Raw genomic sequence first — 113,346 nt, 5'->3', positions numbered from 1 at the left:
GCCGCTGGACGGGGTCAACGCGCTGGCCGAGACCGGCGTCGAGTCGATCCTGCAGCACGCGTCCAAGGCGGGGCCGCGGCTGATCGTGGCCGATTCGGTGCAGACCCTGTGGACCGAAACCCTGACCGCCGCGCCCGGCTCGGTCAGCCAGGTGCGCGAGAGCGCGGCGCGGCTGGTGCGCTTTGCCAAGGAAACCGGCACCGCTGTGTTCCTGGTCGGCCACGTCACCAAGGAAGGCGGCATCGCCGGCCCGCGCGTGCTGGAACACATGGTCGACGCCGTGCTCTATTTCGAAGGCGAGAGCGGCAGCCGCTTCCGCCTGCTGCGCGCGTTCAAGAACCGCTTCGGTGCGGTCAACGAACTGGGCGTGTTCGCGATGGGCGATAAGGGCCTGAAGGAAGTCTCCAACCCGTCGGCCATCTTCCTGTCCGGTGCCAGCACACACCAGCCGGGCAGCTGCGTGATGGTCACCCGCGAGGGCACCCGGCCACTGCTGGTGGAAGTGCAGGCGCTGGTGGATGCCTCGCCGCTGTCCAACCCGCGCCGTGTCGCCGTTGGCCTGGAGCAGAACCGCCTGGCCATGCTCCTGGCGGTGCTGCACCGCCATGGTGGCGTGCTGGTGGGCGACCAGGACGTGTTCGTCAATGTCGTCGGTGGCATCCGGGTGCAGGAGACCGCCGCCGATCTGCCGGTGCTGCTGGCCGTGCTGTCGTCGCTGCAGGACCGGCCGCTGGCGGAAAAGACCATCGCCTTCGGCGAGGTCGGCCTGTCCGGCGAGATCCGCCCGGTACCCAATGGCGAGGATCGCCTGCGCGAAGCGGCCACCCACGGGTTCAAGCGCGCCATCGTGCCCAAGGCCAACGCCCCCAAGGGCGGCAGCGTGAAGGGCATGGAAGTGATCGCGGTCGAACGCCTGTCCGAGGCCATCGACGCCGCGTGACCAAAAAAGGGGACGGAGGGGATTAATTTGAATTAATCCCCTCCGTCCCCTTTTTGCGATGCAGTAACGGTCAGCTTCGCTGTGCTAGTTTTCCCCGCTCGACGACGGCGCCCTGTGGCGCCTTGTGTGGCAAGGAGTAACCGATTTCATGCAGGACCCGACGCTCAGCACCCCCGCCGCCGAAATCCGCCGCGCAGGGGTCGATCTCAATGGACTGATGACGGTGCTGGGCAAGCACCTGTATTCCACCCCGATGGTGGCCCTGCGCGAGCTGGTGCAGAACGCGCATGACTCGATCATCCGCCGCCGCATTGAACAGCCGGGCATCGAGCTGCCGTCGCGCATTTCGGTGCAGGTCGATGCCGCCGCGGGCGTGCTGCGCATTACCGACACCGGCGCCGGCCTGACCCGCCAGGAAATCCACGACTACCTGGCCACCGTCGGCGTCGGCTACACCCGTGGCCTGCGCCAGGGCGGCGATGACCAGGACGGCCTGATCGGCATGTTCGGCCTGGGCTTCCTCTCGGCCTTCGTGCTGGCGCGCCGGGTGAGCGTGCGCACCACCTCCTACCAGACCCCGGAGCTGGGCCACCTGTATGTGTCCAGCAATGCCGAGCAGTACACGGTGAGCGAAGTGCCGGCGCGCGCCGTCGGCACCGAAGTGGAGCTGGAGCTGCACGCCGATTTCCTGCCGCTGGCCAACGAGGCACGCCTGTACGAAGTGCTGGGCCGCTACTGCGCGTTGCTGTCCGAACCGATCTTCATCGGCGCTGCCGCCGAGGCCCTCAACCCCGAACCGCCACCGTGGCGCGAGCAGGGCGACGTTGCCCTGCACCCGGTGCAGGCGCGCCGCCAGGCGCTGCAGTTTGCCGCGCGCTTCGAGCATGATTTCGAGCCCATCGTGACCGTGCCGCTGCGTGCCGACGCCGACAGCGATGCCACCGGCATGCTGTGGGTGCAGGACGGTGCGACCTATGGCACCAGCGACAACCGCAATCTGTCGGTGTTCGTGCGCGGCATGCTGCTCGACGACGATGCACGTGACCTGCTGCCGCCGTGGGCGGGCTTCATCGGCGGCGTGATCGAATCCTCGCGCCTGACCCCGACCGCCAGCCGCGAAGATCTGCAGCGCGACGACCAGTACCGCGCCGTGCAGCACGCGCTGCTGGAAGCGCTGATCGACGGCCTGGCCGAGGTCGCGCGGCAGCAGCCCGAAGCGTGGCGACGCGTGCTGGCCCGCCACAACGAGGCGCTGCTGGGTGCCGCGCTGTGCGATGAGCGCCTGTTCGAGCTGCTGCTGGAACACGTGCGCGTGCCGACCTCGCAGGGCGACCTGCCAGCCAGCGCGCTGCCCGCGCGTGGCGCCGTGCACGTGATCCTCGACAACGGCGGTGGCTTCGAAGAAATGCTGTTCCGTGCGATGGGCGTGCCGGTCGCGCACGGCCATCGCTATGCGGTGGTGCCGTTCCTGCGCCGCTGGACCCAGGCCAAGGGCCTGCGCCTGGTGGAGTTGGGTACCGAACAGGGCAACCGCGCGCTGTTCCGCACCGATGACAGCCTGGATGCGGCGCAGCTGGCCTGGCTGGGCGAACACCTGGGCGATGGCGAGCAGCTGCTGCCGGCCCGTTTCAGCCCTGAAGCCCTGCCGGTGGTGGTGGTGCCCGACCGCGAGGCCGAGCTGAAGCAGCGCCTGGAAGACGACGAGAACGACAAGCGCGTGTCGATGGCCGCGCTGCGCCTTGCGCGTCAGTTCACCGCGCGCATCGAGGCGCGCGCACCGTCGCGGCTGTACCTCAACCTGGACAACCCGGCCGTGCAGGCCCTGCTGCAGGCCCAGCGTGAGGGGCATCCGCAGGCGGCGGCCGCCGCACGCCTGCTGCGCTCGTTGAAGATCATCGTCTCCGCGCAGGGCCGCCCGCTGGCCCGCGGTGCAGCGGCGCCCGGCCCGGACCTCAACGGCGCCTTCAGTGATATCGCCGGCGCTCTGCAGCAGATGCTGCGCTGAGCACCGCACACACTTTCTCTCATCCAGCCTCACGCTAGACAGGAGCACCAACCCCATGGATATCTGGAACTGGGTCGAAAAGCTGCAGGAAGACCTGCGCCAGGCCGGCCAGGCGCAGAATGCGCACCTGCTGACCCGCCTTGCCGACGAAGTCAGTGAACTGCAGGTCGACCGTGTCGATGCGCTGCTGCCCGAGGCGCGAGCGCTGGGCAAGGCGCTGGACAACCCCTGGGTCGACGTCTACGTCGGCCACTGGGCGCTGCGCAACCGCGTGGGCAACCGCGTTGAAGGCGAGAGCGCGCTCGGTGAGGCGGTGTCGCTGTTCGAACGCGCGCACCGCGAAGACACCCTGGAATGCCCGCAGTCGATCTGCGTGACCCAGGATCTGGCCGCCTGCTACGGCAACATCGACGGCCCGGGCTGGGTGCCCGAGCGCATCGAAGTCTGCGATGAAACGCTGGCGCGCATCGATCCGACCTGGGCCTGCTTCCAGTGCCTGAGCTGCGAAAAGGCCGATGCGCTGCTCGATGACGGCCGCGCGCAGGACGCGCTGGATTACCTGAAGGCGCAGGCCGACGCGGTGGAAGCGCGCGGCAAGGAAGTGTTCGACAGCTTCCCGGAAATGCAGATCAAGATCCTGCTGGCCAGCGGCCGCGCCGACGAGGCGATGGTGCTGATCGAGCAGCGCGAAGCGGAAGTGGCCGCCGCCGGCGAGTACGAACCGGCCAACTGCACGGTGCCGCGCCGCCTGTCGCGCGCGTGGGCGCTGGCCCAATTGGGCCGCGACGAAGAGGCGCTGCAGCAGCTGGTGCCGTGGAGCGAACTGACCCCGAACACCTGGCGCCTGTGGGCCAACACGGTGGCGCTGCTGTGCAGCCGCGACCCGGCCCGCAACACCTGGGACCTCGGCACGCGCTTCAACACCATCATCGAGCACTTCGCCAGCGTCGGGGCCCACCGCCTGGTGATCGAACTGGCAGCCCTGAGCCTGGAACTGGCCCTGCAGCGCGGCGCGCGCTGGGTGGCGCAGCGCCAGCTCGGACTGGCCCGCACCCACCTGGCACAGCTGCGCCAGGACCGCGGTGCCGGCGCATTGGTGGCCGGCCTGGCCGCCCGCATTGACGCACTGCCCGAGGTCGAACCGCTGCCGGTACCGGCTGCCGAACTGCTGGCGTGGCTGGAAGCGCGTGGTGAACAGCAGCAGTCGCGTGACCCCGAGCGCGAGGCGCAATGGCTGCTGCAGGCGCACGCGCAGTGCCCGGATGACGAGGCGCTGGCCGAGGTGGCCGCCTCGGCATTGAACGCCTGTGGCGCGCAGACCGAAGCCCGTGCGCTGCTGTGGGACTTCGTACGTGCGCACGCCCAGGAGGACGGCGCCGCTGCCTACACGCTGATGCGCTGGCTGACCGAGCAGGGCGACGATGATGGCCTGCGTCGCCTGGCCGACACCTATCGCGGCAGCGTGCCGGTGTTCGCGCACTGGTGCGAGGTGCAGCGCGCACGCCGCGTGTCCGACTGGCCGGCGCTGGAACAGGCCGCTCAGGCGCTGCTGGTGCTGTCGCCGGGTTCGCATGGCGCGCGTGGCACGCTGGCGCGCATCTACATGGAAACCGGCCGCTTCAGCGATGCGCAGGCCTGCTATGCGCAGCTGGTGGAAACGCTGGAAGACCCCAATGCCGCGCACTGGGACCACATGAGCGCCGCCAGTGCCGCGCGCGACTGGGACGCGGTGCGCCGCTCGGCCGCGGCCATCGGCATGGAGCTGTCCAGCCAGGACGGCGTGGTCGAAGAACCGTGGGGCTGGGTGATCATCCGCAGCCTGGAGCAGGGCGAGCCAATGGAGTACTACGCGCGCCGCACCGGCCCGGTGACCGCGCGCATCGTCGAGAACGCGCCGGCCAACCGTGCCCAGCAGGTGGGTGATTGGGTGGTGTTCGATGCTGCGCTGGTGCACCCGGCGCCGGAAGAGGAAGAGCAGCGCCAGCACTTCATTCCGACCTATGCGCAGGTGCACGTGCTGGAACGCGGTGGCTTCGAGCGCAGCTGGCTGATCGACGGCGCGCACCCGGGCGAAGAGGCCTGGAACGCGTTCGTGGAAGGTGCCGAAGCGCAGGGCTGGCAGGTGTGGGCGCACAGCCGCCCGGATTACACCGTGACCGACCCGGATGCGGAGGAGGGCACCCTGCCGGGCCTGCTGTTCACTGTGGCCCAGCCGCAGGGGCACGCGCCGCTCGCGCTGCACCGTTACCTGCAGCAGTCCACCGCCGGCTGGTCGCACCCGCAGTGCTGGCTGCGCCTGGCCGAGGCCTGCGACCAGGAGCGGCAGCCGCATCTGGATGTGATCGAGCGGTACGGCTTGTAGGTTCCACCGCGCTGCGCGCTCGTCGGGCATGGCCCGGCGCTACCCTCGCCGCAAGTAGATCCACGCCATGCGTGGATGCGGCCCCGGTGGGTGCCGACCAACGGTCCCCGGCAGGTGCCGACCCTGGGTCGGCACGCCTTTACCGCGTATGCCCGAACACCAGCTCGATCACGAACTGGCTGCCGAAGAACGCCAGCAGCAGCAACAGCATCGCCGACAGCGTCCAGTGCACCGCCTTCACCCCGCGCCAGCCGTAACGGCGGCGGCCGATCAGCAGCACGCCGAACACGATCCACGACAGCACGCTGAGCACGGTCTTGTGCACCAGCTTCTGCGCCAGCAGGTCATCGACGAACAGGACGCCGGTGACCAGGGTGAGGGTGAGCAGGGCGAAGCCCACGGTAATGACCCGGAACAGCAGCGCTTCCAGATCGGCCAGCGGCGGCAGCGCACGCAGCCACGGGCGGAACTCGCGGCGGCGCAGCGCCCGTTCCTGCAGCCACAGCATGATTGCCAGCAGCGCGGCGATGCTCAGCGTGGCGTAGGCCAGCAGGGCCAGCCAGGCGTGGCTGGCCAGGCGCCAGCCCAGCACCTTGCTCGGTTCGTGGCCGTAGCCGTGGTAGACCGCCAGCAGCAGCGCGGCCAGCGGGAACACCACCACGCCCAGCGCCGACATGCGCCCGCGCGCGCCCACCAGCGAGGTCAACCACGCCATGCCCAGGCCGACCAGCGACAGCGCGGCAAAGAAGTGCATGTCCGGGCCGCCGGTGGTGCGCATCGCCACCAGCACGTGGTAGCCGCCGTGCAGCAGCATGGCCGGCAGCGCCGGCCACAGCCAGGTGGGCGAACCGACGGCATCATCGCGGCCAAGCGCGCGCACCAGCAGGGCGCTGGCGGCCAGGTAGAGCAGGGCGGCGATGAGAACGATTAGCATCGTTGCAGTTTCGCATACCCCCGGGGCACTGGCGACGGCCCGGTGGTCGCAGCCCGGGAAGGCGGGCGGACCCGTTATACTGTCTGCCTTATTGTCCCCCGCTTTCAGACAGGTTGCGCCGCATGTTCGAGTCCCTGACCCAGCGCCTTTCCGGCACCATCGAGCGCCTGCGTGGCCGCGGCCGCCTGACCGAGGAGAACATCCGCGAGGCAACCCGCGAAGTGCGCATCGCGCTGCTGGAAGCCGACGTCGCGCTGCCGGTGGTGCAGGCCCTGATCGAGCGCATCAAGGTGCGCGCGGTCGGCCAGGAAGTGCTGAAGTCGCTGACCCCGGGCCAGGCCCTCATCAAGGTCGTGCGCGACGAGCTGACCGCGGTGATGGGCGCCGAAGCCAGCGACCTGAACCTCAACGTTCCCGCCCCGGCCATCATCCTGATGGCAGGCCTGCAGGGCGCCGGCAAGACCACCACCGTGGGCAAGCTGGCCAAGCACCTGAAGGAAAAGCGCAAGAAGAAGGTGATGGTGGTGTCGGCGGACGTCTACCGTCCGGCCGCGATCGAGCAGCTGAAGACCCTGGCCGACCAGGTCGGCGTGCTGTTCTTCCCGTCCAGCGCCGACCAGAAGCCGGAAGCCATCGTGCGCGCGGCCATCGACGATGCGCGCAGGTCGTTCGTGGACGTGCTGCTGGTCGATACCGCCGGCCGCCTGGCCATCGATGAAGCGATGATGGCCGAGATCAAGGCTCTGCACGCGGCGGTCAACCCGGCCGAAACCCTGTTCGTGGTCGACGCCATGACCGGCCAAGACGCGGCCAACACCGCCAAGGCCTTCGGCGATGCGCTGCCGCTGACCGGCGTGGTGCTGACCAAGACCGACGGTGACGCCCGTGGCGGTGCCGCACTGAGCGTGCGCTACATCACCGGCAAGCCGATCAAGTTCGTCGGTGTCAGTGAAAAGCCGGAAGGCCTGGACGTGTTCCACCCGGACCGTATCGCCAGCCGCATCCTCGACATGGGTGACGTGCTGTCGCTGGTCGAGCAGGTCGAGCAGCAGGTCGACAAGGACAAGGCCGCCAAGCTGGCCGAGAAGGTCGCCAAGGGCAAGAAGTTCGACCTGAACGACATGCGCGACCAGCTGGAGCAGATGCAGAACATGGGCGGCATCGGCGGCCTGATGGACAAGCTGCCGGGCCTGGGCAACATCCCCGACCATCTGAAGCAGCAGGTCAGCCAAGGCAAGGAAGTGCCGCGCATGATCGCCATCATCAGCTCGATGACCAAGAAGGAACGGCGCAACCCGAACCTGCTCAACGGCTCGCGCCGCGCGCGCATCGCCAAGGGCTCGGGCGTGACCCCGGCCGACGTCAACAAGCTCATGAAGCAGTACATGCAGATGGAAAAGATGATGAGCAAGATGGCCGGCGGCGGCATGAAGGGCATGATGCGCAGCATGAAGGGCATGATGGGCGCCATGGGCGGCCGCGGCATGCCGTTCCGTTGATGCAGCGACGGGGCCGGCGCGCATCGCGATCCGGCCCCGGTCACAATGACTGGCGTATGCTGGGCGGCGACTTCTCCAACAGGTATGTCGCGTGAACGCATCGCCGATTCTTGAACGCGCCGACACCTTCTGTCGGCGTTTTTCATTGCAGCTTCCGATCCTGCTGGCACCGATGGCCGGTGCCTGCCCGGTGCCGCTGTCGGCCGCGCTGGCCAATGCCGGCAGCATGGGCGCGATGGGTGCGGTGCTGTCGCCGGCTGCCGACATCGGCCGCTGGATGGATGACTTCCGCGCCGCGTCCACCGGCCCGGCGCAGGTGAACCTGTGGCTACCGGATCCGGCGCCCGTTCGCGATGTCACCGCCGAAGCCACCAGCCGCGCCTTCCTCGCCCAATGGGGCCCGGACGTGCCGGCCAGTGCTGCGGACGCCACGCCGGCCGATTTCGACGAACAGTTCGCTGCCTTGCTGGCCGCGCGCCCGGCGGTGGCCTCGACCATCATGGGCGTGCTGTCGCCGCGCCACGTGCAGCAGTTGAAGGACGCCGGCATCGCCTGGATCGCCTGCGCGACCACGCTGGCCGAAGCGCGCGCTGCGCAGGATGCGGGCGCCGACGCGGTGGTGGCGCAGGGCGCCGAAGCCGGTGGCCATCGCGGTGCGTTCGACCCCAGCCTGGCCGAGCGCCAGCTGGTAGGCCTGTTCGCGCTGCTGCCGCGCCTGGCTGATCACCTGCAGATTCCGGTGATCGCCGCCGGTGGCATCGCCGATGGTCGTGGCATCGCGGCCGCGCTCACGCTGGGCGCCAGCGCGGTGCAGATCGGCACCGCCTTCCTGCGCACGCCCGAAGCGGCGATCGCTTCGGCCTGGGCCGATGGTCTGGCGGCCACCGAGCCCGAAGATACCTGGCCGACCCGCGCCTTCAGTGGCCGTCTGGGTCGTGGCCTGGCCACGCCGTATGTGCGCGCTTCCGCTGCGGAAGGCGCCCCGATGCCGCGCCCGTACCCGGTGCAGCGCGGCCTGACCGCGCCGATGCGCAGGCAGGCCGCGCAGGAAAACCGACTGGCCGCGATGCAGGCCTGGGCCGGGCAATCGGCCTGGATGGCACCTGCAGCACCCGCCGCCGACGTACTGCGCGACATGTGGCAACAGGCGCAGGCGCTGCTGCGATGACGGTGTTCTGCAATGGCCGGCCGGCGCAGGTGGAGGATCTGCTGCCGGCGCTGGTCAACTACGGCCACTTCACCTCGATGCAGGTGCGTGGCCATGCCGTGCAGGGACTGGGCCTGCATCTGGCGCGGTTGTCGCAGGCCACGCGTGAACTGTTCGGCAGCGAACTGGATGTGGTGCAGGTGCAGGCGTGGATGGCGCTGGCGCTGCAGCAGGCGGGGCGGGGCGAAGCTTCGCTGCGGGTGACGGTGTACTCGCGGCACTTCGATTTCCGCAACCCGCTGGCGGCGGTGCCGGTGGATGTGCTGGTGGCGGTGTCCGCGCCGGTGGCGCTGGTCGCCCCGAAAAGGGTGCGCAGCGTGAGCTGGCAGCGCGAACTGCCGCAGATCAAGCATGTGGGCACGTTCGGCCTGTTTGCCGAGCGCCGTGCGGCGATGGCGGCTGGCTTCGACGACGTGTTGTTCGTGTCCGCCGAGGGCGGGATCAGTGAGGGCAGTACCTGGAATCTGGCTCTGCACGATGGCCAACGCCTGCTCTGGCCGCAGGCACCGGCCCTGCGCGGGACGGCCGAAGCGCTGCTGCAGCAGCATTGGCCCGGGGCGCAGGTGATACAGCCACTGCGGCTGGCGGATCTGGCCGGTGTGAAGGCGGCCTTTGCCTGCAATGCCAGTGGCCTGTGGGCGCTGGAAGCCATTGACGGACAGGCCCTGCCGGGTTCGCAGGCCTTGGCTGAACAGGGCAGGGCGGTGCTGGCGGGCGTGCCGTGGGACGATCTGGGTTGAGTGCCGCGCCGGGCATCGCCCGGCGCTACTGTGACCCCTGGGGTTGGCTCGGGCGCACTCTGCCGCTATAATCGCCCGCTTACCTCGCCATCCTGGCGACTGGGCAATAGGAAAAACACCATGGTCAAGATTCGACTGACCCGCGGCGGCGCCAAGAAGCGTCCGTTCTACCACATCATCGTGACCGACGTGCGCAGCGCGCGCGACGGCCGCAACATCGAGCGCGTTGGTTTCTACAACCCGGTCGCCCAGGGCGGCGAGAAGCGCATCGAGCTGGACCTGGCCCGCGTTGACCATTGGGTCAAGAACGGCGCCCAGCCGACCGAAAAGGTCCGCAACCTGATCAAGGAAGCGGCCAAGTCCCAGGCCGCTGCGGCCTGAGTCTGCAGGGCCACGCTTCGGCGTGGCCCTCTTGGTTGACGCAGATGAAAGATATCGAGCGCCGCATCCTGCTGGGCAGGGTTGTCGGCGCTTTTGGTGTGCGCGGCGAAATCAAGCTCGAGTCCTGGACCGAGCCACGTTCCGCCATTTTCCGTTACCAGCCGTGGATCGTGCGCAGCCCGTCCGGCGTGGAAACCACGCTTGAAGGCGTGCGGGGCCGTGACAGCGGCAAGCACCTGGTCGCCCGCTTCCCCGGCGTCGATGACCGCGATGTCGTTGAAGCCATGCACGGCACCGAGATCTACGTGGCCCGCAGCGCGCTGCCGCCGCCGAAGCCCGATGAGTACTACTGGGTGGATCTGGAAGGCCTGGATGTGAAGACCACCGAGGGTGTTGCCCTGGGCCAGGTCTCGCACCTGTTCAGTACCGGCGCCAATGACGTGGTCGTGGTCCGCGGTGACCGCGAGCGGATGATCCCGTTCGTGCAGCCGGACTTCGTCAAGTCGGTCGACTTCGAGGCCAATCTGGTCGTGGTCGACTGGGATCCCGAGTTCTGAGTGTGAACATGCGGTTCGACGTCATCACCCTGTTCCCCGAGTTCCTCGCCCAGTCCGCTGGGCTGGGCGTGGTCGGGCGCGCGCAGGAGAAGGGCCTTTTCAGCCTGCACGGCTGGAACCCCCGCGATTACGCCGAAGGCAACTACCGCCGGGTGGACGACCGTCCGTTCGGCGGTGGCCCGGGCATGGTGATGCTGATCGAGCCGCTGCAGGCCTGCCTGCAGGCGATCCGTGAGGCCGATCCGACCCCGGCGCGGGTGATCTACCTGAGCCCGCAGGGCGCGCCGCTGACCCAGGCCAAGGTGCGGGAGCTGGCGGCATTGCCGCGCATGGTCCTGCTCTGCGGCCGCTACGAGGGCATCGATGAGCGCTTCCTGGAGGCCAACGTCGACGAGGAAATTTCCCTCGGCGATTACGTGCTGTCCGGTGGTGAACTGGGGGCGGCGGTCATCATCGATGCCGTGGCCCGCCTGCAGGACGGTGCCCTGAACGACGCCGAATCGGCGGCCCAGGACAGCTTTGAAGGCGAACTCGGCCTGCTCGACTGCCCGCATTACAGCCAACCGGCCCAGCACCCGCTGGGGGACGTGCCGGACGTGCTGCGTTCGGGCAACCACGCGGCCATCGCTGCCTGGCGCCGCCAGCAGTCGCTGCTGAGGACCGCCGAGCGGCGCCCGGACCTGCTGGATGAACAGGCGCTGGGCAAGGCCGACCGCAAACTGCTGGACCAGGCCCGCCTGGCCCGGAAACAGAAGGCCAGCCCCTAGCGCAGGGCTGGCTTTATCGGCTATCATGGCCAATTCCGCCAGCCCCGGCTGGTGCGCGCAGTACCCACAACAAACGTGCAGCACAGTTCCGTGACTGCATGAGCCTACGTTGTCGACACGACACGACACACCCACCCGAACAAGAATCGGTGTAACCCATGAGCAAGCTGAACAAGTCCATCGTCGCGGAATTCGAATCCGCCCAGATCACCCGCGAACTGCCGAAGTTCAGCCAGGGCGACACCGTTGTCGTCAACGTGAAGGTGAAGGAAGGTACCCGCGAGCGCGTGCAGGCCTATGAAGGCGTTGTCATCGCGACCAAGAACGGCGGCCTGAACTCCTCGTTCACCGTCCGCAAGATCTCGCACGGCTACGGCGTCGAGCGCGTTTTCCAGACCCACAGCGCCATCATCGACTCGGTCGAAGTGAAGCGTCGTGGTAAGGTCCGCGCCGGCAAGCTGTACTACCTGCGTGGCCTGGAAGGCAAGGCTGCCCGCATCAAGGAAGACCTGGCTGCCGCTGCTGCCGCCAAGGCTGCCCGTCTGGCCGAAAAGGCCTGATAAACAACTTCGGTTGTTGCCGCGACGGCCACCTTCGGGTGGCCGTTTGCGTTTGTGCGGCGGCCGGCGCTATGTTCGCGGCATGAATATTGTTGAACAGCGTTACCCGCCCAAGGTGCAGGCCGCCCTGCGCCATCTCGACGCTGCGGGCGTGCAGCGCCGGCACTCGGCGCCGCCCCTGCATCGCCTGCTGTGGCGCATGGGCATCAACGCGCCACCGCCGATCCTGGCCAGCGTGGCCTCCAATGCACTGCTGATGGGTATCTGGTTCGCGCTGGGCTGGGGCGTGCTGATGTGGCTGCTGGTCTGGCGCAACACCAGCCTGCCGTCTGCACTCGCGGTGTCCAGCGCGCTCCTTGCCGGCGTACTGTTCGGTCTGCTGATGGCGGTCGTGATGCGCGTCATGCGCCTGCGCCGTGGTCTGCCCTTGTGGCGTGACCTGCCGGCTGCGCCCAGCCGCTGACCTGCGACCACGGAGCGCTGCGCAATGCCCGCCAAGCAAACTGCCGCCGCTGCGCCCAAGTTGCTGTCCGGCGGCAACCCGCAGATCGCCAAGGGCGATGGCGATGGCCCGGTGCAGGCCTACATCGCCGCAATGCCCGGCTGGAAACGCGCCTTCGGCGAGCAGCTCGATGCGCTGATTACCGACGCCGTGCCCGGTGTGCACAAGGCCGTGCGTTGGAACTCACCGATGTATGGCGTTGCCGAAGGGCAGGGCTGGTTCCTCAGCTTCCACTGCTGCACGCGCTACATCAAGGTCGCGTTGTTCCATGGCACGCTGCTGCAGCCGGAGCCCCCCGAGCCATCGAAGCAGGCCACCACGCGGTATCTGCACCTGTATGAAGACAGCGTGCTGGACCGGGCACAACTGGTGGACTGGCTGCGCCAGGCCTGTGCCCTTCCCGGCGCGCGCATGTAGGTTTCCTTTCCCGCTGTACCGTGCGAGTGCTGACATGCCCAGAAAAGCCGCGGAAATCATCGAAGAAGCACGTTCTGCCTCTGAACTGATCGATGCCCGCATCGACGAACTCGGCGACTGGCGTGGGCAGACGCTGGCACGCGTGCGCGCATTGATCCACGAGGCGCTGCCCGACGTGGAGGAGACCTGGAAGTGGCGTGGCACGCCGGTGTGGGAGCACAACGGCATCCTCTGCACCGGCGAAAGCTACAAGCAGGCGGTGAAGTTGACCTTCGCCCACGGCGCGGCGCTGCCGGACCCGAAGAAGCTGTTCAACGCCAGCCTGGAAGGCAACACGCGGCGCGCGATCGACATCCATGAGGGCGCGATGCCTGACGCCACCGCGTTCAAGGCCCTGATGCGCGCGGCGGCCAGGCACAACGCAGAAAAGAAAAAGCGGTAGCGCCGGCCGCTTGCCGGCGGATTCATGGCAACCGCTGCGCTCGCCGGGCATGGCCCGGCGCTACCGGGTCACCGCATCCGGGTCCGCCACCGGGGACGGCGGGCACGCTGGAATCTCCGACGGCGTGGCCAGTTCCTCGGCGTGCACCGGCGGGGTGATCATCTTCGCCTTGCGCCAGCCACCCCAGCGGTAATACGCCAGCGACAGCAGCATCGACACCAGCGAGCCGGCCGGGAAGCTCCACCAGATGGCGTCGGCGCCCCAGTACGGCTGCAGGAACTCGGCGAAGGGCACGCGCACGCCCCACAGCGACGCCGCCAGGATCAGCAGCGGTGGCACGACCGCACCGGTGGAACGCACCACGCCGGAAATGACGAAGCTGACGCCGAAGAACAGGAATGAACCGATCACGATGTGGTTGAGGTGGCGGGCGATCTGCAGCGATTCGCTGCCCTGCGGAAGGAACAGTGCCAGCGAGTACTGGTCCAGCAGCACCAGCGGCAGGATCAACGCGCCGGTCAGCAGGAAGTTGAACAGCACGCCCTGGCGCGCTGTGCCGCGCACGCGGTCCCAGCGCTGCGCACCGACGTTCTGCGCGGCCATCGACGAACACGCCGCACCGATGGCCATCGCCGGCATCTGCACGTAGTTCCACAGCTGCAGCGACGCACCGTAGGCCGCACCGGTTGCCGTGCCGTACTGGTTCACCATGGTCATCAGCAGGATGACCGACAGCGAGATCAGCACCATCTGCAGGCCCATCGGCACGCCCTTGACCACCAGCGCGCGCAGGATGGCCAGGTCGGGCTTGAACAGGTGCATGTCGGCGCGGCCCAGCCACAGCGTGTGCCGCTTGTGCCGCATGTACAGCAGCAGGCCGGACAACGACAGCGTCTGCGACACCAGCGTGGCCCAGGCCGAACCGGCGATGCCCAGTTCCGGGAACGGGCCGAGGCCGAAGATCAGCACCGGGTTGAGCGCGATATCCAGCACCACCGACACCAGCAGGAAGCGGAACGGGGTGCGCGAATCACCGGCACCGCGCAGGGCGGCGCTGAGGAAGGCGAACGCGTACAGCGTGGGCATGGCCAGGAAGATGATGCGCAGGTAGGCCTCGGCCAGCGGCAGCGAGGCGGCCGGCGTGCCCATGGCCGCCAGCAGCGGGTGGGCCAGGAACCAGCCAGCGATGGCGATGATCACCGACAGGCCGATGAAGAAGGTGGCACTGGTGCCGACCACGCGCCGCGCCTGCGCGATGTCACGCGCGCCGATGGCCTGTCCGATCAGGATGGTCGAGGCCATGCCAAAGCCGAATACCGAGCCGATCAGGAAGAACATGATGTTGTTGGCGTTGGCCGTGGCGGTCAGTGCCGCCTCGCCAAGGAAGCGGCCCACCCACACCGCATTCACCGAACCGTTCAGCGACTGGGCGATGTTGCCGGCCAGGATCGGCAGTGCAAACAGCAGCAGGTTGCGGCCGATGGGGCCGGAGGTCAGGTCGAGCGGCGCTTTGGCCATGGGCTGGTGATCGATTCCAGGGAGGCGCACACTAGCATCAAGCCGGTTTGCGGGGTGTGGCAATGCATCAACGACAACAGCTGGCGCGGCACTGCGTGGGGGCCTTGATCGTGGCCACGCTGGCCGCATGTTCGACGGGTGACCGGCTGGGTGATGCCCAGGTGCGGCCCGCCGACCGCCCTGAGTGCCTGGTCGGCAACCAGCGCCAGGACCTGGCAGGCACGCCCACGTTGATGGGGGGCAGTGGCTGCCGCACCGACCCCAGCAACCCGCGACCCCTGAACCAGCGCACGGAGTAGTACCTGCCGATGTCCGAGCTTTCCCCGCTGTCGCCCAGTGTCCGCCTGGACATCTGGTTGTGGGCGGCCCGTTTCTACAAGACCCGCAGCCTGGCCAAGCAGGCCATTGAAACCGGCAAGGTGGCCGTGGCCGGGCAGCGCCCGAAATCCTCGCGCGCGGTGCGCGTGGGCGAACAGCTGCAGGTGGATCGCGGCGAGGAGCATTTCGAGATCCAGGTGCTGGGCGTGAGCGACCAGCGCGGGCCGGCGCCGCTGGCGCAGCAGCTGTATGCCGAAAGCGAAGCCTCCAAGGCCCGCCGCGCCGAGCAGCGTGCGCTGCGCATCGCCGCCCGCGATGGTTTCCAACCGCCAGAGCACAAACCGGACAAGCGCGCACGACGGTTGATCCGCGCGCTGGGTGATCTGGACGCCCTTTGACGGTAGTCGCCCACCTTGGTGGGCGTCGTGTGGCGCATGCCAACCAAGGTTGGCATCTACCGGTTCATGGCCGCTGCGCGCACTCAGCCAGCATTCGGTTTTCACCCCGCACGTTGGATCTTCCTCTTCATGGAAGACCACCATGCTCCTGCGCCACAGCCTGCTGTGCCTGGCCCTCGCCACCGCCACCCCGGCGTTCGCCGCCGACATCACCTTCTGGGATACGCCGCAGCGCGGCGCCAACAGCTTCAACGAAAATCCGCCCGACCGTGCCTACTTCCAGGCGCTGCGCGACACCGGCGCAACGTGGGTACGGCTGAGTCCGGACAAGTGGAAAAGTGCCGGCGGCCGCGACTTCCTGATGGGCGATGCCGACCATTACACGGGCTTGGTGCAGGCCGATGTGGCAACCCTGCGGCGCGCGCTGGATGACGCGGATGCCTCGGGCCTGAAGGTGGTGCTGGTGCCGCTGTCGCTGCCTTTGCTGCGCTGGAAGCAGAAGAACAATGACGTGGTCGACCAGCGGCTGTGGCAGTCGATGGACAACCACCTGCCGGCGCAGCGTTTCTGGCGCGACCTGGCTACAGCGCTGAAAGGGCACCCGGCGCTGGCGGCCTACAACCTCATCAACGAACCGGCACCCGAGTACGGCACGGCGCTGGCCGAGCATGCGCCGCGCGTGGCAATGCAGCAGTGGTACGCCGGCGAGGAGGACGGCCCGCGTGATCTGCGCGTGCTGTACCGCGGGCTGATTGCCAGCGTGCGTGCGGTGGATGCGGACATGCCGCTGATGCTGGATGCCGGCTGGTACGCGGCGGCCGATGCCTTCGATTACTGGCCGGCGCCGCTGAACGATACGAAGCTGCTGTACAGCGTGCACATGTACGAACCGTACGCGGCCACCAGCGCGCCCAACCAGAAGCGCGCCACGCCGTACCGCTACCCGGGCACGGTGCCGTTTGGCCCCGGGAAGCAGCGTTGGGATGCGGCGCGCGTGCGCAGCTACCTGCAGCAGCCGATGGACTGGGCCAGGACCCATGGCATCGGTGCCAACCGGATGGTGATCGGTGAGTTCGGCTGCATGCGGCGCTGGCCGGATTGCGCTGCCTACCTGCGCGATGTGCTGGCGGTGGCCGAGCAGCAGCGGGTGCACTGGGCGTTCTATGCCTTCCGTGAGGATGGCTGGGATGGGATGGATTACGAGCTGGGCGACAAGGCGCTGCCGTGGTCGTACTGGCAGGCGGTGGAGAAGGGCGAGGCGGTGCAGCCACCACGGTCGACGCAGGCGCCATTGTTCGCGCCGATCCTGCAGCGGTTGCAGGATGGCGCGCGTTGAAACCGCCGCGGCTGCGCCGCATGCCAACCAAGGTTGGCATCTACCGGGGGATTGCTAAGGTTGGCATCTACCGTGGGACTGCTCTGGTAGTCGCCCACCTTGGTGGGCGGATCCGTGCATGCCAACCAAGGTTGGCATCTACCGGGGGATTGCCAAGGTTGGCATCTACCGGGGCATGGCCGCCGGGCCATGCACGGCGGCCACCGCATCCCCTCAACCGTGCAGGTCGTAGCGGTCCAGTTCCATCACCCGCGTCCAGGCGGCGATGAAATCCTGCACGAACTTCTTCTCTCCATCGGCACTGGCGTACACCTCGGCCAGTGCACGCAGCACCGCATTGGAACCGAACACCAGGTCGGCACGGGTGCCGGTCCAGCGTGCGCTGCCATCGCCACGGCCGCGGCCTTCGTAGCTTTCGCGGCCGGTGGCCTTCCACTGCGTGCCCATGTCCAGCAGGTTCACGAAGAAGTCGTTGCTCAGCGTGCCAGGGCGTGCAGTGAATACGCCGTGCCTGCCACCATCGGCGTTGGCGCCGAGCACGCGCAGGCCACCGACCAGGGCGGTCATTTCCGGCGCGGTCAGGGTCAGCAGCTGCGCCTTGTCGATCAGCAGCGCTTCGCCCGGCACGTTGTAAGCGCCCTTGAGGTAGTTGCGGAAGCCATCGGCCGCCGGTTCCAGCACCGCGAAGGATTCGACGTCGGTCTGTTCCTGGCTGGCATCGGTGCGGCCCGGGGTGAACGGCACGCTCACCTCATGGCCACCGGCCTTGGCCGCCTGCTCGACGCCCACGCCACCGGCCAGCACGATCAGGTCGGCCAGCGATACCTGCTTGCTGCCGCCGCCATTGAACTCGGCCTGCACCTTTTCCAGCGCGGCCAGCACCTTGGCCAGCTGCTGCGGCTGGTTCACCGCCCAGTCCTTCTGCGGGGCCAGGCGGATGCGCGCGCCATTGGCACCGCCACGCTTGTCCGAGCCACGGAAGGTCGAGGCCGAGGCCCAGGCCGTGGACACCAGCTCGGCGACGCTGAGGCCGGTCGCAGCGATCTTCTGCTTCAGCGCGGCGATGTCCTTGGCGTCGATCAGCGGGTGCTTGGCTTCCGGCACCGGATCCTGCCAGATGAATTCTTCGGCCGGGATTTCCGGGCCCAGGTAACGCGCACGCGGGCCCATGTCGCGGTGGGTCAGCTTGAACCAGGCGCGGGCGAAGGCATCGGCGAAGGCCTGCGGATTCTCGAGGAAGTTACGCGAGACCTTTTCGTAGGCCGGGTCCATGCGCAGCGACAGGTCGGTGGTCAGCATGGTGGGGCGATGCTTCTTCGACGGATCATGCGCGTCGGGAATCACCGCGTCGGCATTCTTGGCCACCCACTGGTGGGCGCCGGCCGGGCTCTTGGTGAGTTCCCACTCGTTGCCGAACAGGATCTGGAAGAAGTCGTGGCTCCACTGCGCCGGGGTGCGGGTCCAGGTCACTTCCAGGCCACTGGTGATGGTGTCGCCGCCCTTGCCGCTGCCAAAACTGTTGGCCCAGCCCAGGCCCTGGCTTTCCAGCCCGGCCGCTTCGGGTTCCTTGCCGACGTTGTCGGCCGGGCCGGAGCCGTGGGTCTTGCCGAAGCTGTGGCCACCGGCGATCAGGGCGACGGTTTCCTCGTCGTCCATGGCCATGCGGCCGAAGGTATCGCGGATGTCATGCGCGGCCAGTACCGGATCAGGATTGCCGTCCGGACCTTCCGGGTTCACGTAGATCAGGCCCATCTGCACCGCGGCCAGCGGGTTTTCCAGCTTGCGCGAGTGCACGTCGCCATCGGCGTCGTCATCGGACACCAGCACGCCATGGTCTTCCTGCACGCCTTCGGAGCCGTGTGCGTAGCGCACGTCGCCGCCCAGCCAGGTGGTCTCGCGGCCCCAGTACACGTCCTGGTCCGGCTCCCAGGTATCGGGGCGGCCGCCCGCAAAGCCCAGCGTCTTGAAGCCCATCGATTCCAGCGCGACGTTGCCGGTCAGGATCAGCAGGTCGGCCCAGGAAATGGCCTGGCCGTACTTCTGCTTGATCGGCCACAGCAGGCGGCGCGCCTTGTCCAGGCTGACGTTGTCCGGCCAGCTGTTGAGCGGGGCGAAGCGCTGCTGGCCGCGACCGCCGCCGCCACGGCCATCACCGATGCGGTAGGTGCCGGCGCTGTGCCAGGCCATGCGGATGAACAGGCCGCCGTAGTGGCCGAAGTCGGCCGGCCACCAGTCCTGCGAATCGGTCATCAGCGCCTTCAGGTCGGCCTTCAATGCGGCGTAGTCCAGGCCCTTGAAAGCCTGCGCGTAATCGAAGCCCGCATCGAGCGGATTGGAGCGGCTGGAGTGCTGGTTGAGCAGATCCACGCGCAGCTGGTTCGGCCACCAGTCGCGGTTGGTCGTGCCGTCACCGACGACGGCGTGGTTGAACGGGCACTTGGCTTCGCTTTTCATGGGTGTCTACCTGTGGACTGGCGAAAGGTGGAATCGGGAAGGCCTGACCACCATAGGTGGCACCTACTGATCGGTAAATTTGATTGATTCAACCGATGCGATAGTGGCTACCTATCAGGGTCAGGGCTTGGACCGATGTGCGCGATCAACGCTTGAGCAGGCCCGCGCCGAGCTTGAGCAGATCGCTGGCACCGAACTGGCCATCGCCGTCCTGATCGAGTGCGCCGAGCAGGCCGCCGAGGCCGCCGCCCGCTTGCTGGGCTTCCTGGCCAAGGGCGGAGCTGAGTTCACTGGCATTGCCCTGCTGGGCGAACCGCTGGGCCAGGAACGACATGACGATGGGGGCGAGGATGGCCAGCAGCTTGCTGGTGGTGCCGCTGTCCAGGCCGGTCTTCTGCCCGAGCAGTTCGGCCGCCTGCGGCTGCTGGCCACCGAACACATGGCCGAGGATGCCGGCGCCATCGGTGGCCCCGCGGCCGCCACCGCCCATCACCGCACCGAGGATGCCGCCCAGGTCGAGACCGCCGCCGCCGCTGTGGTCGCGCTGCAGGGCATTGAGCAGGGACTGCGCGCCCTGCGGCTCACTGGCGTTCTGGCCCATGGCGCCCAGCAGCAGGGGCAGGGCACTGCCCACGGCCTGGGTGGTCTGGCTGCTGTCCAGGCCGAGCTGCTGGGATACCTGCTGCAGGCCTTGCCCCTGCTGCAGCTGCTGGAAGAGGGACGCGGCGAGGGATTGCGTATTCATGTCGGTCTCCGTTCAGTGAAGGAAGGACCGCCCGAGCATAACGCTGCGTGCACTACGGGAATGCGAAGGCAACCGAGCCTGGGTTCGGCGCTACAACGGTGCGCCGGATTCCAGGTAGAGCCGAGCCCACGCTCGGCTGCTCCTGACCTGGCAATGCGGTTACAACAACGTCTTCAACCGGTACAGGGCTTCCAACGCCTGCTTCGGCGTCAGCTCGTCCGGGTCGATGGCGGCCAGCGCTTCCTGCGCCTTGCTGGCCGGTGTGCTGAACAGACCGAACTGCTGCGGTGCATCCAGCGCCTGCGGCGAGACCTCAGCGGCATGGCTTTCACCGCCGCGCTGTTCCAGCTCGGACAGGCGACGGCGGGCCTGCGCCACGGTCGCGCGCGGCAGGCCGGCCAGCGCGGCCACCTGCAGGCCGAAGCTGCGGTTGGCCGGGCCGTCCTTCACCGCATGCATGAACACCAGCGCTTCGCCATGCTCGACGGCATCCAGGTGCACGTTGGCGATGCCGCTGCGGCCACCTTCGTGCTGCTCGTCAGCCAGTGCGGTCAGTTCGAAATAATGGGTGGCGAACAGTGTGTAGCAGCGGTTCTGGTAGGCCAGGTGGCGGGCCACCGCATCGGCCAGGGCCAGGCCGTCGTAGGTGGACGTGCCACGACCGATCTCGTCCATCAGCACCAGCGAATGTGCGGTGGCGTGGTGCAGGATGTAGCTGGTCTCGGCCATTTCGACCATGAAGGTCGACTGCCCGCGCGCCAGGTCATCGCCGGCGCCGATGCGGGTGAGGATGCGGTCGATCGGGCCGATCAGCGCACGGCTGGCCGGCACGAAGCTGCCGATATGGGCCAGCAGCACGATCAGCGCGTTCTGCCGCATGTAGGTCGATTTACCGCCCATGTTCGGGCCGGTGATGACGAGCATGCGACGGTCCGGATGCAGGTCCAGATCGTTGGGTTCGAACGGCTGTTCGCGCACGGCCTCGACTACCGGATGGCGGCCGCGTTCGATCTTCAGGCAGGGCTCGGCCTGCAGTTCCGGGCGCGCCCAGTCCAGTGCCTGCGCGCGTTCGGCGAAGGCGGCCAGCACGTCCAGTTCGCTCAGCGCGGCGGCGCACTGCTTCAGCGGTTCCAGCTGGCCGCCAAGCGTGTCCAGCAGCTGTTCGTACAGGTATTTTTCGCGCGACAGCGAACGGTCGCGCGCGGACAGCACCTTGTCCTCGAAGGCCTTCAGTTCCTCGGTGATGTAGCGTTCGGCATTGGTCAGCGTCTGCCGGCGGGTGTAATGCACCGGCGCGCGGTCGGACTGGCCCTTGCTGATTTCGATGTAATAGCCGTGCACGCGGTTGTAGCCCACCTTCAGGGTGGCGATGCCGCTGCTTTCGCGCTCGCGCTGTTCCAGGTCGACCAGGAACTGGTCGGCGTGCGTGGACAGACGGCGCAGTTCATCCAGCTCGGCATCGAAGCCATCGGCCAGCACGCCGCCATCGCTCAGTTTCAGCGGCGGCATTTCGGTAATGGCGCTGGCCAGCAGGTGCGCGCACTCATCGTGCTCGCCCAGCGCGGCGTGCAGGCTCTGCAGGCGCGGCGAATCCAGTGGCGCCAGCACCTCGCGCACGGCCGGCAGCAGGCCCAGGCCATCACGCAGGGTGGAAAAATCGCGCGGGCGCGCTGAGCGCAGCGCCACGCGGGTGAGGATGCGTTCCAGATCGCCCAGGCGACGGAACTGCTCGCGGATGTCAGCGTCGCTGCCACGGTCGATCAGCGTTTCCACCGCGTGGTGGCGCTGCACCAGCACCTCGCGCAGGCGCAGCGGGCGGTGCAGCCAGCGGCGCAGCAGGCGGCCGCCCATCGGCGTCACCGTGCTGTCGAGCACGCCCAGCAGCGTGTTGCGGGTGTCGCCATCCACGCGCGTATCCAGTTCCAGATGGCGGCGGGTGGCAGCGTTCATCGCGATCGCCTCGCCGGCGGTTTCCATCGCGATGGAGGTCAGGTGCGGCAAGCGCTGCTTCTGGGTTTCCTCGACGTAGCCGAGCAGGGCGCCGGCCGCTGCGGTGGCGCGCGGCTTGTCGTCGATGCCGAAGCCGCTCAGGTCATGCAGTTTGAAGAACGCCAGCAGCTGGCGGCGCCCGCTGTCCGCATCGAACAGCCACGGCGCACGGCGGCGCACGCCGGTGCGCTGGCGCAGGAATTCGGGCCAGTTCTCTTCGTCGGGCACCAGCAGCTCGGCCGGCTCCAGGCGGGCCAGTTCGGCTTCCAGCGCGTCGTCGGTCTCGACTTCATTGACCAGGAAGCGGCCACCGGCCAGATCGGCCCAGGCCAGGCCATAGCCCTGCTTCGTACGCGACAGCGCCATCAGCAGGGTGTCGCGGCGCTCGTCCAGCAGCGCCTCGTCGGTGACCGTGCCGGGGGTGACGATGCGCACGACCTTGCGCTCGACCAGGCCCTTGGCCAGGGCCGGGTCGCCGATCTGTTCACAGATGGCCACCGATTCGCCCAGCGCCACCAGGCGGGCCAGGTAGCCCTCGTAGGCATGCACCGGCACGCCGGCCATGGGGATGGGCGCGCCGCCGGAGCTGCCGCGCTGGGTGAGGGTGATGTCCAGCAGCCGCGCCGCCTTGCGGGCGTCGTCGTAGAACAGCTCGTAGAAGTCGCCCATGCGGAAGAACAGCAGCAGGTCCGGGTAGTCGGACTTGGCTGCGAAGAACTGCTTCATCAGCGGGGTGTGTTCGGCGGACTTGTCTTTGGACATGGGACTCGGAAATCGGGGCAGGCGCCCGCGCCGGGACGGCGGCAGGCAGCTGCGGAAATGGAGCCTCTATGGTAGCGGGTAGGGTGGGGCGCGGCACCCTCACTGCTTGGTCGGGCAAGCACGCGGGCCGATTGGCGGGGGGATGCCAAGCCCGCAAGATCCGCCGATGCGCCCCTACCGGCGGGACTCTCCCGGGTTCGAACTTCTGGGGGAAAATCCCTTCCTCGGCAACTGCGCAGGTAGCATAGGCTGATACGCAAATGCGCATAAGAGGGGAAGGAAATGGAAGATCCAGCGTTGTTGAGTATGGACGACTGGCCCGAAGAGATCGCCTTTGTCCCCTATGTGGGGAAACGCTACCTGGGTGGCTTTGAGGGACGTCGGGTGCTTTTGCTTGGTGAGTCCCATTACCGATCCGAGGGAATCGACAATGATCCCCTCATCACGCGGCCATTCACGCGACGCACATTCGACGATATGCAGACCTGCACGCGGGAGGGGGGCGGCAAGTTCTTCAATGAACTGGATCGTCTGCTTACGAATCAGACGGATCCTTCACTGCCGCTGGCAGCAGACGCTTGGCAGCAGGTTGCATTCTGCAATCTTTCGCAGCGATTCGCGGGTACTGCATCTGGGCACCGACCCTCAAGCGATGATTTCCGGGAAGGCAGCGACGTATTGTTGAAGTACATACTCCCCATTCTTCGACCTGACGTGATCCTGGTGCTCGGGCGAACCGCTTGGCGCCGGTTCAACCACGGAAAGCTGGCGGATCACCCCGTGTTCCTGGCACCTCGGGCGAACTCTGCGGAGCGTCGGCGCCGGTATCTGGAAGAGCGGGAACTATGGACTCTGGAATATGGCCACGGAGTGGCCTGGATGACCTGGGTCTATCATCCTTCATGGAGTATTGATCGCTGGGAAGATCGCGCAGCTGCACTGCGATATCTGCTGGATTGCCCTCACCAAACGCAGGATGCATGAACTGGATCGGATGAACGATTGGATGGGTTGCATGTTGGATGCAGTCCACCCAGCTGTTCGCACGACCTGCGGAAGTCGAATCAGCAATCGCAGTCAGGCGACGCGTGTCGGTGCCGCTGTGATACCTCACTCCTCCATCGCCCACGTTCCCCCACCACCCGCCACCGCATCCGCACCCCCACCCAGCACCTTGTACAGCGTCACCCGGTTGGTCGCCTCCGCCAACCGCAGGGTTACCAGATCCTGCTGGGCGGCATCATCAGTGCGCTGTGCATCCAGCAGTTCCAGACGGCTGTCGATGCCATTGCGGTAACGCACTTCGGCCAGCTCGCGGGCGCGGGTGGTTGCCTTCACACGCGCCTGCTGCGCATCGCGCTGCTCATCCACGGTGGCACGCGTGGCCAGGGCATCGGCCACTTCGCTGAAGGCGCTCTGGATGGCCTTCTCGTACTGCGCCACGCTCACGTCCTTGCTGATCTTCGCCTGGTCCAGCGAGGCCTTCAGCGCGCCGGCGTGGAAGATCGGCAGGGAAATGGTTGGCGTGAAGCTCCATTGCTTCGTGCCACTGTCGAACAGGCTGGACAGCGCATCACTGCCGCTGCCGGTTGAAGCGGTCAGCGAAATGGTGGGGAAGAATGCCGCGCGCGCCGCGCCGATATCGGCATTGGCCGCTTTCAGGGTGTGCTCGGCGTACAGCACGTCCGGGCGCTGCAGCAGCACCGCCGAGGACAGCTCGGCTGGCAGCGGTGCCAGCGCCACTGCTTCGGCATCGTTGGCGGCAGCGGAGGGCAGCAGGTCATCGCGCACCGAAGTGCCAACCACAAGATCCAGAGCGTTGCGTGCCTGCGCCAGCGAGGTGGTGTAGGCCGCCACGTCGGCGCGTGCGCTTTCCACGCTGGCCTGCAACGAGGCCAGGTCGACGCCGGACAGCAGGCCCTGCGCATGACGACGCTCGGTCAGCGCCAGGCTCTCGCGCTGGCTGGCCAGGGTCTGCTCGGCCAGCATCAGCCGCTGCTGGTAAGCGCCGACGGTCAGCCAGTCGCCTGCCACTTCGGCCACCAGGCTCATGCGCGTGCTGCGCTGGGTCTGTTCGGTGGCCAGCCAGGTCTGCAGGGCCTCGTCCTTCAGGCTGCGGATGCGCCCGAACAGGTCCAGCTCCCAGCTGCTGAAGCCCACCTGCGCGGTGGCGCTGCGGCTCACCTCGCTGCCGGTGCCTGTGGTGTTGCTGCGCGCGGCGGTGTGGCTGGCTGTGGCATCCACGCTGGGCAGCAGGTCGGCGCGCTGGATGCGGTACTTGGCGCGTGCGGCTTCGATGTTGAGCATGGCCACGCGCAGGTCACGGTTGTTGTCCAGCGCCAGCGCGATGACCTGCTGCAGCTGCGGGTCGATGAACACCGAGCGCCATTCCAGCCGTGCCACCGGCACCGCATCTTCGACCACCGCCACACTGGGGGTGCTGCCGAAGCTGTCGCGCACCGTGGCGTCAGGGCGCTGGTAGGCCGGGGCCATGCTGACGCAGCCACTCAGTGCCGCTGCACAGGCCAATGCCAGCGCCGTGCTGTTGAAGATCGAACGGTTCATGCCTTCACCTCTGCATCGGCGTCATCGTGGGCATCGTCTTCGGCCGGGCGCGGCTTCGACGGGAACAGGGTGCGCACCACCACGTAGAACAGCGGCACGAAGAAGATGCCCAGCGCGGTGGACGCCAGGGTGCCGCCGAATACGCCGGTGCCCAGCGAATGGCGGCCGCCGGAGCCGGCACCGCTGCTGATCACCAGCGGGAGTACGCCCAGCATGAAGGCCAGCGAGGTCATCAGGATCGGCCGCAGGCGCAGCCGCGCCGCGTGCAGTGTGGCCTGTACCAGGCCCATGCCCTTGTCTTCCAGTTCCTTGGCGAATTCCACGATGAGGATGCCGTTCTTTGCGGCCAGGCCCACCGTGGCCAGAAGGCCAACCTGGAAGTACACATCGTTGGACAGGCCGCGCACGCTGGTGAACAGCAGGGCGCCGACGATGCCGATCGGCACGGCCAGCATCACCGAGAACGGGATCGACCAGCTTTCGTACAGCGCGGCCAGGCACAGGAACACGAACAGCAGCGAGACCGCGTACAGCAGCGGCGCCTGCGCACCGGCCTGGCGTTCCTGGTAGGACAGGCCCGACCATGCCGCACCGAACTGGCCGTCGAGCTGGCCGACCAGCGTTTCCATCTCGGCCATCGCGGTGCCGGAACTCACGCCATCGGCGGCCTGGCCGCTGATTTCCATCGAGGCAGTGCCGTTGAAGCGGGTGAGCGAGGCGGGCGCGTAGCTCCAGCCGCTGCTGGAAAACGCACCAAACTGCACCATCTGGTTGTTGCTGTTGCGCACCGACCAGCGTTCGATGTCCTGCGGCAGCATGCGCGCGCTGGCCTCGCCCTGCACATAGACCTTCTTGATGCGGCCACGGTTGACGAAGTCGTTGACGTAGGTGCTGCCCAGTGCGGTGGACAGGGTGGAATTGATATCGCTCTGCGCCAGGTCCAGTGCACCGGCCTTGGCATCGTCGATCTTGACGTCGAAGGTCGGCGCGTCTTCCAGGTTGTCATAGCGCACCGACTGCACGACATCGCTCTTGGCAGCCAACGCCAGCAGCTGTTCGCGGGCCTTCACCAGCGCATCGTGTCCGGCGCCGCCGACGTCCTGCAGTTCCAGCGAGAAGCCCGCGCTCTGGCCCAGGCCGGGAATGCCCGACGGTGCCATGGCGAAGATCTGCGCATCGCGGAAGCGCTGTGCCATGGCCATGGTGATGCGCTGGCCGACGCTGTTGGCGTCGGCATCGCGCTCGCCCCAGTCCTTCAGCTTGACGAAGCCCATGCCCGAGTTCTGCCCGCTGCCACCCATGCTGAAGCCGGCCACGGCCATCACCGTGTCCACTTCCGGCTGCTGCCGCACGTACTCGGACATCTGCTGGATCACCGTCAGCGTCTGCTGCTGGGTGGCGCCGGAGGGCAGCTTCACCTGCACCATCAGCATGCCCTGGTCTTCTTCGGGCAGGAACGAGCTGGGCAGGGTGTAGAACAGCGCGCCCATCAGGGCCAGCACCAGCACGTAGGCGGCGATGCCGAAGCGGCGGTGCTTCAGCACGCGGCCCACGCCGTGCTCGTAGCGTTCGGCATTGCGGTCGAAGAAGCGGTTGAAGGTGCCGAAGAAGCGCGCCAGCAGGCCGGGCTTCGAGGTGTGGCCACCCTTGCTGATCGGCAGCAGGATCGTCGCGCACAGCGCCGGGGTGAGGGTCATGGCGACCAGTACCGACAGGATCATCGCCGAAGCGATGGTGACCGAGAACTGGCGGTAGATGGCGCCGGTGGAGCCGCCGAAGAAGGCCATCGGCAGGAACACCGCGGTCAACACCAGGGCGATGCCCACCAGCGCGCCCGTGATCTGCCCCATCGATCTGCGGGTGGCCGCGCGCGGCGACAGCCCTTCCTCGCTCATGAGGCGCTCGACGTTCTCCACCACCACGATGGCATCGTCCACCAGCAGGCCGATGGCCAGCACCATCGCGAACATCGACAGCGTGTTGATCGAGTAGCCCAGCAGCGACAGCACGCCGAAGGTGCCCATCAGCACCACCGGCACCGCGATGGCCGGGATCAGGGTGACGCGCCAGTTCTGCAGGAACAGGTACATGATCGCCACCACCAGCACGATGGCCTCGATCAGGGTCTTGACCACTTCTTCGATGGAGATCTGCACGAACGGCGTGGTGCTGTAGGCCACGTGGTAGGCCAGGCCGGTGGGGAAGTAGGGCTGCAGTTCGGCCAGCTTGGCGTCGACCGCCTTGGAGACGTCCAGGGCGTTGGCACCGGAGGCCAGCTCGATGCCGAGGCCAGCGGCGGCCTTGCCGTTGAACTGGCTGACCGCCGAATAGCTTTCGCTGCCCAGGGTGACGGTGGCCACGTCGGACAGACGTACATCGGCGCCATTGGCGCTGGATTTCACCACGATGGCCTGGAACTGCTCCACGGTCTTCAGGCGCGAGCGCGCGGTGACCGTGGCACTCAGCGACTGTCTTTCCACGGCCGGCAGTGCCCCCAGCGAACCGGCGGTGACATCGCTGTTCTGTGCCTGGATGGCCGCGGTCACGTCCGAGGGCATCAGCGAATAGGTGCGCAGCTTTTCCGGGTCCAGCCAGATGCGCATGGCGTACTCGGAGCCCATTACCTGCACGTTGCCGACGCCGCTGACCCGGCTCAGCGGATCCTGCAGCGAGGACACCATGTAATCGGCGATGTCGGTGCCGTCCATGCTGCCGTCATCGGAGGTGAAGGCCAGCACCATGAACAGGTTGCCAGAGGACTTGCTGACCGTGACGCCGGTGCTCTGCACCGCGTCGGGCAGCAGCGACTGCGCCTGCTGCAGCTTGTTCTGCACCTGTACCTGGGCGGTGTCCGGGTCGGTGCCCGAGGCGAAGGTGAGGGTGACGTTGGCACTGCCCGACGAGCTGCTGCTGGAGGACATGTACATCAGATTGTCCAGCCCGGTCATGTTCTGCTCGATGACCTGGGTCACCGAATTCTCGGTGGTTTCAGCCGAGGCACCGGTGTAGGTGGCGCGGATGGAGACACTGGGTGGGGCGATGTCCGGATACTGTTCGACCGGCAACGTGTACACCGCCAGCATGCCGGCCAGGGTGATCACGATGGCGATCACCCAGGCGAAGATGGGGCGGTCGATGAAGAAGCGCGACATGGCTCAGTCCTTTGCCGCAGCGGTGCTGGCGGTGTTTGATGCAGCCGCTGCCACCTTCACCGCCTGGCCGGCACCGACCTTGCTGCCGCCTTCGGTGATCAGCTGCTCGCCCGCCTTCAGGCCGCTGCTGACCACCCATTGATCGCCGCGCGCGGCGCTGGTCTGGATCACCCGCTCGACCACCTTGCCGTCGGCACCGACCAGCTTCACCTGGGCCTCGCCCTTGGTGTTGCGGGTCACTGCGGTCTGCGGCACCAGGATCGCGTTCGGGTCCACTGCCATCGGCAGCACCGCGCGCACATAGGCACCCGGCAGCAGCAGGCCATCCGGATTGGGCACGGTGGCGCGCAGGGTGACGTTGCCGGTGCCGGTATCGACGGCGGTGCCGACCACTTCCAAAGTGCCGGTGTGGGCATAGGTACTGCCGTCTTCCAGCACGATGCGCACCTGCGCCTTGCCGTCCACGGCCTGCAGCGCGCCGCTGTCCAGCTGCCTGCGCAGGGCCAGCAGCTGCGCACTGGTCTGGCTGACATCGACATGGATCGGGTCCAGCTGCTGGATGGTGGCCAGCGCGGTGTCCTGGCCGGCGTTGACCAGCGCGCCTGGCGTGTAGGTGGAGGTGCCGATGCGACCGGCGATGGGGGCCGTCACCCGGGTGTAGTCCAGGTTGATCTTCGCGGTCTGCAGCGCCGCGCGTGCCGCCACTACGGCTGCCTCGTTGGCGCGCAATGTGGCCTGCGCATCGTCGGCATCCTGCCGGCTCACCGCATCGGCATCGACCAGGTTGCGGTAGCGCTCGGCCTTGGGTCGCGAGGACAGCACGGCCGCCTCAGCCTGCGCCAGCGAGCCCTTGGCGCTGTCATAGGCGGCCTGGTAGCTGCGCGGATCGATCTGGTACAGCAGCTGCCCGGCCTCGACCTGTGCGCCCTCGGTGAAGGCGCGTGTGCGGATGATGCCGCCCACCTGCGGGCGTACATCGGACACCATCGCCGCCACGGTGCGCCCGGCCAGCGACTGCTCCACCGCCAGTGACTGGGTGGTGACCGCCGTGGTCACCACTTCAGCGGTGCGCTGCTGCGGTGCCTGCGCGGGCGAGCAGGCGGCCAGGGCCAGGGCGAGCGCAGAGGCCGGCATCAGCTTCCAGGGCAGGTGGAACGGACTACGACGAGCGGACACTGGCATCGGGCGACCCCATGGGCGTTTCTGAGGCCTGCCATGTTCGGTACGAAATTCGCAGCAAATTGGGAGATCGCCTGAACGAGCCCCATTTCCCTTGCATTGGGCCGGGGCGATGCGGCTAAGTAGTGGCCACCGAAGCCGATGCCCCTGCGCCAATGAAACTGGGTACGCCCGCCAAACTGTTCCTGCTGGTATTGACCGCGTGCGGCGTGGTGCTGGCGGTGAACGGCGTGGTTGGCCGCTACCTGTTCGAGCGCGGCTTCCTGGGCTATCTGAACGAGCAGGGCGAATCGCGCATGCGCGAGGTGTTGCCGCAGGTGGAAGCGGCCTATGCACGCGAAGGCAGCTGGGAATTCGTGCGCGGCCACAACGAGGTGTGGTTCCAGCTGATGCGGCCGACCTGGGTACCCGTGGCGGGCAACCTGCGCGCACCGCCAGTGTCGGACCAGACCGGTGCGGTGCTGCGTTTTGCCCTGCTGGATCTGCAGGGACGGTTCCTGGCGGGCAATCCACAGGCCACGTTGCAGGCCATCAAGCTGCCTGTTCCTGGCCGTGATGGTGCTCCCGTCGGCTGGCTGGTGATGATTCCCTTCGAAAAGGCCATTGCTGCCGGTGACGTGCGCTTTGCCCGAGACCAGTCACGCGGGCGCTGGGTGAACGGCATTACGTCGGTGCTGATTGCCGCGCTGCTGGCGTGGCTGCTGTCGCGCACGCTGCTGCGCCAGGTCGGGGGCTTGACCGGCGCGATCCATCGGCTGGCCGCGGGTGATTTCAGTGCGCGTGCTGCGCGTACCGGCGATGATGAACTGGGCCGCCTGGGCCATGACATCAACCGCCTGGCCGATACGCTGGAAGACACCGAGCGCAACCGGCGCAGCTACATGGCCGACATTTCGCATGAACTGCGCACGCCGCTGGCGGTGATGCGCGCGCAGCTGGAAGCCATCCAGGATGGCATCCGGCCAATGACCCCGGAAACCTTGGCCACGCTGCAACGGCAGGTACAGCAGCTGGGCAAGCTGATCGATGACCTGCACGACCTGGCGCTGACGCAGGCCGGTGCGCTGGCGTACCGCTCGACCCCACTGGACCTGGACGCGGTGCTGCAGCTGGCGCTGGATGGCATGCGCGGGCGCTTCGCCGATGCCGGTCTGCAGCTGCGCGCACTGGCTGCCGCGCAGCCGTGCCCGGTGAACGGGGACGAGCGACGCCTGCAGCAGCTGTTCGCCAACCTGCTGGAAAACAGCCTGCGCTACACCGACCCCGGCGGCGAGGTGGTGGTGGCGGTGCAGCGCCAGGGCGACACGGTGCGCGCGATCATCGAAGACAGCGCGCCGGGCGTGGCCGAGGACAAGCGCGCCCGCCTGTTCGAACGCTTCTACCGTGCCGAGGAATCGCGCAACCGCGCCAGCGGCGGCAGCGGGCTGGGCCTGGCGATCTGCCGAAACATCGCCCAGGCGCACGGCGGCACCCTGCATGCCGAAGCCTCCGCGCTGGGCGGCCTGCGCGTGGTGCTGACCCTGCCGGTGCGCGCATGAGCACGGGTGATTGCATCCTGGTGGTGGAGGACGAGCCGGAGCTGGCGCGCCTGGTGCAGGACTACCTGCATGCCAGCGGCTACTGCACCGAATGGGTCGCCGATGGTGCCGAAGTGATGGCCGCCTACGCGCGCGTGCAGCCGGTGCTGGTGCTGCTGGACCTGATGCTGCCCAACCGCGATGGCATTGCCCTGTGCCGGGATCTGCGCGCTGTTGGCGAGGTGCCGATCATCATGGTGACCGCGCGGGTGGAAGAAGTGGACCGCCTGCTGGGTCTGCAGGTGGGTGCTGACGATTACATCTGCAAACCTTTCAGCCCACGCGAGATGGTGGCGCGCGTGGGTGCGGTGCTGCGCCGCGCCGGTGCGCGTGGCAGCGTGGCAGCCGGACCGGCGCCCGGCCTGCAGCTGGACGAACCTGGTGGTCGCGCCTCGCTGCATGGGCAGTGGCTGGACCTGACGCCGGTGGAGTTCCGTCTGCTGCGCACGCTGGCGGCAGCGCCGGGCCGCATCTGGTCGCGCGACCAGTTGATGGACCACCTGTATTCCGATCATCGGGTGGTGGCTGACCGTACCGTCGACAGCCATGTCAGGAACCTGCGGCGCAAGCTGATGGACGGCGGCGGCAGTGACTGGATCAAATCCATCTACAGCGTCGGCTTCCGCTGGGACGCGTAGCGTCAGCGCTGGGTGCGCTCACTGCGCGAGCAGGGTGATGCGCGGATGGCCGGCGAAGATCTCCATCACGATCTCGAAGTAGGTCTGGCCTTCACCGCGCTCCAGCGCATCCAGCTGGCGGCGGATCGCATCGACATTGAAGGTGCCAGGCTGCTGCAGCTTCGACTGCAGCCAGGCACGGGTGGCGTCGGCCCCCAGCGCGATGCGGCTGTGCTCGATATCGCGCCAGACCACGGTGGCGGTGGGGTGCCCGGCCAGAGCGCCATAGCCGCCGTACAGCAGATCGTCCAATGCATCCAGGCTGGCGCCGAGCTGCCAGTCCTCTTCGGCCATGAACACGCGGTTGATCTCCGCATAGAGGCCGTCGATGCCGGTGATGGCGCGTCCTTCGATCTGCAGGTGCAGGCTCATGGACCTACTGTAATGCAGAGCAGCCGCGTCCAACACGGAAGCGTCGCAACACTGAACGCCGCGTGGACGTTCAGGCCCCGTCGACCTGGATTTCACCTGTGGTTGGCGGCACAGGCCAGACACTGGGCCCATACCCGCACTACAGGAGATGGCCATGAATACTTCCCTTCGCATCCTGCTGATGGGCAGCCTGCTTGCAGCGTCGTCGGTGGCCAGCGCACAGAGTTACGGGCCGCGCGATGAAGGCCGCAAGTTCAACGATGGCAGCCGCGTGGTCTGCAAGAACGTGGAAGTGCAGCGCAACTCGCGTGACCCGAACCGCATCGCCGGTACCGCCACCGGTGCCGTGGTCGGTGGCCTGCTGGGCAACCAGGTGGGCGGCGGCAACGGCAAGAAGCTGGCGACCGTGGCCGGTGCCGTGGCGGGCGGTGCGGCCGGCCGGCAGATTCAGGGCAACCACCAGAGCAAAACCGGTGATCGCGTGGTCGAACGCCGCTGCGAGCGCGTCTACCGCTGAGCATCCGCAGTACCTGATACCCGCTCCCTTCCACGATGCGGTGCTTCGAACGCCGGCCCCAGGGCCGGTGTTCGTCGTTGAGGAGGGGCGTATCGCGCGGACCGGCGCGGCCCCTATACTGCGGCGACCTCCATGGATGAACGCCCTGTGAACGAATCGCCTGCCGCCGATCCCGCTGCGCCTGCAAACGACGCCCATGCTGCGGAGGAGGTCAATACACGCTTCGGGCGTCTGCGCGAGCGTACCGATGAACTCGAACTGTTCATCTCCGGCCTGCTGGCATTCGCGCTGCTGGCCGTACCGGGTTACCTGTTCGACGCATGGGCGCGCAGCAGCCTGCATACCGAAGGCATGTATTTCCAGGTGCTGTGGTTCGCCTTCAGCATCAGCGTGGGCATGTGCTACGTGCTGGCGGTGGCTTTGATCGCGCACCTGACGGTGCGGGGATTCTGGATCGGCCTGGTGGGTTTGAAGTCGCACTTCCCCAAGGGCGTCGACTGGGACCACCTGCAGAAGATGGGGCCGGTCGCACGCGCGTTCATGCGTTCCCGTGACGGCGGCCTGGATGGCAGCATCCAGCGTGCCGATCGTTTGGCAACGATGCTGTTTTCCACCACGCTGATGTGCGTGCAGACCCTGGCCGGTACCTTGGTGATGGCGATCATCATCCTGGGTCTGGCGATGCTGGTGGGGGCTGTGTCTGGCGGTTCGGAAACCGCAGCGACGGCATTTGTCTGCGTGGTACTGGCGAGCCTGCTGGTGGTGGGCGCGCTGCCGGCGATGATGGAGAAATCCATTGCACGGCGTGAGGCGCGGGGCAAACCGGCGCACCGCCAGCGGCGCGTGCTGGAGACTGTGCTGGGGGCCCTGCAGCGGGTGCCGCTGATGCGCCTGATCCAGACCATGCAGCTGACGATGCAGAGCAACCTGCGCTCGCGCTACTTCATGCTGGCCTACATGGGGGCGATCATGGTCGCGATGATGCTGGGCGGCCTGCAGGTGGCGGGCTCGGTGAAGTTCTCGCTGTTCAACCGCTACCAGGTCATCACCGAAGAGGCGGTCGACCACGGCATGCTCAGCGCCCACTACGAATCGATGCGCTCGGCACACGACCAGCTGCTGCCGTACCCGATGATTCCTTCCGACACCATCAGTGGTTCGCAGCTGCGGCTGTTCATTCCGCACCGCCCGCAGCGCGACAACACGGTGGCACGCCAGCGCTGCCCGCAGCTGCCGGGGGGCCTCAATGAAGCCGAAGGGGCGGCCGCCGCCACCGCCGCGGTGGACTGCCTGGCCCAGCTCTGGGTTGTGCAGCTGGACGGCAAGCCGGTGGACGTGCGTGCCTTCGTGCCGATGGAGCGCCGCGACGTGGACATGCGTGGTCTGGTGGGCTACCTGCCGATGGCAGGCCTGGCACCGGGCCGCCATGACCTGCATCTGGTCTGGAATGACCCGGGCCCCAAGCGCGGTGCCGACCGTCGCCGCGAGTACTTCATCCCGTTCTGGTACTCAGAGAAATAAGGGGACGGAGGGGATTAATTCAGATCAATCCCCTCCGTCCCCTTTTTTTCGTGCAGGCGCCAGGCGGCGAGGGTGCCGTAGAGCAGCAGCAGTGCGCCGAGGGTGATCAGTTCGTGGCTGACGTCGGCCAGGCGGGCGTCCATCTGGGTCAACCGCACCATCAGGTTGATGCCCGAGGTGGTCGGCAGCAGCTGCGACAGCCACACCAGCGGTTGTGGTGTCATCACCGTGGGCCAGGACAGGTTGGCCAGGAAGAACAGCGGGATGGACGTGGCGATGATGTACTGGAACGCGCGTTCGCGGGTGCGGAAGAAGCTGCCGACGAACAGGCCGAAGGCTACCGTGGCGGCGATGAACAAGGTGCCGCCGAGCAGCTGGCCCAGCGGATTGCCGCCGCGTGGGTAGTCCTGCACCCAGGCGGTGAAACCGGTGTAGTAGAGCAGGCCGAACAGGCCGATCAGGCCGAAACCCAGGGCCATGCCGGTCAGCGTGGGCAGGTCGAAGCGCAGGCGACGGCCCAGTGCCAGGCGGCGCCCGCCGAGCAGTACGCCGATGCCCATCAGCAGGGTCTGGTGCACGATCAGTTCGGCCACGCCGGGCACGATGGCGCTGCCATAGCCTTCCTGCGTGTTGTAAAGCGGCCGCTGCACCAGGGTGACCGGCGGCGCCTGCGGAACGCCCATGAAGGCAGCCTGGGTGACCACCGCCTCGCGCCCGAACGATCCCAGTGCGTCGGCCACGCTGCCCAGCACCCAGCTGGCGCGGCCCAGGTAGGCGCCGTTGCCAAGCAGGACCAGCTTCGCTGGATGGCCGCGCAGGATGTCGCGTTCCAGGTTGGCCGGGATCAGCACGATGCCTTCGGCATCGCCTGCTTCCAGCTGACGGCGCGCGCTGTCGATGCCGGCCGTCTGGCCGACCACGCGGGCCACGCGCGGGGCATCCAGTCTGCGCAGCAGTTCGCGGCTGGTGGCGCTGTGGTCTTCGTCCACCACCAGGATCGGCAGGTTGCCGGCGACCTGGTGCCGGTACGCGGCAGGGTAGAAGAACGAGTACAGGATGACCGCGCCGACCATCACCACGATGGCGTAGCGGTCCAGCAGCACCGCCAGCAATGTCTGCCGCAGGCTGGCCCAGACCGCGCTCATGTGTCGGCCCCGACCGATCGCGCGGCCTGCGTGCTGCGGGCGAACGCCAGCAGGCGCCAGCCGCCCAGGCCACCGGCGATGATGATCATCAGCAGCAGCGTGGCCAGCGGCCACAGCGACACCGCCAGCGGTGCACCGACGAACTGCTGCTGGGTCTGCAGCTTGATGTAGGCGCTGAGCGGCAGCAGCAGGTGCCAGATGCGGGTGAACAGCGGTGCGTCGATGACCGGGAAGGTGGCGCTGGAAAAGGCCAGCGCGGTCCCGATGCTGAGGCCGACGGCCGACAGCGCCGTGCCCATGTCACGGGTGATGCCGACGAAGAACAGGGCGTAGGCCGCAGTGGCCAGGTAGAACAGGGGCTGGCCGAGCAGCAGCAGGAACACGCTGCCGGCGATGCCGTCGCCGCGCAGCCAGGCCAGGTAGGCCACACCCAGCGCGCCGTACAGCGAAAACAGCAGGACATACGGTGCGATCTTGCCGGCGAGTGCTGGCCACGGCGTGCGCCCAAGCCAGCCGGGCAGGGTGCCATCGCGGATCTCGCGGCCCAGGCTGCCGGCCACGGCAAGCGCCAGCACCAGCGAAAGCACCGCCGGGAAGATCAGCGGCAGCAGGAACAGCTCGTAGCTGCGCGCAGGGTTGTAGAGGATGTCCGACTGCACGGCGATCGGCGCGGCGCGCAGCTTGGCCGGGCCGACCTGCAGGGCGATGCGCTCGCGCAGCAGGCGAGCATTCCACGCCGTCACTGCCTCGCCGATGTCGCGTGCGGCGGACTGCCCGGTGGTCATGTAGGTGGCGTTGTAATAGGCGAACACCGTGCCCGGCTGGCCGCGCAGCGCCTGCCGGGTGACGTCGCGCGGCACCAGCACGATGGCGTAGACCTGCAGCCGGCGCAGCTGCGCGCGGGCTTCTTCGATGTGCACCGGCTGGCTGGCCACGCGTACGCCGGGGCTGGCGTCGAGCATGCGCAGCAGCAGGCGGCTGTCGCTGCTGTGGTCCAGGTCGACCACGGCAATGGGCACATCGCGCATCACCGAGGGGCTGAACATCCATGCCATCAACACCAGCATCAGCAGCGGCAGCACGGTGACCAGCAGCAGATCAGCACGGCTGTGGCGCAGCGAGCGCAGTTCGCGCCGCCACGATGCAGCGAAGCCGGTGCTGCCCGTTGTCAGTGCTGCGGCCATGCGAACAGCACGCTCATGCCGGGGCGGAAGCCCTCGATGCGGCGTACCGGGCGCACCCGCACCTCGAAACTGCGGACGTCGTAGCCGGACGACTGGCGGGTGGTGCGCCAGGTGGCGTAGTCGCCGGCGGGGTTGATGAAATACACCTTGAATTCGGCGTCCTGGTCCAGTGCCGGAATGCTGCCGCGCAGCGTGCTGCCGACCTTCAGGCCCTGCATCTGCGATTCGCGCAGGTTCATCGACACCCACATCTGATCGATATCAACCAGGGTGAACACCGGATAGCCTGCCGGCACCAGTTCACCCGGGTCGGCCATGCGCTTGTTGATCTCGCCCGCGACCGGCGCGCGGCCTTCCACTTCGGTACGCGCTGCGTTGACTTCGGCAACCGCCCCCTGCGCCTGCTGCACCTGGCCCTGCGCGGCGCGCTTGTCCTGTTCGCGGGCGCCGGCCAGTGCCATGTCGTACTGCGCGCGTGCCGCACGGGCCAGTTCGCGTGAACTGGTGGCCTGGGCCTGCGCTTCGTCGCGCTTCTGCCGGGTCATCACCCCTTCGTTGAACAGGTTCTGCACGCGGCGGGCCGTCGCTTCGGCCAGGGTGGCACCGGCCTCGGCCCGCTTCCAGTTGGCTTCCGCAGCGCGGATGTCCTCGCTGCGTGCGCCGGCGTCGGCTTTGTCGGCCACCGCCTGTGCGGCCGCAAGCGCGCCCTGGGCCTGCTGTTCCTTGGCCGCCACTTCGGGGCTGTCGAGCAGGAACAGGATCTGCCCGGCCTGCACGCGGTCGCCTTCGCGCACCTTCAGTTCGGCCACACGCGCGGTGATCTTGGCGGCGACGTTGAGGGTATCGGCGTCGGCCATGCCCTGGATCTGGTCGGCCGGTTGCCGCCAGGCCAGCCACAGGCCCAGCACCACCACGGCCAGCAGCACCACCACCAGGAGGATGCCCACGCGGCGCTTGCCGGGGGGCGTGGTCGATTCGTCGTGCAGCACATCACTCATGGTCGATCACCTCGTCCGCACGGCGTCGATAGTCTTCGAAACGGTCCATCTGTCCACTCACTTCCAGCAGTTGTGCCAGGGCGATGTCGTACTGGTAGGCCGCCTGCGCGCGTTCGACGCGGGCGCCGCCCAGGCCCAGCCGCGCGTCGATGACATCCAGCGAGGTGGCCTGGCCTTCGCGGAAGGCCAGTTCCTGCAGGCGCAGGTTTTCCTGTGCCTGGGCGATGCTGCTGTCCAGCAGGACGAACTGCTGGCGCGCGCTTTCCAGTTCGTTCCATGCCTTGCGCACGCCCAGGGCCACCTGGTTCTCGGCTTCGCGCAGGCCGGCTTCGGCCTGTTCCTGCTGCGCGCGTGCTGCACTGATCTGTGCCGGGCGCGAGCTGGGCGAGAGGAAGGTGTACTTCAGGCCGATGCCGAAGGCCCAGTCCGGGTCGGTCAGCATTTCATCGCGGCGGCGGAAGTCGTACTGGCCGAACGCGAAGATCTGCGGCTTCAACTTGGCCTGCTGCACGCGCACGCCCTGTTCGGCCTGGGCAACCATCGCCTGCAGACGGCGGATCTGCGGCTGCCGTGCCTGCGCGGTGCGCTCGAAGCTGGCGACCGGTTCCAGTGGCGCGCGCTGCACGAACAAGGGCGACAGCGGCTGCACGTCACCACCGCTGCGCAGCAGGGTGGCCAGCGCAGCCTTCAGCGTGGCCAGGTCGTTGAGGGTCTTCTGGTACTCACGCTCTGCCTTGTCGCGGGCCACAGTGGCCTGCAGGCGCTGGGCGCGGGTGGCGAAGCCCTCGCGTTCCAGTTTTTCCGCATCGGACAGGTGGCGGTTGAGCCCGTCGCGTACGTCGCGGCGCACGTCCACCGCCTGTTCCGCCAGGCGCTGGCCGAAATAGGCCTGGGCCAGCTGCACGGTGAGCGACTGCCGCTGCGCCTCGCGTTCGGCGCTGGCCTGTTCACTCGCGGCGCTGGCCGCGCGCTGTGCGGCAGGAATCACGCCACCGGTGTACAGCGGCAGCACGGCGGTCACCACCGGGCGGGTGCGCCAGTCGCGCTCGGTGAAGGTCAGTGGTGAGTCGATGCCGTAGGCCTCGGCGACCGGCGCCAGCGAGCCCAAGGGCAGGGTGAGGGTCTTCTGGAACTGCAGCCGTCGGACTTCGCCGGTGATCTCGGGAAGCCGCAGCAGGCGCGTGGCCTCCTGCAGGTCCTGCTTGTTGCGCACACCGGCATCGGCCGCCGCCAGCGCATCGGACACCTGTTCCAGCCGCTGCCGTGCCTGTTCCCAGTGCAGTGCAGGCACCGCAGCGGGGTCGGCAATGGGCTGGGCGAAACCGGTGGCCGTCAGCAGCAGGGCGGAGGCCAGCAGTGGCCCGCGTGCGCGGTGGCGGCGCGGGGAAAGACGTTGCAGGTGCACGTCGGGTCCGTCATCCGTAAAGAGTCCGGCAAAAACTAGTTGATGCGCCGTGAAGCCGTTGTAGTTCGCGGCCGCAGCGCGCTTGCCTCAGCGCAGGATGTCCGCTGCGGCGCTGCGCAGTGCCTGGGTGATGTGCTGCAGGGTGCTGGAACGTACCGCCGCGTGCTGCCAATACAGCGGCACATCCAGCCAGCGGCGCGGTTCCAGCACCACGATCTGTTCTGCAGCCAGTGCAGGCGCGATCAGGGTTTCCGGCGCCAGGCACCAGCCCAGCCCGCGTGCGGCCGCTTCCACGAAGCCGGTGGAGGAGGGCAGGTAGTGCACCGGTGGCTGCAGGCGCGCGCGCGTCAGGCGACGCATGAAACGCGCCTGCAGTTCGTCCTTGCGGTTGAACACGATCATCGGCGCCACGGCCAGCGCATCGGCCTGCATGCCCTGGCCGAACCAGCGGCGGGCGAAGGCCGGGGAGGCGATGGCGTGGTAGCGCATGGCCCCCAGCGGGTGCACGTTGCAGCCCTTCAACGGCCGGCCTTCGGCGCTGATCGCGCCGAGCACGCTGCCATCGCGCAGCAGTTCGAGGGTGTGGTCCTGGTCGTCCATGCGCAGATCGAACAGGTAGCCATGGCGCTGGTGCAGATCGGCGATGGCGGCAACGAACCAGGTATCCAGCGAATCGTCGTTCACTGCCAGCGGGATCGGTGTGCGGGTGGCATCGTTGCCGCGTTCGGGCAGCAGTTCGGCCAGCGCCTCGGCCTGCAGCGCCTGCATCGGCCGCACGCTGCGCAGCAGCACTTCACCGGCGGCGGTGGGCCGGCAGGGCGCCTGGCGGACCAGCAGCACCTGGCCCAGGCGGTCTTCCAGCGCCTTGATCCGCTGCGACAGGGCCGACGGACTGATCGCCAGGCGGCGCGCGGCGGCTTCGAAACTGCCTTCCTCCAGCACCGCGGCGAAGGCGGCCAGTTGCGGGTGTACCAGGTCCATGCCGGGTCCCTTCAGTTTTTCTGCACAGGATAAAGGAAAACCAGCTGGCCTTAACTGCCCGCAGGCGCCACCCTGCGCGTCCTTCCCCGATGACTGGCACTTCCCCATGTGGATCACTGCGGCTGTGGCCGGCCTGCTGGCCGGCGCCGGCCTGATCATCGCCATCGGCGCGCAGAACGCCTTCGTGTTGCGCCAAGGGCTGCAGCGCCGCTACGTGGGCACGGTGGTGCTGGCCTGCATGGGCGCGGACATCGCGCTGATCCTGGCCGGGGCCGGTGGCATGGGCGCGCTGGTGTTGCGTTGGCCGCTGCTGCTGCAGGTGCTGCGCTTGGGCGGTGCGGCGTTTCTCGGCTGGTACGGATTGCAGGCCGGACTGCGGGCATGGCGCGGTGGCAGCGCACTGGCGGCCGCCAGCAGCGAGGGCGGTAACCGGCGCCAGGTGCTGCTGGCCTGCCTGGCCTTCACCCTGCTCAACCCGCACGTCTACCTGGACACGGTGGTGCTGCTGGGCAGCCTGTCCACGCGCTATCCCGGTGATCTGCGCTGGGCGTTCGCCGGCGGCGCCTGCGTGGCCAGCGTGCTGTGGTTCTGCGCGCTGGGCCATGGTGCGCGGCTGCTGCAGCCGCTGTTCCGCAACCCGACCGCCTGGCGCGTGCTGGATGCGGGCATCGCGCTGTTCATGGCCAGCCTGGCGCTGCTGTTGCTGCTGCGTCCGCTCTAGGCCGTTTCAATCGCGCACAGCGGTGTTTCACCCGGGCGCAGGGTCAGCACGCGCACGCCCTGCGCGGTCACCGCCACGGTGTGTTCGAACTGCGCGGAAAGCTTGCCGTCGCGCGTGTACACCGGCCATGCGTCGGGCAGCTGGCGGATGGCCGGCTTGCCCTGGTTGAGCATCGGTTCGATGGTGAAGACCATGCCTTCCTGCAGTTCCATGCCGGTGCCGGCGTGGCCGTAGTGCAGGATCTGCGGGTCTTCGTGCATCTCCTGGCCGATGCCGTGGCCGCAGTATTCCTTCACCACGCTGTAGCCGTGGCTGCGCGCATGGCGGGCGATGGCGTGGCCGATGTCGCCCAGGCGTGCGCCGGGGCGGACCTCGGCGATGCCTTTCCACATGGCCTGGTAGGCCACCTTCACCAGCTTGCGCGCGGCATAGTCGACCTCGCCCACCAGGTAGGTGGTGCTGGAATCGGCGATGTAGCCGTTCTTTTCCAGGGTGATGTCGAGGTTGACGATCTGCCCGCTGCGCAGCACGTCCTCGTGGCTGGGCACGCCGTGGCAGATGACACTGTCGATGGAGGTATTGAGCACGTACGGAAAGCCGTACTGGCCCTTGCTGGCCGGCCGCGCATGCAGCTCATCGACGATCATCCGCTCGACGAAGTCGTTGATGTCCATCGTGCTGCGACCTTCCAGCGGCAGCGCGTCCAGTGCGGCAAACACCTGCGCGAGCAGGCGCCCGGATTCGGCCATCAGCGCGATCTCATCGGGGCGCTTGATGATCGCCATCGGCTCAGGCCTGTCCAGGTGCCAGCAGCGGCGGTTGCACGCCGGCCGCGCGCAGTTCGCTGGCGACGATGTCCTGGAAGCTCAGGGTCGGGTTCATCTCGCACAGCATGCCCACGCGGATCCAGAAGTTGGCCTGGGCGTTGATCGAGCGGCTGGAGACGGTGCAGGCACGACGCAGCTGGTCGTGCAGGGTGTCATCGATGTTGACGATGCCCATGGTTGGCAGGCCCTCACAAGGAATATACGAAGCATATATGATTCGTATATTCCTGCTCAAGTGGGCCGGTGCCTACAGGTAGCGGCTCCAGCGCACGCTGGCCGAGGCCGCGGTACCGGGCGTGGTGACGGGGGCCTCGCAGATGCCGGGCTGGTACTGCTGGTCACTGTTGCTGGGCACAGTGACCGTGGCCCCGCCCGAACCGATGGCCGTGTTGCTGCCGGCGGCATTGCTGCCCACGGTCAGCGTGCCGTTGATGAGCGTACGCGCGGCGTTGTTGCCCAAGCCACGCCCCAGCAGCACATTGCCGTTGATGGTCCAGCTGCCGAAGGTCGCCTGGCCTTCGGTGACCAGGGCCATGTTCGCCGTCGGGATTCCGCGATGGCTGACGCCGTCGGTGTCCTTCCACTCGGTGAACTGCGGGGTGGCACCGGTCATGTCGCACAGCTGGGTGGGCCGCAGCGCGCCGCTGCAGACCTGTGCCGGCGTGGCGAAGTTCGGTGCGGTCAGTACCCAGTCACTGCCGGAGGTGGTCAGGTTGACCGCGCCCTTGGCGATGACAGTGTTGATCAGACCCTTGACCCCGTCATTGCTGGTCATGCCCTGGCCATCAACGGTGAAATCGTTGTCGAACCAGGCGACGCCGCGCGGGAACGCGCGCAGCCCCTTCAACGACCAGGCACTGCTGGCGGTCTTGTCGCGGAAGCAATGGGCGCTGGCCTGCGGGTAGACGTTCCAGTTGCAGGCCAGGAACTCCTGGTCCAGGCCGGGCAACCGCCGCAGGTCATCGGTCAGCAGGTTGTACTGGCCTGCAAGTGAGCGTCCGTCGGCGGTGGTCACGTTCTGGATCGTCAGCCGTGGCGCATCGTCCTTCCATTCGAAAATGTAGTTGGCCGCACCCCGGTAGTTGCTGACGTCGATGGCGTTGACCCGGGTGTCACAGAAGGGAATGCCGGGCAGCCCCGGCGAGGTGCCGGTCTGCTGTTCGCGCAGGTTCTTCGGCAGGACCGAGGGGTCGGCCACCGCTTTGGCGCCGTTGGCATCGCGCAGGATGCCGGCAATGTCGCCACTGCCGATGGTCGGGTAGCCATACCAGTAGTTGCCCTGTTTCGCGATCAGGTCACGGCCGCCAACGATGCGATCAAAACGCCCCTGGGTGATTTCCAGATCGCCATTGGCCTGTACGGTGCCGAACACCCCGTCGTAGCCGCTGATCTGGACCAGATGGCCCCACGTGGTGGTGATGGTGGGCGAGGCCACCTTCACCGTGCCGCCGGCGATGCCAACAGCGCGGAAGGTCAGGCGGTCGGGCAGGGGCGTGCTGCTGCTGCCGGACTGGCGCTCGGCCGCTGCTGCACCGGTGACCGTACCGTTGCTGCTGTCGATCTGCACACGCGGCAGGTCCAGCAGGAACACATCGCCGGTGGACAGGGTGATCGCCACCGGCATGGTGGTGGCAGGCACCACCGTACCTACGCTCCAGGGCAGGCCGCCGCTGACCGTGGAGGGCACCAGCCGCCCGCCGACATCGGCGGTACCGATGCGGGTGTCGCCGTTGTAGACCTCGGTGCTGTAGGCACCGGCCTGTACTGCGGTCAGGCGTCCGCCACTGGTGCCCTGGGTAATGGTGATGTTGCGAGCCCACAGCGTGGCGTCGCTGGGCGTCTGCATCGCATCCATCAGCAACGTGCCACCGGCGAACAGGTGCCCACCACTGACCACGCCACCGCCGTTGAGGCTGATGTTGCCGGTGGCGCACCCTGAAATCATCGTGGAACTGGAGCCGTTCTGGGTGATGTTGCCGTTCACCGCGATCTGCTCGAAGCCGTCGGCATTGCGCACGTCCAGCGCGGCGCCGCCGATTTCCAGGTTGCCGTTGAACACCAGCGGCGCCACCGGAATGACTGCGCACTGGCCGCCGCCGCTGCTGCTGCCTGCACCGGCGCCGATGTCATAGACCACTTCCACCGTGGCGCTGGTCGTGGTTGCGCCGGTGCCGGCCAATGCGGTGATGCTGACCGTGGCCTGGAAGCTGCTGCCGGTACCGCTGAAGGCGGTGATACGGGCGTTGCCATCCGGAATTCCCAGCTCGCCCAGCCCCTGCACGGTGGCCGGCAGGACCAGTCCGCTGCCGGAGGCCCATTGGCTGAGGGTGGTGCTGTCGACCGCTTCCAGATAGCGACGGACCACTTCCACTCCGCGCCAGGCCGCCGCCTGTGCGGCGGTCACCGAATGCGTTGTGACCTGGCGCTGCACGTTGCCACGCAGGGCATAGATGGAGCCAGCGACGGTGACCGATACTGCCAGGCCAACGGCCAGCACGATGTACACCGTGGCCATGCCACGCTGCCGGGACGGAAACGAAGCGTGGGGGCGCAGCATCATCCGGGGGGCTCTCATGGGGTGGCCGGCTCGGCCAGGTTGGGCAGGCAGACACTGAACAGCACATCGCTGCTGGACTGCTGCAGGCTCAATTGCTGTGCCGCGCCTGCAACCGTGGTCTGCTGGCCAAACGGCAGGCAGTTGCGGGTGGTGGCCACGAAGCGGTAACCGTCCTGGCTCTCGGCCGGTTGAAGGGTCAATGCCCCCATCTCGCGGTCGCTGCCGGTCAGCGCCGACCCGTCACGCTGGGTGGGGGTGAAGAACGCGGCGCTGCCCGCGATCGGCTGCAGCAGCAGGGTGCTCCAGGTCTGCCCGGCGACGTCGCTGCAGGCTTTGGGGGGCAGGTGATAGAGGCCACGTTCCACGCCACCTTCGCTGTCCTCCACCAGCCGCAGTCCGGCACACTGGTCGGCCTGGCCCAGCGCGGGCTTGAAGCGCCAGACCACCTGCCTGCCCTCGTCGCTGATGGCCAGCCGCGTGGCCAACGCTTCACTGGCGGCAATGCCGAAGCCGGCCTGCTGCAGATCGATCTGCGCCGACAACAGGGCCGAGGCCACCTGGCCGTCGCGCTGGGCCGCACGTGCGGCGTTGCCGCTGCTTTCGACCATGTTCTTGTACATCACCAGCATGGCGGCGATGGACAGCAGTGAAATGACCAGGCCCACCATGACGCCGATCAGGCTCTGGCCGCGCTGGCGGCGTGCCGGACAGCGGCTCATTGCCGGCTCGACAGGCGCAGATCGACGGCCGACTCATCAGCCTGGCCGCCATCCAGTTCCAGGTCCTGCGCCTTCACTGTCAGGTCCACCTGGGCGGGCGCGTCGATGTCCAGCATTGCGCCGGCCACGCCAACGCTCAGCCGCGGCTCGCCGCCGCAGCTGACCGTGGCGGTACGGCTCAGCGTGTCCGACAGCGGCAACTGCAGCGATGCGCTTGCGCACAGGCCGATGCCACTGGTCTGCAACTGGTTGCGCAGCTGTCCCACCACCAGCCGCTCGACTTTGGTGGTGCGCTGGTCCTGCATGAGTCGTGCCTGCACGTGGGCGAGGCCGGCGGCGATGATCGATGTCAGCAGCACCCCGATGAGGGCTTCCAGCAGCACTTCGCCGCGCTCGCTGCGGCGGCGCGGGCGGTGGTCAGAGCAGGTCGACATACAGCGGATCCTGGTTGGCAAGACCAATGGCGATGCGGTTCAGCGACAGCGCGCTGTCGGTGCAGCCCGACGCGCCCGGCAGGCGCAGGCCGCGCATGTCGAAATTCAGGCAGTCGAACGCGGGATGGCCGGTGGCCTGCATGGCAGACGCATCGGCGTAGCCGTCGTGGTCGGTCAGCTTCAGGCTGACCCCCGCACGCAGCGGCGCGGTCCACAGCGGGGCATCGATCCCGGGTACCACCACTTCCAGCTGGCCTGCGCGCATCTGCAGGGTGGCTGCAGGCGTGCCCATGGCCTGCGCCTGCGGATTGCGCAGCGCGATGGCCCGTGCCTGCGAAACACCTTCCCACAGCAGGCTGCGGGCCTGCATCTGGCGGTTGCTCTGCACCCAGTGCGCTCCGAAGGGCGCGGCGGCCATCAGCAGGAATGCGACGATCGACAGGGTGATCATCAGCTCGATGAGCGTGACACCCTGCTGGCGCAGGCGGGGCATGGGCCTCACCAGTCCGATACGCCGACGGTGCCGCATTCGCTGCTGACCGAGCGGGCGAGCGTGGCATCCAGGCTCAGCGTGCACCCGGCGGCCTTGCCCAGCGCATCACCGGCCGTGGCCTTCAGTGTGTAGCTGCCGCCCTCGGTGCTGTAGGCGAAGCTGAAATCGGCGCTGCGGGACGCCGGCGCCCAGCCACGCTCAGCCTGGGCCTGGTCGCTGGGCACCCCAAGGGTGCGCTGGCGGAAGTTCTCGACGTTGGCCGACAGCGCGAGCAGATCGCTCTGCGCCAGGCGGATCTTCGAACGCAGCACGTAGTTCTGGTAAGCCGGCAGGGCGATCATCGAAAGGATGGCCAGCAGCGCCACGACAATCATCAGTTCGATCAGGGTGAAGCCGGCGCTGTGACGCGCGGCCTGCGGACGAATGACGGTGCGGTACATGCCTGTCCTTTCCTTGGACACCGCCTATATGTTGCGTCGCAACACGACGTGCATCCTTCACGAATGAACCGCCCGATCTCGGTGGGAGCGGCGCCAAACTGCTGAAGCAAAAGAGAACAGGCATGTGAATGCGTATTCCACTTTGTGAAGTCTATCACGCAAAAATTACAATTCCATCCCAGTCATGATTGTCAATTGGTGCGTCGCAATGTCACGTCGTGCAGGCGTCAGGCCGCGTCGCGATGCGTGGCGAACCGCAAGCGGTTGCCGCTGGGGTCGAGCAGCAGCATCTCGCGGGTGCCCCAGTCGGTATCGTGCGGTGGTTGTGGAACGGGTACGCCGGCGGCGCTGAAGGCCCGGTACACCGCGTCCACGTCCTCGACCTTGAAATACACCGCGCCACCGGGCTGGCAGTCACCGGCATGTTCGGTGAGAAACAGGGTCTGGCCATCGCGGGTGAGCTGGGCGAACAACGGCATGCCCGGTTCGAAGCGGTGCTCCCAATCGACGCTGAAGCCCAGGCCCTGCAGGTAGAAGGGCAGGGTGGTGTCGGCATGCAGCATGCGCAGTTGCGGGATGACGGTCTGGGGCATGGTGGGGATTCCGGGTCGGTAGCGGCAGTCCAGCAGGCTCGACGCTACCGGTCCTCCAGACCGGGAACGCCTTCGGCCAGCGGTACCCGCGTACCGTCCAGCAGGCCGCGGCTGAGCATGCCGTTCTCGATGAACAGCAGCTCGCCGTTCTCGCCGTTCTTGATGCTGCTGTCGATGGCGATCACGCGCCCACCATGGAAGGTGCTGACATGCGGCATCGAGGTATGGCCGACCACGATGCGCTTGAGGTGCAGCTGGTCGAGAACCGCCTGCACGCCGTTGCTGTCCAGCTGGCCATCGAAGTAGCCGCGGTACCAGATCGGGCTGGTCTTGCCGTCGTACAGCGGCGCGGTGGCCGGGTTGGCTTTCACTTCGGCCTTGGGTGTGCCCAGCGAAGCCTGGTAGGCCGCATTGGTCGCGGCCGGGTCCAGCGCCAGCTGCACCGCCTCGGGCGAGATGCCGCCGTGCAGGAACAGGGTGTCACCGATCTTCAGCAGCACCGGACGGGTGCGCAGCCACTGGCCGATCACCGAATCGCCCGCGTACAGCTGCGGGTAGCTGCGGCCCAGCAGCTGGGCGCTGCGCAGGTACTTGGGATTGACGTAGCGCAGGTCGTCGTAGAGCACCATGGTTTCGTGGTTGCCGAGCACGAAGTGCACCGCGCCGCCGGCCGCTGCGGCCTGCTGCTGCAGCCCGTACAGCAGCCAGAACGCCTCGGTCACCTGCGGGCCACGGTCGAACACATCGCCGGCGATCACCAGGGTGTCCTTGCCCAGTGCCCAGTGGTCCTGCGCATCGATCACCTTGTTGGCGCGCAGCAGCCGCACCAGCAGGCCGTACTGGCCGTGGATGTCGGACACCGCAACGATGCGCGGCGTGGCCGGCAGCACCGACACCGAGGGCGCCACCGGCGGCAGCACATGCACGCTGTGGGCGTAGCCACACTGCGGGGTGAAATCGGTGCCTTCGGCATCGGCCGGAAGGGTGCGCATCTGCACCTGGTCGCCGCAGATCCACTTCGCCCGCAGCTGGTCGCCGACGCGGAACACGTAGGGACCATCGGCGTCGACATGCTCGGCCGGCGCGGCCACCTCGCGTGCCTGCAGCGACGGCGCACCCAGCAGGGCCAGCATCAACAGCAGCAGGGCAGGGTGGAGCAGGCGGCGGTGCAGCATGGTGGGTTCCTCGGCGGGTCAAAAGAAGGCGGGCCCGAAGGCCCGCCCCCGATGCTACCGCGTGAAAAAGGGGACGGAGGGGATTAAGTCGTTTGTGCATATGCGCCTTAACCCCTCCGTCCCCTTTTTTTCAGAGCTTGCGGACGATGGTCTGTTCGGAGGCGATGGGATGGCCGCTTGCATCCTGGGGGTGCATGAGGGGCAGCGGGGCGCCGCTGGCGCGCTCGATCAGGGTGGAATGAGTTTCGCCGGCGGCAAACCGGTGCCGTTCACCCCATTGGCGCAGGGCCACCAGCAGCGGGAACAGGTCGCGGCCGGCTGCCGTCAGCACATAGTCCTGGTAGGCGCTGCCATCGGCCGCAGGCTGCTGCACCAGCAGGCCGGCTTCCACCAGCCGGCGCAGGCGGTCGCTGAGGATGTTGCGGGCCGCGCCGAGGCTGCGCTGGAAATCACCGAAGCGGGTGATGCCGTCGAAGGCATCGCGGATGACCAGCAATGCCCAGCGGTCGCCGAGCAGATCGGCGCTGCGGGCTACGGGGCAGGGGCTGTCGGCGTGCATGGCGGGCTTTAAATGGAAATCTGGTTGCAGTTTAAAACCAATGTCGCTACCGTGCATCCAGTTTCAAAATGCAACCACAAAGATGAGCCTGCCCATATCGCGGCCACTGCTCGGCCTGCTGGCGGTCGCCGCCGGTGCCAGCGTGGCCAATGTCTACTACGCGCAACCACTGCTGGAACGGCTGGCCCAGGCCTTCGCCCTGGATACGGCCGTGGCCGGCGCAGTGCTGGCTGCCACCCAGGCTGGCAGCGTGCTGGCCCTGCTCGGGCTGTTGCCGCTGGCCGACCGTGGCGACCGCCGGCGCCTGCTGCGGGTGCAGCTGCTGGCGCTGGTGGCCGCGCTCCTGCTGCTGGCGGCTGCGCAGACGGCGGCGTGGTTGCTGGCCGGCATGCTGCTGGCCGGGCTGCTGGGCACGGCGCTCACCCAGGGCCTGATCGCGTACACGGCCAACCTGGCACCGTCTGCGCAGCGCGGGCGCCTGGTCGGCGCCGTGCAGGGCGGGGTGTTCATCGGCCTGCTGTCTGCGCGCGTGCTGTCTGGCAGCGTGGCCGCCGTGGCCGGCTGGCGTGCGGTCTACGTGTTGTCAGCGGTGCTGATGGCGGTGCTGGCGCTGCTGCTGTGGCGGCGGCTGCCGGCCCTGCCAGTGCCTGTGCCGCCACCGTCGTGGCGGACCCTGCTGGCGTCGATGGCCAGCCTGCTGCGTGACGACCGCACGCTGCGTGAGCGCGGGCCGCTGGCGCTGCTGTTGTTCGCTGGCCTCAACGTGTTCTGGGCGGCGGTGCCGCTGCCGCTGTCTGCGCCGCCGCTGCAGTGGTCCACTGCCGCCATCGGCGCACTGGGCCTGGCCGGCATTGCCGGTGCGCTGCTGGCTGGCCGGGTTGGCCATTGGATGGATCGCGGTTTCGCCGTGCGTGTCAGCCTGGCCGCACTGCTGCTGATGCTGGTGGCCTGGGGGCCGCTGCTCGGGCTGGCGCACTCATTGCCGCTGCTATTGCTGGGCGTGGTGCTGCTGGACCTGGGCGGGCAGGCATTGCACGTGTCCAACCAGGCGCTGCTGCTGCGTGCACCGGCCGAACAGCACGGGCGATTGGTCGCGCTGTACATGCTGTTCTATGCGGTCGGCAGTGGCGTGGGTGCGACGGCCGGCACCTGGATGCAGGCACGTCATGGTTGGCACGCGGTGTGCGTGCTGGGCGCGGGCATCGCGATCCTGGCGCTGCTGTGGTGGGCGCATGGGCGTGTCGTCCGCAGCGTACTTCGATAGCGCCAGGCGCCGCTGCACTGCAATGTTATAAACACCGTAATAGTCTCCCGCGCCCGCGGCGCGTAGCCTGACCGCATTGCACAGGAGCTTTGCCATGGGGCACGACCACGATCACCTTCCTTCGGAAATCCGCCACGAGAAACCGCTGTGGTGGGCGCTGGGCCTGACCACCACGTTCCTGGTGGTGGAAGTAGTGGGGGCGTTCTGGACCAACAGCCTGGCGCTGCTGTCCGATGCTGCGCACATGGCCACCGATACGCTGGCGCTGATGATCGCGCTGGTCGCGGTGCGGTTGAGCCGGCGCCCGCCCGATGCGCGGCGCACCTACGGCTATGCCCGCCTGGAAGCGCTGGGCGCGATGATCAACGGCGCGATGCTGTTCGTGGTGGCCGGCTACATCCTGTGGGAGGCGATCGCGCGTTTCCGCCAGCCGCAGGAGATCGCCTCCACTGGCATGCTGGTGATCGCCGCGATCGGCCTGGCCATCAATCTCGTTTCGATGCGGTTGCTGCAGGCCGGCAGTGGTGAAAGCCTCAACGTGAAGGGCGCCTACCTGGAAGTATGGGCGGACATGCTGGGCTCGGTGGCGGTGATCGTGGGCGCGCTGCTGATCCGCTGGACCGGCTGGAAGCCGATCGACCCGATCCTGGCGGTGCTGATCGGCCTGTGGGTGCTGCCACGCACCTGGGTGTTGATGCGCGAGGCGATCAACGTGCTGCTGGAAGGCGTACCCAAGGGCACCGACGTGGCCAAGGTGCGCACCGGTCTGAGCGCGCATCCGGCTGTACTGGACGTGCATGACCTGCACGTGTGGGCACTGGCATCGAGCACGCCGGCACTGACCGCGCACGTGGTGATGCGTGATGGCACCGACGCCGACGCGCTGCGCCGCGAACTCGGCGCGCACCTGCATGAAGCATTCGGTATCGATCACGTGACCCTGCAGATCGAAGCCGACCACTGCGGCGAAGCCTGCGGGCAACCGGCGAAGCACGATCATGATCATGATCATGGCCACGATGCCCAGGGTCATCACGGCCACGTGCACCGGTAACAGGTCCTGGCTGGGTAGAGTCGACCGTTGGTCGACTGCTCTCCCGACAGATCACGAAATCTCCGCGCTGCGCGCGACAGTCGACCAACGCTCGACTCTACCAGGCGCCGCCGCAGGTCCGGGAAGCCCGCCAAAGGCTACAATGGCCGCCTGCCTTTCCTCGCGTTGGAGATCCTGCAGTGACCCGTAAACTCGTACTGTTGCGCCACGGCCAGAGCCAGTGGAACCTGGACAACCGCTTCACCGGCTGGGTCGATGTCGATCTGACCGACCAGGGCCGCAGCGAGGCCGCCAACGCCGGCCGCCTGATGCGCGAAGAAGGCCTGCAGTTCGACGTCGCCCACACCTCGGTGCTCAAGCGCGCCATCCACACCCTGCAGGGTGCGCTGGCCGAACTGGGCCAGGACTGGCTGCCGGTGAACAAGTCCTGGCGCCTCAATGAACGCCATTACGGTGGCCTGCAGGGCCTGGACAAGGCCGAGACCGCTGCCAAGCACGGCGAGGACCAGGTCAAGGTGTGGCGTCGTTCCTACGACATCCCGCCGCCGCCGATGGAGCTGGAAGATCCGGGCCACCCGATCCACGACCGTCGCTACGCGGGCCTGGACCGCAACGCCCTGCCGGGCACCGAATCGCTGGCGACCACGCTCGACCGCGTGCTGCCGTACTGGCACGACGCCATCGCGCCGCAGCTGAAGGACGGCAAGACCGTGCTGGTCACCGCCCATGGCAATTCGCTGCGCGCGCTGTACAAGTACCTCAACAACGTCTCGCGCGAGGAAATCCTCGAGCTGAACATCCCGACCGGCATCCCGCTGCTGTTCGAACTGAACGACGACCTGACCGTGAAGTCGTTCCGCTACCTGGGTGACCCGGAAGCTGCACGCAAGGCCGCTGAAGCGGTGGCCAACCAGGGCAAGGCGAAATAAAAAATTGAAGGCCGGGTAGAGCCACCCCATGGGTGGCTGTGCCCCCTCAGCAATCAAACCCCCAGTCATCCACGCTCAGCGTGCAGCCCAGCAGCTCGCCCAGCGCAGCCTGCTGTGCCAGCAAGCCATCCAAGGCGTCCTGCTGGAACGTTTCGCTGCCCAGTATGTGGATCATGCCGGTATCTGAGGTGCGCGCGTACAGCATGACGAAGCCGCGTCCTTTTGCCGGCTGCATGCTGCCGATGCCGGCGCTCCGCATCGGGAACGGAAGGACAACGCTGCGAAGGTTCTGGGTGAATCCGGCAACTCCTAGGTCTGCAGCCGACCATGCAAGCAGATGTCCCCGCGGCGCGGGCGCGATCGCAGCGGCAACGGGATCAGGCAGATGCTTGATGGCGACCATGTCGGGACTGCCGGTGTAGAGCCGCAGTGGCGCGTTCAGGCGTGTGGCAAGCGTCAGTATCTTCATCGTCCCTCATGGTAGCGGCCCGGCGTCGCCCTGTGACCTTTGGCCGGTTCCTCGCACTGCCGCGCCCGTTACGCTGGACGATTCGCCGCCGGAGAGAGACTCCATGAACGTCCGCAACCTGGTCCCGCTGGGCCTGACCATCGCCATCGCCGCTTCGCTGGCGGCCTGTGGCAAGAATGAACCCGCGCCGGCCGCCACCGCCGACGCCAAGCCGGCCTTCGATCAGTCGCAGATCAAGACCCCGTTGATCTCGCTCAACAGCGCCGACCTGGATCCGTCCATCGCCGCCTGTACCGACCTCAACGGCTTCGTCAACAGCAAGTGGCTGAAGGCCAACCCGGTGCCGGGCGACCAGACCACCTGGGGCAGCTTCGAGATCCTGCGCGAGCGCTCGCTGGAAGTGCAGCACGCGCTGGTCGAGCAGGCCGCCGCCAGCCAGGCCAAGGCCGGCTCGGTGGAAGCCAAGATCGGTGACATCTGGAAGACCGGCAACGACGAAGCGAAGATCGAGGCCGCCGGCCTGGCCCCGCTGCAGCCGCAGCTGGACAAGATCGCCGCGCTGAGTGACACCGCCACCCTCACCCAGTACCTGCGCGACAGCCAGGCCGAGGGCAAGGGCGTGCTGTTCTCGCTGTTCGCCAATGCCGATTACAAGGATTCGGCCAATGTCATCGCCTACGTCGGCCAGGGCGGTCTGGGCCTGCCGGAGAAGGGCTACTACTTCGACGAATCGCAGGCGAAGATCCGTGAGGCTTACGTAGCCTACATCGCCCAGGTGCTGACCCTGTCGGGCATGGATGCGGCGCAGGCTGCCGAGCAGGCCAAGGCCGTGATGGCCTTCGAAACCCGCCTGGCGAAGGCGTCGATGTCGCGCATCGAGATGCGTGACCCGGCCAAGCGCTACAACCCGCTCAGCGCCGCCGACGCCGACAAGCTGACCCCGAACTTCAGCTGGACCGCGCTGTTTGACACCCTGAAGGTGCCGGCCGCGCAGAAGTTCTCGCTGGCCCAGCCGGGCTTCTTCGCTGAAATGGACAAGATGCTCGCCGACGTGCCGGCCAGCACCTGGCAGGCCTACCTGCGCTTCCACACCATCGATGATGCCTCCCCGTACCTGAGCAGCCAGTTCGAGAAGGCCAACTTCGACTTCTACAGCACCACCCTGCGTGGCCAGAAGGAAATGCAGCCGCGCTGGAAGCGCGTGCTGGAATCGGTGAACGGCGGCATGGGCGAAGCCCTGGGCCAGCTGTACGTCGACGCCGTGTTCCCGGCCGAGTCGAAGGTCGCCATGCAGCACCTGGTGGAGAACCTGTCGCAGGCGCTGAAGGCGCGCCTGGAGCAGCTGCCGTGGATGGGCGAGGAAACCAGGAAGAAGGCACTGGAAAAGTGGGCGAGCTTCACCCCGAAGATCGGCTACCCCGACAAGTGGCGTGACTGGGCGGGCCTGCAGACCAACGGTGACAGCTATCTGGGCAACATGCAGGCGGCGCGCGCGTTCAACTACCGCTACATGCTGGACAAGATCGGCAAGCCGGTGGACAAGACCGAGTGGGGCATGACCCCGCAGACCGTCAACGCTTACTACAACGCCACCAAGAACGAGATCGTGTTCCCGGCCGCGATCCTGCAGGCGCCGTTCTTCGACGCCAAGGCCGACCCGGCGCTGAACTACGGCGGCATCGGTGCGGTCATCGGCCACGAGATGATGCATGGCTACGACGATTCGGGCAGCCAGTTCGCCGCCAACGGCAACTTCGACAACTGGTGGACCGACGGTGACCGCAAGGCCTTCACCGAGCGTACCGACAAGCTGGTCGCGCAGTTCGACGGCTATGAGTCGGTGCCGGGCGTGTTCGTGAAGGGCAAGCTGACCCTGGGCGAGAACATCGGCGACCTGGGCGGCCTGACCGTGGCGTACGACGCGCTGCAGATGGCCCTGAAGGAAGATCCGAAGGCCAACGTCGACGTCGACGGCCACAGCCAGGACCAGCGTTTCTTCATGAACTGGGCCACCGTGTGGCGCCGCAACTTCACCGATGGCGAGCTGCGCGTGCGCCTGAACACCGACCCGCATGCCCCGGCGAACTTCCGCGCCAACGGTGCACCGTCGAACATGCCGTCCTTCGCCGCTGCGTTCCAGTGCAAAGCAGGCGATGCGATGGTGCGCGCCGACGACAAGCGCGTGGTGATCTGGTAATCACTGCTGCGGTTGTTTGATTGCAGAAGGCCCCGCGAAAGCGGGGCCTTTTGTTTGCCCGGTCTGGCCGGGAATGGGCGACGCTACCCCGCCAGCGCCGGTTCGCGGGCCAGCATGCCGTGGAAACGGCCCAGTACGTAGGGATCGATCAGGCCGCCAGCCTGGCCATCAAGGATGCGCAGCACCGCCTCGTGCTCCATCGCCTCGCGGTAGGGGCGGGCGCTGGTCATCGCATCGTAGGCATCGACCACGGTGAGGATGCGCGCGCCCAGCGGAATCGCTTCACCACGCAGGCCATCCGGGTAGCCGCTGCCGTCGTGGGCCTCGTGATGGGCACGGATCAAGCGCGCCACGGGCACGGCATCGCTGCGGCCGGTGGCCAGGAAGATGTGCTCGCCGCGCACCGGGTGCTCGCGCATGATCGCGCGCTCCTGCTCGGTGTGCCGGCGCGGACTCAACAGCACGTCGTCGGGAATGCCGATCTTGCCGATGTCATGGAAGCGCGCCGCCAGCGCGACGTGCCCGCAGCGTTCGTCGTCCATGTCGCAGTGAACGGCCAGGCGCTGGGCGAGCAGGCCAACGCGGTCGCAGTGGTGGCGGGTGTAGGCATCGCGCATCTGCAGCGACATCGACAGCGCATCGATCAGGCAGGCATCGGTATGCAGCAGGTCGGGGGGAGTGGAATGGAGCATGGAGAGACGGTGCGCCACCTTGGCACGCGGAAACAACAAGGCCCGCATGTGCGGGCCCGGTTGGGTTGGGGGATGCATAGGGTACCGCGCGTGGCCGCCTCAGCGTACCGCCAGGGTCAGCAGCAGGGCGCGGGCCGCGTTGAAGCGGTCTTCCGGCAACGGCAGCGGGTGCTTGATGCGCAGCTTGTCCGGCCCGTCCATGGCATACAGGTTGGGCTGCTTCTGGATCAGCTGGATCACCGCCATCGGGTCGATGTTCGGCTTGGATTCGAACACGATGCGGCCGCCGTTCTCGCCCAGATCCAGCTTGCGGATGCCCAGGGTGTTGGCCTGCAGCTTCAGTTCGGCAATGGCGAACAGGTGCTTGGCCGCATCCGGCAACAGGCCGAAGCGGTCGATCATCTCCACCTGCAGCTCGCGCAGCGCATCGCTGTCACGCGCGCTGGAAATGCGCTTGTACAGGGTCAGGCGGGTGTGCACGTCCGGCAGGTAGTCTTCCGGAATCAGCGCCGGCACGTGCAGTTCCACTTCGGCACCGCGCACTTCCTCGCCGGCATCCAGGTCGGGCAGCTTGCCCTGCTTGATGCTGCGCACCGCGCGTTCGAGCAGCTCGGTATAGAGGCTGAAGCCCACTTCGGCCATCTGCCCGCTCTGGTCCTCGCCCAGCAGCTCGCCGGCGCCACGAATTTCCAGATCGTGCGTGGCCAGGGTGAAGCCGGCGCCCAGTTCGTCCATCGAGGCGATGGCTTCCAGTCGCTTTTCCGCATCCGGGGTGATCGAACGACGGTCCGGCGCCACCAGGTAGGCATAGGCGCGGTGGTGCGAACGACCCACGCGGCCGCGCAGCTGGTGCAGCTGGGCCAGGCCGAAGCGGTCGGCTCGGTTGATGATGATGGTGTTGGCGTTGGGGATGTCGATGCCCGATTCGATGATCGTGGTCGACAGCAGCACGTTGAAGCGCTGCTTCTGGAAATCCAGCATCACCTTTTCCAGCTCGCGCTCGGGCATCTGCCCGTGGGCGATGCCGATGCGCGCCTCCGGCACCAGCTCGGACAGCTCGCGCTGCATGCGGCCGATGCTTTCCACATCGTTGTGCAGGAAGTACAGCTGGCCACCACGGGCCAGCTCGCGCTGGAAGGCTTCACGCAGCAGCGCGTTGTCCCACTGGGTGATGAAGGTCTGCACCGCCAGCCGGTTCGGCGGCGGGGTGGCGATGATCGACAGGTCGCGCAGGCCGGCCATGGCCATGTTCAAGGTTCGCGGGATCGGCGTGGCGGTCAGGGTCAGCAGGTGCACGTTGGCGCGCAGCGCCTTCAGTGCCTCCTTCTGGCGCACGCCGAAACGCTGCTCCTCGTCGACGATGACCATGCCCAGGTCCTTGAACTTCACGTCCGGCTGCAGCAGGCGATGGGTACCGACGATGACGTCGATGGTGCCGGCGGCGACCTTCTCCAGTTCGGCCTTGATTTCCTTGGTGCTCTTGAAGCGCGACAGCACTTCCACCTTCAGCGGGTAATCGGCGAAGCGGTCGCGGAAATTGCGGTAGTGCTGTTCGGCCAGCAGCGTGGTCGGCACCAGCACGGCCACCTGCTTGCCGGCGCTGGCCGCGGCAAACGCCGCGCGCACGGCCACTTCGGTCTTGCCGAAGCCGACGTCGCCACAGACCACGCGGTCCATCGGCTGGCTGCTGGCCAGGTCGCGCAGGGTCGCGTCGATGGCGGCCAGCTGGTCGGGGGTTTCCTCGAACGGGAAGCCGGCCGCGAATGGTTCGTACATGGCGCGGTCCACCTGCAGCGCCAGGCCGGCACGCGCCTGGCGGCGGGCCTGGATCTCCAGCAGCTCGGCGGCCACGTCGCGGACCTTTTCGGCGGCCTTGCGCTTGGCCTTGGTCCACTGCTCGCCACCCAGCGAATGCAGCGGCGCGGTTTCCGCCGAGGCACCGGAGTAGCGGCTGATCAGGTGCAGCTGGGCCACCGGCACGTACAGCCGGTCACCCTTGGCGTATTCGATTTCCAGGAACTCGCCGGGCATGCCGCCGACGTCCATCGCAATCAGGCCGCGGTAGCGGCCCACGCCATGGTCTTCGTGCACGATCGGCGCACCCTCGGTCAGCTCGCCGAGGTCGCGGATGATGGCTTCCGGCTCGCGGCCGGCACGGCGCGTGCGGCGGGTGCTGCCGGCACGCTCGGGGAACAGCTGGCGCTCGGTCAGCACCGCGATGCGTGGCTCGTCCAGCGCGAAGCCGTCTTCCAGCGGTGCCACGGTGATGGCAAAGCGCGCGTCGCCGGCCAGGAACGTTGGCAGGTCGGCCACCACCGGCGGCTTCAGCTCGGTGGCCTGCAGCACTTCCAGCAGGGCTTCGCGGCGGCCCGGTGAATCGGCGGCGATCAGCACCCGGCCCGGGTAGTGGCCGAGGAAGGATTTCAGTGCATCGCCGGCGGGCGCATCGCGCGCGGCCACCGGCAGCGGCGGCAACGGCTGGTCACCCAGCGCATGCGCATCGGCGATGCGGGCGTGCTCGGGTGCCCACACCTCGATGCGCGCGGCATCGTTCAAGCGTTCGCGCAGCAGTTCCGGCGACAGGTACAGCGACGACGGCGGCAGCAGCGGCCGTTCGACATCGTGGCGGCGCTGCTCGTAGCGGTCACCGGTCTGCGCCCAGAAGGCCACCGCCGCTTCATCCGCACCGGTGCACACCACCGGCAGGCTGCCGGCGGGCAGGTAGTCGAACAGGGTGGCGGTGCGGTCGAAGAACAGCGGCAGGTAGTACTCGATGCCGGCCGGGGCCAGCCCGGATTTCAGATCCTGGTACAGCGAACTGCGCCGGGTATCGACATCGAAGCGCTCGCGCAGCGTGCCCAGCACGCGGGCGATGCTGGCATCGTCCATCGGCACTTCGCGGCCGGGCAGCATGTGCACGGCCTCGACCTTGTCCAGCGAGCGCTGGCTTTCCGGATCGAAGGCACGGATCGAATCGATGTCCTCGTCCAGCAGTTCCACCCGCAGCGGCTCGTCGGCGCCCATCGGGAACACGTCCAGCAGGCCACCGCGTACGGCGAAATCGCCCGGGTCCATGACCTGCGGCACGTTGCGGTAGCCGGCGCTTTCCAGGCGGCGCTTCTCGGCCTCCAGGTCCAGGCGCTGGCCGACCTTCAGGTCGAAGCTGCCACCGATGACGTAGCTGCACGGGGCCAGCTGCTGCAGCACCGTCTGCACCGGCACCACCACCAGGCCGCGCTTGAGCGAGGGCAGGCGGTGCAGGGCGGCCAAGCGCTGCGAAATGATGTCCGGGTGCGGGCTGAAGCGGTCGTAGGGCAGGGTTTCCCAATCTGGGAACGCCACCACCGGCAGGTCCGGATCAGCGCCGATCAGGGTCTGCAGGTCGGCTTCGAGCTGGTTGGCACCGTGGTTGTCACGGGCAATCACCAGCAGCGGCGCGTCGTGCGTGCGCGCCGCCTGGACCAGGTACCAGGCCAGGGCGGTCGGTGATGCGGGGGCGCGCCACCAGGCGCGGAGCTGGCCGGCACGAGGCAGCGGCGGGGCGGGGTATGAAGTACGCGACATGGACCGCCGATCTTAGCAGAAGGGGGTGTCGCTACCGTGTGCGCACCATGCCGTAGCGCCGGCATGCTTCCCGCGTAGCGTCGAGCTTGCTCGACTTCCGGTGAAGAAATTCCGGTGAAGATACGCCGGCCAGCGGCCGGCGCTACCTCAATTGTCCAGTTCCAGCACCATGCGCACCAGGCCGTCGGCGCCATTGGGGTGCGGCACCGGCTTGAAGCCCAGCGAGGCGGCCAGCTGCTTCATCGGCTCGTTTTCGGCGGCCACGTCGCCATACAGGCGGTCGAGGTACTTGCCGCGGCCCCATTTGACCAGCTTGCGCATCAGCTGGCGGCCCAGGCCCTGGCCGATCAGGAACCGGCTGATGAGGATCGCGTACTCGGCTTCGCGGGTACCGGGGATGATCGAGGCACGCGCGACCGCGCCGACCACCGCTTCACCGGCCGGCAGCGATTCGGCGGCCACCAGGGTGATTTCGGTCTTCGGGTTGGGGTGGGTCAGGCGCTGGGTCGTGTCCGGCGAAAGCTCGGTCACCGACTGCAGGAAACGGTCGCGGATTTCTTCCGGCCCGAACAGGCTGAAGGCCGCCTGCAGCGGCGCGCCATCTTCCGGGCGGATGGGGCGGATCAGCAGCTCGTGGCCGCTGGGAGCCTTGAAGATCTCATGCCAGGGCGGCATGCGGTTGCGAGTGGCCATACCGGGTGATTCCTTGGTGGTCCATCGATTGTGGCATCACCGGGGCTGCATTCCGTGAACGAAAGGCTCACGTGCGTACAGCCTCGTGAAGACGGCAGATCGTCCCCTGATTGTCGACCCAGCGTGCCTTATTCCGGAGCCTTGAGCCAATCCAGGCGGGTGGTGGCCCCGGGCTCGCCCAGGTGCTGGCGCAGCGCCGGCAGGGCCGGGCCGACCACCCGGTCGAACTGCCAGGGGGCGTTGAGCAGCAGCATGCCGCTGCCGTTGAGGCGCAGCGGGGAATCGTCCGGACGCACCAGGAATTCAATGGTCATGGCCGATTTCACCGGCAGGGCGGCGGCCTTGCGCAGGAAATGCAGGATGGTGCGGCGCTGCTTGATCGGGAACCAGACCGCGCAGGTGGCCTGCGGCCAGCGCGCCAGGGTCTCGGCCAGCGCAGCCAGGATGGCTTGGTATTCGGCATCCTGCGCTTCATACGGCGGGTCGATCAGGACCAGGCCACGGCCGATCTTGCTGCCGTTGACCTTCGGCGGCAGCTGCGAACGCAGCAGCGCGTAGCCATCGCCCTGATGCACGCCGACGCGGCTGTCATGGGCGAACAGCGCCTTCAGCGAGGCCGCTTCGTCGTCCTGCAGCTCGCAGACCGCCATCCGGTCCTGCGCGCGCATGGCCTGGGCGCTCAGCAGCGGCGAGCCCGGGTAGGTGATCATCGCCCCTACCGGGTTGTCGGCCTGCACGGCCTTCAGGTAGCGCTCGACCACTTCCGGCAGCTTGGGCTGGGCCATCAGGCGCATGATTCCCGCTTCGGCCTCCAGGGTCTTGCGGCCCTCTTCGCTGGCCAGCAGGTAACGGCCGGCACCGCCATGGGTGTCGAGCACGAAGAACGGGCTGTCCTTGCGCTTGAAGCTGTCGATCAGGGCCAGCTGCACGATGTGCTTGAGGACATCGGCATGGTTGCCGGCATGGAAGGCGTGGCGATAGTTCATGGGCGGCAGTGTACGGGGCGGTGGCCGCAGCGGCTATGCTGCGCGCCATGACACACCCCGTTGCCCAGGTCCTGGTGGTCGAGGACGAAGCCGCCATCGCCGAAACCGTGCTGTACGCCCTGCGCAGCGAAGGCTACGCCGCCAGCCACTGCCTGCTCGGCGGGCAGGCCCTGCAGCGCCTGCAGGAGGGCGATGTGGACGTGGTGGTGCTGGACGTGGGCCTGCCCGACCTGAGTGGCTTCGAGGTCTGCCGCCGTCTGCGTGCCCTGCCGGGGCCGCAGGCGCAGGTGCCGGTGATCTTCCTGACCGCCCGCAACGATGAGCTGGACCGCGTGCTGGGCCTGGAACTGGGCGCCGACGATTACATGGCCAAGCCCTTCTCGCCGCGCGAGCTGGTGGCCCGGGTCCGTGCCCGGCTGCGCCGGGTGGTGCCCGCCGCGCCGGCCGTGGCGGCAGTCGAGCCCGGCTGGCGCGAGCACGGTGCATTCGCCATCGACCGCGAGGGCCGGCGCATCCGCTACCAGGGCCACACCCTGGACCTGACCCGCTACGAATACGCCCTGCTGGAAGCGCTGCTGCAGCGCCCCGGCGCCATCCTCAGCCGCGCCCAGCTGATGGACCGCGGCTGGGACAGCAGCGCCGACAGTGCCGACCGCACCGTCGATACCCACGTCAAGACGCTGCGCGCCAAGCTGCGTGCCGCCGGTGCCAGCGACGACCCGATCCGCACCCATCGTGGCCTGGGCTACGCGCTGGAGACCTGAGCCATGCGCCTGGTACTGAAGCTGTTCCTGGGCTTCTTCCTCATTACGGGTATCGCCGCGTTTTTCGTCATGCGCGTGTTTGTCAACGAGGTGAAGCCCGGCGTGCGCGAGGCGATGGAATCGACCCTGGTGGATGCGGCCAACGTACTGGCCGAAATGGCTGCCTCCGACGTCAAGGCCGGCACGATCGGCACAGGCAGCTTCACCCGCAACCTGGCCAAGGCCCGCCAGCGCGACCTGAAGGCGATGGTCTGGCGCTTTCCCAAACGTTCGCTGGATTACCGGGTGACGATCACCGATGCGCGCGGCATCGTCATCTACGATTCGCTGGGCCGCGACGTCGGTCGCGACAATTCGCGCTGGAACGATGTCTACCGCACGCTGCGCGGTGAGTACGGCGCGCGCTCCAGCCCGGAAGTACCCGGCACCGACGGCGACACGGTGATGCACGTGGCCGCGCCGGTCTACGACCCCGCCGACGGCCATACCATCATCGGCGTGCTCAGCCTGGCCCAGCCCAACCGCAGCATCGATCCGTTCATTGCCGCCAGCCAGCGCGCCATCATGGAGCGCGGCGCATGGCTGATCGGCCTGTCGGCGCTGGTTGGCGTGCTGGTGACGATGTGGCTGACCACCGGCCTGGGCCAGCTAAGCCGATATGCGCGTGCGGTCACGGCAGGTGAGCCGGTGCCGCCGCCCCGACGCCGCCGCGATGAGATCGGTGATCTCGGCCAGGCGCTGGAAACGATGCGCCGCAAGCTGGAAGGCAAGGCCTATGTCGAGCAGTACGTGCAGTCGCTGACCCACGAGATGAAAAGCCCGCTGGCCGCCATCCGCGGGGCCGCCGAACTGCTGCAGGAGCCGATGCCCGATGCCGACCGCGCGCACTTCGCACGCAGCATCGTCGACCAGCAGGAGCGGCTGACCGAGACCATCGACAAGCTGCTGGCGCTGGCCGAAGTGGAACAGCATGGCTGGCTGCAGACCCGCGATCCGATCGCGCCCGCCACGCTGCTTGATGATGCCGCTGCTGCCGCACAGGTGCGTGCACAGGCGGCCGGCGTAGGGGTGCGGATCGGTGCGGTGCCGGACCTGCGCGTGCACGGCGATGCCTACCTGCTGCGGCAGGCGCTGCAGAACCTGATCGACAACGCGGTGGCGTTCTCGGCGCCCGGCGGTGAGGTCGAGCTGGACGCAGTGGCCGATGGCCGGGGCGTGCGCCTGCAGGTGGCCGATCGTGGCGCGGGCGTGCCCGAGTACGCGCGTGACCGGGTGTTCGAGCGCTTCTATTCGCTGGCCCGGCCGCGCAGTGGCCGGCGCAGCTCTGGTCTCGGCCTGCCGTTCGTGCAGGAAGTGGCGCGCCTGCACGATGGCCGCGCCAGCCTCGAGCCTCGGCCCGGCGGCGGTACCGTGGCCAGCCTGTGGCTGCCGCTGGGTGTGCCGGTACAGCGCGCCCGCCGCTGACTTCACACTCGCTTCAAATTCGCCACAAACCCCGCTCACCGCCGCCGTCCATCCTGCAGCCCTCTCCAACGAGGATGGACGATGAAATCCCTGAAGATGCTGTTGCGGTTCGCCATCGTCGGCGGACTGATCCTGCTGCTGCTGATCCCGCTGACGATGATCCGCGGCGTCATCAACGAACGCAGTGCGTACCGCGACGAAGCTTTCGCGCGGGTAGCCGACAGCCGCGCCGGTGCGCAGCGTCTGGTCGGCCCGGTACGGGTGGTGCCGTGGGTGGAACGCCAGCAGGTCGAGGTGGTCGATGCCAAGGGCAACAAGAAGACCGAGGAGCAGGTGACCGAAGGACACTGGCTGCAGATGCCGGCGTCGCTGGACGTGGGCGGCGAGATGCTGCCGAGCCAGCGCGAGGTCGGCCTGTTCAAGGTGCCGGTGTACAGCTGGAACGGCCAGATCAAGGCCACCTTCGCCGCCGACGATTACCCGGTGAAGCCTGGCCGCAGTTACGGCCAGCCGTACGTGGTGCTGGGTGTGTCCGATGCGCGCGGCCTGGTCGGCACGCCGGACCTGCGTGTGGATGGCAAACAGGTACGGCTGCTGCCGGGCGTCGGCGCGGCCAGCCAGGTCGGCCGTGGCCTGCACGCGCCGGTGGCCGGCTTCGCCGAGAGCCACGGTGGCACCCTGGCCGGCAGCAGCATCGAACTGGACCTGCGCCTGGATGGCAGCCGCGCGCTGTCGGTGGTGCCGGTGGGCGATGACACCCGGATCGCACTGCACTCGCGCTGGCCGCACCCATCCTTCAGCGGTGCGTTCCTGCCCAACGAACGCCGCGTCGATGCGCAGGGGTTCAACGCGCAGTGGGCGGTGTCCTCGCTGGCCTCGGATGCACAGGCACAGCTGCGCCGTGACGGTGCGATGGATTCGCAGGCGGTGACCGTGTCGCTGGTCGATCCGGTCGACACCTATACCCAGGCCGACCGCGCCTCCAAGTACGGCATCCTGTTCGTGGTGCTGACCTTCGTCGGCTTCATTCTGTTCGAGCTGATCAAGTCGCTGCGCATCCACCCGCTGCAGTACCTGATGGTCGGCCTGGCGCTGGCGATCTTCTTCCTGCTGCTGATCAGCCTGTCCGAGCACATCACCTTCTGGAAGGCCTATCTGGTCTCGGCCGTGGCCTGCATCGGCCTGCAGGCGGTGTACCTGGCCCATGTGCTGGGGCACTGGAAGCGCGGCCTCGGCTTCGCCGCGCTGCTGACGCTGCTGTACGGCGCGCTGTATGGCCTGCTGGTCTCGGAAAACAACGCGCTGCTGATGGGATCGCTGCTGCTGTTCGTGATCCTGGCGCTGGCGATGTGGGTGACCCGCCGGGTCGACTGGTACGCGCTGGGCGCGGAACTGAAGTAAGGAGCAGGCCATGGGCTGGCGCCAGGGATTACGGCAACGGGCACGGCAGGGCATTCCGGCCCTGCTGGAAGTGGATGCGCTGCTGCAGGCACATGGCGTGCTGGCGGCCCTGCCGGGGGCACGGATCGCCCCCGGCCTGGTCCGTTTCCAGCTGGCGGCGGTGACCTGCGAAGGACTGCAGCGGCAGGGACTGGACTGGCTGGTGGGCGCGCATCACGGACGCGGCGTGCTGGCCGGGCGGGTGCCGCGCTACCGGCCATGGCAGGCCGGGGCGGCCGCGCTGGCGGAGATCGGCATCGATGGGTTGCCGCCGGACTGGCCGGCGCATGCAGCGGTGTACGGCTGCAGCAGCGTGGACCAGCGCCACTGGCTGTTGCTGCTGCCGGAGCGCGCGCAGCTGTGGCTGGGGTGGCGCGGGTGATTCACCGTGACCTGGTGGGTGCGAACGGCCGAAATCTGGTGGGTGCGAACCTTGGTTCGCACGCTCATGTGCCGCCCATGACCGATGGGACGGGGGCGCTGCGCTGCTGCTGGCTAGACTCGATGGGTTGACGATCAAGCCGAAGGGCAGGGGTGTGGCGTGTTGAAGTGGAACGGGCTGAAGTGGGGTGTGCTGGCCGCATCGCTGGCGATGGGTGGCAATGCAATGGCGCAGCAGCGTGAACCGGTGGATCTGGACATGGTCAGCCGTATCCGCCAGGAGGCCTTCCACCGTTCGCAGGTGATGGACACCTTCAGCTACCTCACCGAACGCATCGGCCCGCGCCTGACCAATTCGCCGGCGATGGGCCGCGCCAATGCCTGGACCCGCGGCAAGTTCAGCGAATGGAAGCTGGACAACGTGCACGACGAAGCCTTCGATGAGTTCGGTCGCGGCTGGGAATTCACCTCGGCCAGCGTGGAAATGCTGGGCGACCGCGTGCAGCCGCTGCACGCCCTGCCCAAGGCGTGGACGCCCGGCACCCGCGGCCCGGTCGAGGGCGAGCTGGTGCACGTGGAGATCAAGAAGCCCGAGGACATCGAGCAGTACCGCGGCAAGCTGCGCGGCAAAATCCTGCTGCTGGGCGAGGCCCGCGAGTACAAGCGCGGTACCGAGCCGGACTCGCATCGTCACGACGCCACCTCGCTGGAAGGCCTGCAGGAATTCACCCTGCCCAAGGACGCGGCTGCCGAGCGCGCAAAGCGGGTGAAGGAGTACAAGGAGCGCCAGGAGCTGACCGCCAAGGTCAACGCCTTCTTCGTGGAAGAGGGCGCGCTGGCGTCGATCAGCATCAGTGGCTGGGACAACGGCATCATCCGCGTCGCCGGTGGCGGTTCGCGCAAGGCTGGCGAATCGGTGGGCATCCCGGAACTGGCGATGATCGCCGAGCACTTCAACCCGCTGGTGCGCGCGCTGGACGCCAAGCAGACCGTGCGCCTGCGCGTGGACGTGGCCGCGCGCTTCACCGACGAGGCCGACCAGCCCGGCTACAACACGCTGGCCGAGATCCGCGGCAGCAGCAAGCCCGATGAAGTGGTGATGATCGGCGCCCACCTGGATTCGTGGCACAGCGGCACCGGGGCGGCCGACAACGCCGCCGGCGTGGCGGTGATGATGGAGGCCATGCGCATCCTCAAGGCCACCGGTGCCAAGCCGAAGCGGACCATCCGCGTGGCGTTGTGGAGCGGCGAGGAACAGGGCCTGATCGGCTCGCAGGCCTATGTGGCCAAGCACTTCGGTCGTTTCCCGGAACCCAACGACCCGGCGCAGAAGGCGCTGCCGGCGTCGCTGCGCGACCCGACCGGTGCGCTGCAGAAGACCCGCGATTACGGCAAGTTCCAAGTCTACTTCAACATGGACAACGGCTCGGGCCGGTTCCGCGGCATCTATGCCCAGGAAAACCTGGCGGCCATGCCGATCTTCGAAGCCTGGCTGGCCCCGTTCCATGACGTGGGCGCCACCACCGTGGCGACCCGCAACACCGGCAGCACCGACCACATCAGCTTCGACCGCATCGGCCTGCCGGGCTTCCAGTTCATCCAGGACCGGCTGGACTACTTCACCAACGTCCACCACAGCCACCTCGATACCTGGGACCACGCCGAGCCGGACGACCTGAAGCAGGCCGCGGCCATCGTCGCCTCCTTCGCCTACAACGCGGCGATGCGCGAGCCGTCTTTCCCGCGCAAGGCTGAACCGCAGCCGTAAAAGGCAGGCGGGGAGGGGCCGGACGCGTCCGCCCCTCCTTGCCCTTACGGGGCTGGTGGTAAAATCGGCGGATTCCCGTTCCCCGAGCCGTCCATGACCTGCCGCACCCGCTTCGCCCCCAGCCCCACCGGTTACCTGCACATCGGCGGTGCCCGCACCGCGCTGTACTGCTGGCTGGAGGCCCGCCACCGTGGCGGCGAGTTCGTGCTGCGCATCGAGGACACCGACCGTGAACGCAGCACCCAGGGCGCGATCGACGCGATCCTGGAGGCGATGGACTGGCTGGGCCTGGACTACGACGTCGGCCCGATCTACCAGACCGACCGCGTAGCCCGCTACCTGGAAGTGGCCGAGCAGCTGGTGGCCGACGGCAAGGCGTACTACGCCTACGAGACCCGCGAAGAGCTGGACGCGATGCGCGAGGCCGCCATGGCCAAGCAGGAAAAGCCGCGCTACAACGGCGCCGCGCGTGAGCTGGGCCTGCCGCGCAGGGACGACCCGAACCGCGTCATCCGCTTCAAGAACCCGCTCGACGGCACCGTGGTGTTCGACGACCTGATCAAGGGCCGCATCGAGATCGCCAACAGCGAGCTGGATGACATGGTCATCTTCCGCCCTGACGGCTACCCCACCTACAACTTCGCGGTGGTGGTGGACGACTGGGACATGGGCATCAGCGAGGTCATCCGCGGCGACGACCACATCAACAACACCCCGCGCCAGATCAACCTGTACGAAGGCATCGGCGCCCCGGTGCCGAAGTTCGGCCACATGCCGATGATCCTGGACGAGCAGGGCGCCAAGCTGTCCAAGCGCACCGGCGCGGCCGACGTGATGCAGTACAAGGACGCCGGCTACCTGCCCGACGCGCTGCTGAGCTACCTGGCCCGCCTGGGCTGGTCGCACGGTGACCAGGAGCTGTTCAGCCGCCAGGAACTGATCGAGCTGTTCGACGTGACCAACTGCAATTCCAAGGCGTCGCGTCTGGACATGGCCAAGCTGGGCTGGGTCAACCAGCACTTCCTGAAGACCGAGGAGCCGGCCAGCATCGTGCCGCACCTGGTCTACCAGCTGGAAAAGCTGGGCCTGGACGTGGCTGCCGGCCCGGCCCCGGTGGACGTGGTGATCGCCCTGCGCGAGCGCGTGCAGACGCTGAAGGAAATGGCCGAGAAGGCCGTGGTCTGGTACCAGCCGCTGACCGAGTACGACGACGCCGCCGTGGCCAAGCACTTCAAGGCCGGCGCCGAACTGCCGCTGGGCAAGGCCCGCGAGCTGCTGGCAGCCCTGCCGGAATGGACCGTCGAGGCGGTGGGCGTGGCTCTGCACGACGCCGCCGCTGCCCTGGAAATGGGCATGGGCAAGGTGGCCCAGCCGCTGCGCGTGGCCATCACCGGCACCCAGGTCAGCCCTGACATTTCCCATACCGTGTACCTGGCCGGGCGCGAACAGGCCTTGAAACGCATCGATGTGGCCATCACCAAGGTAGCAACGGCCTGAGCCCTGCGGCCCAGACCCAACCGGAGAACGCGCATGCCCGCCAAACCTGCTTCTGCCTGTACCGCCCCGCACCACCACGTCCACGACGCATCGGATTTCGTGGCGGTGGTCGAGCGTGTCTCGCGCGAGCGCGGCCTGCGCCTGACCCCGATCCGCGCCAACGTGCTCAAGCTGATCGCCGAGGCCGGCAAGCCGGTCAAGGCCTACGAGCTGCTGGAGTGGGTGCGCAACGGCAAGGGCGTGGGCGCCGATGCCCCGCCCACCGTGTACCGCGCGCTGGACTTCCTGATGGCCAATGGCTTTGTGCACAAGCTGGAATCGGTGAATGCCTTTGTGGCCTGCCACCACCCCAGCAGCGCGGCGCACTCGGTGCCGTTCCTGATCTGCAACAGCTGCCACAGCGCGGTGGAGCTGGAAGACCGGGAAATCGTCACCCAGCTGGAAAAGCGCGCCAAGGAACTGGGTTTCCAGCCGCAGGCGCAGACTCTGGAAGTGCACGGCCTCTGCGCCCGCTGCGCCGGCTGACAGCCACGGGGGGTAGAGTCGACCGTTGGTCGACTATCGCGCGAAGCGCATGACGACCGGGGTCGGATCCCTTTGCCCCAGGCAAAGGGCTCTGACCCCATCTCACAGACGCTGCCGCAGCCGCTTCAACGCCACCTTGCGCGCAGCAACCATCTCTTCCTCCTCCAGCGGCAGCGACTGCAGCCACGCGATCGCTTCCGCCACCGATGCACCGCGCGCGGCATACAGCGCCAAGCTGCGGCCCTGCGCCGTCGGCGCCTGTTCCCACGCGCGCTGGACCTGGCGCAACAGCGCCTGCTGCGTCGCCACCGGCACCACGACGCCCTTGTCGAACGACAGCAGCGAATTCAACGCAGCCAGCGCCCGCGACGGCGCCGACATCGGATCGCCCTGGCTGAAATCCGCCTGCGCGCAGAACCCCAGCAGCGCCATCACCGACGCCTCGCTGCGCACGTCCTCCAGCACACCGATCGCATAGGTCGCCCGCCGCGGATCATCCAGCAGCGGCTGCAGCCCCGCCACGCCACCATGGCCGAATGCCGCACACGCCTGCGCCCACGGCGCCATCGGCGCAAGGTGGGTGCCATCGGCGTTGTACTGGAACTCCTCGCGCCAGCCGTACAGCGCACACAGACGCTCGATCTCGGCAGCGCCTTCTGCACCGTGTTCCAGCACGAAGCGGATCAGATCCTCCACTTCCACAGCGCCGCCATGTTCCAGCGGCGCAGGCCCCTTGGCCGCCTTCTTGGCCAGTGCGTTGAATTTCATGTCTTCTGCATGTTCCTGGCATAGAGCAGTCGAGCATGGCTCGACTCTACAAATAAGGCGGAGCCTCAGGCCCTGCTTTTGATTCTATTCCTTTGAATCACGTGGCTGACGCGCACGCAGAATGTCCGTGGCCGGGTGGGTGGGGCAGGCGGGACCGCAGGCGCCATGGATGGCGCCTACGAGCCCCCATGGACGGGTTTACGGCGTGTCCCGCCTGCCCCACTCACCCGGCCCATCCAGCAATCCAACCGCAACGATCAGCCACGAGGGGCTCCGCCGTTCGCCGCCTACGGCGAAGCCGCGCGGTTGGGCAGCAAGAGCAGTCGACCAACGGTCGACTCTACCGTTGCGGTGCCGGTGCCGGTGCCGGTGCCGCTGTCGCCGCAGGCGCAGGCTCCGCCCCTGTATCCACCCGCGCGATCACCGACATCCCCGGCCGCAACCGCGCCGCCAGCGCCTGCCCCGGATCAATCGAAATCCGGATCGGCAACCGCTGCACCACCTTGGTGAAGTTGCCGCTGGCATTGTCCGGGCGCAGCACGCTGAACTCCGAGCCGGTGGCCGGCGCGATCTGCTCCACATGGCCACGCAGCACCTGTCCCTGGAAGGCGTCCACGGTGAAGGTGACCGGCTGGCCGATGCGCATTTGCCAGGTCTGGCCTTCCTTGTAGTTGGCCACCACCCACAGCGCCTCCGGCACCAGGAACAGCAGCTGCGAACCGGCCGCCACGTACTGGCCCACGCGCACGCTGGCCTCGCTGATCTGCCCGTCGCGCGGCGCATGGATGACCGTGTTGGCCAGATCGATGCGGGCCAGTTCCAGCTGCGCCTGCGCGCTTTCCACCTGCGCCTCCAGGCCCTTGCGCGCCACCTGGGTCGACACCAGGGTTTCCTCGGCGATGCGGATCTGTGCCTGCGACTGCTGCACGCTGGCCTGGGCCGATGCCTGCGACGTGCGGAACTTGTCGCGATCGTTGATCGACACCAGCTGCTGCGCGGCCAGTTCCTCATAACGCTTGGCTTCGTTGCGCGAGCGCTGCAGCTCGGCCTGGCCGGCCGACAGCGTGGCGCGTGTCGACGCGATCTGTGCGCGGTTCTGTGCCTGCGACTGGTCCGAGTTGGCCAATGCCGCGCGCGCGCTGTCCAGCGTCGCTTCGGCCTGCGCCACCTTCTGCGCGTAGATGCGGTCGTCGATGCGCAGCAGCGGCTCGCCCTTCTTCACGTGCTGGAAGTCCTTCACCAGCACCTCGGTGACATAGCCGGCCACCTGCGGCGCCATCACCGTGATCTGCCCGCGCACGTAGGCGTTGTCGGTGACCATCACGCTGCTGGTGAACGGCCACAGGTTCCAGGCACGCAGGATCAGCGCGATGCCCAGCAGCGCCACCACCACCATCACCACCACGCTGCGGGCGCTGGGCCTGAGGTATTTCGGTGCCGCCGCCGGCGCGGCAGGCGTGGGCGCAGGCGCGGCATCGGTCGGCGGCGGTGGGCTGACGTTCTCGGGGGCGTCGCTGTCGGGGCGGGGCGGTAGCGGGGACATGGCGGCGGGCTCAGTGGGGCGGGGCGGCGGTGACCGCAAGGGGCGGAGATGGATGGCGCTTGTGCCATTGCTTCAGGACGGCGGTGCGCAGCGACAGCAGCAGCAACCAGCACAGGAAGCCGATGGCCAGCCAGCCGCTCAGGGTGAACACATCATTGAAGGCGCGCACATTGGCTTCGCGGCGGGCCGTGGTCGCCAGCTGCGCGGTGCCCTGCGCGCTGCGCAGCACCGGGTCGGTGATCTGCGCGGCGTAGATCTGCTGCTGGATGCGCAGGCGCTGTGCGACCACCGGGTCGGCCGGATCGAGCTGGCTGGTGATCGCGCTGGAATACAGCTGCTCGCGGTGCAGCTGGAAGGTGCCCAGCACCGCCGAACCGGCCAGGCCACCCAGGGTCTGGGTGATCGACAGGGTGACCAGGAAGGTGATCATGTGGTCCACGCCCTGTTTGAGCGCCGCGGAAATGCCGAGCATGATCAGCGGGCCCATGAACATGCCGGCGCCGACCGAGGCCAGGAACTGGCTGATGTAGAAATCATGTGGCCGGTCCAGGCTGGTGCGGTTCTGGTCGAAGAACGCGGCGGTTCCCAGCAGCAGGATGGCCATCAGCAACTGCGCGATCAGGCGCTTCGGTCCAAAGGTCAGCGAGGCACCGGCAATGCCGACGATCACCCCGGCCAGGATCACCACGAACAGCGGGCGCATCTGGTCCGGGCCCATGCCCAGCGTGCGCATCAGGTTGACCACGCCGTAGGACTGTTCGGTGGTGAGGAAGCGCAGCAGGAACGCGCCGACGATGAAGTGCAGTACCGGCAGCGTCGACAGCCAGCGGATCTGCAGCAGCGGGTTGCGCCGGTAGTGCTCGATGATCAGCGCGGTGGTCGCCAGCGTGATCGAAGCGACCAGCGCCCAGCCCAGCCATGGGGTGTTCAACCACCAGCGCGTGTAGCCCTGCGCCAGCACCACCACCAGCAGGGCCACGGCCGGCGCGAGCAGGGCGAAGGTGAGGAAATCCAGCGGCTCGAACGCCTTGACCTGCATGCCTGGCGGCAGCTTCAGCACCACCACCGCGGCAAACGCACACAGGGCCAGCCCGGCCTCGAATGAGTACAGCTGGTGCCACTGGCCGGTATCCACCAGTGCCGGCGAGACGATCCAGGCGATGGGCACCGCCAGCTGCGAGAGGCCCACGCCCACCACCAGCAGGTTGCCGGTGAAACGCCGCGGCAGCGCCTGCAGCATGTACAGCGTGCCCAGCGTCGAGCACGCCGCACCCGCAAAGCCGCTGGCCGCGCGGGTCAGCAGCGTGGTTTCGAAACTGCCCACAAACAGGTGCAGCACCGCCAGCGCCGCATACAGGCCCAGGCCGATCTCGGCGAACAGGCGGATGCCGTACTGCTGGCGGAACTTGAAGGCCAGCAGGTTGGCGGTGACGTTGACCATGGCATAGGCCGCCACCAGCCAGCTGCCCTGGGTAGGCGTAAGCGCCAGCTGGCCCTGCAGGAAGGGCAGGTTGGCGGTGACCAGCGCATTGCCGAGGCCGCCGGTGATGGCCACCAGCAGCGAGACCAGCGCGTAGGCCACGCGGCGGTACGGAGGATGCCAAGGCATCGAGGCCGATCCGGGCATGGTCGGCTTCTCGTGTTCCTCCCAGTCCGGAACCGGCTTGAGGTACGGCTGGACCATCAGTGCCCCTGGTTGGCTGCTCCCTGGAGGCCGCCACGCAGCAGCTGCAGGGCGCGCCCGGCCAGCTGGGCGCGCTCTTCGCGGGTCTTGCCACGCAGGGCTGCGCCCAGCATGCCCGAGATCAGTGAAATATCCGTCTTTTCCAGATCGGGGCGGCACAGGCTGGCGGCCTTGGCGCGTGCGATGGGTGCTTCCAGCAGGTCGCGTACGGTCTCGCGCGCGAGGCGCATGGCGGGTACGTCCGAATCCACCGCGCGCCAGTAGTCGGCCAGCGCCGGCGAATCGATGATGCGCTGGGCCATGCCTTCGAAGACTTCGAACAGGGCGTCGTCGCGGTCGCCCAACTGTTCCACCTGGCGGCGGATGCGGTCGACGGTCCGCTGCAGCAGCGCCTGGATCAGCGCGGTGCGGTCGGGGAAGTTGCGGTACAGGGTGGCGCGGCCCACCTGGGCGCGTTCGACCACCAGGTCCAGGGGCGCGGTGACGCCGTGTTGGCCGAACACATGGTCGGCGGCATCAAGGATGAGGGCACGGCGGGCAGCAGCATCGGCACGTTGGGTGGTCATGGCTTCATTATCGGACAAATATGTCCGGTTGGCGAGACGTTGAGTGACGGGAATGTCCGGTTGTTGCTGTACGCACATCTTTGTAAAGGCGGCGTGAAGAGGGTGTCCGGGGAAGCGCGCCCATAAAAAACGGGGGCCACAAGGCCCCCGGGGAGAGAACGACGATGAACGTCGCCAGGAAATGGTTGGCTGGGACCCGTAGATCCACGCCATCCTTGGATGACCGATCAGAAGTACGCGCGAATGCCGAAGGCGACACCACGGCCCGGCAGCGGCGAGTAGTCACGCAGCAGCGAGGTGTGCGGACGCACTTCGCGGTTGGTCAGGTTGCTGCCATCCAGGAACACCTCGTAGCTGTTGCTGTCGCTGCGGTCCCAGCGGTAGGCGAAGTGCGCATCGACCAGGGTGTAGCCGTCGCTCGGCTCCTCGTTCTGGGCCACGTCCTTCTGCCGGCTGTAGCGCACCGCGCCCACCGAGGCGCGCCAGCCGTCCTTCGCCCAACGCAGGTCGGCGCCCACACGGGCCGGGGCGATGCGCGGCAGGTAACCGGTGTTGGCCAGGTCCACGCGGTAGTTGTGGTTGTGGTCACCGTGCGGCACGGCGATGTCCAGCGTGCGGCTGCCGCTGCCATCCAGCTTGGCCTGCACGTAGTCACCGAACACGCGCAGGTCCCAGTCGCCGGCATTGCCTTCGAACAGGTGCACCAGCGCCTCGGCCTCGGCACCCTTGAACACCGCATCCTGCTGGGTCCAGGTACGCACCGGCAGGCTTTCGGTGATGCCGGTGTCGGCCAGGTAGATGAAGTCCTTGAACTTCGTCTGGTAGATCGAGGCCGAGAAATCCAGGCGGTCGCTGTGGGTGTGGATGCCCAGCTCGACGCGCTGGCCGCGCTCGGTCTTCAGGTCGGCATCGCCGATTTCCAGCGAACGGGTGGCGATGTGCGCGCCGGCCGCGTACAGCTCTTCATTGGTCGGTGCACGCTCGGAGCTGTCCACACCGATGCGCAGGTCGACCGCTTCGTTGAGCTTCCAGATGCCCGCAGCGGACAGATTGGTGGCGTCGAACTTGCGGCGACGGTAGTCACCGGTCGGGTCCAGCTTCACCTGGTCGTGGCGGCCGCCCAGTTCCAGCTTGAACGGGCCGAACTGCTTTTCCTGCAGCACGAACAGGCCGGCGTTCTTCGTGTTGGTGTTCGGCACGAACGCTTCTTCGCCGATGGCGCCGAAATCGCTGTTGCCGAACTGCACGCCGAACGCGCCGTCCCAGCCGCCGATCTGCTGCTGCACGGCTTCCAGGCGGGTTTCGATGCCGCGGTTGGTGAAGCGGGTGGACGGCGTGCCGGCTTCCAGCTCCACGTGCTCGTAATCGGTGTACGCCACGCGCGCGTTGACGTTCTTCAGGAACGAGACCGGGTTGTAGATGCCGGCCTTGGTCTCGAAGCGGTTCTGCACCATGTCGATGCGGACGTCATGCTCGTCGCCTTCCTCCTCCTCGTCGCCATGGTCGTGGTCATGGTCGTGGTCATCGCCCTCGGCGTGCACGTGGGCGCCGTTGGGGATGCCGTAGTTGGTGCGGTAGGTGCTGGCCGACACGCCGAAGTAGCCGCCTTCACCCAGCCAGGTGGCGCCGACGCCGCCGGCGCGGGTACGGATGGAGCTGTTGTCCAGGCGGCCGCGGCGCGGCTCTTCGCCTTCCTCGCCTGCGTGGTCGTGGTCTTCGTGATGGTCTTCCAGGCTGTCGATCACCGCGTAGCCGGGGATGCGGTAGTCATCGCCGTTGCGCACCAGGCCATCGACGTGCAGCACGACGTTGCCGCTGACGCCGTCGAGTCGGAACATGCCGCTGCGCTCGTCGTTGACCGAGTTGCCACGCACTTCGGCGCGGCCGCTGAGCGGACGGTCCGGCAGTTCGCGGGCGATGCGGCCATCGACCACGTTCACTGCGCCGCCGATGGCGCCGCTGCCGAACAGCAGGGTGGCCGGGCCCTTCAGTACTTCGATCTGGTCCGCCAGGAACGGCTCGATGCTGGTGGCGTGGTCGGCGCTGACGGTGGAGGCATCCATGTTGCCCATGCCGTTGGACAGCACGGCCACACGCGGGCCTTCCTGGCCGCGGATGATCGGGCGGCCGACGCCGGGGCCGAAGAAGGTGCTCTGCACGCCGGGCAGCTTGGCCACGGTGTCACCCAGGGTGCCGGCCTTCTGCTCGTCCAGGCGTTCGCCGGCCAGTACGTCCACCGGGCGGGCCAGCGACTCGGCATCGCCCTGCAGCGGCGAGGCGGTTACCTGCACCGACGACAGCTCGGTCAGGTGGCGGTCACGATGGGTGTCCTGGTCGGCGGCGGCAAAGGCGGCCGACGGCAGCAGGGCAGCGAGGGCCAGGGCCAGGGAATGCGGCTTGAAACGTGGGGCGTGCGAGGGCATGCGGTGCTTCCTTTGTTACATTGTATCAATCGGGTGGCGCACGTATCCCGTCGTGGGACAGGGGGAGGGAAACCGTGCGGGTCGGGGAGGGATGTTATATTATTCCATAACGATTCGCCGACCCTGCTGGAAGTCATGTCCCTGTCCTCCTCCTTCCGCCGCCTGCTCGACCGCTTCGGCGCCACCGGTTCGATGCTGTGCGCCGTGCACTGCGCGGTGATCCCGGTGCTGCTGGCGATCGCCCCCTCGCTGGGCCTCTCGTTCTGGCTGAGCGACGGCGTGGAAATGACGCTGGTGGTATTCGTGACCCTGCTCGGCTTGTTCAGCCTGGTCATGGGCTACCGCCGCCATGGTGCCCTGCGCGCGCTGGGCTTCCTGCTGCCCGGCCTGGTCGCGCTGTGGGCGGGCGTGCTGGTGGATGCGCTGCACCACAATGCCGTGCCGCATGCGGTGGTGATGACCCTCGGCGGCCTGCTGGTGGGTGTGGCCCATCTGGTCAACCTGCGCCTCAACCACGTGCACGTCCACGACGCCAGCTGCGCGCACTAGGCGCGTCGTGATAGGCTTTCTGATCGTGCGCGGGGGCGCCCAGCAAGGCGGCCCCGCCGAACCCGTGTCAGTACGGGGTAACCAGATTTCACACTTGAGGAGTTGAAGACATGGGTAAGGGTGACCGCAAGACCGCCAAGGGCAAGCGCTACAACGCCAGCTACGGCAACGCCCGTTCGCACACCGCGAGCAAGGTCGCTGTAGGCGCCGGTGCCCCGGTTGCCAAGAAGACCGTGGCCAAGGCTCCGGCCAAGAAGGCCGTGGCGAAGAAGGCTGCTGCCAAGGCCTGATCCGGCCGGGTAGAGAGTCCAAGGAAAAACGCGGCGCCTGGCGCCGCGTTTTTTTGTGCCTGGCCTTCCTGCCGCAGCGCTCGCCGGGCATGGCCCGGCGGCCGTTGCGGCTCAGCGCAGCGTCTTCTGCAGCGTTTCGGCGTTGCCGTCATTCGGTGCGGCAGGCACCTGCAGCAGTTCCGCCAGCAGCGGGTACACATCGACGTTGTCGAAGCCATCGATCACCAGCCCCTGCCGGAACGACGGGCCGCGCGCCACGAACACCGCGCGCATCGAAGGCAGGGCATTGTCGAAGCCGTGCGAGCCGCGTTCCTGCCGGTCGCGCTTGGCGATGCGGTCGGCACGCAGCGCGTCCCAGCCCTCATCCATCTGGCAGACGATGGCGGGCACGCGTGGGTTGCTGCCGTAGTGCCAGCGCGCCGGCAGCGCTTCCTTCTTCCAGCATTCGTAGTGCGCGTGGCGGCCCAGCAGGGCGCGCTCGGCCTGAGCCTCACGGCCGGCCACAGGGGCGAAACCGACCGACTGCCCCTGGCTGACATTGTGCGCGATGGACGGGTCGGCCATCGACTCGGTGGACACCACATGGCCTTCGGCCACGCTGGCCATGCCATGGTCGGAGACCACGATGACGTTGGTGGTGGCCGCCAGACCGCCGGCATCCAGGCCATCGAGCACCTGGCCGATGACCTGGTCGGCCTGCACGATCGCATCGCGGTATTCGGTCGAATCCGGCCCATAGCTGTGGCCGGCGTGGTCCACGTTCTCCATGTACAGCGTGGTCAGCCGCGGGGCATCGGCATCGGTCTGCGCCAGCCATTCCAGTACCGTGCGTGCGCGCTGCTGCAGCGGTTCATTGCCGTCGTAGACCTGCCACTTGCTGGGGCGGGTGCCATGGATCTCGGCCTCGCTGCCCGGCCACGAGGTGGTCGCGGTACGCACGCCCACTTTCTCGGCGCCAACCCAGATCGGTTCGCCACCCCACCAGGCACTGTTGGTCACCGCATCGCGGTCGCCAAGGCTGAAGCGCCCGAGCTGTGCGTCGTCCATGCTGTTGTTGACGATGCCGTGGTGGTCCGGGCGCAGGCCGGTGACGATGGTGTAGTGGTTGGGGAAGGTCAGCGACGGGTAGGACGGCGTCATCCAGCGGGCACGCACCCCGCTGTCGATGATGCGCTGCAGGTTCGGGGTCAGGCCACGGTCCAGTGCATCGGCACGCAGGCCATCGATGGAGATCAGCAGCAGCTTCGGTGGCGGCGCGTCGGCGCGCGCAACCGGCGCGGACGAAGAAGGCGTGGTCGTGCAGGCCGCCAGGGGCAGCAGCAACGCCAGCGAGCAGGTCAGGCGTACGGAAGTCATCGCGACATCATAAGCGGGCGCAATGACGTGCCCAAGACACGGCGCGCAGAAGCGCGCCGTGTCCACGCATTTTTCCTTATCCCGCGCCGTCGGCGCGCCCCCTTGAACAACAAGGGGCTCCTCACCAGACACACCCCGTCGATTTCATTTCACGTCTGATGGGGCCATAGCGTGCCGACCAAGGTCGACACCTACCAACGGCCGCGACAGATGTGCCGACCAACGGTCGGCACCTACCACCAGCAGTTGCCAACAGCCGCGGGAAACTGTCGAAGGCGGGGCACTGTGGGTTTGCGGGGTGTGAGCCGCATGGGCCCGAGGCATGCCTCGGGCGGGTTGGGCAGGACGCCCAACCCCGGTCTTGCCGTGTGCGCAGGAGAGCGCACACGAGCAAGCGGCGACCAAGCCCCCATGGGTGAGGGCGCTTTGCTTGCGAAGCACTGCTTCGCAAGCGCCCGAACGCACAGCCGCCAGCGGCTGGGCCGGACCCCGGAGGGGGGTTTACGGCGTCCCCGCAAACCCACAGTGCCCCGCCATCCCACGGAATGCCGCTCCGGCTTTTGAAGTTGCCGTTGCATTGAGCGGGTGCAGGGCGCAGCGCTGCCGCGCGTGTCGACCAAGGTCGACACCTACCAACAGCTACCCAAACACTCAGGCAAACAACGGTGCCTGCCGCTGCTCCAGCCGCAGCAGGGCGGCTTTGGTTTCCAGCCCACCCCCAAACCCGGTCAGTGCACCATTGCTGCCGATCACCCGATGGCACGGCAGGATGATCGGCAGCGGATTGCGGCCGTTGGCTGCCCCCACCGCGCGCGTCGCCGTCGGCTGGCCAAGCTGCTGCGCCAGCTGCAGGTAACTCCAGGTCTGCCCGAACGGAATCAGCGCCAGCGCATGCCATACCCGCAGCTGGAACGGCGTGCCGTGCGGCGCAAGTGCCAGATCGAAGGTGCTGCGCTCGCCGTGCAGGAACTGCAGCAGTTGTTCGCGTGCTTGCGGCAGCGCGCCTGGGGCATACCGCCAGTCGCCACGGCCGCGCGCCGGATGGCGGTTTTCCGGGAACAGCACGTGGGCCAGGCCACGTTCGTCACCGGCGATGGTCAGCTCGCCGATCGGGCTGTCGAAACGATCAAACAACAGGGTCATGTCGGTTCTCCAACAAACGTGCCGGACAGGTGCCACAGGTGCAGCACCGCATAGGCGCGCCAAGGCCGCCAGGGTTGCGAACGTGCTTCGGTGGCGCGTTCGCTCAGGCGCTGGCCCTGCGCATGGCCCAGCACCTGTTGCAGTACCAGGTCACCGGCAGGGAAGGCATCCGGTTGGCCCAGGCCACGCAGGGCGATGTACTGCGCCGTCCATGGCCCGATGCCGGGCAGCGCCACGCAGCGGGTGACGAAATCCTCCAGCGCCTGGCCGGGGCCGAAATCGAGTTCGCCGCTGGCACAGGCTGCCGCCAGCGCACGCACCGTCGCCGCACGCGTGCGTGGCAGGCCGATGGACTCGAGCGGCGCTTCAGCCAGCACCTCTGCCGCCGGAAACTGGCGGTCGAATTCGAGCGGCATGCCGGGCAGGTGTGCGCCCCAGGCATCGACCAGGCGGCGCGCGAAGGTGGTGGCCGCTGCGACGGTCACCTGCTGGCCCAGCACCGCGCGCACGGCCACTTCAAAACCATCCCAGCCGCCGGGCACGCGCAGGCCGGGCCGCTCGGCGATGCCGCGTGCCAGCAGCGGTTCTTCGGCCAGGGCAGCGTGTACCTGCTGCAGGTCGGCATCGAGGTCGAACACCCGGCGCACGCGGCGCACGATGTCCGGAATCAGCCGCGGATCGACCGCGCCCAGCTGCAGGCGCAGTTCCGGCCGCTTGGGGTCGGCGGTCACCCGCAGCAGGGTCGGGCGTTCGGGCGTGCCGAGCACGCGCTGGTAGCTGTCATCGCCGATCAGTTCGATGCCCGGCAGGCTGCGCTTGCGCAGGAAGGCGAGCATGCGCGGGAAATCCAGCGGCGGGCGATAGCCCAGGCGCAGGACCAGGCTGCCATCGTCGGCGGCAGAGGGCGCGTGCTGGCGGCGCAGTGCGGTCGGTGCCATGCCGCAGCCCTGCAGGAACGCGGTGTTGAAGCGCCGCAGGCTGTTGTAGCCGGCGGCCAGGGCGACATCGGTCACCGGCAGGGTGGTTTCGGTCAGCAGTTGCTTGGCCAGCAACAGGCGATGGGTGGCGTGGATCTGCCCCGGCGTGGCGCCCAGGTGCTCGACGAACACGCGCTGCAGCTGGCGTGCGCTCACCCCGAGCTTCGCAGCGAGTCCGGTCACGGCCTGGTCCTGCAGGAAGCCGCCGTGGATGAGGGCCAGGGCGCGCTGCACGGTCTGCCCGGCCAGGGCCTGCTGTGCCTGCGGGGCAAGCTCGGGCCGGCAGCGCAGGCAGGGCCGATAGCCGGCGGCCGCAGCCGCGGCGGCGGTGGGGTAGTAGGCGATGTTGCGCGGCTTCGGGGGTGGCGCCGGGCAGACCGGGCGGCAGTAGATGCCCGTGCTGCGCACGGCGGTGAAGAACACGCCGTCGAAGCGCGCGTCGCGGGCCAGGCGGGCGCGGTCGCAGGCGGCGTGGTCGAGGGCGGGGGAGGTGTCCATGGCGCCAGTCTAGGGCGGGGCGGGGGGAGATACTCGCCGGATTCGGACATGGATGTTGGAGGGGGTTGATGGCAAGGCTTGCGGCCCTGCACCCGCCGAAGCCACTTCGGGGGCTCGATGGCGCCATCCATGGCGCCAACGGTCCTGCCAGCCCACACCGCCCCGCCTCTGACAGCTTCCCGCTGCTGTTGGTGGGTGCCGACCGTTGGTCGGCACGGGGTCGGATCCGTCTTCTGTTGGGACGTCGCTGCGCTCTGGTAGGTGTCAACCTTGGTTGACATGCTTTTGCTGTGCCTTTGGCAGGTGTCGACCTTGGTCGACATGCGTCTTCCCGGGTCAGAGGGGGTTCAGTGCTGCGCGCTGAATGCGCGGCGGGGACAGGTAGACTGGGGGCCTTGTTCCCGCGAAGACCGGTTGCCCGATGTCCGTCAGATTCCGCTGGTTGCCCCTGTTGTGCCTGGCCCTGGCGGGCTGCAGCCAGCTGGAGAACCCTGGCAACGTGACGGCCGCTGACAAGGCGACGCGGGCACCGGCCAGCGATGGCGAGAACATGGTGTCCATCAATGCCGCCGATGCGCCACCGCCGCCGGTCGCGCCCCCGAGCAGCCGTGCGGATCGGCCGTGGTCGCAGGCGCAGCTGGAAAACGGCCAGGCCTGGCTCAGCTGTGGCACCGACTACGCCGCCGAGAGCGGTGATGGCGTGGCGCTGGAAGGCCTGCAACGCGAGCAGATCCAGCAGGCCATGCTGCCCTGCGCCGAGCGCGGGCTGCTGCGGGTGCGCTACCAGGGCAAGATCAATCCGGGCTTTGCCGAGATGATGTGGCGTTTGGCGGTGGTGGCCGATGCGTTGAAGATCCACAAGCGCATCCTCGATCTGGACTCCAGCGGCGGCCAGGTGGAATCGGCCATCGTGGCCGGCGACAGCATCGGCGAGTCCGGCTGGACCATCTGGGTTCGGGAAGGATCCATCTGCCACAGCGCCTGCGTGTTCGTGCTGGCGGCGGGCGACAACCGGCTGCTGTCGGGCAAGGTGGGTATCCATCGCATGATGCGCATCAGTTCCAAGGCCACCTCGCGCGCCGAGCTCAACCGTGAGCTGCATGAGGTCTATGACAACGTGAAGGATTACCTGCAGCGCAACGGCGTGGCGGTGGGCGTGGCCGACCTGATGATGACCGTGCCCAACCGCAGCCTGCGCCTGCTCACTCCCGACGAACTGCGACAGTTCGGCCTGGACGGCACCAATGCGGTGCAGGACGATCTGGAGCGGATCAAGCAGATGCGTGCCTGCGGCGATGATTTCGTGCAGCGCAAGGATGCCTTCCTGGTGGCCTTCGACCAGCAGTGCAAGCGCGAAGGCGCCGACATGGAGTCGATCAACAGCTGCGGCCAGGCCCTGAAGCAGCGCTTCGGCTTCCCTGATGCGGTGTGCCCGGAAGAGAGCCCGCTGTCTGAAATCGATGTGGCCACGCTGCCGCCAGCGCCGCCGGAGAAACCGCCGGTCGCCGATCAGCTGCCGGGCGATGCCGCGGCGGTGGAAGCCAGCGCGCCCGCGCGCTGACGAGGCACTCACTGCCCTGCAGTAGACTGGGATTCTTACTCTTGAACCGGCGGTGTCCATGAAACGCGTGCGTTTGCCGAAGTTCCTGCTGTTGTCCCTGCTGCCGCTGACGGCACTGGCACAAGCTCCCGCGCCGGCAACGCCTGCGCCGGCACTGGCGCGACCTGCGCCTGCCACCCCGGCCGCCGCCAAGCCGGCCACGGCCGCACCCGCCGCACCGGCCTTGACCGCCGCACAGCAGGCGCAGGTGCAGAAGCAGGATGCGGAGATGAGCGCTGCGGCTCTCAAGGCCGCGCAGCTGGTCGACAGCAACCGCGCCGGTGAGCTGTGGGACGGCGCCTCGGTCGTGGCGCGCCGCGCGGTGCCGAAGGCGGCCTTCGTCAGCCAGCTGGCCGCCGATCGCACCCGCCTTGGCACCATGAACGGCCGCGGCCAGCCGACCATCACCCGGGTCAAGTACGCCGCCGGCGCCGCCGTGCCCGAAGGGCTGTACATCAACGTCAGCTTCCCGACCCGCTTCGCCAACAGCGCGCAGCCGGTGCGCGAACTGGTCTCGTTCCGTTTCGACGAGGACCAGACCTGGCGCCTGGCCGGTTACAGCCTGCGCGCGTCCGCGCCCTGACGGAGAGCCTCGATGGCCACCGAACTGAGCATGCTGGCCTGGGCGATGCTGCTCGGCTTCGTCTACATCTTCGCCGCGTCCACCGTGGTCACCCGCGAGCGCGGGATGAAATGGAATGCGTCGGCGCGCGATGCGCCTGACGTGCCACTCAGCCCGCTGGCGGGAAGGCTGAAGCGGGCGCAGGCCAACTTCTTCGAGACGTTCCCGTTCTTCGCTGCCGCCGCGATCGCGGTGGTGGTGGCCGGGCGCAGCAACGAGAGCACGGTGCTGGCCGCGCAGGTCTATGTCTGGGCGCGGGTGGTCTACCTGCCGCTGTACGCGGCGGGCGTGCCCTACGTGCGCAGCCTGGTCTGGGTGGTCTCGATCGTGGCGATCTCCAAGCTGGTGTTCGCACTGCTCTGAGGCAGGCATGGGCCTGATCCAGATCAAGGCCAGTCATGCGCCGGGCGTTATGCTGGGCGTGACTGGAATCAACGGCAGGAGGCGCGGATGCGCAGGATGGACGTGGTGGTGGTCGGTGCGGGCCCGGCGGGCCTGTGCTTTGCGCGTGCACTGGCCGGCAGCGGCCTGCAGATCGGCCTGGTCGAGGTGCAGCCACGCCAGGCGCTGGCCCAGGCGGCCTTCGATGGCCGTGAGATCGCCCTGACCCACGCCTCGCGGCAGAGCCTGGAACAGCTGGGCCTGTGGCAGCGCCTGCCCGAAGCCGAAATTGCCGAACTGCGCGATGCGCGGGTGATGAACGGCGGTTCGCCGTTCGCGCTGACCTTCGCCAGTGGCCAGCGCGACGGACAGCCGCTCGGCTGGCTGCTGCCCAACCACCTGATCCGCCGAGCCGCCTGGGAGGCGGTGCAGGGCCAGGACGGGTTGGAGCTGTTCGATGGCCGCAAGGTGCAGGCCGTGCAGGCCGATTCGCAGGGGCACGTGGTCACGCTCGATGACGGCAGCGCGCTGCATGCGCGGCTGCTGGTCGCTGCCGACAGCCGCTTTTCGGCCACGCGCCGCATGCTCGGCATCGGCGCGCAGATGCGTGACTTCGGCAAGTCGATGCTGGTGTGCCGCATGCAGGTCGAGCGCGACCATCACCACACCGCGTGGGAATGGTTCGGCTACGGCCGCACCATGGCGCTGCTGCCGCTCAACGAAGGCCAGGCCTCGGCGGTCATCACCTTGCCGCCGCGGCAGGTCGAAGACCTGCTGGCGATGGACGAGGTGAGCTTCGGTGAGGCGATCACGGCGTGCTTCGAACACCGCCTGGGACAGATGCAGCCGGTGGCCACGCCGCAGGCCTATCCGCTGGTGGGGGTGTACGCGCACCGCTTCGCTGGCGAGCGCGCGGCACTGATCGGCGATGCGGCGGTGGGCATGCACCCGGTCACCGCGCATGGATTCAACCTGGGCCTGGCCAGTGCGCAGCGCCTGGCGCAGGGCATCCTGGCACAGCAGCGGCGGGGCGCGGACATCGCCGCGGCCGGCATGCTGGCCGGTTACCAGCGCAGCCACCGGCTGGCATCGCGGCCGCTGTACGAGGCCACCAATGCGATCGCCAGCCTGTACACCGACGACCGCCGGCCGGCACGCCTGCTGCGTGCGGCAGGGTTGCGTGTGGCGCAGGGCGTGGCGCCGTTCAGGCAGCTGATCGCCTCGCACCTGACCCAGCGCGTTGCCTGAACCGGGTCAGCTGGCCGCCAGCACCCGGATCTGGCTGTCGGCGAATTCAACCACCTGGCCCGCGCGGATCTTGCAGGCCTTGCGCAGCTCGACCTGGCCGTCCACCCGCACCTGGCCGTCACCAATGACCACCTTGGCCTCGCCGCCGCTGGTGACCAGGTCGGCCAGCTTGAGCAGCTGCTTGAGTTCGACGTAGTCGCCGTCGAGGTCGAATTCGAGGATCTGCATGGTCGGGCGTGTCCTGGGAGCAGGCGGGAGGGGCGCGTATTGTGCGCCAGCGCGAGCTGGAAGGGGATGCGAATGGTTTCCTGTACGCCTGGTTCAGGAAGAGTGCGGTATCATTCCGCTCTGAGTGAGTGAATTCTCCTCCGACCGAGCAGCGCCAGGGCACGCGATAAGAAGGGCGCCCAAAGCGCGGACCATCCCTTTTTTATCGCACTGCCATGCAGATGGCCGTGCCTTTGGAGTTTCCCATGTCCCAAGATTCCCAAGCGCCGCTGCAGTTCGCGCAGCTCGGCCTGTCCGAGCCTGTGATGCAGGCCGTCAGCGCCATCGGCTATGAAACCCCGTCGCCGATCCAGGCCGCCACCATCCCGGCGATGCTGGAAGGCCGCGACGTGCTGGGCCAGGCGCAGACCGGTACCGGCAAGACCGCAGCGTTCGCACTGCCGGTACTGTCCAACATCGACCTGCAGCAGATCAAGCCCCAGGCCCTGATCCTGGCGCCGACCCGCGAACTGGCCATCCAGGTCGCCGAGGCGTTCCAGTCCTATTCGTCGAAGATCCCCGGCTTCCGCGTGCTGCCGGTGTACGGCGGCCAGCCCTACGGCCAGCAGCTGTCGGCCCTGCGCCGCGGCGTGCACATCGTGGTCGGTACCCCCGGCCGCGTGATCGACCACCTGGACCGCAGCACCCTGGACCTGTCCGAGCTGAAGACCCTGGTGCTGGACGAAGCCGATGAAATGCTGCGCATGGGCTTCATCGACGACGTCGAAGCGGTGCTGAAGAAGCTGCCGGAACAGCGCCAGGTGGCCCTGTTCTCGGCCACCATGCCGCCGCAGATCCGCCGCATCGCCCAGACCTACCTGCAGGACCCGGTGGAAGTGACCATCGCGGCCAAGACCACCACCTCGGCCAACATCCGCCAGCGTTACTGGTGGGTGAGTGGCATGCACAAGCTGGACGCGCTGACCCGCATCCTGGAAGTCGAGCCGTTCGACGCGATGATCATCTTCGCCCGGACCAAGGCCGGCACCGAGGAACTGGCCAGCAAGCTGCAGGCCCGTGGCCTGGCCGCTGCCGCCATCAACGGTGACATGCAGCAGGCCCAGCGTGAGCGCACCATCGCGATGCTGAAGGAAGGCAAGCTGGACATCCTGGTGGCCACCGACGTGGCCGCCCGCGGCCTGGACGTGGAGCGCATCAGCCACGTGCTGAACTACGACATCCCGTACGACACCGAAAGCTACGTGCACCGCATCGGCCGTACCGGCCGTGCCGGCCGCAGCGGTGAGGCGATCCTGTTCGCCACCCCGCGCGAGAAGGGCATGCTGCGCCAGATCGAGCGCGCCACCCGCCAGCCGATCGAAGAAATGCAGCTGCCGAGCGTGGAAGCGGTCAACGACACCCGCATCAACAAGTTCACCTCGCGCATCACCGAAACCCTGGCTGCCGGCGGCCTGGACTTCTACCGCCAGCTGCTGGAGCGTTTCGAGAACGAGCAGAACGTGCCGGCCATCGAAGTGGCCGCTGCGCTGGCGAAGATGCTGCAGGGCGATACGCCGTTCCTGCTGCAGCCGCCGGTGCGTGCCCCGCGTGAAGAACGTGCCCCGCGTGAACGTTTCGACCGTGGCGACCGCCCGGAGCGGGGTCCGCGCTTCGAGCGTGGCCCGCGTCGCGAAGACGGTGAAGGCGGCTTCGAGCAGCGTCCGCGCCGTGACGTGCCGCCGCGCGGTGCGCCGGAGCAGGGCATGGAGACCTACCGCATCTCGGTGGGTCACCAGCATGGCGTGAAGCCGGCCAACATCGTCGGTGCCATCGCCAACGAAGCCGGCCTGGAAAGCCGCTTCATCGGCCGCATCGACATCCACGACGACTTCTCGCTGCTGGATCTGCCGGCACAGATGCCGCCGGACGTGCTGTCGCACCTGCAGAAGGTCTGGGTGTCCGGCCAGCAGCTGCAGATGCGTGCGCTGGCCCCGGGTGAAGACACCAACCCGGCACCGCGTCCGTTCAAGCCGCGCTTTGACAAGCGTGGTCCGGGTGGTCCGGGTGGTCCGGGTGGCCCGCGCCGCAGCGGCCCCGGCGGTCCGGGTGGCGACCGCGGCGGTGACCGCGACAGCCGCCCGCCGCGTCGTGACGGCTTCAAGCCACGCGGCCCGCGCAGCTACTGATCCCCAGAATGTGAAAAACAACGCCAGCCTCCGCGCTGGCGTTGTTCGTTTCACGCCGGCAAAAAGGTGACGGAGGGGATTAAATCGGTTTAATCCCCTCCGTCCCCTTTCTGCCGGCCCGGTTTCGCATGGCCCACACATGCCCGGCCATACGCTGAAACGGTTGCACAAGGAGGCAGTCCGGCACATTCGGGGGGATCCGGGATGGGTAGGAGTGGTAGGGAGCACCATCAGCGGCGGGTACCCATGACCCGCGGGCTGGGGTTACGGTTTGCATTGTTGACGGGCATGGCGATCGGACTGGTCGGCTTGTCCGCGTTGATCCAGGAACTGCAGGCGGCATCGACCGCGTGGATGGCCGGGCAGGGGCACTGGTCGCGTGGCCAGCAGGATGCCACCGCCGCGCTCAGCCGCTATCTGGCGCGCGGCGCGGCGCATGACCTGGAAGATGCGCGGCGCGCGCTGCAGGTGCCGCTGGGCGATCTGCAGGCACGGCTGGCGTTGGAGCAGTCCGATCCGGATGAAGTGAAGGCACGCGAGGGCTTCCTGCGCGGCGGCAACGCACGCGCCGATGTCTCCCGGCTTGTGTTCTCGTTCCGCTATGCGCGCGAGCTGGGACCGTTCCGTGAAGCCACCCGCTTGTGGCGGCAGACTGATGCGCACCTGCTGGCGATGCAGGCGCTGATCGAGGAACTGGAGAGCATGCCGCCGGATTTCCTGCAGCAGCCCGCCCTGCGTGATCGCTACATGCAGCGCGTGCACGATCTTGACCTGCAGCTGCAATCGCAGGCCGAGGCATTCTCGCAGGCCCTGCTGCGCATGGCGCACACCGTACGCATCGTCACGCTGGTGGTCGGTGGCTTCTCCGTGCTGGCCATCACCCTGATGGCGGTGGCCCTTGCGCGTCGCGTCGGCAAGGACCTGACCGAGCACGAAAGCCGCTTCCGCGCGGCCTTCTACCAGGCCAACGTGGGCATGCTGAAGCTGGATGCGGCCGGGCGCGTGATGGAAGCCAACCAGGCGATGGCCGACATCCTCGACTACCGGCGCGACGTGCTGCAGCAGATGACCCTGGGCGACCTGCTGATGGACGGCGAGCTGGTGCTCGACGAGGAAGCACGGATCGACTGGGACCGCCAGCTGCGGCCCAGCGAGCTGCGCTTCCGCCGCCGCGACGGCAGCCTGGTGTGGGGTCGCTGGAGCGGCACCGGCGTGCGCAGCGCCGGCGGCCGGCTGTCGGTGTTTTCCATCATCGAGGATGTCAGCCAGAACCATGCGCTGGCGCGTGAGATCGAGCATCACGCCAGCCACGATCCGCTGACCGGCCTGATCAACCGCCGCGAGATCGAACGGCTGCTGGAAAAGGCCTTGATGCAGGTCCGCTCCGACGGTGGCACGCATGCGTTGTGCTACATCAACCTGGATCATTTCAAGCTCGTCAACGACAGCTTCGGTCACGCCGCAGGCGATCAGATGCTGCGCGGCTTCGCCGAGTACCTGATGGGCGCGGTGCGCGAAGGGGACTGGGTGGGACGGCTGGGGGCCGACGAGTTCGCGGTCTTCCTGGGGCGCGCCAGCCAGGAGGAGGCCAAGCGCGTGCTGCAGCGGCTGATCCGCAACCTGGGGCAGGCAACGTTCCCGATCAGCGAAGGCAGCCCGCAGCTGAGCTGCAGTATCGGCGTGGTGGAGGTGACGGCCGACGCAGCAGACGTGAACTGGCTGATGAGTGCGGCCGACAGTGCCTGCTATGCCGCCAAGCAGGCCGGCCGCAATCGCGTGCACTGCTTCAACGAGGACCGGCTGGCGCTGGACGAGCGCCGCCACGAGGCCGAACGCCTGCAGCGGGTGAGCCGGGCGATGGCCGAGAACCGCATGCTGCTGTATGCCCAGCGCATCGCCAAGGTCGGCGACCCGGGATACCTGCATTACGAGGTGCTGGTGCGCATGCGCGATGCCGACGGCGCGCTGCATCTGCCGGGGCAGTTCATGCCGGCGGTGGAGCGCTATGGCATGGCCGTGGCGCTGGACCGGCACGTGCTGGGGCTGCTGTTCCGCCACCTGCAGGTGTGCCCGGCGCATGTACGCCAGCTTGGCCTGTGCAATGTCAACGTGTCGGCGCAGTCGATCGCCGAACCGAGTTTCCTGGCGTTCGTCTGCGACCTGCTTGAACGCAACCGCGCACTGGCGGCCAAGCTCTGCTTCGAGGTGACCGAGACGGCGGCGATCAGCAACCTGACCCAGGCGCGGGCGTTCATCGATGCAGTGAAGGCCCGTGGCTGCCGGATGGCGCTGGATGACTTCGGTTCGGGGTTGTCCTCGTTCGGTTACCTGCGTCAGCTGCCGGCGGACATGCTGAAGATCGACGGCGCGTTCGTGCGGGACATGGATACCGACGTGGTGAGCCGGGCAACGGTGCGTGCGATCAGCGAACTGGGGCGCGAACTGCAGATGGAGGTGGTGGCCGAGTGGGTGGAGACCACCGATGTGGCGCAGACGCTGGCCGACATGGGCGTGCAGGGGCTGCAGGGCTACGGCATCGAGCGCCCGCAGCCGCTGGAGCGGCTGACCCTGGCCAACCAGCGGCCGGTACGGCTGGTAGGCAGCCAGGGCCCGACGGGGTAGGGGGGGCGGCAGGGCTTGCAGCCCTGCACCTGCGGTAGTGCCGGCCGCTGGCCGGCAGCCTCAACAGCGGGGCCCCGCCTTCGACAGGTTCACGCGGCTGTTGGTAGGTGTCGACCTTGGTCGACACATCTGTCAGATATCGAATGAAATCATCCACCCATGGCGTGGATCTACTGTGCCGACCAACGTTCGGCACTACCGCTTCAGCAGGTGCAGGGCTGCAGGCCCTGCCACGCCAATCCCCGCCTACCACCATTGGCCTACACTTCCAAGGCCCATTTGGCTGCGATAATGTCCCCCAGGGGCGACGCGCAACGGGCGCGGGCGTGAGCAGGAACAGGATCCAGCGTGGTCGTCAGGCAGTGGCGTTACGGAACGGGGGTGGTGCTGATCGTGCTGCTGATGGTGCTGGCCATGCCATGGCTGGGCCATGCGCGCACGGTCGAGAACGGCCGTGATTACCTGATGGTCGGTGCTGCCACCGACGAACCCACGCCCCATCGCACCTGCACCCCGCAGATGCTCGCCGGCAACCGCCAGCAGGTCACCGTCCACGCCCCACCCGAAGGCTGGTCCGGCGAGCCGCAGGCGCTGGATGTGTTCAACGTGTTTGCCGGCGAAGTACAACTCAGGTACGGCGACCGCGAGATCTGCGGCAACATGCACGACGCACGCACCCGCGACTCGCGCTTCCGGGCGGGCATCGGCATGGTTGCCGTACCGCCTGCCGGCAGCCATGAACCGTTCCTGGTCTCCTGGCAGACCCCGCTGAAGGCGCGCTGGGTGCCTACCCTGCAGCTGGGGGCGCCCAGCCCCGTGCAGCAGAACGACACCGCTCGCCTGCTGGTTCGCGCGGCCTGCATCGCGGTGGCCATCGCGCTGGCGCTCTCGGCGCTGATGGCCTACCTGACCACGCGCGACCGCAGCTTCCTCCTGTATATCGGTGCCACCCTGGTGCTGGTGCTGTGGCAGGCCATCCTCGGGGGGCTCAGCGGCTATCCCGAACCCTGGCTGCCGGTAGGCGAGCACGGTGCCTGCTGGCTGCTGGCCTTGACCGCCGCTACCCAGGCGCTGGTGCTGCCCGCGCTGTGGCGACTGAACGGCGGAGACCGCCTGCTGCCGCGTTCGCGCGTGGTCCAGCAGCTGGTGCTGTGCGGGCTGATGGGCATGGCCGCGCTGGTGCCCTGGCTGGATCGGGACGGCCTGGTGGTGGTAGGGCAGGTCCTGCAGGGCAGCTTCGTTGCCGGTTGCGCGCTGTCGCTGGCGGTGGGGATCTGGGCGCGCCTGCGTGGCGATGCCTGGGCCCTGGCCGGGCTGGCCGCGCTGACGCCGATGCTGGTGCTGGTGGCGGCCGACCTGGCCCGCGCGCATTGGCTGTACGAATACCGGGTCGAAGCGCTGCAGCTGGCCATCACCTGGCTGCTGATGATGGCCGCCTATGCGCTGAACCTGAGCATGGGCCGGCTGCGCCAGCAGCGTGACGAGATGCGCCAGCTGGCCGAGACCGACATGCTGACCGGCCTGCCCAACCGCCGTGCCGGCCTGCAGCACCTGGCCCAGCAGCTGGAGCAGGTGCAGCGCGATGGCGGCCCGCTGGTGATCGGCTTCCTCGACATCGACCTGTTCAAGGACATCAATGACCGCCACGGCCATGCGGTCGGTGACCAGGTGCTGGTGGCCGTGGCGCAGGCCCTGCGTGCGGCCGTGCGCAACCAGGACGAAGTGGTCCGCATGGGCGGGGAAGAGTTCCTGCTGCTGCTGCCGGGCATGCCGCGCGACATCGCCACCGGCCGCCTGGAGCAGCTGCGCCAGCGCATCACCGTCGTCTGCCGGGACCTGCAGGTGCCAGGCCTGGAGGTGACCGCCAGCATCGGCCTGGCGCAGTGGCGGCCGGGCGAGGATGACCAGGCCGCCCTGCTGCGGCGTGCTGACCATGCCATGTACGTGGCCAAGCGCAGCGGTCGCAACCGGGTGTTCGACGGAGAAACCGTCGATCCATTGCTGCCAGCGTGACCCGGTCGGGGCGGGGATGGCCGATAATAGGCCGATGACCACCCGACTCAACAAATACATTGCCGAAACCGGCTTCTGCTCCCGCCGCGAGGCTGATCGCCTGATCGCCGCCCGCCGGGTCACCGTCAACGGCCATCCGGGCGGTACCGGCGCGGTGGTCGGCGAGGGCGATACCGTCCTGGTCGACGGCCAGCCGCTGCAGGTGCGCGTGGCCCGCAAGCCCGGTACCCGCCGCCACGTCTACATCGCGCTGAACAAGCCGGTGGGTGTGACCTGCACCACCGAAAGCTCGGTCAAGGGCAACATCGTCGATTTCGTCGGCCACGAACAGCGCATCTTCCCGATCGGCCGCCTGGACAAGGAATCCGAAGGCCTGATCCTGATGACCAGCAACGGCGACATCGTCAACCAGATCCTGCGCGCTGAGAATGGCCACCAGAAGGAATACCTGGTGGCGGTCAACAAGCCGGTCACCGACGAATTCCTGCGCGGCATGGCCCGCGGCGTGCGCATCCACGACCAGATGACCCTGCCGTGCCGCACGTCGCGCATCGCCAAGTTCGGCTTCCGCATTACCCTGGAGCAGGGCCTGAACCGGCAGATCCGCCTGATGGCGGCGGCCTTCGGTTACCGCGTCACCCAGCTGCGTCGCGTGCGCATCGACAACATCAAGATCGGTGCGCTGAAGCCGGGCCAGTGGCGCAACCTGACCGAGCAGGAACTGCACGGCCTGCTGCCCAAGCAGCAGGATTGGTAACGCGCGTCTGTAGAGCCGAGCCCACGCTCGGCTGGCGGACGGCATGATCGGCTAGACTCCGCAGTGACCTGCCGGAACATGACGCTGCATGATCAAGCCCGACAAGCCTGCCAACGAAGCCCAGCGCCTGGAGGCGCTGTACCGCTACCGCATCCTCGATTCGGAGCGCGAGAAATCCTTCGATGACCTGGTGGTCATCGCCAAGGCGGTGTGCGGCACGACGATGGCCGCCGTCACCCTGATCGACGTCGAGCGGCAGTGGTTCAAGTCGATCCAGGGCATCGATGCCGCCGAGAACCTGCGCAGCGAATCGATGTGCGGCCACGCCATCCTGCAGCCACGCGAAATCATGGTGGTCGAGGATGCGCAGCAGGACGTCCGCTTCCACGACAACCCGGTGGTCACCGGCGACCCGCACGTGCGCTTCTATGCCGGCGCACCGCTGATCAGCAGCGATGGCCTGCCGCTGGGCACGCTGTGCGTGTTCGATCCGAATCCGCAGCACCTGGCGCCGGACAAGGCCGAGGCGCTGGCCGCGCTTTCGCGCCAGGTGATGCTGGTGATGGAACTGCGCCGCTTCGCGCTGGATATCCAGAGCCACATGGTCCAGCGCGATGACTACGAACGCCTGCTCTCGGAGTACCACGACGTGCTGCTGGCGCAGAACGCCGATCTGACCGAGCAGAGCCGCACCGATGCACTGACTGGCCTTCCGAACCGCCGCGCGATGGCCGCCGCGCTGCAGGATGCGGTGGTCAGTGCCGATGGCCAGCCGCGACAGACCTGCGTGGCCCTTATCGATATCGACCATTTCAAGCACATCAACGACTTCCAGGGCCATGCCACCGGCGACCGGGTGCTGGCCGAGCTGGGCGTGCTGCTGCGCTCGCACTTTGCCGGCCGCGGCCTGGCCGCGCGCTATGGTGGCGAGGAATTCGTGGCGTTGATGCCGGACGTGGACCTGCGCACGGCCGAGCTGCAATGCGAGTTCCTGCGCATGGCCGTGGCCGACCTGCCGCTGGGATTCCCGGTGACCGTCAGCATTGGTGTGGCCCAGCACCAGGCGGACGAGAGCACCGACCAGACCCTGGCCCGTGCCGACGCGGCGCTGTACCGGGCCAAGGGCAACGGCCGCAACCGGGTGGAACTGGCGCCTTAGAGCACCGCGTCGTGACGTGGCCCGGACGATCCGCCCTGTGCGGATGACGGGCCCGTCGCAGGCCCTGCGATGCCCACGCCGCACCATGGAGTTCCCCCCTGCAAGGACGCCGCGCATGCTGCAGACCCTGGCCATCGCCCACTACCGTTCGCTGCACAACCTCGTGTTGCCGCTGCAGCAGTTGAACGTTGTCACCGGCGACAACGGCAGCGGCAAATCCAGCCTGTACCGTGCACTGCGCCTGCTGGCCGAAACCGCGCAGGGCGGGGTGGCCGCCGTGCTGGCCCGCGAAGGTGGCCTGGCGTCGGCGCTGTGGGCAGGCCCGGAGAAGATCGATCCTCGCGTGCTGCGCGGTGAGGTTCCGCTGCAGGGCAGCCCGCGGCAGGAGTCGGTGGGCTTGAAGCTCGGCTTCGCCACCGATGAATTCGGCTATGCCATCGATCTGGGCTACCCGCCGCCCAGCCGCTCCGCCTTCGCGCTCGATCCGCAGATCAAGGCCGAGGCGATCTGGGCCGGTCCCTTCCTGCGCAGCGCCAATCTGCTGGTGGACCGCCGTGGCGCGCTGGTACGGCAGCGCCATGGCGCCGGCTGGGACGTGCTCGATGACCGCCTGTCACTGTTCGACAGCCTGTTCACCCAGGTCGGTGATCCGCAGCGGATGCCGGAGGCCATTGCGCTGCGCGAGTACATCCGGCGCTGGCGCTTCTACGATCACTTCCGCAGCGATGCCGATGCGCCTGCGCGACAGCCGGCGATGGCCACGCGCACGCCCGTGCTGCACCACGATGGGCGTGACCTGGCAGCGGCCTGGGTCACCATCCTGGAAATCGGAGATCCGCAGGCATTGGCACATACGGTCGACGACGCCTTCCCCGGGGCCACGGTCAGTTTCGATGAAGGTGACGGGCGGCTGGTCCTGCGCTTCCACCAGCCCGGTCTGCTGCGACCGCTGTCCATGGCAGAACTGTCCGATGGCACGCTGCGCTTCCTGCTGCTGGCCGCTGCACTGCACACGCCGCGGCCGCCGCCGCTGCTGGTGCTCAACGAGCCGGAAACCAGCCTGCATCCAGATCTGCTGCCAGCCTTGGCGCGATTGATCATCGCTGCCAGTGCGCGCAGCCAGGTCTGGGTGGTGTCTCATTCCAGTCGGCTCATCGCAGCACTGGAACAGGCGCCGGACTGCCACTCGCTGCACCTGCACAAGGAACAGGGCCGCACACTGTTGAGCGGCCAGGGGTTGTTGGATGCCCCCGCATGGCATTGGCCGCAGCGTTGAGGCCGCGCCTCACTCGGCGATGTTGCGTGCCTCGGCGGTGCCCAGTATTTCCGGGTGCTGCACCGGCTTGCGGCGGTTCAGCAGCGGGTGCAGGAACACTGCGCCGACGATGATTGCCACACCCAGGTAGAACCACGGTGTGACCTCATGCTGCTCGCGCAGCAGCACCACCGCCAGCAGCACGGCGTACACCGGCTCCAGATTGGTCACCAGCTGCACGGTGTAGGCACTGAGATGGCGCAGGGCGACCAGGGCCAGGGCGAACGGCAGCAAGGTGCAGGCGCCTGCCAGCACCAGCAGCAGGATGCCGTCGTGCAGGTTGGGCACCACCCACAGCGGGCTGGCCAGCGCCGGCAGCAGGTAAGGCATCAGCGGGGCCAGCAGGGTCAGGGTCAAGGTGCCTGCGCCCAGTTCCAGCGCAGTGACCGTCAACGGATCGGCATGGCTGACCATGCGCTTGTTGAGCGAACCGAACACGGCGACCAGCAGCGCCGACAGCGCACCGACCAGCACGCCCAGGCGCATGCCATCGGGCACGCCGCCTACCACCAGGGCCACGCCAGGCAGCACCGCCAGGCCGAAGGCCAGCTCGCGCAGCTGGAACGGCCGCTTGGCCACCCAGGGTTCGATGATGGAGGTGAACACCGGTGCCAGCGCGATGCAGGTGGCCGCCACCGAGGCATTGGCCAGCTTCACCGCGCCGTAGAAGGTCAGCCAGTGCAGGGCGACCAGCGCACCGATGCCGGCATAGCCGGCCACCAGCCGCAGGGGCAGGGTGCGCAGCCCGCGCCAGACACGTGGCAGCAGGGCCAGCATCGCCACCACGAGCAGCATGCGCCACCACACCAGCGGCAGGGCCGGCAGGGTGATCAGCTTGCCCAGGATGGCCGTGATACCCCACAACAGGACACAGAAATGGATCTGCCAGAGCGCTTTGCGGGTGTCGGGGGTCGTCATCGGTGTATTGTGCGGCAAGCGCAGGGCGGCCGGCGAGGGTGATGGCGCGCCTGCTGCACCCTGTCCATGGAGCCGTGCATGCCTGCCGAACGTTCGCTGCTGCGGGGATGGGCCGCGCTGACCGCGCTGGTCGCCGCCCTATCGCTGGTGCTGCAGTATCTGTTGCTGCTGCGCGGCAGCGTGGGCAGTGCCGTCGCCACGCTGCGCTTTTTCGGCTACTTCACCATCCCCAGCAACCTGGGCGTGTGCCTGGGGGGCGCGCGGCTGGCCTCGGGTCGAGCGCTGCGTGCGCCGGTGGCAGCGGTGCTGGCGCTGTGCATCGGTGTGACCGGCCTGATCTATGTACTGGCGCTGCAGGGGCTATGGCAGCCTGCCGGCCTGCAATGGTGGGTCGACATGGGCCTGCACTACGCGGTGCCGGCGCTGTATCTGGCCGGTTGGCTGCTGCTGTTGCCGCACGGCGGGCTGCGCTGGCGCGCGCTGGGTGCGGTGATGCTGGTGCCGGTGGCCTACCTGGGCTGGGCGATGGTGGTGACCGCGTTGACCGGGCAGGCCCCGTACCCGTTCCTGGAATGGAAGCGGCTTGGCGCGGCGGCGTTCGCGCTCAATCTCCTGCGCGTGGCCGGCGTGTTCGTGCTGGGCTGGACCCTGCTGTGGGCGCTGGATCGCTGGCGCCGTCGCTGAGCCGCTGCAGGGCCATCGCCGCGGCCGGGTTGCGCGCCTTGCCCGCGCCAATGCACAGCAGGTAGACCTCGCGCGGCTGCTGCGCGGCAGGTTCGGCCAGGCAGGGCAGGTCGTCCACCGGTTCGCCCTGCGACCAGCGCCGTGCGCGTTCGGCCCAGCGCACCTGCTGCGGGTGTGGCAGGCCTTCGCTCAGGCGCGCCTGGCTGCGCTTGATGCGCGCGTAGACGAAACCGGCACTGACATCGCCGTGCAGCGGCGCTTCGTCGCTGTCCTCGATGACCAGGGCCACGCCATGGCGGCGCGCGGCGGTGACAAGGTCGGCGCCATGCACCTGCGCGTTGCGCACTTCCAGCGCGTGCTGCAGCGGCACGCCCTGCAGCGTCTTCGGCAGCGCGGCCATCAGCGCTTCCAGTGCCACCGCATCGGCCGGGTGCTTCGGGTCGAACTGCCATAGCAGCGGGCCCAGCCGATCACCCAGCGCCAGCGCGGCCAGCAGGAACGGCGCAGCCGCGTCGACGGTGGAGGACAGTTCGCGGCGCTGCACGAGGTAGCGCGGCGCCTTCATCGAGAATCGGAATCCATCCGGCGTCTGTGCCGCCCACTGCGCGCACTGCGCTTCGGTGGGCGTGCGGTAGAACGTGCCATTGATCTCGATGCAGCGCAGCGCATGGCTGGCGTGGGCCAACTCCTCGCGCTGCGGCAGTCCGGCGGGGTAGAACACACCGCCGCGCCACTCGGGGAATACCCAGCCGCCGATGCCGCAGCGGACCGCCGCAGGCCTCATTGGCCGTGGTCCGCGCGCCACGGGTCGTAGCTGCCGAACCACCACAGGTAGCCTTCCGGATCGGCGCAGGCGTAGCCCCGGCCGCCGTAGTCCTGGTCGGCGATGTCGATGACGATGCGTGCGCCGGCCGCTTTGGCACGCGCGTAATGGGCGTCGGCATCGGCGACGATGACGCAGGCGCTCTGGGTCTGCCGCCCGCCGACTTCGTCGGGCATCACCGCCAGCTTCGACCATTCGCCGCCGTTGCTGGCCGAGCCGAGCATGACCATGCCGCTGCCGAACACCAGCTGCGCATGGAAGACTGTTTCGCCCTCGGCGTATACCGCCTGGGCATGGAAGCCGAACGCACGCTGCAGCCAGTCGATGGCGGCCAGCGCATCGCGGTAGCGCAGGCACGGGATGATGGTGGAACCGGAGCTGGTTGGATCGCTGTGGGCCATGACACCCCTCCTATGGCACAGGGCAGCATCGGCCGCTGGCCGTTACCATCGCGCGAAACCCCGGTGACGGCCTGCACATGGCCGCGACCCCCGTTCGGAGATGGTGCTGGATGAACAACTGGATTGGAGGCGCCGTGCTGCTGGCCTGCGCAACGATGGCGAATGTGGCTGCCGCCGCGCCCACCCCGGCGCAGCTGCAGGATCTGGATGCCACGGTCGAGCGCGTGCGCGCGCAGTTCGACGTGCCCGGCGTGTCCGTGGCCGTGGTCAAGGATGGCAAGGTGGTGCTGGAACGTGGATGGGGCGTACGCGAGCTGGGCAAGCCGGCGCCGGTGCAGGCCGACACCCTGTTCGCCATCGCCTCCAACACCAAGGCCTTCACCGCCACCTCGCTGAACCTGCTGGCCGAGGATGGCAAGCTGAAGATGGACGACAAGGTGATCGACCATCTGCCGTCGTTCCGCATGTCCGATCCCTTCGTGACCGGGCAGATGACGATCCGCGACCTGCTGTCGCACCGCAGCGGCCTCAGCCTGGGCGCCGGCGACCTGCTGTTCTGGCCGACCACCTCCTACAGCAATGCCGAGGTGGTGCAGCGGCTGGGCCAGGTGCCGCTGAAGGGCGGCTTCCGCGAGCGCTATGCCTACGACAACATCCTCTATGCGGTCGCCCAGCAGGTGATCGAAAAAGTGTCGGGCATGAGCTACCAGCAGTTCCTGCAGACGCGCATCTTCGACAAGGTCGGCATGGCCGGCACGCGCTACAACGCCGACCACCTGCAGCCCGGCGACAACGCGGCAGTCGGCCACGCCAAGTACGATTTCAAGGATCTGCGCACCGTCGCGCCGCTGACCTGGTCGAACAATGCCGGTGCCGGCGGCATCTATTCCAGCGCGCATGACATGGCGCGCTGGATGCAGGTGCAGCTGGCCGAGGGCAAGCTGGCCGATGGCACGCCGCTGTTCAGTGCCAAGGCCCAGAAAGAGATGTGGCAGATGATCACGCCGCAGGCCATCGCTGCGCCGAGCGTGCCCGAGCTGGAACCGGCCCGTGCCAACTTCGCCGGCTACGGCGAAGGCTGGAGCCTGAGTGACTACCGCGGGCAGAAGCTGGTGTGGCACACCGGTGGTTGGCCGGGCATGGTGTCGCGCCTGACCCTGGTGCCGGGGCAGCAGCTGGGTGTGGTGGTGCTGACCAACCAGGAATCCGGTGCAGCGTTCAACGCCATCACCCTGAGCGTGCTCGATGCCTACCTGGGCGGCGAGAAGCATGACTGGGTCGACGCCTACGCCAAGGGCGTGGCCAAGGGCCAGGACAAGGCCGATGAAGCCTGGGCCAAGCACCAGGCCGCGCGCGCCAAGGGCAGCACGCCGTCGCTGCCGCCGGCCGGCTACGCAGCAACCTACCGCGACCGCTGGTATGGCGACATGGTGGTATCGGCCGAGGGCAAGGGCCTGCGCCTGCGCTTTGCCAGCACCGCGCAGTTGAGCGGCCGCCTGGAGCACTGGCAGCACGACACCTTCATCGTGCGCTGGGATGACCGCTCGCTCAACGCTGATGCGTTCGTCAATTTCAGCCTGGACCCGGACGGCAAGGTGCGCGAGGTGCGCATGCAGTCGATCTCGGACCTGACCGATTTCAGCTTCGATTTCCAGGACCTGCTGTTCACCCCGACTGCCCGGTAGATGCCGACCTCGGTCGGCATTCCCTGGGACGCCCACCGAGGCGGGCGACTACCTGAGCGCAGTGAACACACCGTCCATGGGATACTCCCCGCGCTGATCTGGCGAGGGAAGGTGATGTTCCGTTGGTTTGAATCGCTGATTCCGGTGTTCCCGCCCGTGGATGGCCGCATGCCGCCGCAGAAGGTGCTGCCGTTCTACCTGCACTACCTGCGCCCGGTGTGGCCGGTGCTGCTGGCCACCCTCATCGCCGGCCTGCTGCTGGCGCTGGTGGAAGTGGCGATGTTCGATTACCTGGGCCGCATCGTGGACATGGTCGCCGAGCAGCCGGGCGCCGGTTTCTTCCAGCGCCATGCCAACGAACTTGGCTGGATGCTGTTCATCACGGTCATCGCCCGGCCGATCCTGGTCGGCCTGCACAACCTGCTGGTCAACCAGGCCATCGTGCCAGGCCTGAGCAACCGCTCGCGATGGCTGATGCACAACTACGTTGTGCGGCAGAGCCTGAGCTTCTTCCAGAACGATTTCGCCGGCAGCGTCGCCAACCGGGTGATGCAGACCGGGACGTCACTACGCGAATCGGCCGTGCAGATGGTCGATTCGCTCTGGTACATCGTGGTCTACACCGGCACTGCGCTGTACCTGTTCGCGCAGGCCGACTGGCGCCTGATGGTGCCGCTGATCCTGTGGCTGCTGGCCTATGCGGTGATCCTGGCCTACTTCGTTCCGCGCGCGAAGCAACGGGCATGGATCGCCTCGGAAGCGCGTTCCAAGGCGATGGGCCGCATCGTCGATGGCTACACCAACATCCCGACGCTGAAGCTGTTCGCCCATGGTGGCCGCGAGCAGGCCTACGTCGCCGAGTCGATCCAGGAACTGGCGGTCAAGCACCGCGCACAGACCCGCATCACCACCGGCATGGACCTGACCATCGCCATCGTCAACGGCTTCCTGATCGCTGGTACCTGCGGCCTGGCGCTGTGGCTGTGGAATGGCGGGCACATCACCGTGGGCGCGATCACCCTGGCTACCGGTCTGGTCATCCGCATCCATAACATGTCCGGCTGGATCATGTGGACGATCAACGGCATCTTCGAGGACATCGGCACGGTGCAGGATGGCATCACCACCATCGCCCAGCCGCTGACCGTGCAGGACCGCGAGGACGCCGTGCCGCTGCAGGTCAGCCAGGGCGGCGTGCACTTCCAGGACATCCACTTCCATTACGGCAAGAAGGGCGGCGTGATCGCCGGCCTGGACCTGGTGGTGAAGCCCGGCGAGAAGATCGGCCTGGTCGGTCCGTCCGGTGCCGGCAAGTCGACCCTGGTCAACATCCTGCTGCGCCTGTACGACCTTGAAAGCGGCCGCATCCTGATCGACGGGCAGGACATCGCCCACGTCACCCAGGAAAGCCTGCGCCAGCAGATCGGCGTGGTGACCCAGGACACTTCGCTGCTGCACCGCTCGATCCGCGACAATCTGCTGTACGGACGCCCCGATGCCAGCGATGCGCAGCTGCGTGCGGCCGTGGCCAAGGCACGCGCCGAAGCGTTCATCGACACGCTGGTGGACGGGCAGGGTCGCCGTGGCTATGACGCGCATGTCGGCGAGCGCGGTGTGAAGCTTTCAGGCGGCCAGCGCCAGCGCATCGCCATCGCCCGCGTGCTGCTGAAGGACGCGCCGATCCTGGTGCTGGACGAAGCCACCTCGGCGCTGGATTCAGAAGTGGAAGCGGCCATTCAGGACAGCCTGGACGAGCTGATGGGCGGCAAGACGGTCATTGCGATCGCGCACCGCCTGTCCACCATCGCACGCATGGACCGGCTGGTGGTGATGGACCAGGGCCGCATCGCCGAGACCGGTACCCATGCCGAGCTGATCGCCGCCGGAGGCCTGTACGCGCGCTTGTGGGCGCGGCAGACCGGTGGGTTTGTTGCTGCCGATCAATGATGGGATCGGGGTCGGATCCCTTTGCGCAGGAAAGGGCTCTGACCCCAGTGTGTTTCCGGAGACCCGCATGATCCACCCGCTACGTCCTCTGCTGCTCGCGCTTGCCCTGGTCAGTTCAGCCGCGACAGCCTCGCCGGCACCCGTGCAGGACGACCACCTCGAACAGGTCGTCCTGCTCAGCCGCCACAACCTGCGTGCGCCGCTGGTGTCTTCCGGCACGCTGGCTGAAGCCACGCCCCATGCCTGGGCCCAGTGGGATGTTTCCGCTGGCGAGCTGACCACCAAGGGCGGCGTGCTTGAGGTCTACATGGGCCGCTACCTCGGCCAGTGGCTGCGCGCGCAGCACGTGCTGCCGATTGGTTGTCCGCAGGCCGGGGATTTCCACGCGTTGGCCAACAGCCTGCAGCGCACACAGGCCACCGCGCAGTTCTTCATTGCCGGCGCCTTCCCGGGCTGCCACGTCACGGTGGAACAGCGCCGGCCGCTGGGCACGATGGATCCGCTGTTCGACCCGGTGATTCACCGCGACGATGCCGGCTTCCAGCGCCGCGCCGTGCATGCCATGCAGAAGGCCGAATCAAAGGCGCGGTTGGGACCGGACCTGCAGGTGGTGGAGGGCGTGGTTGAACACGCGGCCTCGCCGGCCTGCACGGAACGTCGCAACTGCACGCTGCGTGCGGGTGACACCCAGTTCCGTGCGCAGGCCGGGAAGGAACCCGCGGCGTCGGGATCGCTGGCGCTGGCCAACGGCATGGTCGATGCGCTGCTGATGGAGGATTACCAGAACGCTGACGGCACCGCGGCAGGCTGGGGCAGGCTGCACGACGACGCGCAGTGGCAGGCCCTGGCGCGGGTGCGCAATGGCTACCAGGACATCCTGTTCGGTACGCCGGAGGTCGCGCGCGATGTGGCGGCCCCGCTGCTGTCGCATATCGGTGCGCTGTTTGATGACCCGCAGTCGCCGAAGGTCAGCCTGCTGGTGGGCCACGATTCCAATATCGGCTCGGTGCTCGCGGCGATCGGTGTGTCTGCTTACACGCTGCCAGGCCAGCTGGAGAAAACGCCGATCGGTGGCCTGCTGCAGTTCGAGCGATGGCGCGGGCAACGCGGCGAAGCGCGCTACCGGCTGGCATACATCTATCCGACCCGCGATCAATTGCGTGATGCGCTGCCTTTGACGGATGCACAGCCGCCAAGGCGGGTGGAGTTGACCCTGCCGGGATGCGGGCAGGAAGGATGCAATGTCGTGCAGTTCGAGCGCCTGCTGCATCGCGCAGCGAAGTGAGTGCCATCCACGCATGGCGTGGATCTACTGGCATACCGGCAACATCCATGCCACGCGTAGGTCCACGCCATGCGTGGATGAACCCCATCCGGCAACGCCGAACAAAAAAACGGCCCGGGTTTCCCCGGGCCGTTCCATTTCCAACTCACACCCAACCGATCACTCGATCGGCTGGTCCAGCATCAGCTGGCGGGCGAAGCGCACCGGCGGTGCGCCGTAGGACAGCATCTGGTCGTGGTAGGCCTTCAGGTTGAACTTGTCCCCCAGCCTTTCCTGCATCGCCTTGCGGGTGTCGAAGTGTTCCTGCGCACCGACGAAATAGGTCGGCAGCTGCGCCGAGGTCAGCTGCGCGCGCACCCACTTGCCCGAGGCTTCGCTTTCCTGCTGGAACGCGTCGTGGGTCATCAGGTGCATCGCCTTCTCGCGATCCCAGTTGTCCACGTGCACGCCCTGGTCGAGGATCGCGTTGGAGATCGTGCGCAGGTAGAACTTCAGCTGTACCAGGTGGAACAGCGGGTCGTTGTTGAGGTAACCCTGCTCCTGCATCATGCGCTCGGTGTAGACCGCCCAGCCTTCGGCAAACAGGCCCGAACGCAGCACCGCACGCAGGGTCGACGGGAACTTGGCCGAGTGCCAGCCTTCCAGGTAATGGCCCGGGGTGCCTTCGTGGATGCTCAGCAGGTGGATCATGCGCGAGTTGTACTCACGCAGGAACGAGTCGACCTGCTTGTCGTTCCAGTCGTCCGGAATCGGCGAGACGGCGTAGAAAGTCTTCAGGTTCTTGTCCAGCGGGCCCGGCGAATCGCAGTAGGCCACGGCCACGCCACGCTGGAATTCCGGCATCAGGATGATGTCGACCGGTGCATCGGGCAGGGTCATCAGGTCGTGTTCGCGCACGAACGCGGTGGACTGTTCCAGCGCGGCCTTGGCATCGTCGACGACCTTGTCGCGCGCCGGCTTGTCGGCGTAGGCCAGTTCCAGCGCGGCTTCGATGGCCTTCTGCTGCTGCTCGTCGGTCGGCTTGGCCGGCATCTCCGGCGCACCCGGCTTGTCCTTCAGCACAGTCTGCGCGATGCCGTACATGTCCTCGCGCACGCGCTTGAGTTCGGCGCGCGCACGCTCACCGATCTCCTGGCGCGACAGCGAGGAGTTCAGTGCGAACTTCAGCTTCTGGTCGTACTTTTCCGCACCGATGCGGAAGTCACCCTTGGCGTTCGGCACCAGGGTCTTGTCCAGCCAGGTCTGCTGCTCGTCCACGGCCTTCTTCAGGCCGTCGATGGCGGCCTGCAGGCGCTGCTGGTCGGCCTGCGGCAGTTCGCCGATGTGCGGGGTGATGAAGGTATCGACGATGCTGAGGATGCCCTTGTTCTGCTTGGCCACCGTCTCGGCGTGGATCTTCGGCACGCGGGCCGGGTCCAGGTTCTCACGGGCCTGGGCGAAGATCGCCGGCAGCTTTTCCATGCGCGCGGTGGCCGACTTCAGGCGCTCGGGCAGCGGTGCGAATTCGCGGGCCATCAGGCCGTACAGGGCGCTGCCGGCCAGGCCGTTGTAGACCTGCGGGTCCCACTTGCCGGACTGCAGCACCTCGGTGTTCCAGATTTCAGACTGCAGCTGGTTGCGCAGGATCGCCGCGTCCACCTGGTTTTCGCGGCCGAGCTTGGCCACGTCGATCCTGTCCAGTTCGGCGAGCAGGCCCTTGTAGGCCGCCACGGTCTTCTGCTGGCCGGCCGCGCTCAGGTCGTCGATCTCGCTGTCGTAGCGGTGGTCGCCGATCTGGGTGGCACTGACCGGTGACAGCTGCATCCAGGTATCGAGCGCACGCTTGGACAGGTCGGCGAAGGCGGTGTCGACCGCCGCATCGCCGGCCTGCTGGCTGGCGGCCGGGGTGGAACCGTTGGTCGGGGCGTCGGCCGGCTGGCAACCGGCCAGAGCGGCGACCAGGGCAAGGGCAAGGAGATGCGGGCGCATCGGCGTTCCTGTACTGGGATCAATCCCCGAGCATAGGCCGCGCGGGGCGCTTTGTCCCCCTGCCATAGGATTACCATGGGCGCTGGCAGGACTCCCAGCGCCCCGGAGGGCGACCCCATGCAGATTCACGGAAGAAGCAGTTTCAGCACGCGAGGCAGGCTGGCGGCCCTCGTTCTGGCAGCAGCGCTGGCGGGCTGCGCGGCGCAGGGCGATCACGCTGCCTCCGCTGGCGGCGCCGCGGCCGAGGCGGTGGCCTCACCGGACGGCGCGTTCCTCGCCTACGAGCACGATGTGCAGGTGCAGCTGGACGCCACGCAGATCGCAGCGCGCATCCAGCAGGTCACGCAGGCCTGCCAGGGGGCGAAGTTCGGTGATTGTGCGGTGCTGGAAGTCCACCAGCGCAGCGGCGAGCGCCCCAGTGGCGAGGTCAAGGTGCGCATCGCGCCGAAGGGCGTGGAGCCGTTGATCGGCCTGGCCGGTGAAGGCGGGCAGGTACAGGCGCGCAACACCCGCGCCGAAGATCTGGCCCAGCAGGTGGCCGACACCGCGCTGACCAAGGCGCGGCTGGAAAAGGAACATGCCCGGCTGCTGTCCTACCAGGACCGCAAGGATCTGAAGATCGAGGAACTGATGGCGATCACCACGCGCCTGTCGGCGATCGAGGCGGGCGTTGAGCAGGCCAACAAGGATGCCGCGCAGCAGCGCCGTCGCATCGATACCCAGCTGGTGACGCTGCACTTCGACACCACGTCGGGCCAGCGCAGCCGCAGTGAGATCGGTGAAGCACTGAGCGAATCGGGCAACATCCTCAGTACCAGCATCGCGTTCCTGATCCGCGCGGCGGCGGCCCTGCTGCCGGTGGCCATACTGGCATTGCTGGCTGGCTGGGGCATCCGCACATGGCTGCGCAGGCGCCGTCGCAAGGCCTGATCGGATGCAGGGAGGGGGTAGCGCCGGGCCATGCCCGGCGAGCCCTCAGCCTTCGTCGGTCTCGTACTCGACGAACACATCCAGTTCCAGTGCCAGCTCCTGCACCGCATCGCGCACCTTCTGCGCGGTGCTTTCGTTGCCGACTTCCACTTCCAGTTCGTGGATGCCCGGGCCGATGTCATCGGACAGCCCGGCCGAGCTGGAATCGTCGTCGTCCATGTGCGGCATCAGGTCGTCGGTTTCCTCGACATGTTCGATGCCGTCCAGGCCCAGCAGCAGATCGCTGATGGCACGGGCGTCGTCTTCGGTTCCGGTGATGCGCAGTCGCAGCATTGCCATGGCAGGTACACGGTGTGGAGTTGCCAGCAGCCTAGCCAGCGGCGGGCAAAGATCGGGTGAGGGCGCAGTCAGCCGACCGTGGGCGGGCGCCCGAGCAGGCTGTCGGGCAGGGCCGGAATGGGCGTGCGTTCGTCCTGCGCCTGGGTCAGCAGCCAATCGATGAACAAGCGTGCGGCCGGGCTCGGTGGCTGCCCTTCGGCATGCACCACGTAGTAGGCATAGCGCGCCTTCAGCGCCGGCCCGGGCAGGCGCACCACTTCATAGCGCTGCAGGTAAGGCTGGGCGACATGGGTGCGCGCCAGCACCGCGCCCATGCCGTACACCGCCGCGCGCATTGCATCGGTGCTGTCGGCGAAGGTGTGCATGGGCGGCAGCGGCGAGGGCGGCCGCACGCCGGCATGGCGGAACCAGTCGCGCCAGCCCTGCGGCGAAAGGTCGGTCAGCAGCGGCAGATCGGCAATGCGCGCCGGGTCCTGCAGCGTCTCCACACCCGGCAGGGCGGGGGAGGCGACCGGGAACAGGTTGTCATCCATCAGGTGCTGCGCATGCAGGCCCGGCCACTGGCCCAGGCCGTAGCGGATGCCGACCTCCGGCCCGTTCTCGTCGTAGCGGTCCAGGCCGCTGCCGGTGTGCAGTTCGATGCGGATGTGCGGATGCGCCTGGGTGAAGCGCGGCAGGCGCGGCAGCAGCCAGCAGTACGACAGCGAACGCAGGGTGGTGATGCGCAGCGGCACGCTGTCGGCATCCGGCTGCAGGTGGTGGGCGACGGCAGCCACATCGGTGAAGGCAGCACTGGCGGCGTCGGCCAGCTGCCGGCCCTCGGCGGTCAGGCGTACGCCGCGGGCGTGGCGCAGGAACAGGCGGACTTCGAGGACTTCTTCCAGGCGGCGCACATGGTGGCTGACCGCGCTGGCAGTCAGGTTCAGCTCCAGCGCGGCCTGGGCGAAGTTCTGGTGGCGCGCGGCCACCGTGAACACGGCCAGCGCGGGGAGCAGGGAAGGGCGTAGCTGCATGTCCAGCCTCAAACCATATTTGTGGCTGGCAGCGATACTACGCGCTTGTGCAGCAGGCGTCTGCGCACCATCCTGTCGATCCATACACAGCGCAGGCGCAGGACGGAGGCAGGGCATGAACGCGGTACCGCAGGTGGCAGAACGCGATTGGCGCACCCCGTTGGAACTGACCCTGCTGGGCGCGATCTGGGGCTGCTCGTTCCTGTTCATGCGCGTGGCCGTGCCCTCGTTCGGCCCGTTCGCATTGGTGGAAGTGCGGCTGGTGCTGGGCGCGCTGGTCCTGATGCCGTTCCTGTGGCGCGCCCGCGCACTGTTTCCGCCGCGCCGCTGGCTGTGGCTGGCACCGATCGGCCTGATCAATTCGGCGCTGCCGTTCGTGCTGTTTGCCTATTCGGCCGAGCAGGCGCCGGCGGCCATCGGCGCGATATGCAATGCGATGACCGTGCTGTTTGCCGCACTGATCGCCTTCCTGTTCTTCGGGGAGAAGATCGGCGTGCGCCGCGCCAGTGCACTGCTGGTCGGCTTTGCCGGCGTGGTGGTGCTGGCTACGGCCAAGGTATCGGGCCTGAGCATCGGCATGGCCGTGCTGGCCGGTGCTGCAGCGTCGCTGCTGTACGGCCTGGGCGTGAACCTGGTGAAGCGGCACATGACCGGCCTGCCGTCGGCCGCTGCGGCTGCGGCGACGTTGGGCTGCGCCTCGCTGTGGATGCTGCCGATGGCGGTGACCCACTGGCCGCAGGCGGCGATCCCGGGCAAGGCTTGGGGCGCAGCGATCGCACTGGGCGTGGCCTGCACTGGCCTGGCGTTCCTGATGTTCTACCGCCTGATCGGCCGCATCGGCCCGTCGCGCGCGTCGACGGTGACCTATCTGATCCCGCTGTTCGGCGCGGCGTTCGCGTGGTTGTTCCTGGGCGAACCGGTGACCCTGCAGATGCTGATTGCCGGAGCTCTGATCCTGGGCAGCGTGGCCGTCAGCCAGAAGGGCTGAGGGCGCCCACACACGTGTGGTCCCGGGCGCTGCCCGGCAGCCCTTTTTTGCGCCTGCGGAGAGGTGTCACTTTCTTTGCTCGTGCAAAGAAAGTAACCAAAGAAACACGCCGCCGTCCGCGAGCCGGCGCTACGCGCCGGTTCCCTGCGCTCCTCGGTCCGTCGAGGGACGGCGCGGAACTCGCTGCGCTCAGACACCCGCGCCTCTTCGCCCTCGCCGGACCTGCGGTGCTCGGCTCGCTCCAAGGCGGACCCAGATCAAAGGCCACAGCCGCGCGCCCTGGCATGGCGCGAACTCAGCGCAAAAGCCGAATCCTTACCGCACCGGCACCGGAATATTGCACAGGTCGATGTGCCCGGCCGGGCGCTTGTAGAAATCATCCACGCGGTTGCGCCGCGCTTCCACCGTATCGGCGAAGGTCTTCGAATCGGTGCGCAGCACCTGGATCGGCGTGCGCTCGGCGGCCGGCACATCGCTGGCGCGGCGGATCGAGACGATCGGCGTGCGCAGCTTCGGGTCTTCGTAGAAGCCCATCGGCGCCGGCCCGCGCGGGATGGCGCTGAGCAGTTCCATGCCCTTCAATACGCGCCCGACCACGGTGATGTTGCGGTCCAGCTGGCGCGGTGACTGCCCGGTCACCACGTACAGTTCGGCGCCGATGCTGCTGTCTTCTTCGTTGCTGCGGCCCGCGCCCAGCATGCCGTAGCAGTGCGCCAGCCAGGCCTTGCCGGCCTGCGGATCCTGGCCCACCGGGAAGCCATCGACGAAACCGGTCTGCGCGGCCCAGCCATCGCGGTCGGGCAGGACGCTCACCTTCAGGCCGGCGCTGGCACGTTCGAATTCGGCCGGCAGCTTGCGCGCGGCGCTGCCGAACGGCCTGGCCTTGGCCGCGTCATCGGCGTCGGCGTCGCCGAACTGCACCACGAAGTTGTCCTGCGAACGGTAGATGCTGGTGCCGTCCCAGAAGTGCTCGTGGGCAAAGGTCTGGATGTTGGCCACGTGGCGCGGGGCGAACTGCGGCGCCAATTCGATGATCACCCGCCCAGCCGGCAGATCCATGTACAGCAGGTTGGCCGGGTCCGGGGTGCGCCAGTCGCTGGCCGCCGAGGCATCAAGGATCTGCTGCGGGCTGCGGTACGGCGTGGCCGCGCTTGCCACAGCTGGCAGCAGGCAGGCCAGGGTGAAAGAGAGCAGGGCGGAACGGCGATTGGGCATGGTGGTCCAGTGCGAAATGGCGTCCGCCGATCATGCGCGAGCGGAGGGCGGGATGTCATGTGCCCGCGGATGCGGCTCTACTTCGCCCGTTTGCGGAAGTAGCTGTCGACTGCCTGTGCACTGCACTGTGCCTGGGCCTGCTGCCCGCCCTTCGCTTCGCAGGCCTGCAGCGCCGGATGGATGGCGGCGTAGTTCACCACGATGTTCTCGTTGGGGCGCAGCAGGGCGTAGTAACAGATCATCCCGCGGTACACCGAATAGACCGGCGCCTTGATGGGGGGCAGGCCACTGTAGACCTCGGCCACCGTTTCGCGTGCCATGTCCGCATACCAGGCCGGCCGGCTGGTATCTGCCAGTGCGCGTGCCAGCACGCTCTGCCTGTCCTCGCCACGGCTGTGCGCCTCCAGGATCTTTGCCGAGAAGTCGAGCGCGTCATAGGCGCCCTTGCTGAGGTCACACCCGGTCATCGCCTGGGCAGGGGCCGTGCCCAGCAGGGCCAGCGGGATGAGCAGGGCAAGCATCTTCATGATCGGATTCAGCTTCCTTGAATGAGGGCCAATTCTGACAGAACGGTCGGCACGGTGACTAACGACACATTCGCTATACCGGACTTCGCACTACTGTTGACTTCAACGTAGTGGAGGGCCGGCCATGGGCGAAGACGATGTCCACCTGAAGAAGTTCCAGAAGGAACTCAGTGCGGGAACGGTATCGCTGGCGCTGCTGGCGGTGCTCGCCCGGGCCGGGGAGCCGCTGTATGGCTACCTGATCGCCAAGGAGCTGGAGCGCGTGGGTGAGGGCGTGCTGAGCGGCAAGCAGAGCGCGCTGTACCCGGTGCTGCGCAACCTGGAAGGTGCCGGCCTGCTGGAAAGCCATGTCGAGCCGTCCAGCAGTGGCCCGCCGCGGCGCTACTACCGCATCAACGAACGTGGCCATGAGGTGCTGGCGCAGTGGCGCCAGGCCTGGCAGGCCACCCGCGATTCCGTCGATTCCGTGTTGGAGGGGGTACCGCAATGAACGAGCCGAACCTGGCAGGCACTGGCCTGCCCACCACCATCGCGCAGTACCTGGCACAGCTGCGCGCGGCCCTGCAGGGCGCCGACCCGGCGATGGTGCAGGATGCCCTGTACGACGCCGAGGAGTACCTGCGTTCCGAACTGGCCGCGCAGCCAGGCCGCAGCGAGGCCGAGGTGATCGCCGACGTGGCCGGCAGTTACGGCGCGCCGGAAGAGGTGGCGGAGATCTATCGCGAGACCGAGGTGACCGTGAACCGCGCGCTGCGTACGCCGCGTGCGGACACCCGCCCGGTACTGCGCGCCGCCGCCGAGGCCAGTGGCGTGGCGCCGGCCGCGCCGACGCCGGTACCGGTGCAGCGTTCGCTGATGGCGCGGGTGTTCGGCGTCGTCATGGACCCGCACACCTATGGTGCGCTGTTCTACATGCTGCTGTCGCTGGCCACGGGCACCTTCTTCTTCACCTGGGTGGTGACCGGCCTGTCGCTGTCGCTGGGGCTGATGATCCTGATCATCGGTGTGCCGCTGACGGTGCTGTTCTTTGGTTCGGTGCGCGGGCTGGCGTTGCTGGAAGGGCGGCTGGTGGAGGCATTGCTGGGCGAGCGCATGCCGCGCCGGCCGCAGTACACCGACCGCAGCCGCAGCTGGCTGCAGCGTATCGGCGACATGTTCACCGACGGCCGTACCTGGCTGACGCTGCTCTATTTCCTGCTGATGCTGCCGCTGGGCATCGTCTACTTCACCATTGCGGTGACGCTGCTGTCGGTGTCGCTGGCCTTCATCTGGTCGCCGGTGGCGGCGCTGTTCGACTCGACCGCACCGAGCATCTACATCGATGGCACCAACGTGCTGCCGCTGGCGTTCACGCCGCTGCTGGCGGTGGTAGGCGTGCTGCTGCTGCTGCTGACGATGCACCTGGCACGCGGCATCGGCAAGCTGCACGGACTGCTGGCAAAGAACCTGCTGGTGCGGTTGTAACAGCGCAGGGGCTGCTCTGGTAGGTGCCAACCTTGGTTGGCACGCACCATCGGGCGTCGCGATTCACGGTAGAGCGCCAACCAAGGTTGGCATCTACCAAGGCCCGGGTACGATCCGACCCCGGGCCGGGGTTCAGCCGGCCTTGCGCCGCAGCGGGGTGACGTTGCTTTTCTTCTTGGTGGCTTTGGCCGCCGGGGCCTCGGCATGGGCGGCGAAGAAATCGCGTACCTTCGGGTACACCACCTCGCGCCAGCGGCGGCCGCTGAAGATGCCGTAATGGCCCGCGCCTTCGACGATGAAGTGCTCGCGGCGATCAGCGGCAATGCCGGTGCACAGCGCCTGCGCCGCTTCGGTCTGGCCCAGACCGGCGATGTCATCCAGCTCGCCTTCGATGCTCAGCAGGGCGGTATCGCGGATGGCCGACGGGTCAACCTTCTCGCCGTTGACCACCCACTCGCCACGCGGCAGCAGGAAATCCTGGAACACCACCGAAATGGTATCCAGGTAGTACTTGGCCGGCATGTCCAGCACGGCGTTGTACTCGTCGTAGAAGCGACGGTGCGCGTCGGCATCTTCCAGGTCACCCTTGACCAGGTCGGTGTAGAAATCCCAGTGCGAACTGAAGTGGCGGCTGGGGTTCATCGACAGAAAGCCAGCGTGCTGCAGGAAGCCCGGGTACACGCGGCGGCCCACGCCGGGGTAGCTGGCCGGCACCGTGTGGATGACGTTGTTCTCGAACCACGACAGCGGGTTCTGCGTGGCCAGGTTGTTCACTGCGGTGGGGCTGCAGCGTGCGTCGATCGGGCCACCCATCATCACCAGCGTGCGCGGGGTCGGCTCGCCACGGCTGGCCATCAGCGAAACCGCCGCCAGAACGGGCACCGTCGGCTGGCATACGCTCACCACATGCAGGCGCTCGACGCCGAGGTGGCGGATGAATTCCTGGATGTAGGCGATGTAGTCGTCCAGCCCGAACTCACCTTCGCTGGCCGGCACCATGCGCGCGTCCACCCAGTCGGTGACGTACACGCGGTGGTCGCGCAGCAGCGTGCGCACGGTATCGCGCAGCAGCGTGGCGTGGTGGCCCGACAGCGGCGCCACCACCAGCACGAACGGCTGGTTGAGCATGGTGTGCAGCTGGTCGGCTTCGTTGCTGTGGCGCTTGAAGCGCAGCAGCTTGCAGAACGGCTTGCTCACTTCCTCGTGCACGACGATCGGCACGCGCTCGCCCTCGACCTCGATTTCGTTGATGCCCCATTCGGGCTTCTCGTAATCCTTGCCGATGCGATGGAAGAGTTCATTGACCGCCGCCAGGCGATCAGCACCTGGCATCTGCGACCACCAGTGGCCCTGGTTGGCGAAGAACCTGGCGTTGGCCTGGGCCTGGTGCACCCAGGGGGCGAGCAGGTTGCGGGTCAGTTCGTGTAGTTGATAGAGCATGACGACCGAATATGTATGGTCATATGTTGCCGTGCAGCATATCGCATCCCGATGTCCCACGGGTTAAGTTGGCTGAAAATAATGAATCCGGATTCACATCCGTTCCAGCGCGGCCGCATCGCCTGCCAGGGCGGGGCTGAGCCAGCAGTGCGACCCTGCCGGCAGCAGGCCGTGCCGGGCCAGCGTCCGCCGGTACCATCGGGCCGGGCGGGCCTGGAAGCCGTGGTGGTCGCCTTCGAACGCGTCCTCGGCCGCGAAGGTCTCCAGGAAGGCGACGCCGGCGGTCAGTTCGGCTACTCCGGCCAGTCCGGCACGCAGTTCGCGGTCGGGCACGTAATGCATCACGTCCGAACACACCAGCAGGTCGACCGGAGCGCAGGGCCGCAGCCAGGCGAAATCGCCGAAGCTGGCCATGTGCAGGTTGCGGGTACGTCCGTAGCGGCGCACAGCGTACTCGCTGCTGTCGAAGCCAAGGTATTGGACCTTCGGACGCAGCTTCAGCAGCGGCGCACGCCAGGCACCTTCGCCGCAGCCGATATCGAGCACGCTGCGGATCGGCCGCTCCAGGTAGTACTCGGCGGTGGCCACGGCCAGGGCGACCTTGCGCGCCAGGCGCGCGCTGCCGCCGATGTCGGCGCGGCGGTACCAGCGTTGGAAGTAGGCGGCGTCGTAAGTCTTGTCCATGGGCAGGCGGGTGATGATGAAAACGGCGCCTATCGTACGGCGTCGCGGGCACCGGGTGGGGCGGGTTGGCCGTAGTAGAGCCACGCCATGCGTGGCTGCGATGGTGCGTCGATTGGCCGCGGCAGCCACCCATGGGGTGGCTCTACTGCGACAATAGGCCCTTCCCGCCAGCCGCCGGAGCGAGCGCATGCAGAGCTACTACTGGGTCAAGACCTTCCACATCGTGTTCGTGGTGGCCTGGATGGCAACCGTGTTCTACCTGCCGCGCATCCTGGTGAACCTGGCCGAGACCGCGGGCCAGCCGGCGGTGGGCGAGCGCCTGCAGCTGATGGGCCTGCGCCTGTACCGCTTCGGCCATTCGATGTTCGGCCTGGCCTTCGTGCTGGGCCTGGTGCTGTGGCTGGGCTACAAGGTCATCCCGGATTTCCCGACCATGGTCGCGCCCGGCGGCGCCGGCTGGCTGCACGCCAAGCTGGGCCTGGTGGTGCTGCTGCTGGTCTACTTCATCTGGACCGGCCGCCTGCTCAAGGGCGTGGCCAAGGGCCGCGCGCTGCCGTCCTCGCGCGCGCTGCGCTGGATCAACGAGATTCCGCTGCTGGCCTTCATCCCGATCGTGTGGCTGGTGCTGGCCAAGCCGTTCTGAGGCAGTAGATCCACGCCATGCGTGGATGCTCTCTTGTAGAGTCGAGATCCTATGTTCGTGGTCAAGCCTGCTGGAAGCAGGCTTGCCCCACCTTCAGCATGCTCGGGTCAAAGTCCCGGCCGCTCTTGAAGACGCCCCACGCGATTCTGGCCAGCTTTCTGGCCAGGATGTTGA

The 113,346-nt window shown here is 67.7% G+C and carries 102 protein-coding genes and 1 pseudogene (1 of these 103 only partly in view); 54 read left to right on the top strand and 49 right to left on the bottom strand.

Annotated elements, in window-relative coordinates:
- From radA to VER16_RS13510, 3 genes are all read left to right on the top strand, one after another.
- Positions 1–940: the 3' portion of a DNA repair protein RadA gene (gene radA, locus VER16_RS13520; protein ID WP_324808967.1), read on the top strand. 440 nt of this gene lie to the left of the window's left edge; 940 of the gene's 1,380 nt are visible here — the last part of the coding sequence; its start codon lies beyond the left edge, outside the window; it ends in the stop codon at positions 938–940.
- Between the two features lie 148 nt (positions 941–1,088).
- Positions 1,089–2,945 (top strand): ATP-binding protein, encoded by a 1,857-nt coding sequence (locus tag VER16_RS13515; RefSeq protein WP_324808965.1) that lies wholly within the window; start codon positions 1,089–1,091, stop codon positions 2,943–2,945.
- Between the two features lie 55 nt (positions 2,946–3,000).
- A complete protein-coding gene (locus VER16_RS13510; RefSeq protein ID WP_324808963.1) occupies positions 3,001–5,307 on the top strand; it encodes a tetratricopeptide repeat protein in 2,307 nt (768 codons plus the stop codon).
- Positions 5,308–5,446: 139 nt separating this feature from the next.
- On the opposite strand, the gene VER16_RS13505 is transcribed toward VER16_RS13510, so the two are convergent.
- Positions 5,447–6,241: a cytochrome C assembly family protein gene (locus VER16_RS13505; protein WP_324808961.1), complete on the bottom strand. Its 795-nt coding sequence runs from the start codon at positions 6,239–6,241 to the stop codon at positions 5,447–5,449.
- Positions 6,242–6,363: 122 nt separating this feature from the next.
- Between VER16_RS13505 and ffh the strand changes: the two genes are divergently transcribed.
- The 10 genes from ffh to VER16_RS13455 all read left to right on the top strand — a co-directional run bounded on the left by ffh (position 6,364) and on the right by VER16_RS13455 (position 13,313).
- The gene (gene ffh, locus VER16_RS13500) at positions 6,364–7,740 is read left to right on the top strand and encodes a signal recognition particle protein (protein WP_324808959.1); all 1,377 of its coding nucleotides are present in this window, start codon (positions 6,364–6,366) and stop codon (positions 7,738–7,740) included.
- Positions 7,741–7,831: 91 nt separating this feature from the next.
- Positions 7,832–8,908 carry a nitronate monooxygenase gene (locus tag VER16_RS13495; RefSeq protein WP_324808957.1) on the top strand — a complete coding sequence of 359 codons (1,077 nt, stop codon included), beginning with the start codon at positions 7,832–7,834 and terminating at the stop codon, positions 8,906–8,908.
- Positions 8,905–9,687, top strand: coding sequence for an aminotransferase class IV family protein (locus VER16_RS13490; protein WP_324808955.1), 783 nt, complete (start codon positions 8,905–8,907; stop codon positions 9,685–9,687). Before VER16_RS13495 ends, VER16_RS13490 begins: the two co-directional genes overlap by 4 nt.
- 120 nt (positions 9,688–9,807) lie before the next feature.
- On the top strand, positions 9,808–10,068 hold the full coding sequence (gene rpsP / locus VER16_RS13485) for a 30S ribosomal protein S16 (RefSeq protein ID WP_004149033.1): 261 nt from the start codon (positions 9,808–9,810) through the stop codon (positions 10,066–10,068).
- 44 nt (positions 10,069–10,112) lie between these two features.
- The gene (gene rimM, locus VER16_RS13480; RefSeq protein WP_324808954.1) at positions 10,113–10,625 is read left to right on the top strand and encodes a ribosome maturation factor RimM; all 513 of its coding nucleotides are present in this window, start codon (positions 10,113–10,115) and stop codon (positions 10,623–10,625) included.
- Positions 10,626–10,633: 8 nt separating this feature from the next.
- A complete protein-coding gene (gene trmD, locus VER16_RS13475) occupies positions 10,634–11,392 on the top strand; it encodes a tRNA (guanosine(37)-N1)-methyltransferase TrmD (protein ID WP_324808952.1) in 759 nt (252 codons plus the stop codon).
- A 158-nt stretch (positions 11,393–11,550) separates the two neighbouring features.
- On the top strand, positions 11,551–11,952 hold the full coding sequence (gene rplS, locus VER16_RS13470; protein WP_079221128.1) for a 50S ribosomal protein L19: 402 nt from the start codon (positions 11,551–11,553) through the stop codon (positions 11,950–11,952).
- An 82-nt stretch (positions 11,953–12,034) separates the two neighbouring features.
- On the top strand, positions 12,035–12,415 hold the full coding sequence (locus VER16_RS13465; protein ID WP_324808948.1) for a DUF6404 family protein: 381 nt from the start codon (positions 12,035–12,037) through the stop codon (positions 12,413–12,415).
- 24 nt (positions 12,416–12,439) lie between these two features.
- Positions 12,440–12,871, top strand: coding sequence for a DUF1801 domain-containing protein (locus VER16_RS13460; protein WP_324808946.1), 432 nt, complete (start codon positions 12,440–12,442; stop codon positions 12,869–12,871).
- 34 nt (positions 12,872–12,905) lie between these two features.
- Positions 12,906–13,313, top strand: a complete 408-nt coding sequence (locus tag VER16_RS13455) for a DUF1801 domain-containing protein (protein ID WP_324808944.1) — start codon at positions 12,906–12,908, stop codon at positions 13,311–13,313.
- 60 nt (positions 13,314–13,373) lie between these two features.
- On the opposite strand, the gene VER16_RS13450 is transcribed toward VER16_RS13455, so the two are convergent.
- On the bottom strand, positions 13,374–14,831 hold the full coding sequence (locus tag VER16_RS13450; protein ID WP_324808942.1) for an MATE family efflux transporter: 1,458 nt from the start codon (positions 14,829–14,831) through the stop codon (positions 13,374–13,376).
- A gap of 62 nt (positions 14,832–14,893) precedes the next feature.
- On the opposite strand from VER16_RS13450, the gene VER16_RS13445 reads away from it, so the two are divergent.
- The 3 genes from VER16_RS13445 to VER16_RS13435 all read left to right on the top strand — a co-directional run bounded on the left by VER16_RS13445 (position 14,894) and on the right by VER16_RS13435 (position 16,883).
- Positions 14,894–15,130 carry a hypothetical protein gene (locus VER16_RS13445; RefSeq protein ID WP_324808940.1) on the top strand — a complete coding sequence of 79 codons (237 nt, stop codon included), beginning with the start codon at positions 14,894–14,896 and terminating at the stop codon, positions 15,128–15,130.
- Between the two features lie 9 nt (positions 15,131–15,139).
- Positions 15,140–15,547 (top strand): RNA-binding S4 domain-containing protein, encoded by a 408-nt coding sequence (locus VER16_RS13440; RefSeq protein WP_324808938.1) that lies wholly within the window; start codon positions 15,140–15,142, stop codon positions 15,545–15,547.
- Positions 15,548–15,689: 142 nt separating this feature from the next.
- Positions 15,690–16,883: a glycoside hydrolase family 5 protein gene (locus VER16_RS13435; RefSeq protein ID WP_324808936.1), complete on the top strand. Its 1,194-nt coding sequence runs from the start codon at positions 15,690–15,692 to the stop codon at positions 16,881–16,883.
- Positions 16,884–17,096: 213 nt separating this feature from the next.
- Here VER16_RS13435 and katG read toward each other — a convergent pair whose 3' ends face one another.
- The 3 genes from katG to mutS form a co-directional block, all read right to left on the bottom strand.
- Positions 17,097–19,337 carry a catalase/peroxidase HPI gene (katG, locus tag VER16_RS13430; protein ID WP_324808935.1) on the bottom strand — a complete coding sequence of 747 codons (2,241 nt, stop codon included), beginning with the start codon at positions 19,335–19,337 and terminating at the stop codon, positions 17,097–17,099.
- Between the two features lie 145 nt (positions 19,338–19,482).
- Complete coding sequence (locus VER16_RS13425; RefSeq protein ID WP_324808933.1) at positions 19,483–20,082, bottom strand: DUF937 domain-containing protein; 600 nt, start codon at positions 20,080–20,082, stop codon at positions 19,483–19,485.
- Positions 20,083–20,241: 159 nt separating this feature from the next.
- Positions 20,242–22,833: a DNA mismatch repair protein MutS gene (mutS, locus tag VER16_RS13420; RefSeq protein WP_324808931.1), complete on the bottom strand. Its 2,592-nt coding sequence runs from the start codon at positions 22,831–22,833 to the stop codon at positions 20,242–20,244.
- 282 nt (positions 22,834–23,115) lie between these two features.
- Here mutS and VER16_RS13415 point away from each other — a divergent pair, with 282 nt between their 5' ends.
- Positions 23,116–23,817 carry a uracil-DNA glycosylase family protein gene (locus VER16_RS13415; protein ID WP_324808929.1) on the top strand — a complete coding sequence of 234 codons (702 nt, stop codon included), beginning with the start codon at positions 23,116–23,118 and terminating at the stop codon, positions 23,815–23,817.
- Positions 23,818–23,943: 126 nt separating this feature from the next.
- Here the strand turns inward: VER16_RS13415 and VER16_RS13410 are convergent, their stop codons facing one another.
- The 3 genes from VER16_RS13410 to VER16_RS13400 are packed head-to-tail and all read right to left on the bottom strand — an operon-like array spanning position 23,944 to position 29,732.
- Positions 23,944–25,398 carry an efflux transporter outer membrane subunit gene (locus tag VER16_RS13410; protein WP_324808927.1) on the bottom strand — a complete coding sequence of 485 codons (1,455 nt, stop codon included), beginning with the start codon at positions 25,396–25,398 and terminating at the stop codon, positions 23,944–23,946.
- Entirely contained in the window at positions 25,395–28,550 is a 3,156-nt protein-coding gene (locus VER16_RS13405; protein WP_324808925.1) for an efflux RND transporter permease subunit, read from the bottom strand. The genes VER16_RS13410 and VER16_RS13405 overlap by 4 nt, the downstream gene beginning before the upstream one ends.
- A gap of 3 nt (positions 28,551–28,553) precedes the next feature.
- The gene (locus tag VER16_RS13400; RefSeq protein WP_324808923.1) at positions 28,554–29,732 is read right to left on the bottom strand and encodes an efflux RND transporter periplasmic adaptor subunit; all 1,179 of its coding nucleotides are present in this window, start codon (positions 29,730–29,732) and stop codon (positions 28,554–28,556) included.
- A gap of 152 nt (positions 29,733–29,884) precedes the next feature.
- Between VER16_RS13400 and baeS the strand changes: the two genes are divergently transcribed.
- Both baeS and VER16_RS13390 read left to right on the top strand, forming a co-directional pair.
- Positions 29,885–31,267, top strand: coding sequence for a sensor histidine kinase efflux regulator BaeS (gene baeS / locus VER16_RS13395; protein ID WP_324808920.1), 1,383 nt, complete (start codon positions 29,885–29,887; stop codon positions 31,265–31,267).
- Entirely contained in the window at positions 31,264–31,944 is a 681-nt protein-coding gene (locus tag VER16_RS13390; RefSeq protein WP_324808918.1) for a response regulator, read from the top strand. The genes baeS and VER16_RS13390 overlap by 4 nt, the downstream gene beginning before the upstream one ends.
- An 18-nt stretch (positions 31,945–31,962) precedes the next feature.
- Here the strand turns inward: VER16_RS13390 and VER16_RS13385 are convergent, their stop codons facing one another.
- A complete protein-coding gene (locus VER16_RS13385; RefSeq protein WP_324808916.1) occupies positions 31,963–32,355 on the bottom strand; it encodes a barstar family protein in 393 nt (130 codons plus the stop codon).
- A 148-nt stretch (positions 32,356–32,503) separates the two neighbouring features.
- Here VER16_RS13385 and VER16_RS13380 point away from each other — a divergent pair, with 148 nt between their 5' ends.
- Both VER16_RS13380 and VER16_RS13375 read left to right on the top strand, forming a co-directional pair.
- The gene (locus tag VER16_RS13380; RefSeq protein ID WP_324808915.1) at positions 32,504–32,872 is read left to right on the top strand and encodes a glycine zipper 2TM domain-containing protein; all 369 of its coding nucleotides are present in this window, start codon (positions 32,504–32,506) and stop codon (positions 32,870–32,872) included.
- 132 nt (positions 32,873–33,004) lie between these two features.
- Positions 33,005–34,393, top strand: a complete 1,389-nt coding sequence (locus VER16_RS13375) for a hypothetical protein (protein ID WP_324808913.1) — start codon at positions 33,005–33,007, stop codon at positions 34,391–34,393.
- A 14-nt stretch (positions 34,394–34,407) separates the two neighbouring features.
- On the opposite strand, the gene VER16_RS13370 is transcribed toward VER16_RS13375, so the two are convergent.
- From VER16_RS13370 to VER16_RS13350, 5 genes are all read right to left on the bottom strand, one after another.
- Positions 34,408–35,538, bottom strand: coding sequence for an ABC transporter permease (locus tag VER16_RS13370; protein ID WP_324808911.1), 1,131 nt, complete (start codon positions 35,536–35,538; stop codon positions 34,408–34,410).
- Positions 35,535–36,722, bottom strand: a complete 1,188-nt coding sequence (locus VER16_RS13365; protein WP_324808909.1) for an ABC transporter permease — start codon at positions 36,720–36,722, stop codon at positions 35,535–35,537. Before VER16_RS13365 ends, VER16_RS13370 begins: the two co-directional genes overlap by 4 nt.
- Positions 36,707–37,720: an HlyD family secretion protein gene (locus tag VER16_RS13360; RefSeq protein ID WP_324808907.1), complete on the bottom strand. Its 1,014-nt coding sequence runs from the start codon at positions 37,718–37,720 to the stop codon at positions 36,707–36,709. The genes VER16_RS13365 and VER16_RS13360 overlap by 16 nt, the downstream gene beginning before the upstream one ends.
- Positions 37,713–39,125: a TolC family protein gene (locus VER16_RS13355; RefSeq protein WP_414716051.1), complete on the bottom strand. Its 1,413-nt coding sequence runs from the start codon at positions 39,123–39,125 to the stop codon at positions 37,713–37,715. Before VER16_RS13355 ends, VER16_RS13360 begins: the two co-directional genes overlap by 8 nt.
- An 87-nt stretch (positions 39,126–39,212) precedes the next feature.
- Complete coding sequence (locus VER16_RS13350; protein ID WP_324808905.1) at positions 39,213–40,106, bottom strand: LysR family transcriptional regulator ArgP; 894 nt, start codon at positions 40,104–40,106, stop codon at positions 39,213–39,215.
- A 106-nt stretch (positions 40,107–40,212) separates the two neighbouring features.
- Between VER16_RS13350 and VER16_RS13345 the strand changes: the two genes are divergently transcribed.
- Positions 40,213–40,827 (top strand): LysE/ArgO family amino acid transporter, encoded by a 615-nt coding sequence (locus tag VER16_RS13345; RefSeq protein ID WP_324808904.1) that lies wholly within the window; start codon positions 40,213–40,215, stop codon positions 40,825–40,827.
- Here the strand turns inward: VER16_RS13345 and map are convergent.
- The 10 genes from map to VER16_RS13295 form a co-directional block, all read right to left on the bottom strand.
- Complete coding sequence (map, locus tag VER16_RS13340) at positions 40,824–41,606, bottom strand: type I methionyl aminopeptidase (RefSeq protein WP_324809574.1); 783 nt, start codon at positions 41,604–41,606, stop codon at positions 40,824–40,826. The two genes, VER16_RS13345 and map, sit on opposite strands and share 4 nt — an antisense overlap.
- Positions 41,607–41,616: 10 nt before the next feature.
- Positions 41,617–41,829: a ParD-like family protein gene (locus VER16_RS13335; RefSeq protein WP_019659200.1), complete on the bottom strand. Its 213-nt coding sequence runs from the start codon at positions 41,827–41,829 to the stop codon at positions 41,617–41,619.
- A 72-nt stretch (positions 41,830–41,901) separates the two neighbouring features.
- Entirely contained in the window at positions 41,902–44,169 is a 2,268-nt protein-coding gene (locus VER16_RS13330; protein ID WP_324808901.1) for a hypothetical protein, read from the bottom strand.
- Positions 44,170–44,225: 56 nt separating this feature from the next.
- Positions 44,226–44,930, bottom strand: coding sequence for a hypothetical protein (locus tag VER16_RS13325; protein WP_324808899.1), 705 nt, complete (start codon positions 44,928–44,930; stop codon positions 44,226–44,228).
- The gene (locus tag VER16_RS13320; protein ID WP_324808897.1) at positions 44,927–45,364 is read right to left on the bottom strand and encodes a hypothetical protein; all 438 of its coding nucleotides are present in this window, start codon (positions 45,362–45,364) and stop codon (positions 44,927–44,929) included. Before VER16_RS13320 ends, VER16_RS13325 begins: the two co-directional genes overlap by 4 nt.
- Positions 45,348–45,857 (bottom strand): pilus assembly FimT family protein, encoded by a 510-nt coding sequence (locus VER16_RS13315; RefSeq protein ID WP_324808895.1) that lies wholly within the window; start codon positions 45,855–45,857, stop codon positions 45,348–45,350. Before VER16_RS13315 ends, VER16_RS13320 begins: the two co-directional genes overlap by 17 nt.
- A gap of 5 nt (positions 45,858–45,862) precedes the next feature.
- Complete coding sequence (locus VER16_RS13310; RefSeq protein ID WP_324808893.1) at positions 45,863–46,297, bottom strand: type IV pilin protein; 435 nt, start codon at positions 46,295–46,297, stop codon at positions 45,863–45,865.
- A 227-nt stretch (positions 46,298–46,524) separates the two neighbouring features.
- Positions 46,525–46,890: a VOC family protein gene (locus tag VER16_RS13305; RefSeq protein ID WP_324808891.1), complete on the bottom strand. Its 366-nt coding sequence runs from the start codon at positions 46,888–46,890 to the stop codon at positions 46,525–46,527.
- A 44-nt stretch (positions 46,891–46,934) separates the two neighbouring features.
- Positions 46,935–48,065: a metallophosphoesterase gene (locus VER16_RS13300; RefSeq protein WP_324808889.1), complete on the bottom strand. Its 1,131-nt coding sequence runs from the start codon at positions 48,063–48,065 to the stop codon at positions 46,935–46,937.
- Between the two features lie 130 nt (positions 48,066–48,195).
- The gene (locus VER16_RS13295; RefSeq protein WP_324808887.1) at positions 48,196–48,624 is read right to left on the bottom strand and encodes a helix-turn-helix domain-containing protein; all 429 of its coding nucleotides are present in this window, start codon (positions 48,622–48,624) and stop codon (positions 48,196–48,198) included.
- 82 nt (positions 48,625–48,706) lie between these two features.
- On the opposite strand from VER16_RS13295, the gene VER16_RS13290 reads away from it, so the two are divergent.
- The 3 genes from VER16_RS13290 (at position 48,707) to gpmA (ending at position 51,871) form a co-directional block, all read left to right on the top strand.
- Positions 48,707–49,888: an MFS transporter gene (locus VER16_RS13290; RefSeq protein WP_324808885.1), complete on the top strand. Its 1,182-nt coding sequence runs from the start codon at positions 48,707–48,709 to the stop codon at positions 49,886–49,888.
- 94 nt (positions 49,889–49,982) lie between these two features.
- On the top strand, positions 49,983–50,942 hold the full coding sequence (locus VER16_RS13285) for a cation diffusion facilitator family transporter (protein WP_324808883.1): 960 nt from the start codon (positions 49,983–49,985) through the stop codon (positions 50,940–50,942).
- A gap of 179 nt (positions 50,943–51,121) precedes the next feature.
- Complete coding sequence (gpmA, locus tag VER16_RS13280) at positions 51,122–51,871, top strand: 2,3-diphosphoglycerate-dependent phosphoglycerate mutase (RefSeq protein WP_108768246.1); 750 nt, start codon at positions 51,122–51,124, stop codon at positions 51,869–51,871.
- 46 nt (positions 51,872–51,917) lie between these two features.
- Here the strand turns inward: gpmA and VER16_RS13275 are convergent, their stop codons facing one another.
- Entirely contained in the window at positions 51,918–52,340 is a 423-nt protein-coding gene (locus VER16_RS13275) for a hypothetical protein (protein ID WP_324808880.1), read from the bottom strand.
- A 103-nt stretch (positions 52,341–52,443) separates the two neighbouring features.
- Between VER16_RS13275 and VER16_RS13270 the strand changes: the two genes are divergently transcribed.
- The gene (locus tag VER16_RS13270; RefSeq protein ID WP_324808879.1) at positions 52,444–54,537 is read left to right on the top strand and encodes a M13 family metallopeptidase; all 2,094 of its coding nucleotides are present in this window, start codon (positions 52,444–52,446) and stop codon (positions 54,535–54,537) included.
- Between the two features lie 83 nt (positions 54,538–54,620).
- Here the strand turns inward: VER16_RS13270 and VER16_RS13265 are convergent, their stop codons facing one another.
- The 4 genes from VER16_RS13265 to VER16_RS13250 all read right to left on the bottom strand — a co-directional run bounded on the left by VER16_RS13265 (position 54,621) and on the right by VER16_RS13250 (position 60,472).
- The gene (locus tag VER16_RS13265) at positions 54,621–55,229 is read right to left on the bottom strand and encodes an HD-GYP domain-containing protein (RefSeq protein ID WP_324808877.1); all 609 of its coding nucleotides are present in this window, start codon (positions 55,227–55,229) and stop codon (positions 54,621–54,623) included.
- Between the two features lie 99 nt (positions 55,230–55,328).
- The gene (gene mfd / locus VER16_RS13260) at positions 55,329–58,793 is read right to left on the bottom strand and encodes a transcription-repair coupling factor (protein ID WP_324808875.1); all 3,465 of its coding nucleotides are present in this window, start codon (positions 58,791–58,793) and stop codon (positions 55,329–55,331) included.
- A 147-nt stretch (positions 58,794–58,940) separates the two neighbouring features.
- Positions 58,941–59,486: a GNAT family N-acetyltransferase gene (locus VER16_RS13255; RefSeq protein ID WP_079221197.1), complete on the bottom strand. Its 546-nt coding sequence runs from the start codon at positions 59,484–59,486 to the stop codon at positions 58,941–58,943.
- A gap of 128 nt (positions 59,487–59,614) precedes the next feature.
- On the bottom strand, positions 59,615–60,472 hold the full coding sequence (locus tag VER16_RS13250) for a 23S rRNA (adenine(2030)-N(6))-methyltransferase RlmJ (protein ID WP_324808873.1): 858 nt from the start codon (positions 60,470–60,472) through the stop codon (positions 59,615–59,617).
- A 35-nt stretch (positions 60,473–60,507) separates the two neighbouring features.
- Between VER16_RS13250 and creB the strand changes: the two genes are divergently transcribed.
- The 7 genes from creB to VER16_RS13215 all read left to right on the top strand — a co-directional run bounded on the left by creB (position 60,508) and on the right by VER16_RS13215 (position 68,311).
- The gene (creB, locus tag VER16_RS13245) at positions 60,508–61,236 is read left to right on the top strand and encodes a two-component system response regulator CreB (RefSeq protein ID WP_324808872.1); all 729 of its coding nucleotides are present in this window, start codon (positions 60,508–60,510) and stop codon (positions 61,234–61,236) included.
- Positions 61,237–61,239: 3 nt separating this feature from the next.
- The gene (creC, locus tag VER16_RS13240) at positions 61,240–62,700 is read left to right on the top strand and encodes a two-component system sensor histidine kinase CreC (RefSeq protein WP_324808870.1); all 1,461 of its coding nucleotides are present in this window, start codon (positions 61,240–61,242) and stop codon (positions 62,698–62,700) included.
- Between the two features lie 81 nt (positions 62,701–62,781).
- Positions 62,782–64,101, top strand: a complete 1,320-nt coding sequence (creD, locus tag VER16_RS13235; RefSeq protein ID WP_324808868.1) for a cell envelope integrity protein CreD — start codon at positions 62,782–62,784, stop codon at positions 64,099–64,101.
- A gap of 10 nt (positions 64,102–64,111) precedes the next feature.
- On the top strand, positions 64,112–64,522 hold the full coding sequence (locus tag VER16_RS13230; RefSeq protein ID WP_324808866.1) for a hypothetical protein: 411 nt from the start codon (positions 64,112–64,114) through the stop codon (positions 64,520–64,522).
- Between the two features lie 210 nt (positions 64,523–64,732).
- Positions 64,733–66,289, top strand: a complete 1,557-nt coding sequence (locus tag VER16_RS13225) for a M20/M25/M40 family metallo-hydrolase (RefSeq protein ID WP_324809572.1) — start codon at positions 64,733–64,735, stop codon at positions 66,287–66,289.
- Between the two features lie 93 nt (positions 66,290–66,382).
- Positions 66,383–67,786 (top strand): glutamate--tRNA ligase, encoded by a 1,404-nt coding sequence (gltX, locus tag VER16_RS13220; protein WP_324808864.1) that lies wholly within the window; start codon positions 66,383–66,385, stop codon positions 67,784–67,786.
- Between the two features lie 33 nt (positions 67,787–67,819).
- Positions 67,820–68,311 (top strand): Fur family transcriptional regulator, encoded by a 492-nt coding sequence (locus tag VER16_RS13215; protein ID WP_079221204.1) that lies wholly within the window; start codon positions 67,820–67,822, stop codon positions 68,309–68,311.
- A 102-nt stretch (positions 68,312–68,413) separates the two neighbouring features.
- Here VER16_RS13215 and VER16_RS13210 read toward each other — a convergent pair whose 3' ends face one another.
- From VER16_RS13210 to VER16_RS13190, 5 genes are all read right to left on the bottom strand, one after another.
- Positions 68,414–69,079: a hypothetical protein gene (locus tag VER16_RS13210; protein WP_324808861.1), complete on the bottom strand. Its 666-nt coding sequence runs from the start codon at positions 69,077–69,079 to the stop codon at positions 68,414–68,416.
- 340 nt (positions 69,080–69,419) lie between these two features.
- Complete coding sequence (locus VER16_RS13205) at positions 69,420–70,622, bottom strand: HlyD family secretion protein (protein WP_324808859.1); 1,203 nt, start codon at positions 70,620–70,622, stop codon at positions 69,420–69,422.
- A gap of 10 nt (positions 70,623–70,632) precedes the next feature.
- Complete coding sequence (locus tag VER16_RS13200; protein WP_324808857.1) at positions 70,633–72,306, bottom strand: MFS transporter; 1,674 nt, start codon at positions 72,304–72,306, stop codon at positions 70,633–70,635.
- A complete protein-coding gene (locus VER16_RS13195; RefSeq protein ID WP_324808855.1) occupies positions 72,306–72,872 on the bottom strand; it encodes a helix-turn-helix domain-containing protein in 567 nt (188 codons plus the stop codon). Before VER16_RS13195 ends, VER16_RS13200 begins: the two co-directional genes overlap by 1 nt.
- Before the next feature lie 227 nt (positions 72,873–73,099).
- On the bottom strand, positions 73,100–75,295 hold the full coding sequence (locus VER16_RS13190) for a TonB-dependent receptor (protein ID WP_324808853.1): 2,196 nt from the start codon (positions 75,293–75,295) through the stop codon (positions 73,100–73,102).
- Positions 75,296–75,430: 135 nt separating this feature from the next.
- On the opposite strand from VER16_RS13190, the gene VER16_RS13185 reads away from it, so the two are divergent.
- Both VER16_RS13185 and VER16_RS13180 read left to right on the top strand, forming a co-directional pair.
- The gene (locus tag VER16_RS13185) at positions 75,431–75,844 is read left to right on the top strand and encodes a MerC domain-containing protein (protein ID WP_079221210.1); all 414 of its coding nucleotides are present in this window, start codon (positions 75,431–75,433) and stop codon (positions 75,842–75,844) included.
- A 110-nt stretch (positions 75,845–75,954) separates the two neighbouring features.
- Positions 75,955–76,134 carry a 30S ribosomal protein THX gene (locus VER16_RS13180; RefSeq protein ID WP_079221211.1) on the top strand — a complete coding sequence of 60 codons (180 nt, stop codon included), beginning with the start codon at positions 75,955–75,957 and terminating at the stop codon, positions 76,132–76,134.
- A 111-nt stretch (positions 76,135–76,245) separates the two neighbouring features.
- Here VER16_RS13180 and VER16_RS13175 read toward each other — a convergent pair whose 3' ends face one another.
- The 3 genes from VER16_RS13175 to VER16_RS13165 form a co-directional block, all read right to left on the bottom strand.
- Positions 76,246–77,490: an ectonucleotide pyrophosphatase/phosphodiesterase gene (locus VER16_RS13175; RefSeq protein WP_324808850.1), complete on the bottom strand. Its 1,245-nt coding sequence runs from the start codon at positions 77,488–77,490 to the stop codon at positions 76,246–76,248.
- A 651-nt stretch (positions 77,491–78,141) separates the two neighbouring features.
- A complete protein-coding gene (locus VER16_RS13170; RefSeq protein ID WP_324808848.1) occupies positions 78,142–78,633 on the bottom strand; it encodes a methylated-DNA--[protein]-cysteine S-methyltransferase in 492 nt (163 codons plus the stop codon).
- Positions 78,630–80,108 carry an AlkA N-terminal domain-containing protein gene (locus VER16_RS13165; protein WP_324808846.1) on the bottom strand — a complete coding sequence of 493 codons (1,479 nt, stop codon included), beginning with the start codon at positions 80,106–80,108 and terminating at the stop codon, positions 78,630–78,632. Before VER16_RS13165 ends, VER16_RS13170 begins: the two co-directional genes overlap by 4 nt.
- A 421-nt stretch (positions 80,109–80,529) precedes the next feature.
- Between VER16_RS13165 and VER16_RS13160 the strand changes: the two genes are divergently transcribed.
- From VER16_RS13160 to ubiM, 4 genes are all read left to right on the top strand, one after another.
- The gene (locus VER16_RS13160) at positions 80,530–81,669 is read left to right on the top strand and encodes a hypothetical protein (RefSeq protein WP_324808844.1); all 1,140 of its coding nucleotides are present in this window, start codon (positions 80,530–80,532) and stop codon (positions 81,667–81,669) included.
- A gap of 58 nt (positions 81,670–81,727) precedes the next feature.
- Complete coding sequence (locus VER16_RS13155; protein ID WP_324808842.1) at positions 81,728–82,291, top strand: DUF4019 domain-containing protein; 564 nt, start codon at positions 81,728–81,730, stop codon at positions 82,289–82,291.
- 12 nt (positions 82,292–82,303) lie between these two features.
- On the top strand, positions 82,304–82,693 hold the full coding sequence (locus VER16_RS13150; RefSeq protein ID WP_324808840.1) for an MAPEG family protein: 390 nt from the start codon (positions 82,304–82,306) through the stop codon (positions 82,691–82,693).
- Between the two features lie 87 nt (positions 82,694–82,780).
- Positions 82,781–83,959: a 5-demethoxyubiquinol-8 5-hydroxylase UbiM gene (gene ubiM, locus VER16_RS13145; protein WP_324808838.1), complete on the top strand. Its 1,179-nt coding sequence runs from the start codon at positions 82,781–82,783 to the stop codon at positions 83,957–83,959.
- A 6-nt stretch (positions 83,960–83,965) separates the two neighbouring features.
- Here ubiM and VER16_RS13140 read toward each other — a convergent pair whose 3' ends face one another.
- The gene (locus tag VER16_RS13140) at positions 83,966–84,187 is read right to left on the bottom strand and encodes an RNA-binding S4 domain-containing protein (RefSeq protein WP_324808837.1); all 222 of its coding nucleotides are present in this window, start codon (positions 84,185–84,187) and stop codon (positions 83,966–83,968) included.
- A 245-nt stretch (positions 84,188–84,432) separates the two neighbouring features.
- On the opposite strand from VER16_RS13140, the gene VER16_RS13135 reads away from it, so the two are divergent.
- The 6 genes from VER16_RS13135 (at position 84,433) to VER16_RS13110 (ending at position 94,179) form a co-directional block, all read left to right on the top strand.
- Complete coding sequence (locus VER16_RS13135) at positions 84,433–86,352, top strand: DEAD/DEAH box helicase (RefSeq protein WP_324808835.1); 1,920 nt, start codon at positions 84,433–84,435, stop codon at positions 86,350–86,352.
- 204 nt (positions 86,353–86,556) lie between these two features.
- Positions 86,557–88,974: a putative bifunctional diguanylate cyclase/phosphodiesterase gene (locus tag VER16_RS13130; protein ID WP_324808833.1), complete on the top strand. Its 2,418-nt coding sequence runs from the start codon at positions 86,557–86,559 to the stop codon at positions 88,972–88,974.
- Positions 88,975–89,376: 402 nt separating this feature from the next.
- Positions 89,377–90,987 (top strand): sensor domain-containing diguanylate cyclase, encoded by a 1,611-nt coding sequence (locus tag VER16_RS13125; protein ID WP_414716056.1) that lies wholly within the window; start codon positions 89,377–89,379, stop codon positions 90,985–90,987.
- 34 nt (positions 90,988–91,021) lie between these two features.
- Positions 91,022–91,744 (top strand): pseudouridine synthase, encoded by a 723-nt coding sequence (locus VER16_RS13120; RefSeq protein WP_324808829.1) that lies wholly within the window; start codon positions 91,022–91,024, stop codon positions 91,742–91,744.
- 88 nt (positions 91,745–91,832) lie between these two features.
- Positions 91,833–92,903, top strand: a complete 1,071-nt coding sequence (locus tag VER16_RS13115) for a sensor domain-containing diguanylate cyclase (RefSeq protein ID WP_324808827.1) — start codon at positions 91,833–91,835, stop codon at positions 92,901–92,903.
- 115 nt (positions 92,904–93,018) lie between these two features.
- On the top strand, positions 93,019–94,179 hold the full coding sequence (locus VER16_RS13110; protein ID WP_324808825.1) for an AAA family ATPase: 1,161 nt from the start codon (positions 93,019–93,021) through the stop codon (positions 94,177–94,179).
- A 9-nt stretch (positions 94,180–94,188) separates the two neighbouring features.
- Here VER16_RS13110 and VER16_RS13105 read toward each other — a convergent pair whose 3' ends face one another.
- A complete protein-coding gene (locus VER16_RS13105; RefSeq protein WP_324808823.1) occupies positions 94,189–95,136 on the bottom strand; it encodes a DMT family transporter in 948 nt (315 codons plus the stop codon).
- A gap of 78 nt (positions 95,137–95,214) precedes the next feature.
- Between VER16_RS13105 and VER16_RS13100 the strand changes: the two genes are divergently transcribed.
- Positions 95,215–95,820, top strand: coding sequence for a Pr6Pr family membrane protein (locus VER16_RS13100; protein WP_324808821.1), 606 nt, complete (start codon positions 95,215–95,217; stop codon positions 95,818–95,820).
- Here the strand turns inward: VER16_RS13100 and VER16_RS13095 are convergent.
- Positions 95,741–96,604 (bottom strand): DUF72 domain-containing protein, encoded by an 864-nt coding sequence (locus tag VER16_RS13095; protein WP_324808819.1) that lies wholly within the window; start codon positions 96,602–96,604, stop codon positions 95,741–95,743. The genes VER16_RS13100 and VER16_RS13095 overlap by 80 nt on opposite strands.
- Entirely contained in the window at positions 96,601–97,044 is a 444-nt protein-coding gene (locus VER16_RS13090) for a VOC family protein (protein ID WP_324808817.1), read from the bottom strand. Before VER16_RS13090 ends, VER16_RS13095 begins: the two co-directional genes overlap by 4 nt.
- Before the next feature lie 110 nt (positions 97,045–97,154).
- Between VER16_RS13090 and VER16_RS13085 the strand changes: the two genes are divergently transcribed.
- From VER16_RS13085 to agp, 3 genes are all read left to right on the top strand, one after another.
- Positions 97,155–98,729: a serine hydrolase gene (locus VER16_RS13085; RefSeq protein ID WP_324808815.1), complete on the top strand. Its 1,575-nt coding sequence runs from the start codon at positions 97,155–97,157 to the stop codon at positions 98,727–98,729.
- Positions 98,730–98,843: 114 nt separating this feature from the next.
- Positions 98,844–100,676 (top strand): multidrug efflux ABC transporter SmrA, encoded by a 1,833-nt coding sequence (gene smrA / locus VER16_RS13080; RefSeq protein ID WP_324808813.1) that lies wholly within the window; start codon positions 98,844–98,846, stop codon positions 100,674–100,676.
- 67 nt (positions 100,677–100,743) lie between these two features.
- A complete protein-coding gene (gene agp, locus VER16_RS13075) occupies positions 100,744–101,961 on the top strand; it encodes a bifunctional glucose-1-phosphatase/inositol phosphatase (RefSeq protein ID WP_324808811.1) in 1,218 nt (405 codons plus the stop codon).
- 159 nt (positions 101,962–102,120) lie between these two features.
- Here the strand turns inward: agp and VER16_RS13070 are convergent, their stop codons facing one another.
- Positions 102,121–103,929, bottom strand: coding sequence for a DUF885 domain-containing protein (locus tag VER16_RS13070; protein ID WP_324808809.1), 1,809 nt, complete (start codon positions 103,927–103,929; stop codon positions 102,121–102,123).
- A 117-nt stretch (positions 103,930–104,046) separates the two neighbouring features.
- Between VER16_RS13070 and VER16_RS13065 the strand changes: the two genes are divergently transcribed.
- Complete coding sequence (locus VER16_RS13065; protein ID WP_324808807.1) at positions 104,047–104,859, top strand: DUF4349 domain-containing protein; 813 nt, start codon at positions 104,047–104,049, stop codon at positions 104,857–104,859.
- Between the two features lie 45 nt (positions 104,860–104,904).
- Here the strand turns inward: VER16_RS13065 and VER16_RS13060 are convergent, their stop codons facing one another.
- Entirely contained in the window at positions 104,905–105,198 is a 294-nt protein-coding gene (locus VER16_RS13060) for a hypothetical protein (RefSeq protein ID WP_005415831.1), read from the bottom strand.
- A 68-nt stretch (positions 105,199–105,266) separates the two neighbouring features.
- Entirely contained in the window at positions 105,267–106,211 is a 945-nt protein-coding gene (locus VER16_RS13055) for a LysR substrate-binding domain-containing protein (protein ID WP_324808804.1), read from the bottom strand.
- A gap of 115 nt (positions 106,212–106,326) precedes the next feature.
- On the opposite strand from VER16_RS13055, the gene VER16_RS13050 reads away from it, so the two are divergent.
- Complete coding sequence (locus tag VER16_RS13050) at positions 106,327–107,199, top strand: DMT family transporter (RefSeq protein WP_324808802.1); 873 nt, start codon at positions 106,327–106,329, stop codon at positions 107,197–107,199.
- Between the two features lie 315 nt (positions 107,200–107,514).
- On the opposite strand, the gene VER16_RS13045 is transcribed toward VER16_RS13050, so the two are convergent.
- Together VER16_RS13045 and VER16_RS13040 are read right to left on the bottom strand one after the other, a co-directional pair.
- Positions 107,515–108,414: a peptidylprolyl isomerase gene (locus VER16_RS13045; RefSeq protein WP_324808800.1), complete on the bottom strand. Its 900-nt coding sequence runs from the start codon at positions 108,412–108,414 to the stop codon at positions 107,515–107,517.
- Between the two features lie 77 nt (positions 108,415–108,491).
- Positions 108,492–108,941: a hypothetical protein gene (locus tag VER16_RS13040; protein ID WP_324808798.1), complete on the bottom strand. Its 450-nt coding sequence runs from the start codon at positions 108,939–108,941 to the stop codon at positions 108,492–108,494.
- A 124-nt stretch (positions 108,942–109,065) separates the two neighbouring features.
- On the opposite strand from VER16_RS13040, the gene VER16_RS13035 reads away from it, so the two are divergent.
- Positions 109,066–109,431 (top strand): PadR family transcriptional regulator, encoded by a 366-nt coding sequence (locus VER16_RS13035; protein WP_174208947.1) that lies wholly within the window; start codon positions 109,066–109,068, stop codon positions 109,429–109,431.
- Positions 109,428–110,405: a sensor domain-containing protein gene (locus tag VER16_RS13030; protein ID WP_324808794.1), complete on the top strand. Its 978-nt coding sequence runs from the start codon at positions 109,428–109,430 to the stop codon at positions 110,403–110,405. The genes VER16_RS13035 and VER16_RS13030 overlap by 4 nt, the downstream gene beginning before the upstream one ends.
- A 132-nt stretch (positions 110,406–110,537) precedes the next feature.
- On the opposite strand, the gene VER16_RS13025 is transcribed toward VER16_RS13030, so the two are convergent.
- On the bottom strand, positions 110,538–111,845 hold the full coding sequence (locus tag VER16_RS13025; RefSeq protein ID WP_324808792.1) for a polyhydroxyalkanoate depolymerase: 1,308 nt from the start codon (positions 111,843–111,845) through the stop codon (positions 110,538–110,540).
- A 93-nt stretch (positions 111,846–111,938) separates the two neighbouring features.
- Positions 111,939–112,529 carry a class I SAM-dependent methyltransferase gene (locus VER16_RS13020; protein WP_324808790.1) on the bottom strand — a complete coding sequence of 197 codons (591 nt, stop codon included), beginning with the start codon at positions 112,527–112,529 and terminating at the stop codon, positions 111,939–111,941.
- A 187-nt stretch (positions 112,530–112,716) separates the two neighbouring features.
- Between VER16_RS13020 and VER16_RS13015 the strand changes: the two genes are divergently transcribed.
- Positions 112,717–113,172, top strand: coding sequence for a CopD family protein (locus VER16_RS13015; protein WP_108764551.1), 456 nt, complete (start codon positions 112,717–112,719; stop codon positions 113,170–113,172).
- Between the two features lie 61 nt (positions 113,173–113,233).
- On the opposite strand, the pseudogene VER16_RS19465 reads toward VER16_RS13015, so the two are convergent.
- Positions 113,234–113,346: pseudogene (locus VER16_RS19465) on the bottom strand (IS110 family transposase); the annotation flags it as partial.

Origin of the sequence: Stenotrophomonas sp., from assembly GCF_035634915.1 — a bacterium.
In the GTDB taxonomy this organism is placed as follows: Bacteria; Pseudomonadota; Gammaproteobacteria; order Xanthomonadales; family Xanthomonadaceae; genus Stenotrophomonas.
This window is presented reverse-complemented; position numbering and strand designations above follow the sequence as displayed.

Coding starts and splice junctions, on each gene's coding strand:
- VER16_RS13515 (WP_324808965.1), top strand. CDS start 1,089: ATGCAGGACCCGACGCTCAGCACCCCCGCCGCCGAAATCCGCCGCGCA.
- VER16_RS13510 (WP_324808963.1), top strand. CDS start 3,001: ATGGATATCTGGAACTGGGTCGAAAAGCTGCAGGAAGACCTGCGCCAG.
- VER16_RS13505 (WP_324808961.1), bottom strand. CDS start 6,241: ATGCTAATCGTTCTCATCGCCGCCCTGCTCTACCTGGCCGCCAGCGCC.
- ffh (WP_324808959.1), top strand. CDS start 6,364: ATGTTCGAGTCCCTGACCCAGCGCCTTTCCGGCACCATCGAGCGCCTG.
- VER16_RS13490 (WP_324808955.1), top strand. CDS start 8,905: ATGACGGTGTTCTGCAATGGCCGGCCGGCGCAGGTGGAGGATCTGCTG.
- rpsP (WP_004149033.1), top strand. CDS start 9,808: ATGGTCAAGATTCGACTGACCCGCGGCGGCGCCAAGAAGCGTCCGTTC.
- rimM (WP_324808954.1), top strand. CDS start 10,113: ATGAAAGATATCGAGCGCCGCATCCTGCTGGGCAGGGTTGTCGGCGCT.
- trmD (WP_324808952.1), top strand. CDS start 10,634: ATGCGGTTCGACGTCATCACCCTGTTCCCCGAGTTCCTCGCCCAGTCC.
- rplS (WP_079221128.1), top strand. CDS start 11,551: ATGAGCAAGCTGAACAAGTCCATCGTCGCGGAATTCGAATCCGCCCAG.
- VER16_RS13465 (WP_324808948.1), top strand. CDS start 12,035: ATGAATATTGTTGAACAGCGTTACCCGCCCAAGGTGCAGGCCGCCCTG.
- VER16_RS13460 (WP_324808946.1), top strand. CDS start 12,440: ATGCCCGCCAAGCAAACTGCCGCCGCTGCGCCCAAGTTGCTGTCCGGC.
- VER16_RS13455 (WP_324808944.1), top strand. CDS start 12,906: ATGCCCAGAAAAGCCGCGGAAATCATCGAAGAAGCACGTTCTGCCTCT.
- VER16_RS13450 (WP_324808942.1), bottom strand. CDS start 14,831: ATGGCCAAAGCGCCGCTCGACCTGACCTCCGGCCCCATCGGCCGCAAC.
- VER16_RS13445 (WP_324808940.1), top strand. CDS start 14,894: ATGCATCAACGACAACAGCTGGCGCGGCACTGCGTGGGGGCCTTGATC.
- VER16_RS13440 (WP_324808938.1), top strand. CDS start 15,140: ATGTCCGAGCTTTCCCCGCTGTCGCCCAGTGTCCGCCTGGACATCTGG.
- VER16_RS13435 (WP_324808936.1), top strand. CDS start 15,690: ATGCTCCTGCGCCACAGCCTGCTGTGCCTGGCCCTCGCCACCGCCACC.
- katG (WP_324808935.1), bottom strand. CDS start 19,337: ATGAAAAGCGAAGCCAAGTGCCCGTTCAACCACGCCGTCGTCGGTGAC.
- VER16_RS13425 (WP_324808933.1), bottom strand. CDS start 20,082: ATGAATACGCAATCCCTCGCCGCGTCCCTCTTCCAGCAGCTGCAGCAG.
- mutS (WP_324808931.1), bottom strand. CDS start 22,833: ATGTCCAAAGACAAGTCCGCCGAACACACCCCGCTGATGAAGCAGTTC.
- VER16_RS13415 (WP_324808929.1), top strand. CDS start 23,116: ATGGAAGATCCAGCGTTGTTGAGTATGGACGACTGGCCCGAAGAGATC.
- VER16_RS13410 (WP_324808927.1), bottom strand. CDS start 25,398: ATGAACCGTTCGATCTTCAACAGCACGGCGCTGGCATTGGCCTGTGCA.
- VER16_RS13405 (WP_324808925.1), bottom strand. CDS start 28,550: ATGTCGCGCTTCTTCATCGACCGCCCCATCTTCGCCTGGGTGATCGCC.
- VER16_RS13400 (WP_324808923.1), bottom strand. CDS start 29,732: ATGCCAGTGTCCGCTCGTCGTAGTCCGTTCCACCTGCCCTGGAAGCTG.
- baeS (WP_324808920.1), top strand. CDS start 29,885: ATGAAACTGGGTACGCCCGCCAAACTGTTCCTGCTGGTATTGACCGCG.
- VER16_RS13390 (WP_324808918.1), top strand. CDS start 31,264: ATGAGCACGGGTGATTGCATCCTGGTGGTGGAGGACGAGCCGGAGCTG.
- VER16_RS13385 (WP_324808916.1), bottom strand. CDS start 32,355: ATGAGCCTGCACCTGCAGATCGAAGGACGCGCCATCACCGGCATCGAC.
- VER16_RS13380 (WP_324808915.1), top strand. CDS start 32,504: ATGGCCATGAATACTTCCCTTCGCATCCTGCTGATGGGCAGCCTGCTT.
- VER16_RS13375 (WP_324808913.1), top strand. CDS start 33,005: ATGGATGAACGCCCTGTGAACGAATCGCCTGCCGCCGATCCCGCTGCG.
- VER16_RS13370 (WP_324808911.1), bottom strand. CDS start 35,538: ATGAGCGCGGTCTGGGCCAGCCTGCGGCAGACATTGCTGGCGGTGCTG.
- VER16_RS13365 (WP_324808909.1), bottom strand. CDS start 36,722: ATGGCCGCAGCACTGACAACGGGCAGCACCGGCTTCGCTGCATCGTGG.
- VER16_RS13360 (WP_324808907.1), bottom strand. CDS start 37,720: ATGAGTGATGTGCTGCACGACGAATCGACCACGCCCCCCGGCAAGCGC.
- VER16_RS13350 (WP_324808905.1), bottom strand. CDS start 40,106: ATGGACCTGGTACACCCGCAACTGGCCGCCTTCGCCGCGGTGCTGGAG.
- VER16_RS13345 (WP_324808904.1), top strand. CDS start 40,213: ATGTGGATCACTGCGGCTGTGGCCGGCCTGCTGGCCGGCGCCGGCCTG.
- VER16_RS13335 (WP_019659200.1), bottom strand. CDS start 41,829: ATGGGCATCGTCAACATCGATGACACCCTGCACGACCAGCTGCGTCGT.
- VER16_RS13330 (WP_324808901.1), bottom strand. CDS start 44,169: ATGGCCACGGTGTACATCGTGCTGGCCGTTGGCCTGGCAGTATCGGTC.
- VER16_RS13325 (WP_324808899.1), bottom strand. CDS start 44,930: ATGAGCCGCTGTCCGGCACGCCGCCAGCGCGGCCAGAGCCTGATCGGC.
- VER16_RS13320 (WP_324808897.1), bottom strand. CDS start 45,364: ATGTCGACCTGCTCTGACCACCGCCCGCGCCGCCGCAGCGAGCGCGGC.
- VER16_RS13315 (WP_324808895.1), bottom strand. CDS start 45,857: ATGCCCCGCCTGCGCCAGCAGGGTGTCACGCTCATCGAGCTGATGATC.
- VER16_RS13310 (WP_324808893.1), bottom strand. CDS start 46,297: ATGTACCGCACCGTCATTCGTCCGCAGGCCGCGCGTCACAGCGCCGGC.
- VER16_RS13305 (WP_324808891.1), bottom strand. CDS start 46,890: ATGCCCCAGACCGTCATCCCGCAACTGCGCATGCTGCATGCCGACACC.
- VER16_RS13300 (WP_324808889.1), bottom strand. CDS start 48,065: ATGCTGCACCGCCGCCTGCTCCACCCTGCCCTGCTGCTGTTGATGCTG.
- VER16_RS13295 (WP_324808887.1), bottom strand. CDS start 48,624: ATGCACGCCGACAGCCCCTGCCCCGTAGCCCGCAGCGCCGATCTGCTC.
- VER16_RS13290 (WP_324808885.1), top strand. CDS start 48,707: ATGAGCCTGCCCATATCGCGGCCACTGCTCGGCCTGCTGGCGGTCGCC.
- VER16_RS13285 (WP_324808883.1), top strand. CDS start 49,983: ATGGGGCACGACCACGATCACCTTCCTTCGGAAATCCGCCACGAGAAA.
- VER16_RS13275 (WP_324808880.1), bottom strand. CDS start 52,340: ATGAAGATACTGACGCTTGCCACACGCCTGAACGCGCCACTGCGGCTC.
- VER16_RS13270 (WP_324808879.1), top strand. CDS start 52,444: ATGAACGTCCGCAACCTGGTCCCGCTGGGCCTGACCATCGCCATCGCC.
- VER16_RS13265 (WP_324808877.1), bottom strand. CDS start 55,229: ATGCTCCATTCCACTCCCCCCGACCTGCTGCATACCGATGCCTGCCTG.
- mfd (WP_324808875.1), bottom strand. CDS start 58,793: ATGTCGCGTACTTCATACCCCGCCCCGCCGCTGCCTCGTGCCGGCCAG.
- VER16_RS13255 (WP_079221197.1), bottom strand. CDS start 59,486: ATGGCCACTCGCAACCGCATGCCGCCCTGGCATGAGATCTTCAAGGCT.
- VER16_RS13250 (WP_324808873.1), bottom strand. CDS start 60,472: ATGAACTATCGCCACGCCTTCCATGCCGGCAACCATGCCGATGTCCTC.
- creB (WP_324808872.1), top strand. CDS start 60,508: ATGCTGCGCGCCATGACACACCCCGTTGCCCAGGTCCTGGTGGTCGAG.
- creC (WP_324808870.1), top strand. CDS start 61,240: ATGCGCCTGGTACTGAAGCTGTTCCTGGGCTTCTTCCTCATTACGGGT.
- creD (WP_324808868.1), top strand. CDS start 62,782: ATGAAATCCCTGAAGATGCTGTTGCGGTTCGCCATCGTCGGCGGACTG.
- VER16_RS13230 (WP_324808866.1), top strand. CDS start 64,112: ATGGGCTGGCGCCAGGGATTACGGCAACGGGCACGGCAGGGCATTCCG.
- VER16_RS13225 (WP_324809572.1), top strand. CDS start 64,733: ATGGGTGGCAATGCAATGGCGCAGCAGCGTGAACCGGTGGATCTGGAC.
- gltX (WP_324808864.1), top strand. CDS start 66,383: ATGACCTGCCGCACCCGCTTCGCCCCCAGCCCCACCGGTTACCTGCAC.
- VER16_RS13215 (WP_079221204.1), top strand. CDS start 67,820: ATGCCCGCCAAACCTGCTTCTGCCTGTACCGCCCCGCACCACCACGTC.
- VER16_RS13210 (WP_324808861.1), bottom strand. CDS start 69,079: ATGAAATTCAACGCACTGGCCAAGAAGGCGGCCAAGGGGCCTGCGCCG.
- VER16_RS13205 (WP_324808859.1), bottom strand. CDS start 70,622: ATGTCCCCGCTACCGCCCCGCCCCGACAGCGACGCCCCCGAGAACGTC.
- VER16_RS13200 (WP_324808857.1), bottom strand. CDS start 72,306: ATGGTCCAGCCGTACCTCAAGCCGGTTCCGGACTGGGAGGAACACGAG.
- VER16_RS13195 (WP_324808855.1), bottom strand. CDS start 72,872: ATGACCACCCAACGTGCCGATGCTGCTGCCCGCCGTGCCCTCATCCTT.
- VER16_RS13190 (WP_324808853.1), bottom strand. CDS start 75,295: ATGCCCTCGCACGCCCCACGTTTCAAGCCGCATTCCCTGGCCCTGGCC.
- VER16_RS13185 (WP_079221210.1), top strand. CDS start 75,431: ATGTCCCTGTCCTCCTCCTTCCGCCGCCTGCTCGACCGCTTCGGCGCC.
- VER16_RS13180 (WP_079221211.1), top strand. CDS start 75,955: ATGGGTAAGGGTGACCGCAAGACCGCCAAGGGCAAGCGCTACAACGCC.
- VER16_RS13175 (WP_324808850.1), bottom strand. CDS start 77,490: ATGACTTCCGTACGCCTGACCTGCTCGCTGGCGTTGCTGCTGCCCCTG.
- VER16_RS13170 (WP_324808848.1), bottom strand. CDS start 78,633: ATGACCCTGTTGTTTGATCGTTTCGACAGCCCGATCGGCGAGCTGACC.
- VER16_RS13165 (WP_324808846.1), bottom strand. CDS start 80,108: ATGGACACCTCCCCCGCCCTCGACCACGCCGCCTGCGACCGCGCCCGC.
- VER16_RS13160 (WP_324808844.1), top strand. CDS start 80,530: ATGTCCGTCAGATTCCGCTGGTTGCCCCTGTTGTGCCTGGCCCTGGCG.
- VER16_RS13155 (WP_324808842.1), top strand. CDS start 81,728: ATGAAACGCGTGCGTTTGCCGAAGTTCCTGCTGTTGTCCCTGCTGCCG.
- VER16_RS13150 (WP_324808840.1), top strand. CDS start 82,304: ATGGCCACCGAACTGAGCATGCTGGCCTGGGCGATGCTGCTCGGCTTC.
- ubiM (WP_324808838.1), top strand. CDS start 82,781: ATGCGCAGGATGGACGTGGTGGTGGTCGGTGCGGGCCCGGCGGGCCTG.
- VER16_RS13140 (WP_324808837.1), bottom strand. CDS start 84,187: ATGCAGATCCTCGAATTCGACCTCGACGGCGACTACGTCGAACTCAAG.
- VER16_RS13135 (WP_324808835.1), top strand. CDS start 84,433: ATGTCCCAAGATTCCCAAGCGCCGCTGCAGTTCGCGCAGCTCGGCCTG.
- VER16_RS13130 (WP_324808833.1), top strand. CDS start 86,557: ATGGGTAGGAGTGGTAGGGAGCACCATCAGCGGCGGGTACCCATGACC.
- VER16_RS13125 (WP_414716056.1), top strand. CDS start 89,377: ATGGTGCTGGCCATGCCATGGCTGGGCCATGCGCGCACGGTCGAGAAC.
- VER16_RS13120 (WP_324808829.1), top strand. CDS start 91,022: ATGACCACCCGACTCAACAAATACATTGCCGAAACCGGCTTCTGCTCC.
- VER16_RS13115 (WP_324808827.1), top strand. CDS start 91,833: ATGATCAAGCCCGACAAGCCTGCCAACGAAGCCCAGCGCCTGGAGGCG.
- VER16_RS13110 (WP_324808825.1), top strand. CDS start 93,019: ATGCTGCAGACCCTGGCCATCGCCCACTACCGTTCGCTGCACAACCTC.
- VER16_RS13105 (WP_324808823.1), bottom strand. CDS start 95,136: ATGACGACCCCCGACACCCGCAAAGCGCTCTGGCAGATCCATTTCTGT.
- VER16_RS13100 (WP_324808821.1), top strand. CDS start 95,215: ATGCCTGCCGAACGTTCGCTGCTGCGGGGATGGGCCGCGCTGACCGCG.
- VER16_RS13095 (WP_324808819.1), bottom strand. CDS start 96,604: ATGAGGCCTGCGGCGGTCCGCTGCGGCATCGGCGGCTGGGTATTCCCC.
- VER16_RS13090 (WP_324808817.1), bottom strand. CDS start 97,044: ATGGCCCACAGCGATCCAACCAGCTCCGGTTCCACCATCATCCCGTGC.
- VER16_RS13085 (WP_324808815.1), top strand. CDS start 97,155: ATGAACAACTGGATTGGAGGCGCCGTGCTGCTGGCCTGCGCAACGATG.
- smrA (WP_324808813.1), top strand. CDS start 98,844: ATGTTCCGTTGGTTTGAATCGCTGATTCCGGTGTTCCCGCCCGTGGAT.
- agp (WP_324808811.1), top strand. CDS start 100,744: ATGATCCACCCGCTACGTCCTCTGCTGCTCGCGCTTGCCCTGGTCAGT.
- VER16_RS13070 (WP_324808809.1), bottom strand. CDS start 103,929: ATGCGCCCGCATCTCCTTGCCCTTGCCCTGGTCGCCGCTCTGGCCGGT.
- VER16_RS13065 (WP_324808807.1), top strand. CDS start 104,047: ATGCAGATTCACGGAAGAAGCAGTTTCAGCACGCGAGGCAGGCTGGCG.
- VER16_RS13060 (WP_005415831.1), bottom strand. CDS start 105,198: ATGGCAATGCTGCGACTGCGCATCACCGGAACCGAAGACGACGCCCGT.
- VER16_RS13055 (WP_324808804.1), bottom strand. CDS start 106,211: ATGCAGCTACGCCCTTCCCTGCTCCCCGCGCTGGCCGTGTTCACGGTG.
- VER16_RS13050 (WP_324808802.1), top strand. CDS start 106,327: ATGAACGCGGTACCGCAGGTGGCAGAACGCGATTGGCGCACCCCGTTG.
- VER16_RS13045 (WP_324808800.1), bottom strand. CDS start 108,414: ATGCCCAATCGCCGTTCCGCCCTGCTCTCTTTCACCCTGGCCTGCCTG.
- VER16_RS13040 (WP_324808798.1), bottom strand. CDS start 108,941: ATGAAGATGCTTGCCCTGCTCATCCCGCTGGCCCTGCTGGGCACGGCC.
- VER16_RS13035 (WP_174208947.1), top strand. CDS start 109,066: ATGGGCGAAGACGATGTCCACCTGAAGAAGTTCCAGAAGGAACTCAGT.
- VER16_RS13030 (WP_324808794.1), top strand. CDS start 109,428: ATGAACGAGCCGAACCTGGCAGGCACTGGCCTGCCCACCACCATCGCG.
- VER16_RS13025 (WP_324808792.1), bottom strand. CDS start 111,845: ATGCTCTATCAACTACACGAACTGACCCGCAACCTGCTCGCCCCCTGG.
- VER16_RS13020 (WP_324808790.1), bottom strand. CDS start 112,529: ATGGACAAGACTTACGACGCCGCCTACTTCCAACGCTGGTACCGCCGC.
- VER16_RS13015 (WP_108764551.1), top strand. CDS start 112,717: ATGCAGAGCTACTACTGGGTCAAGACCTTCCACATCGTGTTCGTGGTG.